We start from the raw sequence: 109,352 nt of genomic DNA, 5'->3' as shown, positions 1-109,352 counted from the left end.
CAGCGTCCACCCGTGCGAGCCGTCGTCGACCAGGAGGACCTCGCCCTCGTCGTTGGTGACGCCCACCGCGACGTGGCTGTCGACGGTTTCGCGAACGGTCTCGAACTCCGATCGGGTGACGTTGCGGGTCTCCTCGCGGACGTCGACGTTCTCGCGGTCCAGCAACCGTTCCGGATCGAACAGGGAGTCCATCACCCGCCGAAGTTATTTTCCGAGCTACAAAATCCCGGTGAACCGAACGCGGCCGAGTCGGTTCGGCCGCGGCTCGGAACGGGTCTCGCGACATCGGGTCATTCGGCAGGATTATACTTCCACACTCGAGAGTACCCGAGGCGTATGGAGGAGCGAACGAGGGCCTATCTTCGGGGGCGATTTCGGGACCACTACCGGCGGACGGAGCTGACGCCGCCGCCCGCGGCCAACGAACGCGAGTGGGGCTTCATCCCCTGGACGGACGGGCCAGGGACGACGATGGTACGGCACCGATCGTTGCTGGAGCTCGGCGAACTCTCCGAATTTCTCGTCCGCAAGCGTCCGCGACACGTCTACTTCTCCGCGGGGCGATTTCGCGATCCCGGTGCGAGTTCGATGGGCGAAAAGGACTGGCAGTCCGCGGACCTTGTCTTCGACCTCGATGCCGACCACCTCCCGAACGTCACCCTCGGCGAGGACTCCTACGCGGAGATGCTCGCCACCTGCAAGGACGCTCTGTTCCGACTGCTCGACTTCCTCGAAGATGACTTCGGCTTCGATGACCTGGAGATCGTCTTCTCGGGCGGGCGGGGCTACCACGTGCACGTTCGCGACGAGAACGTCCTGCACCTCGATCGCGAGCACCGCCGCGAGATCGTCGACTACGTCCGCGGGATCGGCCTGAACTTCGACGAACTGATCGAAACGGAGACGGTCGCGGGGCTCGGACGGCGGACGCCCACCGAACGGCGAACGCTCCGGATCGACGGGGGCTGGGGCGGGCGGATCCACGACCACTTCATGGCCTTCGTCGACGATCTCCTCGAGATGGACGAGGACGACGCCCTTGCGCGCCTCCAGGAGTTCGACGGCATCGGCGACGGGAAGGCGCAGGCGACCCTGAACGCCGCCCGGAACAACCGCGAGGGACTCGAGGCTGGCAACGTCACCGTCCACACCGCGGTCGCCCAACTCGCCGAGCGCTTCGCCGCGAAAGCCGTCGACCGCGACAACGCGCCGATCGACGAGCCTGTCACCACCGACACGAACCGGCTCATCCGGCTGCCGGGCAGCCTCCACGGCGGGAGCGGCCTCGAGACGGTGCGGCTCGATCGCGACGAGATCGACGACTTCGAGCCGCTGGTGGACGCGGTTCCGGACACCTTCAAGGGGCACGAAATCACCGTCGACGTGAGCCGAGGCGGCGAGGTCGAACTCGGGGGGAATAGTTTTACAGTCGCGGAGGGTGAACAGTCACTACCGGAGTACGTTGCCGTGTTTCTCATGGCGCGCGGCAGGGCCGAAAAGGAGAAAGAATGAACTTAGACGAGTTGCGCACGGTACAGAGCAAGGAGCGCCAGAAGGACAGCCTCCAGAACCTGCGCCCCTCGTTCTACCAGGAGGTCGGCGAGTACATCGCCGACCTGGAAGCCGAGCGCGAACGCGTCGCCGAGCGGGCCGCCGATCCGTTCTCCTCGCCCGAAGTCGGTCGACTCACCGACGAGATCGAGACGGCCCGCGACGTCGTCGAGGCCATCTACGAGCGCCGCATGGGGAAACTCGTCAAGCAGGCCAGTCTGTCCGCCGCCGGAATGCCAGCGGACGACGAGGGCCTCACCGCCGAGGAACAGGACCTCTTCGAGGACCTCGTCGATCGGATTCAGTCGAACAAGAGCCGAGTGCTCGACACGCTCGACGACATCGAGGAGACGGCCGACCCCGCCGACGCCGGTGCTGCGACGGATCCGATCGACGGCGCGGGAGCGCCCGCGGGCGGCGCCGAGTCCGACCGGGCCGAGGCGCCGTCCGACGAACCCGACCCGTCGAACTCGACCGACCCCGCTCGAACCCACGCCGATGGGTCCAGCGAGGGCGGCGTTTCGCCGGCGGACGTGATGGGCGGGGACGCGCCGACCGAGGGGGTGACGGCCCCTTCCGATTCCGCCGCCGACTCGCCCGATCGCCGCGAAGGGGTCCTGACGGACGGACCAACCGCGGAGTCGGCGGCCGACGCGGCGGAATGCGATACGGAGCGTCCGACCGACGACGGAGCCGACGGCGTCGAGCGGCTCACCGTCCGGATCACCCAGGATATCGGGTCGATCCTCGGCGTCGACGACCGCGAGTACACGCTCTCGCGGGACGACGTGGTTACCCTCCCGGAACAGAACGCGACCCCGCTGGTCGACCGGGAAGCCGCCGAACCCCTCGACTGATCGCCCGCGGGCCGGCGCCGTCCGTGGCCGTCTTCAACCGGAATCGGCCACCCGTAGTCCGCCGGCGCGTGATTTTCGATCGCAAAATATACAACGGTACTCGCTAACACCATGCCATGCTCGACGTAGGCGACGACGCGCCCGAATTCGAACTTCCGAACCAGCACGGCGAGGCCGTCCGCCTGTCCGACTTCGAAGGGCAGCGACTCGTCGTGTACTTCTACCCGCGCGCTAACACCGAGGGCTGCACGACCGAAGCCTGCGGCTTCAACGACGCGAAGCCCGCGTTCGACGACCGGGACGTTTCGATCGTCGGCATCAGCGACGATCCGGTCGCCGACGTCGCCGACTTCACGGCCGACTACGACCTCGAATTCGATCTCCTCTCGGACGAGTTCGGCGAAGTCGCGACGCTGTACGACTCCTACGGCGAGAAGCGCATGTTCGGCAACACCTTCGACGGCGTCTTCCGGAACACCTACGTCGTCGGCCCGGACGGGACGATCGAGGCGGTCTACGAGGGCGTGACGCCGGCGGGACACGCCGACGAGGTGCTCGAAGAACTGGACGGCCGATCGGCGGAAGTGGCGTCGTAATCCGTCCAGAGCGATTTTTTCACTGACGGCGTTCGGTAGCCGACGGCCGGTTAGAGGCCGGTGACGATCTGAACGGAGCCGACGACGATCCAGACGATGAGCACGTAGTTCAGCACCGTAGAGACGAACGCGTACATGGTCGCTCGCCCGAAGGGATAGGACGCGATTCCCGCGGGAATCAGGATAAAACTCCCGACGTACGGGACCAGGTTCGTAACGAAAATCCCCACCCCGCTGTAGCGACGAAACAGGCGGTTCGCTCGGGCCAGTTGGTCGTCCGAGATCGTCACGCCGGGCAGCGATCGGACGCCCTCGATCCCGTATCGAGCGGCGAGGAGATAGACGAGCACCTGTCCGCAGGTGTAGCCGAGCGAGGCGACCAAGATGCTCAGTACGATCGTCCGACGGGGCGCGGAGACCGCGAGGATGAACCCGGGGAGAAAGACGGACGTCGGGAGCGGCTTACCGACGATCGCCCCCTTGAGGACGAACAGCACGAACAGCGCCGGAAAGCCGAACGCGAGCAGGAACGAGAACCCGACATCGACGGCGGAATCAATCATGCGTGTTACTGACCTCATCTGCGTCGGATCGCATCTGCTTTTTGATTCGGCTTGGTGCGTGATTCCAATCGGTACTGACGCCGGTAGCCCAGCACCCGCCCCTTGATTCGAGCCGAATTGGTTCCCGGTCGGCGGACCGTTCGACGAAAACCGTCGCACGTCGATCGTCGATCGTCGATGGTTCGGGCGGCGAACGCGGCGGTGGCGGAGACGTATTTTCGCGCCGCGCCGACTCGACGAGGGCGTGCACGGAGATATCCGGTGAAAGGCCCATGTCCGTCGACCGCTTCCGTAACTCATGGACGGAGATCTCGACAGAACGGACATGGCTATTCTGCACGTTCTTCAGGACGACGCTCGAAACGTGACGACCGAGGAGATCAGCGACAGGGTCAACCTTGCCGCGAGCACCGTCGCGACTCGAATCGCGAGTCTTGAGGACCGCGGCGTGATCGCGGGATATACGCCGCTGATCGACCACGAAAAGGCCGGATTCGGACAGCACATGCTGCTCGTCGGAACGATCGCCGACGCCGATCGGGACGATGATCGTTTCGCGGGTGAACCGCATCGAGAACGTCATTTCCGTCAAGGAATTGCTGGTGAACGACGAAAATCTCCACATCGAACTGATCAGCCGATCGCAGGAGCGGGCCGAAGCGGTCGCCGACGGACTGAACGAGATCGGAGTCGAGATCTCGAAAACGGGCGTCATAGTGGCGGAGCGGGACCGGACGTTCAACCACTTCGGAAAGAAATACACCGCTCGCCCGTGATTTCCATCCACAGTTCTGCTGAATTTTACGCCGACGCGCAAGAACGGCCGGCGTGGTTTACGTGCTCGTCGGATATTATTCTATTCCCGACATGATTTAGGGTGCCGCGATCGAACCGCACGGTGTAATGCCTACGTGTCGTCCACCGAGCGACGAACGGAGTCGGCTTCTCACCCGAATCGTCGCCGAAGTCGCCGGAGTTCGAGATCGCCCACCGGAACCCGAATCGCGCCCGCTCTACGATATCGTCGATCCCGAAGCCCTCGAACGGGTGGTTCGGTCCGCAGCGGATGCGTCGCTCGAGATCCGATTCGAGTACGACGGCTGTACGGTGACGATCGACGCCGACGGTCGCGTCACCGCGGACCGAACGGTCCGGCGGAGGCGACTGGCGCCGCTGAGGCTTGACCCGATTGCGCGCCGTTGGAAACAGCGGATCGAACGACGCGTCCGCAGAGCTCCACCCTCATCGAAGTCTACCGAATCATCTGTCGTCCGTGCCGAGAAGTGCGAATCGCAGACGGGCTCGCGAACACGCAGGAGGCGTTCGACGAACACGCCGAAAAACGGCGCCGAGTAGTACTGCTCGTTCTCGCTCGCTAAACCGGCATTTCGGCGGCCGAGGAGCGCGACGGGCCGGGATTCACCGCGTCGCCGTGCGGTAGCGACCGGACCGCCCGGTGAGACGGAACGGGTTCGATCGCCCCGGATCCCGGATCAGCCCGGAGGGCAGCGGCCGGCGGGAGAACCGGCGTCTAGTCGACGCTTACTGGAAGGTGCGGCCGAGCTGTTCTTCTTCCTGGGCCGGTTCGGCCTGCTGGAACTCCTCTTCGATCTCCTCGTAGCGCTCCCGGGTTTCGGGGGTGACGCTGGCGTTGACCTCCTCGAGGGCGTGCTCGAAGTGGTCTCTGCTGATGCGGACGTTGCCGATGGTGTCGCCGATCTCCTCGGGATCGACCGAGTTGATGAACTCGCGGCTGGCCGCCATCGAAGCCTCGCGGCAGACCGCCTCGATGTCGGCGCCGACGTAGCCCTCCGTTTCGCTCGCGAGCCAGTCGAGGTCGACCGCGTCGGCCAGGGGCTTGTTGCGGGTGTGGACCTCGAAGATCTTCTTGCGGCCGTCCTCGTCGGGGACCGGCACGTGGACGTGGCGGTCCAGCCGCCCGGGACGGAGCAGCGCCGAGTCGATCAGGTCCGGCCGGTTCGTCGTGGCGATCACGACGACGTCCTCGAGTTCTTCGAGCCCGTCGAGCTCCGTCAGCAGCTGGGAAACGACGCGCTCGCCGACGCCGGAGTCGCCCTGGCGCTGGCCGCGTTCGCCCGCGATCGAGTCGATCTCGTCGAAGAAGATCACGGTCGGGGCGTTCGACCGGGCCTTCTCGAAGACCTCGCGGACGCCCTTCTCGGACTCGCCGACGTACTTGTTCAGCAGTTCGGGGCCCTTGATCGAGATGAAGTTCGACTGGGCCTCGTTGGCGACGGCCTTCGCGAGCAGCGTCTTGCCGGTGCCCGGCGGGCCGTACATGAGGACGCCCTTCGCGGCCTCCATGTCCATGGCCTCGAACACCTGCGGGTAGTCGAGCGGCCACTGGATCGTCTCGCGGAGGCGCTCCTTGGTGTTCTCGAGGCCGCCGACGTCGTTCCACGTGACGTCCGGGACCTCGACGAAGACCTCGCGCATCGCCGAGGGCTGGATGCCCTTGAGGGCCTCCTTGAAGTCGCTCTCGGTGACCTGCAGTTGCTCGAGCACCTCGGCATCGATCTCCTCCTGTTCGAGGTCGAGCTCGGGCCGGATGCGCCGCAGCGCGGTCATCGCGGCCTCGCGGGCCAGCGACTCGAGATCGGCGCCGACGAAGCCGTGGGTGTTGGAGGCGTAGTGATCGAGGTCGATCGACTCCTCTAAGGGCATCCCGCGGGTGTGGACCTGCAGGATCTCCTTGCGGCCCTCCTTGTCCGGGACGCCGATCTCGATCTCGCGATCGAACCGGCCGCCGCGCCGCAGCGCGGGATCGATGTCGTCGATGCGGTTCGTCGCGGCGATGACCGTGACCCGGCCGCGCTCTTCGAGCCCGTCCATCAGCGACAGCAGCTGGGCGACCACGCGGCGCTCGACGTCGCCGCCGGCCTCTTCGCGCTTGGCGGCGATCGAGTCGAGTTCGTCGATGAAGACGATCGCAGGGGCGTTCTCCTCGGCCTCTTCGAAGACGTCGCGGAGTTGCTCCTCGCTCTCGCCGTAGTACTTCGACATGATCTCCGGCCCTGAGATCGTCTGGAAGTGGGCGTCGATCTCGTTGGCGACGGCCTTCGCCATCAGCGTCTTGCCGGTGCCCGGCGGGCCGTGCAGCAGGACGCCCTTCGGCGGCTCGATGCCGAGTTGCTGGAACAGCTCGGGGTGGCGCATCGGCAGCTCGATCATCTCGCGGACCTGGTCGAGTTCGTTGTCCAGGCCGCCGATGTCCTCGTAGGTCACGTTCGGGACGCCTTCGGCCGAGGGACCAGCGCCCGACGTGACCTGTTCGGCCGGCGTCTCCGAGATCTCGATGTTCGTCGAGTCGGTGATGACGACGGTGCCCGAGGGCGAGGTGCCCGCGATCTTCAACGGCACCGACTGTCCGGAGCTCGCCATCGGCCCGAACGAGAGCGAGAACGGAACCGTCTGCCCCTCGGTGACCGCCTGTCCGGAGAGCTTATCGCGGACGAGCGGGCCGATGTCGCCGCGGATGCGCAGGTTCTGCGGGAGCGCGACGGTGACGGACTTCGCCGGGTTGACGTCCGCGTGCTCGACGGTGACGCGATCGTCGATGCCGACGTCGGCCTCCTGACGAAGCCGACCGTCGATCCGGACGATCCCTCGCCCCTCGTCCTCGGGATAGCCGGGCCAGACCCGGGCGACGGCTCGCCCGTCACCCTTGCCCTCGATCACGATGTAATCGCCGTTCTCCAGATCGAGTTCGCGCATGGAGACGCGATCGATCGCGGCCAGTCCGCGGCCGGCGTCCTTCTGTTTAAGCGGTTTGACAGTGAGCTTCATCAGTGGGCCTCCAAGTCGATAGTGAGTACGCCGTTTTTCATAAACGTGTGCGCGTCAGCTGCGTCCTCCGGGAGTTCGATTTCGTACTGTTCCCCGTTGGCGACGACGATAACGGTGTCGTCGACCAGGTCGACCGAGGCGTCCGCCCCGGCCGAACCGAAGTCGACGGCCAGCACCATCCGGTCGTCGTACTCGTACCGGCGGGCCATCCGCTCGTCGTCGTGAACGAATTGTTCGAGTGTCATCGTTAACTAACCCAAGGTAAGCACCCATACTATATATCTCTTTCTACGAGTAAATCGGTGACGGCGTGGGGATGTCAGAAACACAGTTGTTCGCAGTTCACAGTTCCTGGCACGACGAGAGATGGTAGTGGAAGCGGGCGAAAACGAGCGGGCCAGCGGAGTTGTGGTCCGCGATCGGATCGAGTCTTTATACCGGTTCCTGCCGTTCGAAGGATTATGGAGACGGTCACGCACCACGGCCGGGAGACGGCCTACGACGTCACCGACCGGGGAGGGGATGGATCGCCGATCTGCTGCGTCCACGGAAGCGGCGGCTCGCGCGATATCTGGGCGCCACAACGACGGCTCGCCGATCGCGCGCCGATCGTCCGCGTCGACCTGAGCGGCCACGGCGACTCCGAGGACGTCGACGCGGACGCCGGATACACGGCGCTCTCAGCCTATGCGAGCGACGTCATCGCCGTCGCCGAGGAGATGGACAGCGGGATCCTCCTCGGCAACTCGCTCGGCGGCGCCGTCGTACAACACGTTCTGCTCGAGCGCGACTTCGATCCGGACGCGGCCATCCTGGCCGGGACTGGGGCCCGTCTGGGCGTGCTCGAGGATCTCCTCCGCTGGCTCGAACGGGACTTCGATCGCGCCGTCGAGTTCCTCCACGGCCCCGATCGACTCTTCCACGACCCCGATCCCGAGGTGGTGGAGCGCTCGAAGGAGGGGATGTACGAGTGCGGTCAGGCGGTCACGTACCGGGACTTTCTCACCTGCCACGAGTTCGACATGCGCGATCGACTCGACGAGATCGACGTCCCCGTGCTCGCGATCTACGGCGAACACGACCGGTTGACCCCGCCGTGGTTCCACGAGTACCTGGCCGACGAGATCGACGACGCCGACCTCGCGGAGATCGAGGGCGCGGCTCACTTGGCGATGCTCGAACGGCACCGGGCGTTCAACGACGCGGTCGCTGAGTTTCTGGATTCGATCGAGTGAGGGCGGCGGTCGAACCGCGACCGGGCACCTGCGACGCTCTGAGTTCGCTACCCGCCGCGATCGAAAAACGCCGCCCCCGGCGATCGGCTCTCGATTTTCGTCCGCGATGCCCCTCAGTAGAGATCGTCGAGGTCCGCTTCCTCGTGGCTGTGCTCTTCGGCGGGGAACTCGCCGGAGTCGACGGCCGCGACGTAGTCGCCGACGGCGGTTTCCATCTCCTCGCGGACATTCCCGAACTGCTTCGAGAACGACGGTGACCACTCGCTCAACCCGACGGCGTCAGTGAGCACGAGCACCTGGCCGTCACAGTGCGGCCCGGCCCCGATGCCGATCGTCGGGATGTCGATCGCTTCGGTGATCTCGGCCGCGAGGTTCGACGGCACGTGCTCTAAGACCAGCGAGAAGGCGCCGGCGTCCTCGTGGGCCCGCGCGAGGTCGAGGATCCGTTCCGCCTCGTCCTGGTCGGTTCCCTGGCGCGGGTAGCCGCCGTACTGGTTGACGCGCTGTGGCGTCAGTCCGAGATGAGCCATCACCGGGATGCCGAGTTGTACCATCTTCTCCGTGAGGTCGACGGTGTGCGGGCCGCTCTCGAGTTTGACCGCGTGGGCGCCCTCCTCTTTGAGCATCCGGCCCGCGTTCTCCAGGCTGTCCTTCTCGTCGACGCCGAAGGAGAGAAACGGCATGTCGGCGACGACCAGCGCGTCCTCGACCGCGCGCGAGACGGCGCCGACGTGGTGAGCGATGCCGTCGACGGTCACCGGCACCGTCGTCTCGTAGCCGAGCCGCGCGTTGCCGACGCTGTCCCCGACGAGGACGACGTCCACGCCCGCCTCGTCGACGATCTCGGCCGTCGGCGCGTCGTACGCCGTGAGCATCGTGATCGGCTCCTCGCCCGCCTTCGCCCTGAGGTCCCGTACGGTAGCCATACCTACGCGTTCGCCTCCCGGAAGTAAACGTCACCGCTTGTCGATCGACGTTCCGTGCGCGACCGGCCGGGAGACGCAAGACGCTGCGGCGGCCGTCAGCGCCGGTCGAGAGCGTACCCGCGGTGCTTAATAGCCCCCGGTCGACACCAACTCATGTGCCGGAACCAATCGAGACGACCGATCCGGAGGGTGTCGATTACGGGTGGGTGATGCAGGTCACCTTCGTTCTCACCATCCTGCTTGGATCACCGATCGTCGCCGTCCTTTCGACCGGCGCCGATCTGCCGACGTGGGGCGATCGCGCCGAGTTCGCCGTCCGCGTCGGTGCGCTCGTCTGGTTCGTCGTCGCAGTCGTCACGTTCGCCTACGCGAAGCGCCATCAAGAGGGCTGAGAGGCCGGTCGGTCACTCCGCCCGACCGTCGCCGACGTACTCGAAGTCGACGCCGGCCCGATCTGCCGTCCGCTCGTCCGTCGCCGAGTCGCCGACGAAGAGCACTCGGTCGGGGGCGGCGTCGAGGGCTCGAACGGCCTCGAGAAGCGGTTCAGGATGCGGCTTTTGCGTTCCGACCGTGTCGCGGCCGACCACGGTTTCGACCCCCTCGGCGAGGTCGTGTTCGGAGAGCGCGATCCGACAGGCGTCCTCGCAGTTGAGCGAGCAGACGCCCACGGGGACCGAACGGTCGAGCAGCTCGTCGGCGCGCGGAAGTCGATGCGATCGGCGGGCGCCCGCTCGCTCGTGCGAGGCGATCGCGTCCTCCACCGGGTCGACGACTCCGTGGTCGTCGGCGGCCTCGAGCATGTCCCACAGGCCGTTTCCGGGCGGATCGATCGCGGCGTCTTCGTAGACGCGGCGGACGTCCCGTTCGACGATACTCCAGTCGACGTCGAGGTGGACGACCGTTCCGTCCAGATCGTAGACGACGGCGTCGTAGCCGGTCATTGGTCGCGGTACGCACGGAGAACGAATAGCGACTTCGATACACTGGCCTCGTGAATTTGGGCGGCTCGCCCGGCTCGCGTCCCGTCAGCCGAGCAATTCGCGCGCGATCACCGTCTTCTGGATCTCCGTCGTCCCCTCGTAGATTTCGGTGATCTTGGCGTCCCGGTAGAGCCGTTCCACGTCGGTCTCGGTGACGTAGCCGTAGCCACCGTGGATCTGGACGGCCTCGTTCGCGACGAACATCGCCGTCTCGCTGGCGAAATACTTCGCCATGCTGGCCTCCAGGGCCGCGTCGTCCGTCGTCCGCGTTTCGGCGGCGTCACGGGTCAACAGGCGGGCCGCCTGCGTCCTGGTCTGCATCTCGGCGAGTTTGTGCCGGATCGTCTGGATGTCCGCGATCGGCCGGTCGAACTGCTCGCGATCCCGACTGTAGCGAATCGCCTCGTCGAGCGCGCACTGGGCGAGACCGACCGACTGGGCGGCGATCGCGATCCGGCCACCGGTGAGGATGTGGAACGCGGCGGAGAGGCCCTTACCCTCCTCCGTCAGCCGGTTCTCGGCGGGAATCCGGACGTCGTCGAAGGTCAGGCTCGTGGTGTCGCTGGCCCGTAGGCCGAGTTTATCCTCCTTCTCGCCGACGGTCAGACCATCGACGTCGCCCGGGACCAGAAACTGCGTCACCGTCGACGGGTCGTCCCGATCGGTCTTCGCGAAGAGGATGTACACGCCGGCCCGCTTTCCGTTCGTGATCCACTGCTTCTCGCCGTTGACGACGTACTCATCGCCCTCCCTGCGGGCTTCCGTGGACATCTCCGCGGGGTTCGATCCGGCGTGGGGCTCCGAGAGGGCGAACGCGCCGACGGGCCGCCCCGTGGCCATCTCGGGCAACCAGCGCTCCTTCTGTTCCTCGCTGCCGAACTCCGCGAGACAGGACGTGGCGAGCGAGTGGACGGAGAGCGCCGTCGCCACGGCGAGCATCCCGTACGCGACCTCCTCGTTAACGATTGCCGCCGTCACCGGACCGGCGTCGTAGCCGCCGTACTCTTCCGGAACCGTCAGGCTCGTCAGATCCAGTTCGGCGAGTCCGTCCCAGACGTCCTCGGGAAACTCCTGGCTCCGATCGGCCTCCAGCGCCGTCGGTCGGATCTCCTCGCGCGCGAACTCTCGAACCACGTCCCGGACCGCCGCCTGCTCGTCGGTGAGTTCCATAGCGCCCCATTCGACCCGGGTGGCAAAAATCTCCGCGACATCGGTCGGCGACTGTTCGGGTTCGAACGGAGCCGGAGTACGACGGTCTCGACGGTCCGTGCCGGCCGATCACCACTCGAGGTCGTCGATCGACTCGAGGCGATCGCGCAGCTCGGCCGTCGCCTCCTCGTCCTTCAGTCGGAGCGGACTGCGGAGGGGGCCGGCGTCGAACTCCCGCAGCCGCAGGGCGGTCTTGACGCCGGACATGTACGCGCCGCCCGCCTTGAACGCGTCACGGACCTCGAACATCGTACTCTGCAGTTCGCGCGCCCGCTCCTCGTCGCCGTCGGCGTACGCCTCGTAGCAGTCGACGACCAGTTCCGGAAAGGCGTTGGCGACCGCGCTGACCGCGCCGCTGCACCCGATTTCCAGCCCGGTGAAAACGAGCGAGTCCGAACCCGCGAGAAACGTCAACTCCGGGTGGCCGTCGATCGCCTGTGCGAGCCACGGGACGTTCTTGCTCGAGTCCTTCACGCCCGCGACGGCGTCGATCGCGGCGAGTTCCGAGAGCGTCGACAGCGAAAGCTCGTTGCCGGTCTTGCTGGGAATGTGGTAGATGTAGAGCGGGAGCGAGACGGCGTCGGCGACCGCCCGGTAGTGGTCGAGGGCGGCCCGGCCGTCCAGCGGATAGTAGTAGGGCGTCACGACGACGATGCCGTCGGCGCCGACCGACGCGGCGTGCTCGGCGCGGGCGATCGTTCGGTGCGTGCTGGGCGCGCCGACGCCCGCGATGACCGGGACCTCGCCTCCCACCTCGTCGACGACCGCCTCGACCACCCGATCGCGCTCGTCGTCCGACAACAGCGGGAACTCGCCGTTCGTCCCCAGCGGGAAGACGCCGTGGACGCCCCGATCGACGACGAACCGCGCGTGGGCGGCCGTCGTCTCCTCGTCGAGGCTCTCGTCGTCGTGGAAGGCGGTGACGGTCGGCGGAACGACACCGTGCAGTGAGAGCGGATCCGCGGGTGCTGGATCGTGAGAGACCATGGTGGGGCCGTCCACCGAGAGGGGGATAAAACACGGTCTTGCGGGCGCCAGCGGGGCGGGTAGGACGGGAGCACCAGGCGCTCGTCGGCGGGTCGGACGATCGTCAGTCGATCGCCATCTCGTTCGCGGGATCCTCGATCTGCTCGCTCGCGAGTACGCGGTTGGCGCGGCGGAGCCGCTCGGAGAGGGCCTGGTGGGAGATGTCGAGTTCGTTGGCCAGTTCCTCCAGCGAGATCTCCCTCGGGACGTCGTAGTACCCCTGGCGGTACGCCTCGGCGATCGCCTCGCGCTGGGGTTCGGTCAACGCCGCCGTCGCCTCAAGATTCTCGTCCTGTCCGGCCTCGACCATCCGCCTGACATCGACGTGAACGCCCGCCGACTCCATCGCCTCGACGGCGTTCGAGAGTTCGTCTCGCTCCGCGAACAGGAGGCGGAGCGTCCACCGACCGTCGACGAACCGCACGCCGAGGACGGTCCCGCCGTGGGCGTACAGCGTCCCACAGACCGAACTGACGTCCTCGTCGTACTGGATCTGGTACAGGTACTCCTCGTCGTCGGTCTCGCCGTTCTCGAGGAGTTTGTGGTGTTCGGCGACGGTCGGATCGTCGTCGAGGGCCCGATCGAGTCGATCGACGTCGACGTTCGAGAACCAGACCAGCGGCATCGTCCGGGTCGGCCCCTCGGCCACGACGCTTTCGACGCGGAGTTCGAGGTTCTGGAGCGACTGGACGGTCGGTTCGAGTGCGAACTCGGCGGCCGAGAGGGTCACTTCCGCGATCGTCGTCACGGTGAACTCACCTCCGCGTGGCCGCCCGAGTCCGATTGGCGAACGACGCCGCTGCTGTCGTGGTACCGTGACTCGAATCGTCTCATAATTTTGCAGCCGATCCGCTGGTTCGAGACGGGAGCGAGCGGACGACGCGACGCGGCCCGTTCCGCAGAACGGTTCGTCGATCCGAGGACGATCGGCCGCGCCGATCCCCGCTCGACTCTCATCCGGATCGTGCTACTAGCCGTGAGACACCGAGTGCCGTTGATCGACGGGCCTTGGTGTTCCGGTGCTTTAAGACGGGTAACCGTATCGGGGAGAACGAGCGCGATATCGATAGGAAACGCCACGGAACGGGCGGAACCACCGGCGTCGATCAGTCGAGTCGAGCCAGCCGATTGAGCGCGTAGATCGTGCGCAAGACGTCGACGCTCTTGCCGCGATCGAAGACGAGTTCGTCGGTGTCGAGGACGTGTTCGAGGGTATCGCGGGAGGCGTGCTCCGGCGCCGCGGCGATCCCGGCGTCGGTCTCGTCGACCCATTCCATGACGCGGAGGTCGCTCTTCGAATCGCCCATCACTAGCGCGAACGGCTCCGCGATCCCGAGGACCTCGAGCGCCCGCTCGACGCCGACGACCTTGTTGAGTTCTAAGCTGCCGATCTCGGCCGCGTCGGCCTCGTAGTAGGCGACGTCGATCCGCTCCAGGACGTCGGCGAGGGGGTCCGGAACCGCGTCCGCGTCGAGGTCGGGGTACTCGCCCTCGCCTTCGAGGACGGCCCTGATCTCGGAATCCTGGGCGGCGTAGAACGCCCGCGTCCAGTCGCGGATCGGTTCGCCTTCGATCGCGACGAGGTCGGATTCGTCGGCTCCCGCGTCCTCGCCGCGATCTCCCGCCTCGTCCGCGTCGGGCTCCGCGACGTTGCGCTCCGCGTCGAAGCCGAGCGCCGTTCCGATCGCGTCAGCCAGCAGGTCGATCAGGTACACCAGCGCCTCGTCGATGATCTCGCGCGCCCTCGTAGCGCCGGTCTCGTAGTTGGGCTTCATCGTGACGTTGAACTCGTTGCCCTGCAGGTGACAGCCGCGTCGCAGGTTCTCCGGCGCCTCGGGGAGCACGCGGGCGCGAACGTCGTCGAAGACGTCGCGGATCTCCTCGTCCAGGTCCTCGTAGAGCAGCTGCTTCGTCTCGGCGCCGTGGCCCGGGGTGAACACGCCCGTTCCCGCCTCGTAGACGATCGAGAGGTTCCCGGAGTGGACGATCTCGCTCCCTAACCCTTGGATCGCGAAGCCTTTGACGTTCTCCAGGGTCTGACCCGTACAGATGACGATCGGCACGCCCGCGTCGTGAAACTCCGTCAGCACGTGCAGCGTCTCGCGGGGGATCTCGTTGTCCGTTCCGCCGGCCGATCGGAGCGTCTCGTCGACGTCCAGTACGAGGACGTTCACCGCCCGTTCGTACTTCGCGTCGAGATCGAGCGCGGTGAACGCCTGGTCGCGGGTCGCCCGGGCGGCGATCTCCGCGAACGTCTCCCCCGCGGCGAAGTCCGATCGGATCTCGTCCTTTCGGTCTTCGAGTTCCTCGTGCGCTTGCTGCCAGTGTTCGAGGGCCACCCGCGAGTCGACGGCCGGAAAGATATCGACGAACTCCTGATACTCCCGGAGCGCCTTCGTGTCGTACTCGTCGTAGAGGCGATAGACGAGATCGTATCGTTCCATGTCCCTTACAGGCGTCGGCAGCGGGATAATCGTTTCCAGTCGACGAACGGGGACGCCGCCCGGATCGCGCCGAACGCACCGCGCCGCCGTCGCGGAACCGCCCGTCGCACGAATCGCCTGCCTCGCAGCATTGATAAAAGCAGCCCCCGAACTCGAAGCCATATGAAAAACGTCGACGACCTCATCGAGAGTGCAGCCGAGCTCGCGTCCCGGGGGCTCTCGAAGGGCGAGATCGCGGACGAGTTGAACGTCTCCAGAGAAACGGCGAGCTGGCTCGTCGAGCGCAGCGGCGCGACGACGCAGCCGACCGATCAGGGGGGAACGGAAGCGGAAGGCGCTCGCGCGAGCGGGCCGCAGGACATCCACGTCGACTGGTCGGCGATCGGCCGCGACAGCGGCCGCATGAGCGCCATCGCCTCGGCGATGGCCGATCTGCTCGCCAAACACGGCGAAGACGTCGACCTCACGATCGGAATCGAGAAGGCCGGCACGCCGATCGCGACGCTCATCGCGCGCGAGCTCGAGACCGATCTGGGGACGTACACGCCGGCGAAACACCAGTGGGAGGAAGGCGACATCGATGACCTCGGCGGCACCTTCTCGCGGAACTTCGCCGGGATCCGCGACCGCGAGTGTTACGTCGTCGACGACACGATCACGAGCGGCACCACCATGCGGGAGACGATCGACGCCATCCGCGCGGAGGGCGGCGAGCCGCTGGCCTGCGTCGTGCTGGCGGATAAACAGGGCCTCGAAGAACTCGACGGGGTCCCCGTCTACTCGCTGTTACAGGTCATCAGCGTCGGTCAGGAAGAGTAACCGCGAGACGAGCGCGCGGAAGCCGTCGACACGCGGGTCCGGACCCGTACACTGGCAGGCAGTGATCTTTTCGCCGTAACGGTATCAGTAGGGCTAATGAGTACTCCGTCGACAGCAGACCGCGTTCGATCGCGCTCCGCGTCGTCCCGAGTCGCGTCGCGGTCGGAGCCACCGCGACAGCCGACGGATCGGTCGTTGCTTCCGGGTCGATCGATCGTCCGGCAGTCGAAGGCGGGTGAGTTCGGATGACCCGACTGAGCCGCCGACAGTACGTCGGTGCGGCCGCGGCGACGGGACTGGCCGCGCTCGCCGGCTGTAGCGATCTGCTCGACGATATCGACTCCCAGAACGAGGAACCCGTCGGCGAGGAATCGAACGCCAGCGAGAACGGGGGCGGGTCCGAAGACGAAATCGACTACGAGAACGTCGAGGGGAGCATTTCGTTCGTCCGCCCGTCCGACGGCGACGAGGTCACGAGCCCCGTCTCGATCGAACTCGAGGTCGAGAACTTCGATGTGACGCCGGCCGGCGACGAACCCCAGCAGGGCGCCGGCCATCTGCACGTCATCGTCGACGAGGGCTGCGTCGAGCCGGGCGAGCTAATCGAGTTCGACGAGGGGTACGAACACATCAGCGACGGCGAACTCGAAACGCAACTCCAGATGGATCCCGGGGAGTACGACCTCTGTGCGCAGGCCGGCGACGCCACCCACCACGCGTACGCGCTGACCGACGAAATTTCGATCGAGGTGACCGAGGACACGAGCCAGGAAGGCGCGGAGGGCAACCCGCCGGACGAACGGAATCAGAGCGAGTCGGGCGACGCCGACGACGAAAACCCGATAAACGTGAACGAGACGGAGAACGAGACGGAGAACGAGTCGGACGGCGAAAACGCGAGCGAATCGGGCGGCGAGTGACGGCCCGCGCGGCGACGGCGCGACGGGCCGCGGGAGGCGATCGGAAACCGCGCCGCCGCGAGCGCGCCGTCGCTCCGGGAGCGACTGTGCGATAAAAAGTGTCGGTTCGCGCGGAGACGGAACGGCGTTAGCCGTGGATGCCCATCGCTTCGATCTGTTCTTGATACCGGTTGCGGATCGTCACTTCGGTCACCTGGGCGACGTCTGCGACCTCGCGCTGGGTCTTCTTCTCGTTGCAGAGCAGGGACGCAGCGTAGATCGCGGCGGCGGCGTATCCGGTCGGCGACTTGCCCGAGAGGAGCCCTTCTTCGGCGGTCTTCTCGATGATTTCGTTGGCCTTGGTCTGGACCTCTTCGGAAAGTTCGAGTTCAGAACAGAAGCGCGGGACGTATTTCTTCGGGTCGACGGGTCGCATCTCGAGGCCGAGTTCCTGCGAGATGTATCGATACGTACGACCGATCTCCTTGCGTTCGACGCGGGACACCTCTGAAATCTCCTCGAGACTGCGCGGAATTCCTTCCTTGCGACAGGCGGCATACAGCGCCGACGTCGCGACGCCTTCGATCGAGCGACCGCGGATGAGGTCCTCTTTGAGTGCGCGTCGATAGATGACCGACGCAACCTCGCGGACCGAACGCGGAACGCCCAGTGCGGACGCCATTCGATCGATCTCGCTGAGCGCGAACTGGAGGTTTCGCTCGCCAGCGTCCTTGGTCCGAATTCGCTCCTGCCACTTGCGCAGCCGGTGCATCTGGCTGCGCTTTTTCGAGGAAATAGATCGGCCGTACGCGTCCTTGTCTTTCCAGTCGATCGTCGTGGTCAGCCCCTTGTCGTGCATCGTCTGGGTCGTCGGCGCGCCGACGCGGGACTTCTCCTGTCGTTCCTGGTGGTTGAACGCCCGCCACTCAGGGCCAGGGTCGATTTTTTCTTCCTCCACGACGAGCCCACAGTCTTCGCAGATGAGCTCACCCCGGTCGGAGTCCTTTACGAGATTGTCCGATTCGCACTCGGGGCAAGCACGTACCCCCTCCTGATCCTCGGTCTCGTCCGTCTCACGCGTTCGCTCCCGCTGGCGGGTGGGCCGTGTCATCGCACTTTTATAGTAGTATCACCATAGTATATAAACCCTTGGGAATCGTTTTGTGCGATTGATCCGTATCTCCGGAAAACGGGGGATAGGGCTCCTCAGAGTCGATGTTTACGATTTGGAACCGGAAAACCTTTATTCATTTCCGATCGACCTCAGGATCTGATGCCGGTCATCGAATGCGACGTCGACGCGGCCCGCGAACGCCTCGAAGAGGCGGGTGTCTCCGTTGAATCCGGAAATACGGACCACGAACGCTGGCGCGCGAGCCGCGGCGGCGCGACTGCGGTCGCCTACGACGACAAGGTCGTGATCCAGGGCAGTGGTCCGCAGGACATCGAGGCACTGTTGCGCGGAGGCGGCGGGCGCGCGCACGTCTACTTTGACGGTGCGGCCCGCGGGAACCCCGGCCCCGCCGCCGTCGGCTGGGTGATCGTCACCGGCGACGGCATCGCCGCCGAGGGCAGCGATCGGATCGGGCGCGCGACGAACAACCAGGCCGAGTACGAGGCGCTGATCGCCGCCCTCGAGGTGGCCGGCGACTACGGCTACGACGAGATCCACGTCCGCGGCGACTCCGAACTGATCGTCAAGCAGGTCCGCGGCGAGTACGACACGAACAACCCCGAGCTCCGGGAGAAGCGCGTGACCGTCCACGAACTGCTCACCGACTTCGACGAGTGGACCCTCGAACACGTCCCCCGCGAGGTGAACGATCGGGCCGACGCGCTCGCGAACGAAGCGCTCGATCAGGCCTGAGTACTCGGGCGCGGACGCCTTTTCGTCGGTAACGGGACTACGAATGTTGCGAAACCGGTCGATGATTCACCACCTGAATGCGATCGGTTCGAACCAGCAAATGAAAATCCCCTCGAGCCCCAACGATCGGGTATGAGCGATCGGACCGGAGCCGGCGCGGCCGAAGACGACGAGTCGGTGGAGACCGGCGCCGACGAACTTCCCGCCGACGTCATCGATGAAGCTGAGCGGCTCACCAGGCTCAAACGACAGGCGATCGACCCGGACGAACGCGCGGCCTACGACGAGCGGCGGGAGCGACTGCTCGCCGACCATGACTTTACCGCCCGCGTTCGCGACGAGGGTGACGCGACGCTCGTGCTTCATCCCGAGGAGTGGCACGAGAACGGCGTCGTCCGAACCGATCGGATCAACGATCTCTCGCGCGCGGTAGAGATCCGACTGGAAGGCGCGGCGGATCCGGACGACTGGGACGCCGTCGACGAGGCGAATCGACGGCTCGTTGACGAGGTCAGAGGCACCCACGGCGACGTCCATGGCGACAACGCCGCGGCGCTCGCGGACTTCCTGAGTAACCACTACGCGAAGCCGATCGAGGCGGCGACGGCCGACGAACTCGCCGAGTTTCGGTCGGAGTACTTCGTTCGAAACGCGTGGCCGTCCGAAAAGCAACGAGCCGCGATCGACGACTCGATCAGGCTCGTATACGAGACGGCCGGTGAACCGGTGCCCGAATTCCGGATTCAGTAGTTCAGTAGCTATTCTCGACGATCTCGCGGATCTCGTCGGCGCGATCGTCGTCCGTGACGACCTTCGAGAGGGTCCACGTGACGCCGTCGAGGACGGCGTCGTAGCCGTCGTCGGTCAGCGAGTACTGGTTGGTTCGCTTGTCGAGTTCGCTCTTCTCGACGAGTCCCAGGTCGACGAGTTCGTCGAGGTTGGGGTAGAGGCGGCCGTGGTTCACCTCAGTGCCGTAGTAGTCCTCGAGTTCGCGCTTGATCGCCAGCCCGTACATGGGCTCTTTCGCGAGGATGACGAGGATGTTGTTCTGGAACGCGGTGAGATCGCGTGCGATACTCTGTTCGCCGGTGATTGATCGTGCCTCTGACATACCTGTCTAAATGTCACCAGACTATTTAAGACTTGCCAACTATTCGCGTGGTACCGTCGGTCAGCTCGGTCGTGACCGAACCCGTCGATCCCGAGACCGAGTCCCGGGGCGTCTGTCGGCTGCCTGGTGGCCTCGGTTTGAAGATGACACTCGATTACGAAAGTACTTTTTGATCCACCGGCGCAGTTCCGGGTACATGGTCAACCTCTGGGAAGACCTCGGAACTGGACCGAACCCGCCGGAAGAGATCTACGCCGTCGTCGAGTGTCTCAAAGGCGAGCGAAACAAATACGAGTACGATAAGGACGTCCCCGGCGTCGTCCTCGATCGGGTGCTCCACAGCAACGTCCACTACCCCAGCGACTACGGCTTCATTCCGCAGTCGTACTACGACGACGAGGATCCCTTCGACGTGCTCGTCCTCGTCGAGGACCAGACGTTCCCCGGCTGCGTCGTCGAGGCCCGTCCCGTCGCCCTGATGAAGATGGACGACGACGGCGAGCAGGACGACAAGGTCATCGCCGTCCCGACGGAGGACCCGCGCTTCGATCACATCGAGGACATAGACGACATCCCTCAGCAACAGCGCGACGAGATCGACGAGTTCTTCGCGACCTACAAGAACCTCGAGGCGGGCAAGGAAGTCGAGACGCTGGGCTGGGAGGACAAGCAAGCCGCCTACGACGCGATCGAGCACGCACAGGACCTCTACGAGGAGCACTTCGGGTAAGTCGACGGATCGTCGCCGACAGTCGATCGACGGCGGCGGGCGGACGTTCGTCGATCGCCCGACGCCGGTGGGCCGACGCCCGTCGACCGGGAACCGGTCGGTTTTTCTACAGTAACGCGGTTCAGGGAGCCCTTTAGTCGTCTCCCCGTTCAGTGGCGGGTGATGACGACCATCGACGGCGCCCGCCTCGCCATCCTCACTGGCAAGCGCGCGCCGACGCTCACGGAAGACGGTCGCGCCCTGGCCGACGCGTTAGCGGAGCGCAGGGTTCGAACGGACCCCGTCGTCTGGACGGAAGGCCCGGCCGGAACGGAGGGTCCGAACGGCTGGTCGCGCTACGACGCCGTCCTCGTCAGGTCGTGCTGGGACTATCACGCGAACCCGGACGGGTTCCACCGCGCGCTCGACGACATCGACCGACGGGAGCGCCAGGTTGATTTTCCCGAAGCGCCGTGGAACTGAGACCGGTACAGCGGATCGCTACCGGCCGGTCGGGCGATGGATCGTGACGAGGGCGCGCGGCGTCCGAAATCGGATTCACGGGAGTTATCCCCGCCGGTGCGACTCATGCATTATGAGCATGAGTAATTTTATTGGGTTCCGTGACGTACACGATCGTGTATGGCAGCAACCAACCCGTCCGCCCGTGATTCCCCGTCCCGCGACGTCGACGACCCCGGTGTCGGACTGAACCATCCGACGGTCGTTCCGACCAACTTCGATCCGGACGAGAACGACCGCGAGTAGTGAACAGGGACAGCAAACGACGGCTGGTTCCCGAACCGTACGCGCTACTCTCGGCGATCCGTCGACGGTGATTGTGGCGCGGTTGCCGGGAGGTACGGCGTCCCCGAAAAGCTGTCAACGGTTCTCGAAAACAGTGTCTCGAAACGAACCTTCTTGTATGCGGTCGGACTACGATCTTCCATGGGTCTGTTCGACCGATTGCGGGGCGATAGCGATCCCCGGGTCGCGTTTATCGGTGTAGACGGAGTGCCGTACAGTCTCCTCTCGGAGAACGAGGAACTCTTTCCCAATTTCGCGGCGATCGCCGACGAGGGCACGGCGAGCGAGATTTCGAGCATCGTGCCGCCGGAGTCGAGCGCCTGCTGGCCCTCGCTGACGACCGGAACGAACCCTGGCGAGACGGGCGTCTACGGCTTTCAGGACCGAGAAGTCGGCACCTACGACACCTACGTCCCGATGGGACGAGAGGTCCAGGCCGATCGGGTCTGGGACCGCGTCCAGGAGGCCGGTCGCCGGGCGACCGTCATGAACGTTCCCGTCACGTTCCCGCCACAGCGCAACGTCCAGCGGATGGTCTCGGGCTTTCTCTCTCCCGGACTCGACAAGGCGGCCTACCCCGACGACGTCCGCGACTACCTCGAGACGCTCGACTACCGGATCGACGTCAACCCGAAACTCGGCCATCAGGAGGACAGGTCCGAGTTCATCGAGGACGCCCACGCCACGCTCGACGCCCGGTTCGAGGCGTTCAACCACTACATCGAAGAGGACGACTGGGACCTCTTCTTCGGCGTCTTCATGACGACCGATCGGGTCAACCACTTCCTCTTCAAGGACTACGAGCGCAACGGCGCGTACGAGGACGAGTTCATCGACTTCTACCGGAAGGTCGACGAGTACATCGGCCGACTGCGCGACGCGCTCCCGGAGGACGTCACCATGATCGTCGCCTCCGATCACGGCTTCACCAGCCTCGACTACGAGGTCCACTTCAACGAGTGGCTCCGCGAGGAGGGGTGGCTCTCCTTCCGGACCGACGACCCCGAGGAACTGGACGATATCGCCGACGAGACGAAGGCCTACTCGTTCATCCCCGGCCGCTTCTACATCAACCTCGAGGGTCGCGAACCGCGCGGCTCCGTCCCCGAGGACGAGTACGACGCCGTCCGGGACGAACTCAAGGCCGAACTCGAGGCCCTCGAAGGCCCCGATGGCACCAAGGTCGTCGATCGCGTCGTCGAGAAGGAGGACGCCTTCCGCGGCGACCACGACGAGATCGCCCCCGACCTCGTCGCCATCCCGAACAAGGGTTTCGACCTCAAGTCCGGCTTTAAGGCCGACTCGGAGGTCTTCGACACCGGCCCGCGAAACGGGATGCACAGCTTCGACGATACCGCCCTGTACATCGACGACCCCGACGCGACGATCGGCGACGCCGACCTCTTCGACGTCACGCCGACGATCCTCGACCTGATGGACGTCGAGTACGGCCGCGGCGAGTTCGACGGTGCCAGCCTGGTGTAGGATCTCGAGCCGCCGTCGGTCCGTTTCAGTCCGTTCTTGAGAGTCACGAACCGCGACCCATCCTGGTCGCGTTCCTCGACTACCGATACCGGGTTTCTTCCTGACCATCGATCGGCGTACGAAGTGTCCGAGGGATCGTCATCGAGACGCCACTCGGTGTCGCAGTCCGCGAGTTCCGTGCGGGGAACCGTACCGATCGGAATTCCCGTTCGGACGGGAACGGATGAGTTCGATCAAACCGGGCGTTACGTCCCGGCAAACTTCTGTTCGAGGAACCGGACGAGGAGGTACGCCGCCAACCGCTGGGTTCCCTCTGTCGGATCGTAGGTGGGGGCAACCTCCATCAGGTCGACCGCACCGACGATGTCGCGCGCCCCGAGGACGTCCATGACGGTGAGCGCTTCGCGGGCGGACAGTCCGCCTGGGACCGGCGTTCCCGTTCCGGGCGCGGCGGCCGGATCGACCGCGTCGATATCGAAGGTCACGTAGACGGCGTCGGCGTCGGCGCCGGCGGCGTCGATCGCGTCCGTCACGACCGATCGAATCCCGCGTTCGCGGACGTCGGCCATCGTGTAGAGGTTCAGTCCACTCTCCTCCGCGAACTTGAAGAACGCCGGGCTCTCGTAACCCCGGATGCCGACGTGGCTGACGTGGTCGTAGTCCACGTACTCCGAGTCGGCGATGTGATGAGTCGGCGTGGCGTGGAAGTGTTCCCCAAAGACGGAGCTCTCGCTGACTGTGTCGGTGTGGGCGTCAATCTGAACGAGCCCGACGCGGTCCGCGTCGCTGCCCTCCGCGAACCCCCTGAAGGAGGGGTACGTGCAGTAGTGGTCTCCGCCCAGCAACACCGGAAACGCCTGTTCGGCGACCGTCGCGACGTGTGCCGTGATGCTCTCGGCGGTCGTCTCGCGATCCATCGGGAAGACCGGTACGTCGCCGCAGTCGGTGACGGAGAACCGAGAGAAGTCGACCTGTCGGCCGGTATCCATGTTCGTCAGGCCACCTTTGTAACCCGAGAGGTACGCCCACCACGCGCTGGCCCGTCGGATCGCCTCGGGACCGTACCGTGCTCCCGGACGGTTGCTCACGGCGCCGTCGTACGGCGCCCCCAGCACGGCCACGTCGGCGTCATCGAGGTCGTCGACGCTCCCGGGCTCGCCCTTCAGGAACGTATTGTAGCCGGCGTACGCCAGTTCGGCGTCCGCGCCCCGCGTCCGCTCGCGAAACGCCGCGGCCCGCGATCGGTCGCTCATCGATCCACCTCCGTTTCGAGAGCCGATCGAACTCCCACGACGACCCGCTCGAGCTGCGACCGTTCGATCGACAGCGGCGGCTGGAGCCGGAGGACGTTCGAGTAGTATCCACCGACGCCGACGACGACGCCGTCGTCTCGGAGGCGGTCCGCGACGCGTTTCGCGAGTTTCGAGTCGGGTTCCGGTGCGACCCCGCGGGGTCCGTCCATCGCCGGATCGACGATCTCGAGACCGCGCATCAGACCGAGTCCGCGTGCGTCGCCGACGACGTCGAACTCGGATTCCAGCGCCGCGAGTTCGTCCCCGAGCCACGCGCCCTGTTCGCGCGCATTATCGATGATCCCGTCGTGGAGTTCGTCGATCGTCGCCATCGCAGCCGCACAGGCGACGGGATTGCCGCCGAACGTCGAGAGGTGGTCTCCGGACTCGAAGGCGTCAGCGACCTCTTCACGGGCCGTAAACGCTCCGAGTGGCAGTCCGTTCGCGATTCCTTTCGCCTGCGTGATGATATCGGGGACGACGTCGAAGTGGTCGACGGCCCAGAGCTCGCCGGTCCGACCGTATCCGGTCTGTACCTCGTCGGCGATCAACAGCGCGTCGTGCTCGTGGGCGATCTCCCGGACGCGCTCGAGCCAGCCCGTCGGCGGGACGACGATTCCGCCCTCGCCCATTACGGGTTCGACGACGATCGCGGCGAGGTCGCCCGCGGTGTGAGTTCCGATGACGCGCTCGACGTTCTCGGCGCAGTCGACCGAGCAGATATCGCCGTCGCAGGATGGGCACCGATAGCCGTAGGGCGGTTCGACGTGCGAAACGTCGTTGATAGTCGGCGTCATTCCGTTCTTGTAGGCCCTGTTTCCGGTCAGGGCGAGACTACCGAGAGTTCGACCGTGGAACCCCATCTCGAGGGAGATTACCTCCTTGCTGCCGGTGTACTTCCGCGCGAGTTTGATCGCCCCCTCGACGGCTTCCGTTCCGGAGTTACAGAAGAACGTCTTCTTGAGATCGCCAGGCGTTTCGCCGGCGAGTCTCTCGGCGAGGTCGGCGACGGGCGCGTTCGGGTGGACGTACGAACAGCCGTGGACGAACTCCTCGAGTTGCGTTTTCGCCGCGTCGACCACCGCCTCGTTGTTGTGTCCGACGTTGGTCACGGAAATCCCTGAAAACGCGTCGAGATACTCGTTTCCGTCGAAATCCTCCACGGTCACCCCCGACGCTCGCCGAATGGGGACGTTCAAGTTCTTCCAGATCGGGGGGAGATACTCCTCGTACTGCCGTTCGATAGTCTCGTTCGTGTGATCGGACATGGTGGTAATGTATTGCCACCCCTTTTCGACTGCAGGGGTAAAAATGTGAGGTACGTTTATTTCTCGGGAACGGACAGTAGCTATCGATGGCCGAATCCCTCGATCGCCGCTCGTACGATCTGCTGCGGCTCATCGACGAATACGAGCCGATCGGCAGTATCCGACTCGTCGACTGTATGCAACGGCGCGGCTATTCGATCAAGGGCCGTACGGTCCGGCTCGCTCTCTCCGAACTCGACGACCGCGGACTCACGGAGAAAGTGCCCGGGAAAGGACGACGATTGACCGACGCCGGTCGAGCCGAACTCGACCGCGGGGACATCCACGGCCGACGCGAACGGGTGCGCGCCCGGATCGCGACCCTGACGAGTCAGGTCACATACGATCCGTTCGAGGACATCGGCGAAGTAATCGCCTCCGCCGTGACGGTCTCCGAGGCCGACGCGGACGCGGGGCTCGAGGCGCTGTCCGCACTGGCCGACACGCCGATCGGTCCGGTCCCGGTCGCGACCGAACGCGCCGGAGACGACTGGCGTCTGCTCGTCCCCTCGAGTCTCACGCTCGACGGCGTCTTGCTCTCTCGAGGGATCAGAGCCGATCTCGAGACCGCTGCGCTCGCGGAATACCGTCTCGATCCGGATTCGGACGCCGTTTCGACGGACCCGGCCGATGACGAGGGTGCGATCGTTCGGTACACGGACGCCATTAGCGGCGAACGGTCGACGATGGACATCGTCACTCTCCTCTTGGAGGCCCGCAGGACGAGCGCGACTCGACTCATCGAGGGAACCGATCCCGCCCTGCTCGTCGTCGACAATCGCGAGGTGCCGCTGGTCCGGTACGAGGAAACGCGCGATCTGTCCGAGACGATGCGCGACCGCCTCGGCGGCATCCTCGACCTGCGTCGGCCCCGCGAGAGTGGTCCGTTCCCGCTCGAAAAACCCACGTGGGACTTCGCCTCGCTCACGTACGGCGCCGGCGAAATCGCGCTCTCGCTGCTCGTCGAAGAAGGGATCGCCGCGTCGTTCGAGACGCTGTCCGGTCTCGTTCCCCGCAGCGAGTTCGAATCCGCCGCGATCGCGGTCGTCGAGGAGTGACGCCCGGTAGCCGTTTGAACCATCTTGTCGTACGCACCGCGGATCGACGTCGCCCCGCGAGCCCGTCATCTGCGTCAATCGACGAAGAGCTTATATATCATTAGGTGGCATGATGTTTCCATGGTAAATACACTCATTGATGGTTCGATCGTCGCCCTATACTTTCTGGCGATGGTCGGCGTCGGCTACTGGGGGTATCAACGCTCGGAATCACTCGAGGATTACTTCGTCGCGGGACGAAACATCCCGCTGTGGATGTACGTGCCGGTGATGTCGGCCATCATCCTCGGCGGCGCGTCCACGATCGGCGGCGGCGGACTCGGGTACGACCATGGGATTTCCGGCGCGTGGCTCGTCGTATGGCTCGGCCTCGGGGTCGCAGCGATCGGCTTTCTCATCTCGACGGACCTCGCCAACCTCGAGGCGTACACGATCGGTGACGTCCTCGAACGGCGGTTCGACAAGTATTCCGGTACCGTCGGCGCGGCGATCGCCGGCGTCTACGCGCTCGCGATTGCGATCACGCAAATCATCGCTATCGGGACGACCCTCAACGCGCTGTTCGGCGTCGATATAACGACGATGATCGTCGCCGCGGGCACGATCGTCGTCCTCTACACGTCGATGGGCGGTATGCTCTCCGTGACGATTACCGACTTCGTTCAGTGGATCATCATGACCGTCGGCGTCTTCCTGCTCGCGCTTCCACTCGGCCTCATGGAAGTCGGCGGCGTCTCGGGACTCGGCGCGGAACTCGATCCCTCGTATTTCAGTCCGACGGGCATCGGGCTGAGCACGGTCGTGAGTTACTTCCTGTTGTACTGTCTGGGGATCATGATCGGACAGGACATCTGGCAGCGCGTGTTCACGGCCGACAGTCCGGAGACCGCCCGGATCGGCAATATCGCGACCGGCGTCTACGCGGTCGTCTACGGTATCGCGACCGCGGTCCTCGGGATGATTGCGCTCGTCCTCTTTCCCGCGCTCGAGAATCCCGATATGGCGCTGCCGATGATGGTTCTCGAGATCGTTCCCGTCGGACTCTCCGGACTGATCCTCGCCGGCTTCATTTCGGCGATGATGTCGACGGCCGACTCGGCGCTGCTGGCTTCGAGCACGCTGTTCACGAACGACGTGTACCGTCGGTTCATCAATCCCGATGCGTCCGACAACCGGTCCACGCAGATCTCGCGACTCCTGATCCTCGTTCTCGGCGCGGGAGCGACCGCGACTGCGGTCTGGATCGGCGACGTCATCGCCGCGCTCACGCTCGCGTACAACCTGCTGGTCGGTGCCATCTTCGTTCCGATCCTCGGCGCCTTCTTCTGGAAGCGCGCGACCTGGCAGGGCGCGCTCTCGTCGATCGTGGTCAGTAACGCCGTCGTCGTCGCGAGTATGATTCTCTACGGCTTCGGTTCGGATCGACCGATCGTCGTCGGCCTGGCGACGAGCCTCGTCGTGTTCGTGACCGTGAGCTTGGTCACTGCAACGCCCTCTCGCAGCGATACCGACCAGTGGCTCGAGTCCGGCGAGGAGTCGAAGCATCCCGAGTGACCGGATCGAAGACCACTCGCGCGTCAGTTGCGCCCGAATTCGGTCCCGTTTTCCGGACGCGACCGCTTCACCCGGATATCGCTATGCCACTCGAGGAAGTCATTCGCGCTCGCGGTCACGAGAACGTTCGCGCCGAGCACGCGAGCACGTTCGAGGTGACGACCGACGACTATCTCACGTCCGCGGGGGACTGCATCCTCGCGATCGAGGCCGATCGCGCGCCGGCCGATTTCGATCCCGACTTCGTCGACGCCTGTCAGGACCGGGAGGCGACGATCACCGTCACGATCGACGCCGACGGCTACAGCGACAGCGTGACCGGTCGCGGGAATCCCGACTTGGAGTTCACCAGCGAGCGCAGCGCGGTGGGCCGAACGAGCGACTACGTGGACGACCGGACGATCGTAAACGGCGCCGAGTTCGCGGCCGAAGGGTTCGATCGGGATCTCGTCGACGCGCTGGCCGACGGCGCCGAGGCGACGGTGACGATCACCGTCGACTGAGGACTCGGCGCGATCGACCGACCGGATCCGCCGTCGTTTTGGCGTCCGGGCTACGACGTCGAGCGTATGAGCGACGATCCGGAGCCTGCGGTCAACATCAGCGGGGGTGCGGACGGCGGCGGGATCGCCGCCGAGTTCGATCCGGCGACCGCGGACACCCGCGCGGAGGCGGTCGTCGATCGGCTGGGCGAACTCTACTGGCAAAAGACCTACGGCGGGCAGGACGCGTTCACCTGTCTCGTGCGGACGATCCTGAGCCAGAACACGAGCGACAAGGCGAGCCAGCCGGCCCACGACGCCCTGATCGCACGATACGACGTTTCGGAGGTGGATCTCGCCGCGTCGATCGCCGCCGCCGAGCAGTCGGAACTCGCGGAGACGATCAGTTCAGCCGGTCTGTACAACCAGAAGTCCGAGATTCTCATCGCAACCGCCGAGTGGGTGCTGGAGGAGCTCGGCTCCGCGGCCGAATTCGACGCGTTCGTCAAGGACGAAGATCCGGAGACGGTTCGCCGGACCCTGCTCGAAGTTCGCGGCGTCGGTCCGAAAACCGCCGACTGCGTCCTGCTGTTCGCGGGCGGCCGCGGCGGCGTTTTCCCCGTCGACACGCACGTCCACCGGATCTACCGCCGATTGGGGATCGCCCCGCCGGACGCCGACCACGAGGCGGTTCGCGCCGTCCTCGAGCGGGACGTACCGGCTGCGAAGTGCGGCTTCGGGCACACCGCCACGATCCAGTTCGGTCGCGAATACTGCACCGCGCGCAAACCGGCCTGCCTGGACGATCCGGAAGCCTGTCCGATGGCCGATCTGTGCGACCAAGTCGGGGTCTACCCCGACGCCGGCGAGGTCGTCGATCCCGCCGAGACGATCGAGTGAGGGCGGCGGATTACGGTGACTCGATGATTCGCTCGATCCGGGTGAGGACCTCGTCCGCGCTGAACGGTTTCGTGAGGTAGTCCGACGCCCCCTGTTCGAGTCCGCGAACGACGTCTTCCTCGCTGGATTTCGAGGTGAGCAACAGCACCGGCAACGACGAGAGCGACTCGTCATCCCGGATCCGATCGAGTACCTCGAGCCCGCTGACCCGCGGCATCATGATGTCGAGAATCACCGCCGCCGGCAGCGCCGACGCCTCCCGAAGATAGTCGAGACACGCTCGCCCGTCTTCCACCTCGACGACGTCGTAACCGTTCGCCTGAAGTTTGTACTGAAGCAGGTACCGAACGTCCGCGTTGTCCTCCGCGATGAGAACCGTTCGGGTCATTGCTCGGAAGATCTGGACGCGTCATCGCCGGTCGCTTCGTCGTCCTGTGGCGGCGAGACGAGCATCGATGTGAGGCCCGCGATGTGGAGGGGACGCTGGATGAACAGCTTCCCGCCGAGCGTGTAGCGGACGCTGCCCGTTTCCAGCCGCCGATCGACGAGGACGACCGGAAGACGTCGACCGCGTCGCCGCTCGCGAAGCGTCCGAACGGCCGCTTTCTCCCGATCGGTTCGCCCGTCGACCCGAGCGACCGCGAGATCGAACGTCTCCTCCTGTACCGTCGTCTCCACGTCGTCGAGATCGGTGACGGTCGTCGCCATCCACCCCGGCGGACCGTCGGCGAGCGCTTCGTCGGCATCGGTCGCGTCGAGGACGACGATTCGTATCTCGTCTTCGGTCCCGACGCCCAGGATCGTCTGTATCGCTTCGCTGAGCAGCTCTTCGCGCCCCGGGAGCAACGCGGACACGCCGAGTTGCGGCATGTCGGTCGTTTCGTCGCGCACGATCGACATCGCGAGAACTCCCGTCTCTTCGTTCCCCTCCTCCCGAGCGATCGTCTCCGCCGCGTCGATGCAGGTCTCGTCCGACGCGAACACCTCGGCGACGATCGTCGTCGAAGGGTCGTCTCGGACGGCTTCCCGAGCGTCCGCCGGATCGTCGACGATCGCGGCATCGTAGCCGAGATCGTCGAGCTGTTCGCCGAGCAGCGTCCTGATCTCCGGATCGAGGGACAGAACGGCGAACGGCCCGTCGCCGACCTCCGAGACGGCGGCCGCATCCGGATCGGAATCCGCGGCGCGTCCGGCGCGGATGTTCGCGAGCCGGGTGTCGAACGACGACGTCATCGTCTCGACCGCGGCATCCAGTTCGGTTGCCTTTCGGAGAACGAGCGTCGTGAACTCCTTTTGCTCGTCGGATAGCGGACCGACCACCTCGTCGGTCAGCAACTCCATGTAGCCGAGGATGGCCGTCAGCGGCGTCCGAAGTTCGTGGGAGGTCTGCTCGAACACCTCCCGTTGGAAGTTGGCGAACGTGGTGAGCTGGCGCTCCATCGACTCGACCTCGTTGTTCAACGCGAGCTGCTCGAGACGGGCCTCGATGATCCATCCCAGGAGCCTGGCGTAGTGGACGTCCTCCGCGTCGAACTCGTCGCTGTCCGTCACGAGCTGTACCATCTTCCCGTCACCGATCGGCGAGCACAGCGCCTGCCCGCCCTCGAACGGCACCTCGGCGTCGATCGCCGACGCGGCGTCCTCGATCAGGACCGTCTCGTGTCGATCGGTCACCGCGTCGATCTTGGGGGCCGTGATCGGAAGCTGACGGGCCCAATCGTCGGGATCGGAACGCGTACTCGTGACCGTCATCCACTGATCGCCTCGCGGAATGGCGATGATCGCGTACCGAACGTCGAAAAGGCCGTATGCGCCGGCGATCGCGTGATCGTACACGTCGGTTTCCGTCGGTAAGTCGACGATACGCTCCGCGACCCCATAGAGCTGTTCGAGCCGGCGTGTCGCCTCGTTGTCCACGAGGAGTCCCTGGAGGAGGTCCTCAATGCCGGCTTCCGGATCGTCGGTTCGCTCCCGCGATTCGTTGGAATTGTCAGTCACGTAACCCACCTTCCCGTTCCGGTACCCGCTCGTCGAGGGTGCAGAGATCGGTTTCGGCTGGGATCGCGTTCTCGGCGTCGACGATCTCGTAGTCCGCGAGCGCATCCGCCGGCAGACCGCAGTTTCGCCGCTGGCTAACGCAGAACGCTACCCGGAACGCTTCGAGTTCGAGGTCCTCCATCATCGGTTACTCGTGGTTATTGGTCAATCGTAACAGTCGTCGATCCGGTAGGTGCTCCCGTGAGCACGCCTTCGTAGTCGGTCAACCGGTCACCGACTTCGGGTCCGTCCTCGGCGATCGCCTTCTCGATTTCACCATTCGATCCGAGGCACCGCAAGGGGACAATCTTGTCGGCAGGATAACTGATGTGTTGAGCGCTCACGGTGAACTGTTCGGTGGTCATCACTAGTTCGACGTCTCGGCCCCCGACCGCTTGCCTGACGCGAGTCGCGAGCTCGTTGAGGATACGGGCGAGCGCTTCGGCCCATTCGGGGGGGACGACGCTGTTCGCGTCTTCGCTGAAGAACCGATCGCTCCCGGCGCTGAGATCGAGCACCGAGACGCTCGAGAGGTCGACGGCGAGTGACGCGTTTCGGAGACGGTCCGCGTCCCGTTCTTCGAAACCGATACACAGCCCGCTGCTCGCCGCCAGCAACTGCAACAGGAGGATCGTCTTCCCGGTGCCTGACCCGCCGCTGACAGTCGCGATCTGCCCCCGGATGAACCCTCCGTAGAGCGCGTCATCGAGGTCGGGCGTCCCCGAGTTGCCGTACTGGACGGAATCTTCTGGCACCATTGCCTATCGGTATCTTACAACACAGCCAGTTACTTAAGCCGACGGCCGTCCCAGTGTACCCGATCGGAGAGATACCCTACCAGCGTCCCGGTCGTCGTCGAAGCGAGGGCACGGTCGATGTGATCGAATCGCGATGGCGCACCGAACGAGAGCGGCCCGAACTACAGGAATCTGAACGTCTCGAGGTTCTTCGGCGCGAAGGTTCGCATGTTGAACTCGTGGTAGAGCGCCGAGGAGAGGTCCTGCGTGGAGCGTTCGTCGCCGTGGACGCAGAGCACCTTCTCCGGTCGGGGGTTCATCGTCCGGACGAAGTTCTCGAGGCCGGCCCGATCGGCGTGGCCGGAGAAGCCGTCGACCGTCTCGACGTCGACGTTCAGCGAGAGGGTGCCGCGACCGCCGCCGCTGCCCATGGCGCCGACTTCGCTGGTCGGGATCTCGTCCCAGCCGGTCTGGATGCGCCGACCGAGGGTGCCCTGGGCCTGGTAGCCGACGAAGACCAGCGTCGAGTCCGGGTCGGGGCCGATGTGGGAGAGCCAGGACATGATCGGACCGCCGGTGACCATACCAGACGTCGAGAGGATGATGCAGGGCTCGCCGTCGGCGACGTCCTGTCGCTCCTCCTCGCCGCCGTCGATGTGGTTGAACTCCTCGGCGAGAAACGGGTTCTCGTCCTCGTGGAAGATCCGATCGCGGAGGTCGTCCCGGAGGTACTCGGGGTAGGTCGTGTGGATCGCGGTCGCCTCCCAGATCATCCCGTCTAAGTGGACCGGCATCGAGGGGATCTCGCCCTTGCGCATCGCCTCCTCCAGGACGAGCATGATCTCCTGGGAGCGCCCGACTGCGAACGCGGGGATGAGGACCTTGCCGCCCTTATCGTAGGTGTCGCTGATGATCTGCTTTAAGTTGCGCTCGGAGTCCTCCTGATCGGTCTGGTAGTCGTTGCGACCGCCGTAGGTCGACTCGAGGACGAGCGTCTCGACGCGCGGGAAGTCGTTGACCGCGCCGTTGAACAGGCGGGTATCCTCGTAGTGGATGTCGCCGGAGAACGCGACGTTGTAGAGGCCGTCGCCGATGTGGAAGTGCGAGACCGCCGAGCCCAGGATGTGGCCCGCGTTGTGGAAGGTGAGTTTGACGTCCGGCGCGATGTCCGTGACGTCGCCGTATTCCAGCGGGATGCAGTGTTTGATCGCCTCGCGAACCTGCTCGCTCTCGTACGGCGGCGCCCGACCCTCCTTGGCGGCGACGTCGAGGTAGTCGAGCGTCAGCAGTCCCATCAGGTCCCGCGTGGGTTCGGTACAGTAGATCGGGCCGTCGTAGCCGTACTTGAACAGGAGCGGGATCAGCGCGGAGTGGTCGAGGTGGGCGTGGGTGAGGACCACCGCGTCGATCGTCTGCGGACCGGCGCCGAACGCCTCGGGTGCGTGGAGGTACGGCACCTCGCCTTCTGCGCCGGGCTTGTCGCCACAGTCGATGAGAATGCGCGTCTCCGGCGTCGAGAGGATAAAGGAGGCGCGACCGACCTCGCGACAGCAGCCGAGTGTGGTGATGCGGACGTACTCGTCGTCGGACATCTCCTCGCGGTGGATCTGGCGACCCACGCGTTCGAGGATGTCGCGGCGATCGTCGCGCTCCTGTTTGAGGAAGCTCCGGACGTTGGAGACGGTGGAGGACTCGATCGGCGGCGTGCGGACGACTTCGGGCGTCCAGCCGACGTTCTTGGTGATATCGCGGAGCGTGGAGCCGTGGCGGCCGATGACCATGCCGGGCTTTTCGGCCTCGATGACGACTTCACCGGTGTCGGCGTGGAAGTCGAGGTCGGTGACGCCCGCCTCCTCCGGGATAACGTTCATGATCTCTTCGCGCGCTTCCTCCGGCCGCGAGAGGACGCTCGGGTCGGGACGGACGGTGATCCGCTTGCGAAGCTTGCTCGCGAGCTTTCGGATGAGGTCGCCCTGGCGGGCGAATTTCTTCGGGTCCCGTGTGTAGACGACCAGTTCGGGGCCTTCGTATTTCACCGAGGAGACCGAGATATCGCTCGGTAACTCGCTCGTGATCTCTGCTTTCAGATCGTCGAGTTGCTGCTCTACAGTACTCATAATCGCCGATTGTGGCTTGCGTGAACTCGCCGACGGGGAGTCCGCGTCCGCCGGTCGGACGCGATCGATCGGGGACGAACGGAGACGACGAAACGGCATCCCCGCACGGGGATGTCATTCGAACGTCGTCTCGTGTCCCGGATCATCGTGTCGGTATTCGTGCGTGACGAACACGCTCCCAGGTCGGTTGTCCTGGTTCGTGCGGGAAGATTCCAGGGAGAACCCGCTTACCCGACGCTATTCTTTGCGTGGTATAAAAGCCTTCGCAAAAACCAGGACCCCCCGACACGTTGGGAGGGTATGGAACTCACGCCCGAACGCGTCGCCGCCGAGCGAAATTGGGTCGCAGACCGATCCGAGAGCGTCGTTCCGCTCATCAACGACGTGCGCGCCGACCTCGGCGACGTCTTCGACACCGACGTGTCGCCGGTCACCGAAGCGCAGTATATAGCGGAGGTCGACGCCGTCTTCGCCGACGGTGATCTGGCGGTCAACGTCGCGGCGCTGGTCGCCCTCCTCCGCGACCTCGACGTCGAGGGCGACTACCCCGGCTTCGTCGTCGACGAACTGCTCGGACGTGAACTCGCCGCGACGATCGCCGGCGCGCAGCCGCTGCGGACCCTCGGCGAAGCCACTTTCCACTACGCGGACCTTCGGGTCCACGGCGGAGACGACGATAACGCGGGCGTCGACGATCTGGAGGCGGCGCTCGCAGCCGGCTTCCAGGAACGGCTCCCCGGCTGGAACTGGACGGACCGCGAGAGCCCGTTCGGCGTCGAGTAAGCCGCGGCAGCTTCAGCCGTCTGCCGACTCGGAGCCATTCGCCGATTCGTTGTCGTTCGAATCGGATTGCCCCGGCCCGGAAGCGGGCTGACTGCGCGCCTGCAGAATTTTCGCGTACTCGGCGCCGGGGATCAGACCGTCCGCCTCTCCGTTCCGGAGCGTATCGAGCAGTCGTTTGTCCGAGCCGTCGAGCAGGAAAGCACCCCGTTCGGCGATCCCCGCCTCGATCGAGAGGTCGTCGTCGCCCGCCACCTTGGATTCGAACGCCACCGACCGTTCCGAGACCAGTTTTCGCTGGCGGTCGATCATCTCCTTCTGGGCTTCCTGCCGGTCGAGTTTCCCCTCCTCGACCTCGGCCATCACCTCCTGCTCGATCGTCGCGAGTTCTTCTTGGGGCGGCTGGACGATCGCCGTAATCCCGTCCTCGGGATTGATCGCCGGTTCCTCGCCCACGTCGAGCACGGTGCCGTTCCCGTCGTCCGACTCGTTCGAGGCGTCAGAATCGTCGCTCGCGGGGCGAAGCCGGCTACAGCCGGCGATCGACGCTGCGGCGCCCGTGCCGGCGAGCTGGAGGAACCGGCGACGGTGGTGGTCACTGGTCATGTAGGTGCCCGAACGCCCTGGTCTACGAGTATAGTCTTTTTGATACGGTGTCGTCCGATCCGCGCTCGGGAGTGGTCCGGGCACCTTTTATTCGGCGACGGACTACCTCGGTGCAGTGACGGCCGGTATCCACTCCTCGCGGGCGATCACCCTCGAACAGCCGAGTCTCGAGGCCGCTCGCGAGGCGATCGCCGACGGCTTCGAGCGCGAAGCGCTCGTGACGGTCTTCGGCCGCTGTACGGTCGACTACGACGGGCGCGCGTCGAGCCGGCTCGACGCGGGCGATCGACACGTCATGTTCAAACCCGACGGCGCGGCGCTGGTTCACACCCACGAGGGCCAGCAGCCGGTCAACTGGCAGCCGCCGGGGTGCGAACACGCGGTCTTCTGCGAGGACGGGACGCTCGTCCTGGAGAGCCAGCGATCGACGCCGGCCGAATCGCTTCGCGTGGAGTTCGAGGGGGTCCTACAGGTCTCGGCGTTCTCGGGAACCGACACGACCGAACTCGCGCTCCAGGGAACCGAGGAGGACCTCCGCCAGCGCATCCTCGACGAGCCCGACCTCCTGGAACCCGAGTTCACCCCGCTTGCGACCGAGCGCGACACGCCCGCGGGCGCCGTGGATATCTACGGCGAGGACGCCGCGGGTCGAGCGGTTGTCGTCGAACTCAAGCGTCGCCGGGTGGGCCCCGACGCGGTGGGCCAACTCCGGCGGTACGTCGACGCGCTCGATCGCGACCTCCACGCCGACGCCGCCGTTCGCGGCATCCTCGTCGCTCCGTCGGTGACCGACCGGGCCGATCGGCTGCTGGCCGAACACGGGCTCGAGTTCGTCTCGCTCGAGCCGACGGCGTGACCGTCGAACTGGGACTCCGCCTCGATCGTTTCAGCCGCGCAACCGTTTCGGTTGGTGAAACCGGGTAGTGACTCCGAAACGAACGACGTTCGACGGGTAGCAGTTCGAAACCGAGAGCGAACACACGGGATACGTTTTGGTATCGTACCCAATACTATTACCTCGAAACGGGATGCAGAAATCCGCATGACCGGGATTCATTCCGATCGGACGGGTGCGAACGACGCAGCGGCGTCGACGACCAACAACGAGACGACGCGACGACGGGTGCTTCGTGCCGGGGGTATCGCTTGCGCGGGCGGACTGGTCGGCTCGATCGGGCCGACCGTCGATCGCGTCTCGGCGGCGACTCAGACGGACGACGGACAGCGGGAAGTGACCCGCCTCGATTACGACGACTACGAGCGGTGGGACGACGTGTACTGGCTGTCGAACGGCGATTCGGACAACGTCTCGTTCGTTTCCGACCCGACGTACACCGGAGATACCGCCCTTCAGATCCGGATTCGAGAGGGGGACCACTGGGGCGCGAGCACGCACTACGATCTCGACGACGGATTGCTGGAACTGTCCGGACGAGTCCACTTCGCGCTCGACTCGGACTGGGCGATGGACGGCCGAGACGTCGCGAACTGCCGACTCTGGAACTGCGCGATGGGGCTCGGCGAGGGGAGCGCCGGCGGCGACGTCCCCGACGGGACGAACGGCTGGAGTAACCGGCTGTACGTCACCACCGAGGGGGCGAGTTCGGACGGCCCCTTCCACCTTCTCTCGAACACCTACCATATAGACAAGCCCCAGGACCACGACTATCTCGTCGACGGCGAGGAGTACGCGGTTCGGGCGCCCGAAATCGTCCCCGGACAGTGGTACGAATTGGAGTACTACGTGCGCGTGAATTCGGTCGACGACGGCGAGGCGATCTCCGACGGCGTCGTTCGGTACTGGCTCGACGGCGAACTCGTCTACGATCGCGGAGACTTCCGGTTCACGAAGGATCTCGAAACCAACGCCATCGACACGACCGGCCCCGCCGGACACTACGGCGGTCGGTACGTGGCACCGCAACCCCTCTCCGTCTACTACGATTCGCACTCGATCGTACAGAACGGGACGTTCGAGGGCGAACCGACGGAGCCGGCGGATCCGAAACCGCCGACAGAGATCGACCGCCCGGGCGGGATCGAACTGCCGGACGGGGTCGATCTTCCGGACTGGCTAACCGCTCTCATCGGCTGACTGACGCCGGATGAGCCACAGATCGGCCCCCGATCGGTCGGGCAGCCGGAGACCGCGGTCGATCGCCGACTGACGCCGGCCTCGCTCGGTGCGACGGGATCAGGCCGGATACGTCCCTTCGTAACGGGCCTCACCTATGACGTGGCCGTCCATCGCCGACTCGAGATCGTCGGCGTCCGCGTCCGAATCGAGATCGAGGGTCGTATCCAGCGCGTAGAGCCGGAACCGGTAGGTGTGCTCCCTGTCCGGCGGATTGGGACCGCCGTAACCCGGTTCGCCGAAGTCGTTGGTTCCCTCCGCTACGTCGTCGGGGTCCCAGTCTTCGGGGATCGTCGTCGTGTCCGGCGACATGTTCCAGACGATCCAGTGGTCCCACACCTTGCCCGCCGGATCGACGGCGTCCGGGTCGTCCACGATCAGCGCCAGCGATTCCGCGCCGTCCGGAACGTTCTCGATCGACAGCGGCGGGTTGACGTTGTCCTTTTCGTAGCCGTGTCGGTCGGGTATCCGTTCGCCGTGGTCGAACGCATTGCTCGTGAGTTCGAGTTCCATTATGGGTTGCACCTCCTGGGTCGTTCCGCACCGCATGCGGACCTTCGATGGCGGTCGGGAATAATGTTGCAGGCGTCGGGATCGCCTGCGCCGACCAGTGCCACTCGCGGTGGCTTCGGATTGCCTTTCGCAGAGCGGTCCGCGACCGAGGCGATCGGCTGCGATCGGTCTTCGACTCGACGCGTCCGTCGGGGTCCATGCTCTTGCCACGACGCAACCTAACTCGTTCGCGGCGCGACCGTCGCTCGTGAGTATTCTATCACAGTTCACGTCCGAACGACGAGATGCCGACGAAAGCGTGCGATCCGACGAGTCGGCAGGATTCGCCGTGCGCATTCCGGGAACCGCGTCCGAATCTGAATCCGAGCCCGCGCCGATCGAGAACGAGCCCGTGTTCGTCGAGACGCCGCTGTTCCGCATCGGTCGCGCCCTGTTCGGCGGCGTGCTTGCACTCAACGCGCTCGACAACCTGCGAAACCTCGACGAGCGGATCGGCTACGCCGAAGCCAAGAACGCGCCCGCTCCGGAGTTCACCGTCCCCGCGACCAGCGGTGGCCTCCTGTTCGGCGGGTTGGGACTGGCCCTGTGGCGCGCCCCATCGGCGGCGGCCGCGGCGACCGTCGGCTTCCTGGCGAGCATCACGCCGGTGATGCACGACTTCTGGAACGTCGAGGATCCCGAACAGCAACAGCAGGAGGTTATCCACTTCCTGAAGAACACCGCCCTGCTCGGCGCCGCGATCGCGTTCCTGAAGTTCGGCCGGCGGAACGACTGACCGTCCGACGAACCGGCGCCGTTACTCGTCGAGCAGCCGTTTCAGCCGATCGAGTTCCGTCAGCGCCTCGACCGGAGTGAGGTGCGCCAGGTCGAGGGCGCGGAGTTCGGTGGCGACGTCGGTCGGATTGTCTCCGCCATCGGTCGTCGGCGCTGCCGTGTCGGCGTCGGTCGCGGAGACATCCGGTTCCCGTTCGATCGGATCGCGATCGGCCTCGGCCTCGTCGCCCTCGTCGATTGCGTCCGCGGCCGCCTCGGCGACCAGTTCCCGCGACCGATCGACCACCGACTCCGGAACGCCGGCGGCGGTCGCGACCTCGACGCCGTAGGACCCCGTCGCCGCCCCGGGAGCGATCTCGTGGTGGAAGACGACCTCGCCGTCCTCCTGCTCGACCTCGAAGTGGAGTGCGAACGCGGCCGCGAGGTCGTCGGCGAGTTCGGTCAGCGGGTGGTGGTGGGTCGCGAACAGCGTCGTCGCGCCGACCTCGTCGTGGAGGTGCTCGGTGATCGCCTGCGCGATCGCGAGGCCGTCCGCGGTCGAGGTGCCCCGACCGACTTCGTCGAGCAGGACCAGCGAGCGCTCGTCGGCCTCCCGCAGGATGGTCGCGAGCTCGTCCATCTCGACCATGAACGTCGATCGGCCGCCCGCGATGTCGTCGCTCGCCCCGACGCGCGTGAAGATCCGATCGACCGGCGTCAGCCGGGCCGATCGGGCGGGGACGAAACTGCCCACCTGCGCGAGCAGGACGATCTGAGCCACCTGTCGCATGTACGTCGACTTTCCCGACATGTTCGGCCCCGTGATCACGGCGAGGCGTCGACCGGGTGTCAGGCGGGCGTCGTTGGGGACGAACGACTCCTGGGTGCGCTCGACGACCGGGTGGCGGCCGCCCTCGACGTCGATCGCCAGGCCGTCGCGGGCGTCCCGATCGAGCAGCTCGGGCCGACAGTAGTCGTACTGGGCCGCGACGGTCGCGAGCGAGACCAGCGCGTCGAGGGTCGCGAGCGCGTCGGCGAGTCCCTGGACGCGTTCGACCTCGTCGGCGACGGTCCGACGGACGTCGCAAAAGAGTTCGTACTCGCGGCGGTCGGCGCGCTCTTCCGCGCCCACGATCAGATCCTCGCGCTCCTTGAGTTCCGGCGTGACGAACCGCTCGGAGTTCTTCAGCGTCTGGCGGCGCTGGTAGTTCTCCGGCACCGAATCGAGGTTCGGGTTGGTTACCTCGATGTAGTAGCCGTGGACCGAGTTGTAGCCGACCTTCAGCGAGTCGATCCCCGTCCGCTGTCGCTCCTCGTCCTCCAGGTCGTCGATCCACTGCTTACCGTCCCGGGCCGTTCCGCGAAGCTCGTCCAGATCCTCGTCGTAGCCCTCCGCGATGATGCCGCCCTCGGTGATCTCGATCGGTGGATCGGCGACGATCGCGTCGTCGATCAGTTCCCGGACGTCCGCGAGCGGGTCGAGGTTGCCGTGGAGGTCCCGCAGCCGATCGCACTCCGCGTCTTCGAGCAGATCTCGGATCTCGGGAACCACGACGAGCGTGTCGCGCAACGATCGCAGGTCGCGCGCATTCGCCCGCTCGCGGGAGATGCGACCGATCAGCCGCTCTAAGTCGTAGACCGTTCGCAGCCGATCGTGGAGTCGTTCCCGCCTCTGAACCGCGCCTTTGAGTTCCGCGACCGCGTCGTGGCGGGCCGCGATCCGATCGGGGTCGAGCAGCGGTCGGCGGAGCCAGTCCCGGAGTTTGCGTCCGCCCAGTGCGCTGGCGGTCTCGTCGAGCACGCCGACCAGCGTGGCGTCGTCCCGACCGCGGACCGCTCGCGGCTCGAACAGTTCGAGGCTCCGGAGGGCGACGGCGTCGAGCAGGAGGTACTCGCGCGGGTCGTAACGAGCGAGCTGCGTGATGTACTCCAGCCGAGTTTCAGCGGCCTCGGAATCGAGCGCGGCGTCGACGCCGCTGCGCGGTTCGACTTCGTCGTCCGCGTCGTCGTCTCCGCGCTCTCCGTCGTGCTCGCCGCCCCGGACGTACTCGGCGTACGCGAGCAACGCCCCGCAGGCGCGAATCTCGGCGTCCGTCGCGAGCAGGGCGTCCGGGTTCCGGAAGTACGCCGAGAGCTTCTCTCCGGCCCGATCGCGATCGAACGCCCGGGCGTCGAAGGGCGTCACCATGCACCTCTCGGGGAAGGGGTCGACGGGGGCGTCCGGGCCGACGACCGCCTCCGAGGGGTCGAACCGGCTGACCTCGTCGGCGATCGACTCGCTCGCGGTCGAACTCGTCGCGAGGAAGTCGCCGGTCGAAACGTCGAGCACGGCCAGACCGAGGCGATCCCCGTCTCGGGCGATCGCAGCGACGAAGTTGTTGTCGTCGCCCGCGAGCAGCTCGTCCTCCGTGAGCGTCCCCGGCGTGATCACGCGGGTGACCGCCCGCTCGACCACGCCCGGCGACTCGCCCGGTTCCTCGACCTGATCCGCGATCGCGACCCGGTAGCCGGCTTCCAGCAGCTCCTCGACGTACGACTCCGCGTTGTCGATCGGGATGCCGGCCATCGGGTACTCGCCGGTGCTGTCCTCGCGGCTGGTGAGCGTGATCTCGAGTATCCGCGCCGCCCGTTCCGCGGCCTGGCAGAAGGTCTCGTAGAAGTCGCCGACCTGAAAGAGCACGAGCGCGTCGTCGTAGCGCGCACAGAGGTCGTGGTACTGACGCATCATCGGCGTCAGCTCGTCGCGTTTCTCGGCCATCGCGTCGGGCGGGCCAAGCGCCGGATCCATACACGAATCCCGCCGCCGAACGGGGAAATACCTTGCTGGATCGCCCCATCCTCGGCCCTGATCGACCGGTTGGCTCACCGGACAGTCACGAAACTGAAAAAGCGTATTACGATCGGCGCCGAAAACGGGCGTGATCGCCATGAAACCGGGTTCGTCGTTCGGACGACTGCTCGTCTGCCTGGCCGCGTTTCTGCTCGTACTCGGCGGGTCCGTCGGCCTCGTAGCGGCCGGTTCGCCGGCGACGGGCGACGAGCGCGCGCTCGCGCCCTCGCTCGCCGACGGATCGCCCTCGGACGAGGACGGCGACCCCGACGACGCGACCGAGCGGGTCGGGAACGCGACGGACGCCGTAGACGGCGTCGAGGATACTGCAGACGGCGTCGGAGACGCGGCGAACGACGTCGACGAGACGGGGGCCGGCGTCGACGAGCGCGGCGATTCGGTCGGATCCGGAGCGGAGACGATCGACGACGTCACGGGAACGATCGACGGGCTCGAGAACGCGAGCGACGAGACCGAGGAGACGATCGACGGCGCCGCCGAGATCGCCGACTCCACCGTCATCCGGCCGCCGCCGCTCGCGCCCGGTGTCACCGTGACCGCGGAGGGGCGACTGGCGGACACGGAGCTCGCGGCCGGCGTCTCGACGAGCGCGGGTGCGGACGACTCGGACGCCGAGAATAGTACGGGGCCGGAGAACGGCTCGACGGCCGAGGGCGCCGATCGCGACCGCTCGGACGGCGATGGCGGTGTGCCGGGACCGGCTGGAACGGACGCCTCGGCGGCCGCGGACGCAGTCCTGGTCGGCTTGCTCGGGGCGATGACTGCCTCGGCTGCGGCGGGCGGCGCGGGTGCCGGTGCCGGCGCCGGCGCGAGCACCGGCGGCGGAACCCTGTCGGCGATCGCGGGCCAGCTTCGACACCTCCGGCGCGCGGGCTCGGCCCTCCCCTGGGAGATGATCCCGGTCTTCAAGTACAGCCGGTACGACGACTCCGATCCGCTCGAGAACGGCCACCGTCGGGCCATCTACGAGACGATCGAGGCCGAACCCGGCTGCTACCTCTCCGAACTCGGCGATCGGAGCGAGGTCTCGCTCTCGACGGTGCGCCACCACGTCCGGGTGCTCGAGGACGAAGGGATGGTGACGACGGCCAAGGTCAACGGGAAGCGCCGGTACTACCTCGACGCCACCGGCGATCCCGCGGCGTCCGATCGGTCGTCGAACGAGCCCGTCGACGTCGAACTGCACGCCGCGCTCGCGGAACCCGCCAAACGGGACGTGCTCGAGGCGCTCGCCGACCTCGGACCGGCGCACAACGGCCGCCTCGCGACCGAACTCGGGCGGGACCCGAGTACGATTTCGCACCACCTCTCGTCGCTCGCCGAGGACGGCCTCGTCGTCCGCGAGCGCGACGGCCGCGCGACCGTGAACGAACTCGCACCGACGGTCGAAGCGGCCCTGGAAGAATCGATCGATCGGGAGGCCTCGTCGCCGGCGCCGGCCGACGACTGAGCGTCGATCGTTCCGAACGAACTCCGCGACCGTTCTCTGACTTCGCCGCGCGGAGAACACTGTCAGATTCGGCGATCCGTACGCGTCTCGTCGCTAGTACGGCGCCGAGAGCGGCCACCCCAATTCGATCATAACGGTTTTCCGCGGTCCGCGAGCACCGGTCCGACCGAGTGACACTCGCGTTCGGTAGCGAAAAGCTACTTCCTGTCGCTCGTGGGGATTCCCGTGGAGGAACTCGATGAAGAAGTCCAATCCGCCGGCCTTCGATACCGAACGAACGGTCCCGCGAGCGCGTCGCCGAACACATCCAATCGGATCTCGAAGCGTTTCTCGAATCCTCCCGGACGGACTGATCGGAGACGCTTCGCTTCGAAACACTGGGAGTGACGATCGCGTCCTCGAAATCGACTTCTCAAAACATTCATCAAAATAATCGAATTCTTATTGAGAGTATGAAGACAATTTGGGAGCCTCAATTAGACGGTGACGAAACTTCCAAGCTGCTACTGATCGAACTGTAACCCATGACACTCGATGTCGAAATTCCCGACCCGCCGACGCTCGAGGAACCACAGGATGCGACAGAGTACGACGCCGTCGTCGGACCGGACGAACGAGTAGACAGTACCGCCCCTCGCGAGGCACTGGCCGCGTTCCTGCAGGACGGGGCCTGGGAGGCGGGGTTCGACGAATGGCGAGATCACACGTACATGACGGAAGACGAGTTCCGCCTCGTGCGCGAGCAGGGGTTGATCGACGGATTCGATTTTTACTGGAACGTTGCCGCGGGAGACGTCGGGTACCGAACGCCCGCCGTCCCCGACGATTTTCCTGCACCGGATAGCGCGCTTGAGCGGGGCGAACGCCAGGGAATCGAAGAGGAGCTAGACGAGCTCGGGCGGACCGTCAGCGAAGTACTGGAAACGGATTACATCCACCGTAGCGGGGAGGAATTCGGGTTCTTTAGCGATTATTGATCCGAGAGTGTTCGGGACGGAGAATTCACGCGTCGTTTTCACGTCGGGCTTTTCCGTGTTCTTCGCAGAGAATAGCTCCCGTTTCCGTGTCGAAAAAGAACCCGTCGCCCGGTTTGATCCGTTTTCCGTCGGCGCCACAACCGTCGGCGTGGTTCAAGTAATACTTTCCCTCGTTCTCTCCCGTCTCTAATCGTCCGGCCTGCACCGCGAACCGGACGAGCCCTTCTCCGATCTGCGTTCGTTCGGTCGAGTCTGCCATCTCGAAGTGAATGCGTGGCATGGTAACTCACAGCTACCGACGGGTGCCGGCGAAAAAATACCTCTCCCTGCGGGTACGTTCTCGAACGCGCACGGGGTGCTGACGATCGTCGGGCCCAGATTCTTGTGGCTGCTCCGACTGGAACGTGGTATGGTAGACAGGGACGCCACCTCCATTTACGAGGAGTTCGGCGACGAGCGGCTACCGCCCGGGCAGCGCCGAACCGAACGCTTCCCGGTGCTCTCGAAGAGCGGAACGCCCTCGTGGGACGTGGACGCGTGGGAGTTCACCGTTACCGGTGCCGTCGAAAACGAGCTGTCGTATTCGTGGGACGAATTCAACGATCTCCCCCGGGAAACGCAACGCCAGGATTTCCACTGCGTGACCGGCTGGAGCCGGTTCGATACCAAGTTTACCGGTGTGACCTTCCCGACGATCGCCAAGCGAGCCGCCGTCCTCGATGACGCCGAACACGTTCTGTTTCACGCCCTGGATGGATACACGACGAATCTCCCGCTGGACGAGTGCCAGCGCGACGAAGTGCTGTTCGCGCTCGAACTCGAGGGACAACCGCTCCCGTCGGAACACGGCGGCCCGCTTCGCGTCGTGACGCCGCAGCTCTACGCTTACAAAGGCGCCAAGTGGGTCACGCGCGTCGAATTCCTCGCCGAACCGAAGCGGGGTTACTGGGAGAAACGCGGCTACTCGAACACCGCAAACCCGTGGAACGAAGAACGATACAGCACGCTGTGAACTCCGGGCGATGGTGTGGAGCGCGATCCGAAATCGGGCGCACGCCGCCGATCGGCGCCTTCGACGTCGCGGTCGGGGCGCAGTTGCGACTGTCCGCCCGGGACGACCGGGAACGATCCGCGATAGTGAGCGACTCAGCCCTCGAAGGCCGCCGTGTCGCCGCGCCGGTAGCGATCGAGTCGGCGGTAGCCGTGGACGGTTCCGTTTTCGTCGAGCTCGATCTCGTACCGGCCGAGGATGTCCTGGGTGTCGGGGACCGATCGGCGTTCGACGACTTCGACGACCGCGCGCCAGCCGTCGTCGGTCGGCGCGATCTCGCTGACCGCGTCGAACTCCCGGCCGATGAGCTGGCCCGCCGTCGACCGGACGGTCTGGCGAATCGCGAGGACACCCTCGATCTCGTCGTGATCGGTGTCGGCGTCGGCGTCGACGCTGCCGGGATCGGTCGCCTCCTCGTCAACCATCTCCGTCGACTGGGGAGCGCCCGATCCGGCTTCCTGCTCGGCTTGTTCGTCCGACTCTTCTGCTTCCTGTTCGGCGGCCTGGCTGTCGCTCACGGTTGGATCACTCTCGTCATGCTGGTAGCAAAACCCGTCGTCCTGGGCTGGCCGCGAGCAGCGCTCGCCGCTCTCGGTGAGCGCCTTGCACTGATCCGCTTGCTGTGTGTCGGCTTCGGCCATGGATTGTGTCGAATCTCGGTGTGCGTGCGGTGCTGGTCTCGGATCGAATTCAGATCGTCTCGGCGATCGTCGATCGGAGTTCCGCGACGTCTTCCGGCCCCTCGCCGGCGATCTTCGGCGCGAGGACGTCGGTGAAGACGTCCGCGAGCACGTCGTCGTCGAACTCGCCGGTTCCGGAGTCGCCGTCGAAGACGGCCGCGCCCTTGGCGGCGGTGATCGCCGCGCGGGTGCCGACGACCATGTCGAGTTCCTCGCGCAGCGCGCGCGTTTTCGCGACGATCGTCGCGATCTCCTCGTCGGAGAGGTCGACGTGCGCGGCGACGATCTCGCGCTCCGTCTCCTCGTCGTAGAAGTCGACGTGGACGCCGACGAACCGATCGAGCAGCGCGTCCTGTTGCTCGTGGACGCCCGCGTACTCGACGTCGTTCGAGGTGAGGATCACGCGGAACTCGGGGTGGACGTCGATCGTCCGATCCTCGCCGCGTTTGCCCGGTCGCTCGAGGACGCCTTCCTCGAGCACCGAGAGCAGGACGTTGTGCGCCGCCGGGTCGCTGCGCGAGAACTCGTTGTAGACGAGCGTCGCGCCCTCCCGAACCGCGACCGAGAGGGGGTTGTCGACCCATCGCTGGCGGACGATCTGGGTCTTCTTGTCGACGCCGCTGACGAACCGATCGTGCTCCTCGTACCGTTCCCCGCCGGCGTGGGCGCCGACGAGCGCTGCGGTGTCGATCGCCTCGTCACCGTTGAGCCAGACGACCGGACGGCCGCGTTCGGCGGCCGCCGAGAGCGCGAGCGCCGTCTTCCCGCAGCCAGTCGGCCCGATCAAGTGAACCGGCTGATCCGCGTCGAGCCAGTTCATGATTCGATCGCGAAGGGTGACGACGGCGTTGGTTTCGGCGAACGGCTCCGGCGCGATCGCCTCGGGATCGGACAGCGAGCTGTCGTCGGTTCGCTCGCCCACCGTCGCGGCTTTCCGCGCGAGTTCCTTCTTCGCTCGCCGACCCTCCTTCTCGGCGCGATCGCGTCTGATCTTCCGACCGCGGACCTTGCGCTCGCGGGAAGACGAGTCGTCGGCCATGCTGGTTATTCGGTCGCGGATTTCGGTGACGATTCGGGTCGCTGTTCGACCTCGAGTTCCTCGAGTTCCTCGAGGTCGCCCTCCGCGGTGGCTTGCTCGATCTTGGCGATCTCCTCCGCGTAGTGGAGGAACGTGTCGACGGACGCGACGACGACGCGCGCCTCGATCGTCAGCAACTCGATCCCGACGACCGAGATCCGCGCCCAGACGTCGATGACGACACCCTTGTCGAGAATGCGGTCCAGTACCTCCGCGAGACTCGAGGAGTCGGGTCTTCGTTGTGGTTGTGCCATAGCTACGTGCCGTCGTTGACTACCGCGGCGTAACACGACTCGCGCTGCGTTTGCAAGTGCCCGGTGCGTCCAGCGGCGTTACCGGCTGCCTACTGAAGGGTTCCGCGAGGGTACGACGACGTGACCGAGCCGCACACGACGATGCGATCGACCGAGAGAGGTCGATCGCGCTGCCATTGCAAGCAGTACGATGACCACGCGCGACTGCAAAGCACGGACGACGAGTTAGCCGACCGCTTGCGGCGATATCGCCGATCATGATCCCGACGACCACCCCCTATCGATCGTTACCGCCGACCGAGGCGGAGGTGTCCGATGAGTAACAGATACGTCTACGGCATCGTCGACGGCGACGACGTCTCGTTCGAGACGGAGGCCGTCGCAGGTGCAGAGCAGGTGTACACGATCTCGCACCGCCGACTCGGAGCCGTCGTCTCGGACATCGACACCACCGAACCCGAGCAGACCGACGAGGACGCCCGACGACACGACGACGTCCTCCGGGAGATCATGGACGACGGCCAATCGATCGTCCCCATGCAGTTCGGGATGGCCTTCGAGAGCGATCGGACGCTCAAGAACGTCCTTCGCGGCGCCCGACCCGCGTTTCGACGGGCGCTGAACGACGTCGACGGCCGGATCGAACTCGGGGTCAAGGTCGTCCGCGACGAGGATGACGACGTCGATCAGGAGGCGATCGAGGAGGCCGTCGCGGACGAACTCGAACCGATCGCAGCACAGTCCGTCGCGAACGGCCTTTTCAGTAATCGACTCGTGCTCAACCGGTCGTACCTCGTCGATCGGGACGACCGCGAGGCGTTCGACGAGGCGGTCGCGAGCCTCGAGGAGGAGCACGACGACCTCACGTTCCGATACACGGGGCCGTTCGCGCCGTATAGCTTCGTCGACGTGAAAATCGGGGCGCAGGGATAACGATGTTCGTCCTCGACGACCTCCTGTTCCGACCGATCGTCGGCATCGTGGACACGCTCCACACGATGGCGCTCGACGAGCTGTACGACATCGAGGCGCTCGAGGACGACCTCAAGGAGAACCAGTTGCTGTACGAAATCGGCGACCGCTCCGAGGAGGAGTATCGGCGGCGCAAGGAAGAACTCGAAGAGGAGATCGAGATCGCGCGAGAGATTCACGAGCAGCTCGCGAGCGGCCGCGTGGAGGTGAAAAAATAATGACCGACGACGACAGCCACGACGATCGGATCGAGGAGGACGACCATCCCGACGCGGACGAGTCGGCGAAGTCGACTGACGCCGAGTCGAGCGATCCGGCGGACGACCGCGCGGCGGACCGAGACGCGACGGCGGACGGTGAAACGGACGACGCGGCGTCCAACGGCCCCTCGATCGACGATCGGGACGGCGATCGTGACGAGGACGGAGCGGCTCCCGATCGCCCCGATCTCCCCGATCGGGACGAGAACGCGGCCGACAGTCGACGCGCGCCGCGGCGCGACCCGCATCCGCATACCCGACCCGGCACGCCCCCGTCGGACGGTGATCGGGACGACGACCATTGGCTCTCGAGCCTGCTCGCGGCGCTCGAACGGCTGGAGGGGAGTTCGTCGTCGTCCGCGTCCGGCCGCCACCGCAGCGATCGGGCGATCGTTGACTACGACATCTCGATCGGCACCCCGCTGGACTCGTCAGACGACTCCGACTCCCCGCGACCCGAGTCTAACCGGTTCGACGACTCGAGCGACGACCGATCGCGAACGCGACGACGTCGGGGCGATCCGCCGAGCGATCACCACGTGACGTCGCGACAGAACGAGGGCGAATTGCTGGTCACCGCGGACGTCACCGGCGTCGATCCGGAGGCGGTCACCGTCGGTTTCGACGACTCGACGCTCGTCGTCGCCGTCTCGGGGACCGAACTCGATCGGATCGAGGTCCCGTGGCGGGAACCGACGGCGACGGCGACGATCAAGAACGGGATCCTGACCGTCCGTCTCACCCCGGAGGCCGACCGATGAGTGACGCCGAACAGAGTACCGATTCGGAGGACGAATCGTTCGAGACGCTGCTCGAAGACGCCACCGAGCGCCTCGGTCGGCTCGAAGAGCGCCTCGGTGGAATCGAGGCGATCGACGAACTCGCGGAAGACGAAATCGAGGCGATCGTCGGGGACGTCGACGCGCTCGCGACCGTCCTTCAGGAGGTCGCGGAACTCGTCGACGCGATCGATCTCTCGGAGCTCCCCGAGGCGATCGACGCGGGCGAACTCGTCGACGCGATCGAACTCGGCGAGATCCCCGACGCCCTCGCCGACGACGAGGAGGGCGACGTCGTGAAGCTCCGACAGCTGGTCGACGCGATCGATCTGTTGGACGCCTGGGACGCGACCGATCTGACCGACGTCTGGGAGGAGACGCGCGAACTCGACGACGCGATGGACGCCCTCGGCGACGGCGAGGATGCCGGGATGATCGAAGACGCCGTGTCCGACCTCGCCGACGAAGACGGCGGACTGCTCGGCGGCGACGAGGACGACGAGGGGCTGATCGACGGCGACGAGTGGGTCGATTCCGACATGGACCCGGTCGAGGGCGCCAAAGAGGCGCTCGGGAAACCCGACGTCGCCGAGGATCCGGAGGCGTACCAGGTGTTCATCCAGGAGCAGGCGATGAAAGGCCTCGACGCCTTCCGCGAGGCGCTCCTGGAGGTCAACGCGAAGTTCGAGCGGCTGTACGAGATCAACCGCCAGAAGATGCGCGATCTGGACCGCCGCCCGAGTTCCCGGAATCCGACGGCGGTATCGACGATCCAGAGCGATCGTCGCGACCTCGGCGGCGGCACCCGGCACGCGACGGTTCCGCAGCAAGTGAAACTCTCGACGGCGCCGAGCCGCAGGCGGATCTACGGCCGTCGATTCGAGATCGAACGACGGAAACGAAAGGAGGATACCGATGATGACTGACCCACCGTCCGACCGACACGAGAACCGATCGACACGAGAACCGACCCGCCGCGAGACGGCGGTCGGCCCGATCCGCCGACGGACGACGATCGATTCGGCCGGCCGCGGGACGATCCGAGGTGAGTCCCGTGCCGCATGACTTCCAGCCGAGCCGCCAGCAGAGCGACCTCGCCGAGGTCATCGAAATGCTGCTGGACAAAGGGATCGTCATCAACGCCGACATCGCGGTCTCGATCGGCGACACGCAACTGCTCGGCGTACAGGTTCGGGCCGCCATCGCCTCGTTCGAGACCGCGGCGAAGTACGGCCTCGAGTTCCCCGAGGGGACGGACATGAAACGGCTCGCCGCCGCGGTCGACGAACCCGAACTCGCGGAGATGGAGCGGCCGAAGCCGCCGATCGATGCCACCCGCGGCGTCAACGTGACGCCGAACCCCGGAGACGAGGGTGAAGGTGACGGCGACCGCGAAAGCGACGGCGGCGAGAGCAGCGACGGGGACGCGTCGTACGAGGAGGACCGCGTGACCGATCGGGTCGGGAAGCGCCCCGACCCCGAGCGACCGACCAGCGGCGGGTTCGATCTGCTCAGTACCGACTCCGAGGGAGGAGACGGGGCGGCCGACGGAGACGGCGAGGGAGAGACGGCGGACGCCGACGATGCGAGTGGTGAGGACGCGAGCGAAGCGGAATCCGCCCCCGAATCGGAGGGGTCCTGACGTGGCGACGATCGACGTCGGCGACGGCGAGGACGCGCGACAGGGGCTGGTCACCCTTGTCGTGACCGTCGTCGAGATCCTGCTCGACGCCCTGGAGCGCGAGGCCGTCCGCCGGATGGACTCCGGGCGGCTCCACGACGAGGAGATCGAACGCCTCGGCGCGCAACTCGCGAGGATCGAGGCCGAGATCGAACAGCTCAAACAGGACGAGGGGATCGAAGAGGGGGTCGACGACCTCCGCGGGGATCTGGACGGCTTGGTCAACGACGCGATCGAGCGACTCGACGAGGATCCCGAGACCCACCGACAGCCCGGCTACTCGGTGTTCGGAGGTGACGAGCGGTGAGTTCTGACGAGCCGGAGACGCTGTCCGAGCCCGATCGGGATGACGAGCGGCGGGTCGATCGGGACCAACAGCGGGCCGGCGACGTCCCCGAGATCGACGAGGGGCGGTACCTCTACTGTCTCGTCCGGGCCGACGAGGGGGCGGATTTCGAGACGACCGGCGTCGACGACGAGACCGTCTCGGTGATCTCGGTCGACGGAATCGGCGCCGTCGTCCACGCCTGCGACGGGCTCTACGATACCTCGGACCTGCTGCAGGTCAAGCGGTGGCTCGTTCGACACCAGACGGTCGTCGACGAGGCCGGCAACGAATTCGGGACGCCGATCCCCTTCCAGTTCGATACGATCCTCCGCGGCGGCGACGAGGGGCTCCGGGAGTGGCTTCGCGAGGAGTACGAGCCGATCGATCGCACGCTCTCGGAACTCGCGGGTCACTGGGAGTACCGCGTCGAAGTCGTCGAAACCGATCCGCTCTCCGAGGCGGAACTGGTCGACCGCGATGAGCGACTGCAGGACCTCGACGAGCGCATCGACGAATCCGGAGAGGGAACGGCCTACCTCCTCGAGAAGAAGTACGACGAGCGCGTGCGCGAACTCCGGCGCGCCCGCCGCGAGTCCCTGACCGCGGACCTCGAGTCTCGACTCGACGACGTCGTTCGCGAGGTCCACGCGCTCGACCGATCGCCGCGCGCGTCGCTTTCGGAGGCGATGGGAGGGCAGACGGACGGCGAGTCCGAGGACGCGTCGCCGAGCGTCGGGGACGAGGCGGCCGACGGCGAAACGGTCTGTCGGCTGACCGTCCTCGCTCACGAGAACGACGAGGAGGCGGTCGGATCGATCCTCGACGAAGTTGCGGCCGTCCCAGGACTGGAAGTCCGCTTTACGGGCCCGTGGCCGCCCTACACCTTCGCGCCGGAACTCGGCGGGGCAGAGACGGACGAGAGCGGAGCCGGGAGCGACGGCTTCGGAAACGGCGACGACGGAACTGCACAGCGATGAGACCGCGAAAGGACGACGAAACGTTCGTCGACGTCATCGACGTGCTGCTTCGAGACGGCGTCGTCGTTCGCGCCGACGTGATCGTCTCGATCGCGGAGATCCCTCTCGTCGGGATCAAACTCACGGCGCTGATCGCCGGGATGGAGACAATGAACGAGTACGGGGTCTTCGAGGAGTGGGACGCGAGACGACGACACCGCGCGATCGCCCGCTCTCGGTCCGAGGCCGAGCCGGACGACGATCATCCCGCCGTGGAATCGCTCGATCGGCTCACCGTCGGTCACCGAAACGGCGATGCGGACTACGAAACGGACGACGACGAGACGAATCGAGAAGAGGAATGAACGAACCTGCACCGTCGATCGTTCGGATTCGATCGACGGCACGTGTAGCCGGCGAACGGGAGCCGTCGTTCGATCACAGACGGTCGTCAGTGGATCGAGCGAGGCGGTTCGGCGATCGTTTCCGTCCGTCGCCCCCGAAACGAGGGCGGGCGGTCACGCTTGCTTCGGGCGTTCCTTCGTGAGTTCGACGTCGCCGGAGACGGTGGCTTCGTCGCGGTCCTCGTCGTAGACGTACTGGCCGGTCCCCTCACACAGCGTACACTCGTAGGTCTCGGAGATCTCGTTGATCATCTCCCCGTCCTCGAAGTAGACGCGGCTCTGGGTGATCTGCAGGAACTGCGGGGTCTCGCAGTTAGCGCAGGTGATCATACTCGATGTATCGCCGTATCCGGTTGTAGTTATCCGGCTTGTAACCGGAGGTGGGCGGTGATTATCGTCGGGTTCCGGGCCGAACGATCGGCTCCTCGGCCGCCAGAGAGCGTGCTACAAACTCACACACCATGGCGGGCCGATCGAGGGGCCGTAATCGGTGCCTAATAACCGCATAACGGGTTGCAGATTGAAGATCGGTCGCCGCGTAACGGCCGCTTCACCGCCGGATAACGACGACTTGCCCGCCCGGTACCGAGGAATCGACGACCCGATCGACGGACCACCGTTCGCCGGTTTGGGATCGAATGAACTCCGATCGGGTCAGCAGCGCGCGACGGTTCCGACCACCGGAACCGTCGCGCAACCAGTTCGGGGCGCCGTCGGTCGGTTCGACGGAGTCGGTGTTCGCCGACGAGTTGCCGATCGGGGCCGGAATCTGCAAGGAGCGCATTTAGGTGTCGGTTACGGGCGCTCCGATCGATCCGACGATTTCGCAGGCCGCCGCTACCGGCGGCGTAGCGAGGTCCTGCGTACGGATCGGTGCCGCTACCGCCGTCCAAGTGGCCGGATAACAAATGGGGGGTCGCTCGTTGGCCCACGTGCGGGGTTAGAACGCCCCGCCGGGTACGCGCTTGGCCCAGACAACGACGCGCTGACCAGCCGATTGCGTGCGTTCGTGCCCGGATCGCTCGGAAGTGGACTCGCCCCCGCTTCGAGTACGCTCATGTCTCTCATGCCAGGGCGGGCTCCCGCCCCCGCCCGGTTTCCACCGTTCTCAGTGGTACGTTTGGTCAGATTCAGAGACTATCGTGAGGTGTTTTTCGACGAGTAGACCACCACGAAAGTCCCATCCGTGCCGGCCGGCCGGTCAGGCAACCGCGGGTGGGACTGAAAGGGGTTGCTGGCATCCGGGAAGACGGACGACACAAGCACGTGACCCGCGCGGGACCGAAGGTCCCGCGAACGCGGAGAGAACGCGCGCAGCGAGTCCTTCGACTGGATGCCGACGGGAGAGCAAAGCTCTCCCGAGCATCGCGGAAGCCTCGCTTCCGCTGAACGCCAGGCTTTCGTGGTGTATTCGATCGTGGCAGTGCCGGACGAAAACCGCCCGTTCGATCAGGCGAACTCCGTGACCACCGGGATGCCGATCGTCTCGTAGTCGTCCATCGAGGCCAGCGTCTCGGGCAGTTCGTCGAGCGAGAGCGTTTCGCCGATGATCTTCCCCGGATCGAGCGTTCCCTGTGCGATCAGGTCGAACAGTTCCTCGTACCGAACCAGCGGCATCCCGAACGAGCCGCGGAAGTCGAGTTCCTGCATCGTCATCGCGTCGACGGGGAGTTCGACCTGTCCTTGCTCTTCGCCGGACGTCAGGCCGACCTGCACGTGGGTGCCCCGCGTCCCGAGGCTGCCGACCGAGTTCCGGCACGTCTCTGCGATGCCGAGGGCGTCGATCGAAACGTCCGCTCCGCCGCCGGAGATCGCTTTCACCTGCTGGGACGGGTTCTCGACCTCGGTGACGTTGACCGTCTCGACGGCGCCGAGTTCGGTCGCGCGATCGAGTTTGTCCTCGCGAACGTCGACCGCGATCGGGTGGGCGCCGAGGGCGGCGGCGATGTGGACGGCCGAGAGGCCGACGCCGCCGCAGCCGTGGATCGCGACCCAGTCACCGGGGCGGAGGTCCGCCCGATCGGCCAGGGCGTGGTAGGCTGTCATGAACCGGCAACCGAGGCCGGCCATCTCAGCGAACTCGACGTCGTCGGGGAGTTTCACGCAGTTGTAGTCGGCCTCCCGAACGGGGAACGCCTCCGCGAACGCGCCCGGCGCGATGCCCGTGAACCCGAGCGGGATGACCGTCTCGCAGTTGTTGGCCCGGCCCTCGCGACAGTGCGAACAGGTCCCGTCGCCGAGGTGGAAGGGGACCGTCACCCGATCGCCCTCCCTAAGCGTTTCGACGTCCTCGCCGACGGCGGCGACGACCCCGGCGGGTTCGTGGCCGAGGATCTGCCCCGGGGGCGCCTGCGCGCCGACCCAGCCCCAGTCGCCCTGCCACGCGTGCCAGTCGCTGCGGCAGATCCCGCAGGCTTCCGTTTCGACGACGACCTGATCCGGCTCCGGCTCCGGGTAGTCGACGTTCGCGATTTCGAGTAGTTCCCCGTAGTCTTCGAGTACGGCAGCACGCATACGTACTCCATTCAGACAGCGAATACAAAAGTGTGACAGGTGACCGCAATGCACTCGCGACGTCTCGGCCGCGGATCGATCTCGCCGTGCGGCGTTCGATCGGGATCCCTGGACCCGATCAGACGAGGAGCGCGGAACTCTCCCGGGAGAGTTCGACGGTGACGTCCTGTCGCGTCTGATCGTTGATCTGGTCGATGTTCCGCGTCAGCACCTCGAGTACGTCCTCGGGTTCGGGGTAGACGAGCAGATTCCCGTTCCCGTCTTCCATGACGAGTTGCGTGTCCGCGAGGGTCACCTGGTCGTTTTCGATCCGGGCGACGATCGCTGAGAGCGCCTCAGCGCCGCCGACGTCCCCTTCTTCGACCTTCGAGATGTAGATCGAATCGAGCCCGATCAGGTCCTTGTACTCGCGGACGACCTCCGCACACTCGACCATGTCCCGCGTGACAGACGTCTTCTCCTCGTTCCCGTGGGTCCCGTCGTAACAGTGTTTGCAGACCCGGAGTTCCATTCGCATGCGATAGTGCTAGCGACGGACACGCAAGGGCGTTTTTCGAACGCTGCCGAACAGTCACACCTTCGGGATCGTGTTCGGTCGCAGAAATCTCGCCGATCGGTTGGTTTCCGACACTGTGACAATATACCGGACGTCAACTACGGCAGACAGTCCGCGTGGATTCGACGAGTTCGGGTAAATCTTAACGGTCGACGGTCGCGTACGTGCTACGAGATGGCACGGGACGAACCGCCGCGCCTCCTCCGAGTCGACTGCACGACCCGGACCGTCACCAGCGAGCGGATTCCGGAGGCGTGGCTCGAGGCGTACGTCGGGGGGAAGGGGCTCGGCGCCAGGTACCTCTACGAGGAACTGGACGCTGGGACGGATCCGCTCGCACCCGAGAACGTCCTCCTCTTCGCGCTCGGGCCGGTGTCCGGGGAGATACCCGGCGAGGCGCGGTACGCGGCGATCACGAAGTCGCCGCTGACCGGCGCCTTTCTGGACTCCTACGGCGGCGGCTCCTTTCCCGCCCGCCTCGCCGGGTCGCTCGGGACCCACCTCGGAGTGCTGGTGACCGGGCGGGCGGACGACCCGATCGCGCTCTCGATCGACGGCGGCGAGGCGACGATCGAACCCGCCGACGACCTGTGGGGACGCGACGCTGAAGCGACCGCCGAGGCGTTCCCCGACGCCGCGGTCGCCTGTATCGGCCCCGCCGGAGAACGCGGCGTCCAGTACGCGACGATCGCCTCCGACGGCGGCGACCACCACGCCGGGCGAGGCGGCGCCGGAGCCGTGATGGGATCGAAACGCCTCAAGGCGGTCGTCGTGCGCGGCGACCCGCCGGACGGCCGCGAACACGCGGCTCTCCGAAAGCGGTACGAACGACGATTCGCGGAGAGCGAGACCGGCCGCTGGCAGGGCGCGAGCGAGACCGCGGAGACGATCGACTTCGCGAACGAGGTCGGCGTCCTGCCGACCCGCGGCTGGCAGGAGGGACAGTTCGACGGCGCGGACGAGATCGGGATCGAGGCGGTTCGCGAGCACGCGCGGGAGCGCGAACGCGAGGACGACGCCGTACCCGGCGGCTTCCGCGTCGACAGCGAGGAGGGCGAGAGCGTCCCGCGCGGCGCGACGCCGATCGTTCTCGGCGCGGGATTGGGGATCGACGACTTCGACGCCGTCGCCGCACTCGGCGCCGTCTGCGATCGACTCGCGCTCGACGTCATCACCGCGGGGAATGCCGTCGCCTGGGCCGTCCGCGCGAGCGAGGAGGGCCTGATCGATCGCGACCTCGCGTTCGGCGACTACGAGGCGGCGCGCGACCTGATCCGGGAGATCGCGACCCGTGAGACGCCCCTCGGTGACGCGCTCGCCGACGGAATCGACGCGACGGCGGCCGAGTTCGGCGGTTCCGGGTTGATCCCGACGGTCAAGGGGATGGACCTCTCGTCGTACGACCCCCGCGGCGCGGAGACGATGGCGCTCGCCTACGCGACCAGCGATCGCGGCGCGTGTCACCGCCGCGCCCGGCCGGTCGAATCGGAGGCCGTCGGTCGCGGCTGGCCCACCGATCGCGCGCGAGTCGCGGCCGTCGTCGGCGAGCAGAACCGCCGCGCCGTCCGCTGGAGCCTGATCGCGGACGATTTCGTCGGCGAGGCGCTGGACGATCTCGGCGCGGAATGGCTCGCCGCCGTCGGTCGCGAGTACGATCGCGAGGCCCTCGCGACGGTTGGCGAGCGGATCTGGACCCTCGTCCGACTGTTCAACGTCCGCGAAGGGTTCGACCGATCCGACGACGGTCTCCCCGACGCGCTGCTCGAACCGCGCGACGAACCCGGCGACGGGAACGCGATCGATCCGGCCGAGTTCCGATCGCTGCTCGATCGGTACTACCGGTACCGGGGCTGGGACCGAAACGGCCGGCCGACGCGAGAGACGGTTCGCCGGCTCGGACTGACGTCGGTCGTCGACGACGAAACCCCGGTTCCGGGGGCGCCGTCGAGCGATCGCGACGCGAGCGCGGAGGTGACCGACGATGACTGAACGAATCGATCTCGACGAACTCGATGCGGCCGAGGACGAGAACGAACCGCGGGCCAACTACGGAGACTGGCTGTGGCGCGACGACGGCGACGCCGATCCGGATGCCGAACCCGATCCCCCCGGACGGAGTGCCCGAGCGGACGATCGGACCCGATCGCGATCGGACCCGGGTGACGAAGACGAGAGCGAATCGATCGACGACGAGGCGGGCGGCGGATCGAACGCGAGCGGCGATCCCGCGAGCGCGCCGGCGCCGCACGTTCCCAAAACGGGCAATCGCACGCCCGCCGGGATCCCCGTGGACGGATCGGACGGAGGAAACGCAACCACCGCGTCACCGGCGTCGGACGATCAATCGAACACCGCGCAGTCGACGCCGCGACCGATGGGAGCCGACGCGTCGGGTCCGCACGGAGACGGCGCCGACGACATGACGATGGCGTTCACGTACGGTGCGGCCCGCCGGCTCGAACACCCCGAACGCGTCTTCGCCGGGTCGGCGTGGGCCGACTGGATCGGCATCGTCGGCGACGTGCCGGTCCACGTGATCGGGAAGTTCCAGCGGGAGCGCGGGATCGACGCCGACTTCTTTAACGGGACGGGGACCGACCCTGGCGAGCGACTCGCCCAGATCGATCGCAACTCGATGTTCTACGCCGATCGAACGGTCGTCGTCGGCTGCGAAGGGGCGGACGAACCGATCGCCGAGGCGGCCGGGTGGGAGTTCGTGCCGCTGTCCAAGGCCGCCGCGAAGGCCGGCTGGAGCCTCGCGGCAGACGATGAATCGGCACCATCTCCGTCGGAATCCGATCCCGAGCCGGAGTAATCGGCGGTTATGCGCCCGCGGGGGCAGTCGGCCGATCGTGACCGGAACTCGGTCGCCGATAGCCCGCGGTTACTCTGCGTCCAGCGCCGATCGGATGCGGTACCGTTCCCGAACGGCGAACCCATCGGAGCTCGCGAATTTCGGGTACCGAAACGGGTAACGTGGGAAGTTTTTATCGTGGCTCGCGTTCGCACGGGTATGGGCATTCGAACCGCGATCGATCACAACCCGATCGTCACGTTCGGCCTGCTGTTCGCCGCCGTGTGGACGCTCCTGATCGGCCTCAACGTGGTCACGCAGATGAAAAGTCCCGCGATCGGCGACTGGGTCGGACAACACGGCTTTGGCGGCGTGATGGGGCTGCTCGTACTGACGGCGTTTCTCGTCCTGATCCTCGCTGTGTTCGGCGCGCTCGGGGAGCCCGACCCGACGCCGGAGGAGTGGCCGCCCGAATAGTCCCTCGACCGCGTTTCACCGCATTTCACTTCATTTCGATGTACTACGAATGTACCCGCTGCGGCACGGTAGATCGACTCTGTCAACCCGATTCAGGGGCGTCGTATCGCCCCTGTCTGACCTGCGAGGAACGCACCCTCTGGACGCTCGCGTTCGAGGGGGAGGTGTGGTCGGCGTGACGCTGTCGATCACCGTCAGCGATCGGTTCCGCGAGGCCGCCGCCGACTGGGGCGACAACCGACTGCTGGACGAGGAGTCGGCGCTCAAGACGAAAGCCGAGCAGGCGCTGCTCGAGATCGAACACCTGATCGCCGGCGCGACCGAGGTCGAGTTCGAGGTCGACGGCGACACGATCCGCCACGAACCGAGCGACGATCTCGAGGCGTTCCTCGAGCGACAGGCGGACGCGTACGGGCTCGACCCCGACGAGATCCTCGAGATGCACGTCGAGCTGTTCGCGCGGGCGTTTCTCGAGGACGAGGGTGGGTCGGGTCCAGAGTGGTCCGACGATCCGCGCCCGGGTCGGTGAGCCGAGGCTGATCGAACTTCTGAACAGTCCCGCCGATCGCCACAAACCTATTTCCGTGCCATCGATGCACACGGAACTATGACGCACACGGGCTGGCGGCCGGACCCCGGAATGGACACGAAACGGGACAAGGAGGTCTGGACGCACACGGCGCCCCACGACATCAACGACGGCGAAGTGGATGGGGACGTCTCGTTCAGCGACGAGGTCCTCGAACCGTTCGTCGACGACGCGGAAGACGACGTCGACGAGGCGGCGGACGACGTCGAGGACGTCGCGGGCGCGGTGGAGGAGGAAGCCCGGGACGTCCTCGATCGGTAACTCAGGCCATCTGCATCGCGATCTCTTCCTCGAAGGCGACGACCCCCTCCAGCACGTCGGCGACGCCCTCGTAGAACCGGACGTCGGCGGTCTCGCGGACGTCCGCGGCGAACTCGTCGATCCACTCGGAGAGGTGCTCCTCGTGGAAGACCCGCTGGTAGCCGAACGTCTCCTCGTAGCCGTCGCGCTGACGCTCGATCAGATAGCGGAGGAAGGCGAGTTCGACCGCGACGTAATCGTTCTCCTCGGGATACGCCTCCGGCGGGGACCAGCCGGCGGCCCCGTAGCTGGCCTCGATCCGAGCCAGCCCAGAGCCCCGGAAGTCGGTGTCCTCCCGATAGTAGGTTTCGTGGGCCATGATCCGCGGGCGCGGCCCGACGAACAGCCGTGTAAACTCCCGCTCGAGTTCGTCCTGCACGGCGGCCGGGTCGCGGTCCTCGTTCTCCTCGATGAACGCCGCGAGCCGCTCGAAGCCCCGATCGAGGCGATCGTCGACGCTCTCGTCGGGGAACCTGACCGCGCCGTCGAGCAGGGCCTCGACGAACTCCGCCGTCGGCACGTCCGCGAGCGCGTCGATCAGGAAGTTCACCAGTTCGAGCCGGGCGTCGTACAGCGCCTCCTGGTCGACGCTCATCGGTGCTCACCCCCTCGTAGCCGACACGCTGTTGCGCCGCCGTTCGTCGGCTCTCGCCGTCGATCGTCGTTCATCGACTCCCACCCCTGTCGTACAGCAGTTGCGCGCGACAGTCGTTACAGTACTCGAAGATGCTCCCGGACGCGCTCGGCGCGATACCGGCCACGACCTCGCCGACTTCCTCCTGAATCTTCTGCGCCGATTGCTCGCTCGTAAACGGCGTGCCGCAGTGTCGGCACTCGAGCATCGAGCCCTCGAACACCTCGGTCCAGACGGAATCTTTGCCGTCGCGGTTCTCCGGGAGCAGGGACAGGTCGAGGCCGTCGCGCATCGTGATGACGTCCTCGACGCAGCCCTCCTCGCAGAGGCCGCAGTTGACGCAGCGCTCGTGGTTGAACTCCAGCGTCGCGGTCTCCTCGTTTCGACGGATCGCGTCGGTCGGACAGAGGTTCGAGCACGTCGGCGTGAACGTACAGCCGTCGCCGACCTCCATCCGGCCGAAGTCCTTCAGGCCGCGGATCACCTCCCGATCGGGGTCGACGTGGTCGAGGATCGCCCGCACGCTCTCCAAGGTCCAGCCGTGACTGTCGAACGGCGGATTGTCCCGATCGGCGTCGCCGGACGCAGTCCGGCTGTTCGCGGAACGTGGTTCCGCGCTGTCGATCCCGCCCGTCGCCTCGTGTCCGCCGGCGGGAATCGGCGATTCGGGGAGATCGCCGGCGAAGGTCGTGATCTCTTCGACGAACGCCTCGTGGTCGGCCGGATCGGGCGCGAAGAAGCCGACGCGTTCGCCGAGGCCAAGGTTCGCGGTCGCGCGGTTGAGCCGATCGACGAGGTCCGCCTTCGGGTCCGGCCCGGAGTGCAGGCAGTCGCCGCCGCAGCCGACGATCGCGACGCCGTCGGCGCCGCAGGCGAGCGCGTGCATCGCGTGGGCCTCGCCGACGGTGTCGGTGCAGTTCACGCGCACCGGGAGGATCGGCGGGTACTCGACCTCGGCCTTGCCCGCGGCCGAAAGCCGGCCGTACTCGGCGAGCGCGTCGTCGGCCCGCTCGGAGCAGACGAAGGCCACGATCGCCGGATCGAGGTCGGACCCCGATCGATCGAGGAGCCAGCCGCCCTCCCCGTCGGCCGGCACCAGGAGCGCCTCGACCTCGCGGGCGAGGCGCTCGTTCGACGGTTCGCGGAGCATCGTCGCGCCCGTCGGGCAGGAACTCGTACAGGCCCCGCAGTTCTGGCAGGCCGCTTTGTCGAACTCGACCTCGTCGATCCGCGATCGTTCCACCGCGTCGTGGGGACAGGCCTCGACGCACTCGTTACAGCCCATCTGGCTGGAGTCGCCGGCCGCGCAGACGTCCATCTCGAGGTCGAGGTGGTCGGGCTTCTCGATCCCGCCGAGGTGCTTCCTGACGGCCGAGATCGTCGACGCGTCGATCGGCGCGGTGTAGAACCCGATCCGGCCGCCGCGGGTCCGGCGATCGGCGGCCGGGTAGACGATCTGGTCGAACTCGAGGCTGCGCCGGGTGCCGTTCAGCTCGATCGCGTCAGTGGGACAGACGTCGGTCCACCCACCGTCGGGCGCCTCGGGATCGATGTCGACGGGGTAGCGTGTGACCTGTCCGTCCGGACCCTCGTGGACGCACTTCATACAGGAGATGCAGTCCTCGGTGACGCGGGACGCCAGGCGGACGGTAAAGTCGCCGTAGCGCCCCTCCACGTCGACGACCCGTCCGCGTTCGATCGTCACGTCGTCGAGGTTGGCGGCCGCGTCGACGTACTCTTCCCCATCTGCGATCAGGGTGACGTCGGCGTCGTCGGCCAGCGCCGCGGCGGTCTCGGGATCGGCCACGACCGCGACCTCGTCGCCGGCCTCCCGAGAGATCGATCTCCCGATCGATTCGGCCTCCAGTCCCGCGTACCGAGCGTTGACCATTCGAGCCGTCTTGGCCGTGGCGCCGGCCTCGTCGTGGACCCAGCCGGCGCGCTCGCGCTGATCGACGAACGAGACCGCGTCCGGACGCAGCCCCTGTTGTTCGGCGACTCGTCTGAGCTTCCGCTGTGCTCCGCTCTCCGGGCAGGTGACGATCAACTGATCGAGGTCGAACTCCTCGATCACCTGTTCCATCGCGGGGAGGCCGTCCTGACAGAGCAGACTCGAACTCGCCGCGACGTCGACGTCGTCGATCCCCTCCCTGGCCCCCTCCAGGTCGATGTCGCACGTGTCGGCGCACGAACACACGAAACTCCCGACCTTCATCCCATCGTGCTATACCGTGGCACGACAATAGCGTTGCGTCAGGAAGTGGTGAATATCACTCCAGGTCAAAGGAATTAATCATACATGACTAACACAGTGTTACTTTGCTAGCTACTCCCCTAGTCGAGAGATAATTTTCCGCGAAATGTTCGAAGCAAATATTGATGAGGGTCAGCGGGGAAGTTGCCGCCATGCGAGTGGGTAACACTACCACCGTATTAGTTGATGTCACCGTGGGGACATCACGGGTGTGGACAGGTGAACGCGCGGGAGGTCCGCCGTCATGAGCGCGGACGCGGAGCCGGTGACGATCGACCTCGATCGGCGATCGTTCATGAAGGCGAGCGCGCTCGCCGGCGGGCTGTTCCTCGGCGGGGGCGTCGCCGGACACGTGCTCGGCCAGGACGAAGACGAGGAGACCGACGGCGTTCACGACGACGCCGACACGTCGAAGGTCATCTGCAACTACTGCGCCGTCGGCTGCGGCTTCAAGGCGGTCAAGGAGGGCAACTCCTTTACCGCGATGGAGCCGTGGTTCGAGAATCCGATCAACAACGGCTCGCTCTGTTCGAAGGGCGCCGGGATCCTCGAGACGGAGCACTCGCCGAAGCGGCTCAAGCACCCGATGCGCAAGGTCGACGGCGAGTGGCAGAAGGTCACCTGGAACGAGGCCTACCGGGAGATCGCCGACACCTGGGAGCAGACGATCGACGAGTACAGCCGCGAGAGCGTCATGCTGCTGGGAAGCGCCCACCACGCCAACGAGGAGGCCTATGCCATCCGAAAGCTGGCTGCGTTCATGGGCACGAACAACGTCGACCACCAGGCGCGGATCTGCCACTCGCCGACCGTGACCGGCCTCGCCAACACGTGGGGCTTCGGCGCGATGACGAACACGATCAACGACTATCGCAACTTCGACCTGCTCATCATCCTCGGGCAGAACCCGGCGGAGTCCCATCCGATCGCGATGCAGCACATCTTGGAGGGACAGGCCCGCGGCGGGACGATCGTCTCGATCGATCCCCGGTACACGAAGACGTCGGCCCACGCCGACTACTTCTACCGGCTGCGGCCGGGGACGGACGTCGCGCTGGTCATGGGGCTGCTCAACTACGTCCGGGAGCAGGACGGACTCAACGACGAGTTCCTCGGCGATCGCGTGATGGGCTGGCCCGACGCCGAAGCGGAACTCGACCAGTACGACCTGGAGACGGTCTCGGACATCACCTGGCTCGACGTCGAACAACTGGAGGAAATCGGCGACCTGATCGTCGAAAATGCGCCCCAGATCCAGGTCGAGTGGGCGATGGGCGGCACCCAGCACAACAACGGGACGCAGAACATCCGCTCGTACGCGCTGTTCAGTCTGGCGACGGGGAGCGCGGCCCGATCGGGCGGCGGCCTGCAGGTCATGCGCGGGCACGCGAACGTGCAGGGCGCGACGGACCTCGGCGTGGACGCGAGCATTCTGCCGGGCTACTACGGCGTCGACTCGCCGGGATCGTGGGAGCACTGGGCGGACGTCTGGGACCGGAGCCCGTGGACCAGCGGGAGCACGTCGTTCCAGGAGCTGTACGATACGTTCGAGATGATGCCGGAGGGCATGTGGCAGGGGATGGAGACGCCGGCCGAGGTCGAGGCGGGCGGTGCGGGCGTCGACGTCGAGGAGCAAGAAGAGGGTGAAGGAGGCGAAGGCGAGGAGAGCGCTGGCGGCCAGGGAAACGAGGAAGAGGGTGAAGGATCGGGCGAAGACGAAGACGAGGGGCTGGCGGAGGAGGCCCCGATCGACGACGTCAGCCAGCGATCGATGATGTTCCAGATCGGGATGACCGTCGCCCGGTGGTACGAGGGCGCGCTCCAGCAGGAGAATCGACTACTCGATTCGAACCTCTACCAGCCCGAGCCGCTGAAGATGGCGTTCTTCTGGGGGCACTCGGCGAACTCCATCAGCGAGATGGGCAAGATGAAGCAGGCGATGGAGTCGCTCGACCTGCTCGTCGTCGTCGACGTCTTCCCCGCCGTCGCCGGGACGCTCCCCGACGACGCGAACGTCCTCCTGCTGCCGGCGTCCAGCCAGTACGAGCACGTCCGCTCGGTGACGAACTCGCACCGATCGGTCCAGTGGAGCGAAGCCGTCGGATCGCCGGCGCACAACTCCCGCCCGGATCTCCGGATCATGCAAGAACTGGCCCACCACATGGGATTCGGCGAACATTTCGACTGGGGGTCCGGTCCCGAGATCTACAACGGGCGGAGTACCTACGAGGACGCCCTCCGCGAGATCAACCTCGGGGTGCGATCGATCGGCTACCAGCAGTCGCCCGAGAAGCTCCAGCAGCACGCGGAGTACGACTGGGCGTTCAGCACCGAGGATCTGCGGGCCGAAAACACCGGAACGCCGGTCGACGGCGACTACTGGATGCTGCCGTGGCCCTACTGGGGTGGCGACCATCCCGGCTCGCCGATCATCTGGACCAAGGAGGCCGACCCGCGCGACGGCGGTCACGACTTCCGCGAGAACTGGGGAGTCCGGGCGCCGACGCAGGAGGAGTGGAACGAACTGAACATCGACAAGGAGTATCCGCTCCAACAGACGTACGAGCAGCAAGGCGAGGAGGGTCTCTCCCTGATCGCCGGGTCGTTCGAGGCGCCGTGGTGGGACGACCAGGAGGTAAACGGCGTGCCGTCGTACCCGAACTACTCGACCATGCTCCCGGACGATCCGTCGAACGCGTCGACGCAGACGCTGCCCGTCCAGTACGCCCTCGACGAGGGGGAGTCGGTGTACACCGCCGCCCAGGCGCTCGTCGAGGAGTACGGCGACGAGGTCGATATCGATCCGGCCGCCTACGAGGAGTACGACTACGCCCAGCCCGATCCGCCGACCGGCCGGGGGCAGGCCCGCGCGGTCGTCTGGAACTTCCTCGACACGGTCCCGGTCCACCGAGAACCCGTCGAGAGTCCGCGGCCGGACCTCGCCGAGCAGTGGCCGGCCAACGGCGAACAGGTCAACTTCTGGCGACTCGACCAGAACAACGCGACCGTCCAGCAGCGGGCGACGGAGGCCGTGCACACCCAACTCGGCAGCGACGAGGGGGACGGTCGGACCGTGATCCTCACGTCCGGCCGCCAGGTCGAGCACCAGGGCGGCGGCGCCGAGACGCGGAACAACGAGTACACCGCCGATCGCCAGCCGCACATGTACGCCGAGATCAGTCCCGGCCTCGCCGAGGAACTCGATATCGTCGGGGGCGACGATCACGTGGTCGTCACCTCGGCCGACAAGGGATCGATCCTCGTGAAGGCGAAGGTGACGAACCGGGTCAACGAGGAGGAGGTCTTTCTCCCCTATCACTGGGGCGGCGTCTTCCACGGCGAAAATCGATCCGGCAACTGGCCCGACGGCACGGAACCGCTGGCGATCGGCGAGAGCGCGAACATTATCACGCCGAGCGGGTTCGACGCCGAGACCCAGATGCAGGAGACGAAATCGGGCGTCGTCCACGTGCAGAAGGCGACCCAGCAGGTGGTCGAGGATCTGAACATGGAGTTCATCGACTACCCGCAGGACGAGATCGGCCTCGGGACGCAAAAGCGATACGACGTCCGCGAGTGGGACATGATGAACGGGGGTGAGCAACTGTGACACAGGAAGGACCATCCGGAGACGTGATGAGCCAGGGCGTGATGAGCACGGGCGAGGGGATGCGGATCTTCCCCGACGTCGAGGCCTGCATCGACTGCGGGGGCTGCGTCGTCGCCTGCAAACGCACCTGGGACCGCGAGATCCAGAACCAGCGCATCGACATCACGACCATGGCCGAGGGGATCGCGGGACCGCAGGGGGAGAACGCCGCCAAGGTCGATCCGCTGATCGCCGGCGAGAATCCCGGCGAGACGAGCCTGCCGATGCAGTGTTACCACTGCGAGAACGCACCGTGCGTCTCGGTCTGTCCGACGAACGCGCTCCAGAAGGAGGAGGACGGGTTCGTGACGGTGCAAGACGACCTCTGCGTCGGCTGCCAGTACTGCCTCTCGGGCTGTCCGTTCGGCGCGCCGCAGTTCCCCGACAGCAACGACGGCTCGGCCCAGCTCTTCGGCACCGGCGGCATCATGGACAAGTGCACCGGCTGTCGCCCGCGCCAGGAAGCGGGCAAGGGACCCGCCTGCGCCGAGGAGTGCGCGACCGATGCGATCCTCGTCGGCAGCGCGGGGGAAATCTCGGACGAACTCGAGAAGCGCGGCAGCGGCTCGTTCTTCAACGACCAGGCCATGGAGATAATCTTCGGCGAGGAAGACGCCCAGCTCTTCCAGGACTACAACCCAGACCAATGAGCGACGATCGACCTCCGGACGACCCCGACGATCGCGCCGACGGGCCGACGGCCCCGGACGACGACTCGCCAGCAGACGAACCGCGCGAACGCGACGCGCCCGGCGATCGTCGCGATGACGATCCGTCCCCGGACGCCCCGCGCGACGGAGAGATCGACGGCGGATACGGCGACGATCGCCGACAGGAGCGTGCGGACGACGAACGCGCTCCGGACCCCGATCAACCGAACGAAGCCGAGACGGAGACTCAGGACGGCTCGAATCGAGTCGCGTTCTGGACCAGCGCCCTGATCGCGCTCGTCCTCGCGGTCGGCGCGATCGCGCTCGTGTCGGGCCGGGCCCCGTTCTTCGAGAACGTCTTGCGCGTTCGGCCGACCGTCGAGGGCGGCGGCGTGGGCGCCGACTGGGTCGTCGGTAATACGGGGCCGCTTCTCGACCTGGCGATCGCGCTGGTCCACCTCGCCGACGTCGTCATGGGGATCTTCATCCTCGTGATGGTGTTCATTCACTGGGCGGCGTTCCGTCGCCTCGCAGCCCGGATGCAACCGCCGGAGCGGGCGACGCGATCGGGGGAGACGACTGCCGCCACGGACGGCGGCGAACGGACCCGTGGGCCCCTCGATCGCGACCGGTCCGACCGAGAGCCAGCCGACGATCGCTCCGGTAGCGGGGGTGAGCCGTCGTGACGAACCTCGATCACGGCAAGTTCTCGCGGGTCACCACGATGTTCCACTCGCTGCTGGCGCTGACGGTGTTCGTTCTCTTTTTCACCGGCTACGCCATCGCGTTCAACACCGAACTGTGGTGGATGGTCGAACTGATGGGCGGCAACCGGGGCGTGCTCTCGATCCACCGCCTCGCTGGCTTCGCGCTGATCCTCTTGACCGGGTTCTGGGTGCCCTACATGCTCATCCGATCGGCGAGTCGATCGAACTTCCGCGAGGTACTTCCGGACCTTCGGGCGGACGCGGCGGCGTTCGTCCAGGACGTCAAGTTCGCGCTCGGGCGGGCCGACGAGCGCCACCCCAACGCGCGGCAGTTCGCGGGCTACAAGGCCGACGAGGTGCCGCTGCTCTCCTACGTCGGGAAGGGCGTCATCTGGATCTTCACGGTCGAACTACTCTTGCTGATGATCTCGGGGCTGCTCATCTGGCGCAAGACCTGGCTGATCGACTTCTATAACTCCCAGTCGGTCGCGATGGCGTTCGTCGCCTTCCACGGCCTGCTCGGTGTCATCATGCTGATGGGCGTGCTGTTTCACACCTTCGAGCACGGGTTCCACCCCGCGTTCTACCCCATCGAGATGAAGGCGTTCCTGCCGAAAGACCAGACGCCGAACTTCCACGGCAATCCGGACGAGTATGAGACGACGGGGATCGAACGCCTTCGGCTCAGACCATCGTGGCGCTGGGCGACAAACGTCGTCGCCGTGCTCGTCGTCGTCGGTATCGTCAGCGTGCTCGTGGCCAGCCTCGACTACGGCGGCTACCCCGTCCCGGAGACGCTGGCGTTCAACGAAGGCAGCGTCCTGCGGACGATCGGGATCAACATCGGGATGTTCGTGTTGCTCCTCGGTCTGTTGCTCTCGGTGTACGGGAACGTGCTCCGGGCGCGCTACCTGCGCCAGCGTCGGGAGCGAGCCGCGACCGGGACGACCGCCGCCGACGGCGGCGAACCGGCTTCCCGGGACGAACCCGGCACGAGCGGCACTGACGACGGGTGAACCCGCGATCCTCGGTTTCGCCGATCGTCGGACTTCCGGTGCCGGTCGACGCCCTCGACCGATCGCTCGCGTCGAAGCGCTAACCGGTGCGTCGGGGGTTTACGGGACTGGACGCCGTACGCTATCACATGGCGAGTATCCTGTACTCGATCTACGCGATCGCGGTGTTGATCGTCGCCGTCGGCGGCCTTCTCGGCGTCGCGTTCGGCACGCCCGACCTCGACGGCGACTCCGGGTACCGATACGAGGCGCTTTCGATCGTCGCCGCGCTGTTCGTCCTCGCGATGATCGCGTCGTTCGTGCTGTAGTCAATCGGTGACAAATCACCGGCGATCGACGACGATCGGCGGTCGGAACCGCGACGGCCGCGACGAACGCTTTCGAGAGCGGAGGACGCAAACGGCTGCAGCCCCTGAAGGAAGTATGGACGACTCGAACCGCGAGCCCGCGCTCGCCCCCTCAGCCGCCGAGGATCAGGCAGGTCCCGAACCGGACGAGACGAGGACGGCGACGTTCGGCATGGGCTGCTTCTGGGGCCCCGACGCCCGGTTCGGCGCGATCGAGGGCGTCGTCCGGACTCGCGTCGGGTACGCCGGCGGCACGACGCCGGATCCGAGCTACTACTCGCTCGGCGACCACACCGAGGTCGTCCAGGTCGAGTACGATCCCGACGCGCTGTCCTACGACGATCTGCTGGACGTCTTCTGGTCGAATCACGCCTGGTCGTCGCCGACGCACAAGCGCCAGTACCGCAGCGTCGTCCTCGCGCACGACGACGACCAGTTCGAGACGGCCCGGAGGCGGCGGACGGCGCTCGAAGAGCGGGCCGGGACGTCGGCCGAGACCGCGATCGAGGCCCTCGACGGGTTCACCCTCGCCGAACCGTACCACCAGAAGTACGAACTGCGATCGACGCCGGTCGTCGGCGACGAACTCGCGGCCCTCTACGGGGATTCGTTCGTCGATTCGGCGGTCGTCGCGCGGCTCAACGGGTTCGTCGCCGGCCACGGCGACCCGGAGCGACACCGAGAGTGGCTGGCTCGACTGGACCTGCCGCCGAACGTCGTGTCGGAACTCCGGCGGCGAATCGACGGGATCGACGGTCGCGCCGATCGATCGACTCGAGAGTGATCGGCGATCCGAGACGGCGCGGGACGGATTCGTCGCTGCGTCGGATCGATCGACACAGCTGTCTTCGGGGGAGCGCCGATCGGCGGAGAACGATCACGGCGCGGGGTGAGAAGTTATGCTACTCCTTATCGTAGTTTTGCTCGATGGGGAGATGACGACGATCTGCGCGAACTGTGGCGAAGAGCTCCCGACCAGCCGGTACCACATCTACTTGGCGACGGACGAGGTCGTGGAGGTCGCCCTCTGCGAGGGGTGTCGGTACAAGTTCGTCACCGCGGACTGGGTTCAGGCCGTGGTTTAAGGGCCGTCGGCGGCGCTACCGGTAGTGACGATAGCGGGCGCTGCGACCGTGCAGATCGATTCGAGCCGATACTGCGAGCAAAAGAAGCGATCGGGCACTCAAAACCCGGCATACCGAGCGGTTAGGCGTGCTGGAGTTCGTGGATGCTCACCCAGTGCGCGCTGAACTCCGCCTCATGGTCGCTGGCGTACTTGTTGGCGTCGGCCCAGTCGGCGACCTCGCGGTCCAGGTCGCAGCTGTCGCACCGTAGTTTGTATGTCATGATCTATAATACTACGGGAACGGCCTTAAGCGTTCGTCGCGCGGGTGCACCCGAGCGATCGACCCCGCTCCCGGATCCGTCGCTCACGGCGATACGTCGCGAATTCGAATCCCGTACTCCTCGGGCACGTCGTCGATCGCGACGCGGATCTTCAGGACCGCGACGCCCGGCTCGTCGGCTTTCGCCTCCATGACCGCGACTTGGTCGCGCTCGAACGACGCGTTGCCGGTCTTGACCTCGCAGTGGTACTCGCGGAGCGTCGCCCCCGTCGACTCGCGGACCGCCTCGGCGACGACGTCGGGGAGCCAGCTCGCCCGCCGCCCGTCGGCGAGCCGCTCGGTCACGAGCGACGGCTCGCGGAGCCGGACCCGCACCTCGTCCACCTCCAGACCGAGATCCTCCCGCACGTAGTAGGTCAGCGCCGGCGGGTTCGTCCGCGGCGTCGTCACGAGCGCCTGCCCGATCGCCCCGTACTGGTTCGCCGCCGGCTGGAATCGCCACGTTTCGGCGTCGGGATCGATCGGCGTCGCAGTGCGTCGCTCGGGCTGGGCTACCAGGTAGGCGTCCGCCGGCGTCTCGTCCTGCGGCGCGACGGCCTGGAGTCGCACCCGAACCTTGCCCCTCTCCGAACATCGCGCGGCGATCGACTCCGCATCGGCCCGCGAGTCGCACTCGAGCAGCCGTCCCCGGTCGCTTGCGATCGCCTCGACCGCGCTGTTTCGCTCCCGGGCGCTCGATTTGAGCTCGAGGACGAACGGCTCGTCGGAGGATCGATCGGCCGTGGTGTCGAAACGATCGTCGGAGCCGTCGAACTGCGTCAGATTCGTCTGATCCCTATCACGAGCCATCGCGATCACTGTCGTTCGGCGCCAGCAGCACGCCGTACACCTCTCACGGCGGGTATCTGAACGTGGCGATCGGCAATTCCATAGGCATCGATCGGTCGTGATCGTCACTTCGATCGAACGACGATCGAGGGGGTCAACCAAGTTGGCTGGAGAACGCCCGCCACTCATCGCCCTCGAAGACATCGTCATTGGCTACGACAGCGACAAGAGGAACATCTCCGACGAAGACACGCGAACGTATCTGGGGAGGCGGTAACGTGGTCTCAGAATATAGAACGCACAATCGTTAAGCGAAGCTACTGCCGACGTAGTTCATGTCCGAGCCAGCCTTTCTTATCGGTAATTCAGTGTCGCTCCGCACGGTTGAAGAAGAAGATGTGGAGTTCATCCACGAAACAGTCAACTCTTCCGAGATCTGGAAGACGATGCAGCCATCCAGACCATACTCCCTGAACGAAATTCGCTCCATCTTCTCTCCGGATTCGGAATCATCGTCCACCGTTCGCTTCCTCGTCACCACTGAGGCGGAGCCCGTTGGCTTAGTCGGATTTTCAGAGGTGAACGAGACCGCAGGCGTTGCGGAACCAAGTTGTTGGATACATCCGGACTACTCCGGCGAAGGCTACGGAACCGAGGCTGCCAAACTGCTCATCAAGTACGGGTTTGACCACTGTCGGCTTCACAAGTTCGTAGCAGAGGTCATCGAGTTTAATGAACCAGCCCGACACCTTTTGGAGAAGATCGGGTTCGTCGAGGAAGGGAGGCAACGAGAGCAAGATTTCGTCGATGGTGAATACCACGACTGTATCTCGTACGGATTACTCGTCTCTGAGTGGCAACAGCGTCGATAACGTTTGGTCCGCTGGTTCGATTCCAGCGTGCGTCATCCCGTCCATCTGGTCACTTCGGATCAATCGAACCGGATGACCCTCGTCGAGACGCTCACGGCTTCGCCGTTCGCTGTTCCGTGGCGCGGCGCGCCACACTGCGCTCGTCGATCGTTGTTCCGTTAGAAATGGATTGGGGCAGATTTGAACCACGCCGAGACGTGCTCGCTACGCTGCGCGCGTCTCGTCTAGTTTAAATCGCCCGTAACGATTTTTGACGACGGGTTCTGTTGAAACCCTCAACAGCTGACGTATTCTGAGTGCTCTACGGTCAGTACAGGATATGCATTGTTCACTATCTTCGGAAGCTGTCACAAGAAAGGTTATAATGTACGTATGAAAACACCATCCTGTGAACGATCAACCTGCTGTCTTCGCTAAAGGATTAACAAAGCAATATGGCGAGACTACCGCCATCAGTGGTCTAGATCTTTCTATCCCAAGTGGATCGGTCTACGGATTTCTTGGGCCGAACGGCGCAGGGAAAACCACGACGATGCGAATGTTAACCGGGCTTACACGGCCAACCAAGGGAGCCGGTTCCGTTGCTGGCGTCTCGATCACGGACCGAGACGGCCTCCGCACCCACATCGGATACTTACCCGAGGAACCACCACTGTACGACCACGCGACGGCCTACGAACAGCTCGAATACGCCGCCGGTCTCCGCGATCTCCCCGCGGAAGCGGCACGTGACCGAATCAATGTACTCCTCAACAAACTGGATCTCACGGCAGATGCCGACACGCGGATCGCGGACTATTCGAAGGGAATGCGGCAGAAAACCGCCTACATACAGGCCGTCCTCCACGAACCCAATGTGGTCTTCCTTGACGAACCCACGTCCGGGCTGGATCCACGCGCTGCACGGACGCTCCGGGAGATGATTACGGAACTCGCCAACGCGGGAACGACCGTCTTCCTCTCGACGCATATCCTCCCTGTTGTCGAAGAGGTCGCTGACACGGTCGGAATCCTCTACGATGGAGAGTTGGTCGCTGAAGGTTCGCCCGCTAATCTCGAACGCCGCGCAGAGACTGGTGAGACGCGCTCGCTGGAGGATGCTTTCCTCGAACTCACGACCGACGAGCGCGGCACCGCAGGAGAGACGGACAGTGAGGCCAGCGCCGCCGATACCGCTGACCAGAGGGTCGTTGAGGAGAATACCGATGGCTGAATCGGGCTGGCTCGGGCATGCCATTCGGATGGGCTGGTTCGACTATCAGCGTTCTGTCCGGGCGATTCGGGAAGACACTGGTCGGCTGATCTTGATGGCTGGCGGTGTAGGTTTCATGACGCTCCTGCTAACGGGATTCGCGGTCCTGTTCGTTCCGGAACTCCGGGGGACGGATCCAGAGTTCTCGATAAATCGGATCGTCAGAGGAACGCTCGCCATGCTCTGGGTGTTTGGGACGTTCATGCTCGCGCAGCGGACGACGACGGCGCATAGTAAACCGGTCGCCGATGCGTTCGTGCTGACGACCGTCTCACCTAGAACCGCCGTCGTCGGGGGCATCGTCGCCGAGAGCCTGCGAGTGCTGACGTATGTGTTCCCGGTCGGCCTCCTCCTCGCCATTTCCGGGGCATACGCCTTCAGTGCACCACTGACCCTTCTGGCAGTCTCGCTGGTCGGCAGTCTGTACGTCGCCAGCGCGGTTACGGCCGGTCGCCTGCTGGGGTATTGTGCTGCATGGCTTGTGGCCAACGTGCCGTTCGTTGCTCGTCACAAGGGCGTGCTGGGCGGGACGGTTGTGATGCTGTTTTTCGGCATCTACTTCCTGTTCCAAGTACCGCAACTGCCTATCTCGATCAGTCCAGCCACGCTCGGAGTGATTCCGACTGGGTGGCTCGCAGACTTACTGGCGGTTGGCACGCCCATCGGCTGGTCATCGACACACGCTCTCGGGGGAGTGGTCGCGGTTAGCGTGGTGCTCATCGGTGGAAGCTGGCTTTCCGAGCGTATTGCCACCTCGTTCTGGTTTGGCGAGTCGATCACCGTTTCTGATACTGGCAAAACTTCCGTCTCCACCCGCACGGAGGGCGATCAGCGAGCCCTTGAGCGGGCCATCAGCCCCCTCGGCGTCCCGTTCATCACCGGTCCAACCCGTCACGTTGCTGAATGGTCTCTGTTGCGAGCCCGTCGGGAACCTCAGCGGTTAAACTTCCTGCTGATCCCGGTATTCGGTGGCGGCTCAGCATTAGTGAATATGATGCTACAGGGGTCCGGCTCGCTCGCAATACTGGGACCAGCCATCGCCGTGTTGCTTGGGTGGACCGCCGGCGCTGCGTTCGGTCTCAACCCGTTCGGCGACGAGGGAGCCGTCCTGCCGACAACCCTGACCGCCGTTTCGGGTCGGGCGTTCGTCCGCGGACTCATCGCCCCGAGTCTGCTGTTCGCGCCTGTCGTCACCGTTGTCACGCTTGTGACGGCACTCGTAGGGGGATACGGACTACTGGCGGCGATAGCGCTGACACTGATCGGATGCTTCCTCACCGTTGTCGGGACGACACTCGCACCGATAGTCGGGATGTGGTTCCCGCGCTACAGTGCCATCCGCATCGGCAACAGCGACGGAGTACGACCACCCCGGTTGCTCGCGGGTGTGCTTCACGTTGTGTTGATGTGGCTTCCCGGCGCGGCGCTGGTTGGACTCGTGGCAGCACCGGAGTTGGTGAGGCTGGCGCTCTCTGGGATCGGTTACATTCCGGGATTCATTCTCGGATTAGTCGCCAGCGGAGGAGTACTCACCACCCTCGCGTCGTCGCTGAACGACGCTGGCGCGACAATTCAGGGGCTCCCGCTCACTGCCTTCCGGAGTGGATTCGGCATACTGCTGGTTTTCGGTGGACTACTGGTCGCTTGGCGCGCCTATCGTGGAGCGATACGAAGGTTCGAGACCCACGAACTGCACTGACAGCGCACGAGTGCTATACCACTGGCGCGACACAGGGGGATAAGAGATCGACAAAGGACGGGGTACTCCACTCGAGTCGATATTCGCGTTCATTGTACACGTGGGTGCGGTTGTGCTACCGTGGCGTTCGGGTCGTTGTTCACCATGAACCCTCTCAACGATGGGGGCGCGGTGTTGGTTCTCGGTGTGCTGATGCTGTGGATAGCAGCGATGGGTCTGTACTCGCTGTACGCTGATACGGCAGTCGGTCTCTTTTGGGGTGGGTTCTTTACGTTCATCAGCGGAACTCTCTTCGCTATTGCGGTTATTGTCCAGAGTTTCGTTCGCTAAAGTGGTCACCGTGGAATCCCCCATCAAATCTATGATCGATTTGGTAATTGACCGTAGAAACGATCGGGATTTGAAGACCTTCTGTAACCGAGTTCGGCTGGTCAGTGCGCATGTGTAGTGAGCGTACGTTTCGCGCTCAAATACATTTGAAGAATAGGGTTTCAACAGAGCCTGACAACGAGGACTCCTCGCTCCGCTTGTCGTCGTTGCGTCGTCAAAAATGGGTTGGGGCAGATTTGAACTTCGCCGAGACGTGCTCGCTACGCTGTGCGCGACTCGTCTAGTTCAAATCTCCCTACCGTCACGATCCTGTCGCTCGCGAATTTGCTCGCGACAGAAGTAGTGGGTTGGGGCAGATTTGAACTGCCGGCCTCCTCCATGTCAAGGAGGTGTCATAACCAGACTAGACCACCAACCCGCCTGGTTTCGCTCGCATCCGCGGCGCATCGCGCCACGTTGTCTGCACTCGTTCGTTGCCGGCCACCGTAATTGAAGGTTTCGAATCGGGCGCCGTACGCGAGTCCGAACCACGGGCCCTCCGACAACCTTAAGGTGATGTACTGATTTGGGCATTATAAGACAACAACGTACATTGGTGTCCACTATGAAGGAGTACGTCACACGCGTTACCGACGGGGAGGATCTCACACAGACGGAGGCCTGCGCGGCCTCGGCGGCCGTGTTCGAGGACGCGACCGAGGCGCAGATCGGCGCGCTCCTGGCCGCACTTCGCGCGAAAGGCGAGACGGAAGCCGAGATCGCCGGCTTCGCCGAGGGAATGCGCGCTGCCGCCCGCACGATCGAGCCCGATCGCGAGCCGCTGGTCGACACCTGCGGGACGGGCGGCGACGACTACGACACGATCAACGTCTCGACGACGAGCGCGATGGTCGCCGCGGGAGCGGGCGTGCCGGTCGCCAAGCACGGCAACTACTCCGTTTCCTCCTCGTCGGGCAGTTCCGACGTGCTCGAGGAACTCGGCGTTAGGCTCGACGCCGATCCCGACGCGGTCGAGCGATCGATCGAGGCGCGCGGCATCGGCTACATGCACGCGCCCGCGTTCCACCCCGCGATGAAGGCCGTCATCGGCCCGCGCCGGGAACTCGCGATGCGGACGATCTTCAACGTGCTCGGACCGCTGACGAACCCCGCGGGCGCCAGCGCCCAGGTCGTCGGCGTCTACGACCCGGACCTGGCGCCGGTCCTCGCGAACGCGCTCGCCCGCATGGACACCGAGCGAGCGCTGGTCGTCCACGGCGCCGGGACGGACGAGATCGCCATCCACGGCGAGACCACCGTCGCGGAGGTCGACGGTGAGAACGTCGAGACCTACGCGATCGAACCCGCCGACCTCGGCCTCGAGGAACACGACATCGGGGACATCGCGGGCGGAGCGCCCGAAGCGAACGCGGCCGACCTCCGCGGCATCGTCGAGGGCGACGTGACCGGCGCGAAACGGGACGTCATCCTCGCGAACGCCGGCGCCGCGGTCTACGTCGCGGGCGAGGCGGACTCCCTCGAAGCGGGCGCCGACGCCGCGCTCGAGGCGATCGAGTCCGGCGACGCGGCGGCGAAACTGGACCTGCTCCGGACCGGCCAAGCGCCCGAAACCGTCGAGGCGGAGGGACGATGACTCGATGACGCGAGTGAAGGTCTGCGGCCTGACGACCGACGACGACCTCGCGATCGCGGTCGACGCGGGCGCCGACGCCGTCGGGATCGTCTGCGACGTGCCGGTCGAGACGCCCCGCGAGGTGTCGACCCAGCGGGCCGAGACGCTCGCCGCGTCCGTCCCGCCGTTCGTGACGAGCGTCCTCGTCACGATGCCCGAGAGCGCCGCGGCGGCGATCGATCTCGTCGAAGCGGTCGGCCCGGACGCGGTACAGGTCCACGGCACCCTCGATCCCGACGAACTCGCCGAAGTTCGATCGAGCGTCGCCGCGTCGGTGCTGTTCGCGATCGACGCCGAGGGCGCCGCCGACGTGGCGACCGTCGAGCGCTACGACGAGGTCGCCGACGCGCTGCTCGTCGACTCGACGAGCGAGGACGGCGGCGGGGGAACGGGCGAGACTCACGACTGGAATCGAACCCGGACGATCGCGGCCGACCTCGACTCGCCGCTGATCCTCGCGGGCGGGCTGACCCCCGAGAACGTCGCCGAAGCCGTCCGCACCGTCGAGCCGTTCGCCGTCGACGTCGCAAGCGGCGTCGAGCGCGACGGGGGAACCAAGGATCCGGACGCGGTCCGATCGTTCGTCGAACGCGCGACGACCGCCGATCGCCAGCTCCGCCCGGAATCACCATGACCGACTCCGATACGTCCGACACTCCGGATGCTCCCGACGCCCCGCCGCTCGATATCGATCGCGACGCCTTCCGCGAACACGCGGGCGGCCGCGAGGATCGCCCGGCGGTCGTCCGCGCCGTCACCACCCTCGACGTCGAGACGACGCCGCTGGCCGCCTACGCCGCGCTCACCGGCCGATCGCCGTCGAGCGATCGCGACCGATCGCCGTACGCGTTCCTGCTCGAGAGCGCCGAGAAGACGGCCTCGAGCGATCCCGACGGCGCGTTCCGGCCGAGTTCCGCCGACGCCGAGCGCCACGCCCGCTTCTCCTACGTCGGGTACGACCCCGAAGCGGTCGTGACGGTCGGTCCCGAGGGGACGACCGTGAAGGCGCTCTCCGAGAACGCGCCGATCGACCTGATCGAGACGGGCGTCGACGGCGATACGGTCGATACGCTCCGGGGCGCGATGCCGGACGTTCGCCTCGCCAACCTGCCGGAGCACGACCGCCAGCACCTCGAAGGAGGACTCGTCGGCTTTCTCGCCTACGACGCCGTCTACGACCTCTGGCTCGAGGAGGTCGGCCTCGAGCGACCCGAGTCGCGCTTCCCCGACGCGCAGTTCGTCCTGACGACGAAAACGCTGGCCTTCGACGATCGCGAGGAGACGATCTCGCTGATCTTCACGCCGGTGATCGAGGCCGGCGACGACCCCGACGCCATCTACGATCGATTGCGCGCCGAAGCTGCGGCCGTCGCGGAGACGCTCCGCGGCGCCGAACCCCCCGAAACCGGGGGATTCGTCCGCGAACAGGAGATCGCCGGCCAGCGAGACGAGTACGAGGAGAGCGTCCGCCGGGCCAAAGAACACGTCCTCGACGGCGACATTTACCAGGGCGTCGTCTCCCGCACGCGGGAGCTCTACGGGCGGGTCGATCCGCTCGGCTTCTACGAGGCGATGCGCGACGTGAACCCGTCGCCGTACATGTACCTGCTCGAGCACGGCGACCTGACCGTCGTCGGCGCGAGTCCCGAGACGCTCGTCTCCGTTCGCGGGCGGGAGGTCATGTCGAACCCGATCGCCGGCACCTGCGATCGAGGCTCGAGCCCCGTCGAGGACCGGCGACTCGCCGGCGAGATGCTGGCCGACGGGAAGGAACGCGCCGAGCACACGATGCTGGTCGACCTCGCGCGAAACGACGTCCGCCGCGTCTCCGAGCCCGGAACCGTCCGGGTCGACGAGTTCATGAACGTCCTGAAGTACAGCCACGTCCAGCACATCGAGTCGACGGTGACCGGCGAACTCGCTGCGGACGCCGACGCGTTCGACGCCACGCGGGCGTCGTTCCCCGCCGGGACGCTCTCCGGCGCCCCGAAGATCCGGGCGATGGAGATCATCGACGCCCTCGAAACCGAGTCCCGCGGCCTTTACGGCGGCGGCGTCGGCTACTACTCGTGGTGCGGCGACGCCGATTTCGCGATCGTGATTCGGACCGCAGCAGTAGAGAACGAACGTGATCGCGATCGGATCACGGTCCAGGCCGGCGCCGGCCTGGTGGCGGACAGCGACCCCGCCGCGGAGTACGAGGAGACCGAGAAAAAGATGGGCGGCGTCCTCGCCGCGCTCGAAGCGATCGAGCGCGAGGACGACGCGGAGGGCGAGCGGGCCGACGACGAACCGATCGCGTCGAACCCGGAGGTGGGCCGATGAGGAGCCGATTGGCCGACGAGGAATGCGAGCGAGACGAGACGGGCGACGACCACGCCGCGGCCGGGACGGCAGCGGTGGACGCCCTCCGGGTCCTGTTCGTCGACAACTACGACTCGTTCACCTACAACCTCGTCGAGTACGTCAGCCAGCTCCCCGGAACCGAAACCGAGATCCTGAAGAACACGGCGTCGCTCGACGACGTCCGGGCGGTCGATCCCGACGCGATCGTCGTCAGTCCCGGCCCCGGCCACCCGAAGAACGATCGGGACGTCGGCGTGACGAGAGACGTGCTCCGCGACGTCAGCCCCGAGGTGCCGACCCTGGGCGTCTGTCTCGGCCTCGAAGCCGCGGTCTACGAGTACGGTGGCACCGTCGGCCGGGCGCCGGAGCCGATCCACGGCAAGGCCTCGGCGGTCGAGCACGACGGCGCCGGCGTCTTCGACGGCCTCGAACAGGGCTTTCGCGCGGGTCGGTATCACTCGCTCGTCGCGACCGAGGTGCCGGACTGCTTCGAAGTAACGGCGACGGCCGAACACGACGGTGAAACCCTCGTGATGGGCGTTCGCCACCGGGAGTATCCGATCGAGTGCGTGCAGTTCCACCCGGAGAGCGTCCTCACGGCCGCGGGTCACGACGTGATCGAAAACTTCCTCGACTCGATCGCGGGCGTTCCGTGAACCGTAACGGGGCCACGCCCCGAGGTATCGCCGGTGTTTCGGAAGGACCTCAGAAGTAGAAGCGTTTCAGGCGCGATCGAGCCCACGGCGCCGGAACGGACGAGACTGCCAGCGATCTGCACCGCAATCGAACTTCGGTGACCGGTCGCCGATCGCTCAGAGTCCCGGAAGCAACTCAAGCGTCCCGGTTGCGTACAGCGCGACGAGGACGATCGCGGCGACGATGCCGACGCGGATCGCCAGTTTGATCGCGATCTTGATGGCGACGATCGCGACGGCGACCGCGGCGAGCACGGCCAGCACGAGGAGTATCCCTGTTCCGGAGGTAAACGGTTCCATATCCGAGGTACTGAACCGAAAGAACGTAATCTTTCTGGGTAGCCTGACTGATCCGATCCGATGACTCTCACGATTGGTGATCAGTACGGTTCGCCGGCCGTTCGGCGCCGTGAAAGAGAAAACCACTCGCAGACGTGGCGGATATTCTTTATCGAAATCACTTTCAGGAGGCTCTGAAAATCGTTAAGGCCGTCGGCCACGTAGTGTCTAACAACACAGGAGACGCCCGTTTCGACGGTCGTCCTCCGAACGAACCACGACAGGACACAGAGATATCTGTACAACCACATTTGCACTATTACAAGCAAAGTAGCGTAACATCACCACGTTTTATGATGGATGCATGAATACCAGACCTTCGTCACGAATGATGCAACTCAGGACCCGGACCCCGATCGGAATCGACGCACAACGTCGGGATAGCGACGAGGTGGGCCGCGCATGAGCGAATCCGAACTCTCCGCGGAGGACCTCACCCTCCCGATCAAGCGCACCGACGGCGACACGCTGGAGGAGCGCATGACTGCCAACGCGTATCATAACATCCTTCCTGCCCGTTATCTGCGGAAGGACGCCGACGGCGAACTCGTCGAGGAGCAGGAGGACCTCTTCGATCGCGTCGGCAAGAACATCGCGCTGGCCGAAGCGGTGTACGAGGCTGAGAAGCACGACCTCGAGCTCACCGTCACACCCGACCAGCTCAAGCCCGAGCATCCGCGGCGCGACGAACTCGCGGAGGACGTGTTCGGCGAAGGGGTCTCGATCGAGGACGACGCTGAGACGACGCTCACCGAGCAGAACGTCACCAAGTTCGCCTACGACACGGTCGTTCCGGAGCTCCCCGACGAGGTCCGCGGACACGTCGAGGACGTCGCCGAGACGTTCATCGAGGGGATGGAGACGCTCTCCTTTATGCCGAACTCGCCCACTCTGATGAACGCGGGCGACGAACTCCAGCAGCTCTCGGCCTGTTTCGTCATGAGCCCGGACGACGACCTCTCGGACATCCACGAGACGGCCAAGAAGGCCGCCGAGGTCTTCCAGTCCGGCGGCGGCGTCGGCTACGGGTTCTGGCAGCTGCGCCCCTACGGGGACGCCGTCGGCTCCACCGGCGGCATCGCCTCCGGTCCGATCACCTTCATGCGGACCTACGACCAGCTCTGCGAGACGATCGCGCAGGGCGGCACGCGCCGCGGCGCCCAGATGGGCATCATGCGCGTCTCACACCCCGACGTCATCGAGTTCATCCACGCCAAGAACAAGGACGTCTCCCTGGCTCACTGCCTCCGGCTGAACGATCCGGACGACTACACCTACACCTCGTTCGCCGAGGCCCTGGAGGAGGCTCGCGACCTCATCGACGACGAAGGCCGGGTCCCCAAACACCTTCGCAACGCCGTCGAGGGCCACCTCTCGAACTTCAACATCTCCGTCGGCGTCACCGACGAGTTTATGGCGGCGCTCCAGAACGGCGAGGAGTACACCTTCACCAACCCGCGCACCGAGGAGCCCCACGTCGCGACCGAGGAGACCAAGGAGATGTACGAGCGCTACGGCCTCGGCGAGTACGTCGAGGTCGGCGAGGAGCTTTCGGTCCCCGCGGAGATCGTCTGGGAGCGCATCGTCGAGGGCGCCCACGAAAACGGCGAACCGGGGGTCATCTACCTCGAGCGCGTGAACAAGGAACACTCGTTCGACGTCGAAAAGCACGACGACCACCGGATCCTCGCGACGAACCCCTGCGGCGAGCAGCCGCTGGAAGAGTACGAAGCCTGTAATCTCGGCCACATCAACCTCTCGACGCTCGCCGACCTAGACGCCCCGGACTGGCGCGTCTGGAGCGAGAAGCACGCCGACGAGTACGACTCGTTCGAGGCGGCCGTCGACGCCTTCCTCGAAGGGGCGATCGACTACGAGGAGTTCGACGAACGCATCGAGTACGGGACGCGGTTCCTGGAGAACGTCGTCACGATGTCGGACTTCCCCGTCCCCGAGATCGAGCAGAAGGTCCGGGACATGCGCAAGATCGGCCTCGGCGTGATGGGGCTCGCGCAGCTGTATATCCAACTCGGCATCCGCTACGGCAGCGAGGAGGGCAACGAGGTCGCCCGCCAGCTGATGACCCACATCAATCGCGAGGCGAAGGCCACGAGCCATGAACTCGCGCTCGAACGCGGCTCGTTCAACGACTGGGCGGACTCGAAGTACGCCGACCCCATCGAGTACCGCGAGTGGTTCGAACACCAGACCGGCGAGGACGCCGGCGACTGGGCGGACGGGTTCCCCATCCGCAACCACAACGTGACGACGATCGCGCCCACGGGAACGACGTCGATGGTCGGCAATACGACCGGCGGCTGCGAGCCCATCTACAACGTCGCTTACTACAAGAACGTCACCGACGACGTGCAGGGCGACGAGATGCTCGTCGAGTTCGACGACTACTTCCTGCGCGTGCTGGAGGCCAACGACATCGACGTCGACGAGGTCAAGCGAGAAGCCCAGGAGCAGATGGCCACGAACCGGTTCGAGGGCGTCGAAGGCTTGTCGACCGTGCCGGACGCGATCGGCGAACTGTTCGTCATCACCAGCGACCTCTCGGCGAAGGACCACGCCGCCGTCCAGTGTGCCTGCCAGGAGGGCGTCGACTCCGCCATCTCGAAGACGGTCAATGCGCCCAACGACTCCACGCTCGAGGACGCCAAGGAGGTCTTCGAGTGGGTCTACGACCACGGCGGCAAGGGCGTCACCTACTACCGCGACGGCACGCGGAGCAAGCAGGTGCTGACCACGCGCGCCGACAACACCGACTTCGCGGACGAAACCGAAGCCGCGGCGGCGCTGGTCGAGCAGATCGACGAGATCTTCGGCGGCCTCGAAGCGTTCCTCGAGAGCGAGGACGTCCGGGACGTACTCGAGGAGGATCTCGATACGGCGCTGGCCGACGACGACCGCGAGCCGATTCAGGTCGACTTCACCGAAAAACGCGAGCGGCCCGACGCGCTCCAGGGCGTCAGCCAGCGGATCGACACCGGCTACGGCAAGGTCTACGTGACGATCAACGAGGACCCCGAGACCGGCCAGCCGTTCGAACTGTTCGCGAACATCGGCCACTCCGGCGGCTTCACGAACTCCTTCACCGAGGCGCTGGCGAAGGTCATCTCGACCTCGCTGCGCTCCGGCGTCGACCCCGACGAGATCGTCGACGAACTCTGTGGCACTCGCAGCCCGAAGGTCGCCTGGGACAAGGGCGAACAGATCCAGTCGATCCCGGACGCGATCGGCACCGCGATGCGCCGGTACCTGGAGGACGAGATCGACAAACCGTATCCGACCCAACAGACGCTGGAGGAGTCGGCCGACGCCACGTCGATCGAACAGGACGGACCCAAAACCGACGGCGGCGCGGCGGCCGAGAGCGGATCGAACGAGGACGCGACGCAGGACCTCATTGACGCCGGCGAGTCGCCCGAGTGTCCGGACTGCGGCGCGTTGTCGCTGTACTTCTCCGAAGGCTGCAAGACGTGCGAATCCTGTGGCTGGAGCGAGTGCTGAGCGCCGATCGGCCCTGTCTAACCGGCGGTAACGCCGATTCGGGGTCGCTCATCGATCGCCGAATTTTGCTCCGCCGCTGCGGTTTTCCAAGCACTTAGCAGTTCCCGCGCCGAACACACCGTCGATGACCGACGAGGGGACGACACCCGAGGCCGATCGAGGGGGCGAATCCACCGGTGGACGCCCGTGTCCGCGGTGCGAACGGCCGCTGTACAAGCGCCACTGCAAGTACGTCTGTCCGCAACACGGCGTCGTCTACGACTGTTCCGACACGTTTTGGGTGTGACGCGTAGACTGCGCGGCGCCCGCCATGAACCGAACGCCAACCGATCGGGGCTAGTACGCGGTCGAGAACGAACGCTCGACGAGCGCGAGGTAACCGAGGAGTAGAGGGTTCGAGTCCGACCTAACGAAGTCGAGCGGGCGCTCGTCGCCAATCGACCCGCGGCTCCCCTCGCCGGGGAGGCGGCCGATCGTCAGGCGTCCGACGGGGTAGGCGACTCCGTCGACTGCGGCTCGGATCGAACCAGTCGGTACGCGGGGCCGGCGAGCAGGAGCGCGGCGGCGACGGCACAGCCGATCGCGAGCGCGACGCTCGTTCCAGCGAGACCGTCCGTCGACAGCGTCGCGGCGGAGGCGCCGACGACGACCGCGGCGATCGTCCACGGGAGTTCGCCGATCGCCGTCCCGACCACCAGTTGGCGAAGTCGAACATCCGCGATCGCGGCCGCGGCCGTCGCGACGTCGGACGGAATCGGTGCGAGTCGCGACGCGACGACGCCTCGGACCGGGCCGGCGGTCTCGTAATAGCGATCGATTGCGGTGCCGGTGCGTTCGAACAGCCGCTCGACTGGTCCGGCGATCGCCGTCGACAGTCTCCCGGAATCGGTGGTCGGGCCAGTTTTAGCTGCCGCTCCGTCGGCGTCGATCGTCACCCACGTGACGGCGAGAAAGACCGGGATCACGGTCGCGACGACGCCGACGAGAGCGATCGGAACGCCGAGTGCGACGCCGAAGCCGTAGCCGGCGACGGCGGCGAGCGGGGTCGTCGGCCACGCGAACAGAGGTCGGACGAGGTAGAGCCCCGCCACGACCAGTCCGAACAGGAGCGGGTCGGCCGCGATCGACGCGACCGCTGCCGCCGTCGCGGCCGGCGAAACGAGGACGCCGGCGACGACGGCGCCGATCACGACCAAACCCGCGATCGCCCGACGCGACGTCCGTACCATCGGTCGGAGTTTTCTCTCGACCGTTGAAGCTTTTGTGCCTCTTCTCGACCGGCGGACGGCACAACGTTTATTCGCTCCGCCGCGACAGCACGAACCGATGGCCGACGACCGCGAGGACGCCGCCGGACCCGACGCCGGCGACGGTACCGCCGACGATCGCGTCGAACTCGGACTGGCGCTGCTCGAACGCTTGGAACACGAGTCGCTCTCGCTGGCCGAGGTCGTCGATCGGATCGAAACCGTCACCAGCGACCCGACGGTGACGCGGACGATCCTCGATCGGGCGGAGCTGCGGGGCATCATCGAGCGAGAGGACGGTATCGTCCGCCCGAAGAGCCGCCAGTACGTCAGCTTCGAGCGGGACGTCGTCACGAAAGAAGGGGAGTTCTCCTGTCGGCGCTGTGGCTCCGGACTCTCCACGGGGCACTTCATCAAACTCGACGCCGGAGAACTCGGCCCGTTCGGGTCGTCCTGTATTCGAAAGGTGACCGGGCGGGAGTGACGCGCCGAGGCGCGAAATCCTGGCCGCGAGACGATCGCTATCGTCCCTGCCGGAGCTCTTCGATCAACTGTTCGATCGTCCGCTGTTGTCGTTCGATCAGTTCGGACTGCCGATCGACGGCCGCCTCGAGCGCGTCGAGTCGGTCCAAAACCTCTGGGGCCGGTTCGGATCGGCCGGAGTCCCGGACCGGCGCCGCGGAGTCCACGTCGACGGCCGCAGAACCGACCGGCTCCGCGTCGATCGGCACGTCGTCGAACAGCTCGGCCGTTTCGACGGGCGGCGACTCGCGGGTTCGCTCCCCGCCCTGGGGAGACCGGGAGTCGTCGGCGGATCGGCGCTCCCGATCGCGGTCGCGGCTGGCGTCGACCGAGTCCGGGATCGCGCTGTCGCCGGCGAGCGGATCGATCGCATCGGTCGGAGAATCCGCTGCCGCGTTCGCGGCGGTCTCGCCGGCGCCGTCCCGATCGTCGAGTTCGGGGGGATCCGCGTCGAGCGGGTCGACGCCGTCGCCGAAGTCGACCCTCGCGCCGCCGCGATCGGCGTCCTCGTCCTCGGCTTCGTCCTCGCCGACCGTCTCGTTGAGTTCCGCGAGCGACTCGACGTCGTGAAACTCGAACAGCGCGCGCTTGAGCCGTTCTCTGAGGTCGTTCGCCTGTTCGTTCGGGGCCTTGATCCGCTGCGGACGGCCGTCGACGGTGAGGACGATCTGCGTGGCGACGCTTCCGTCCTCGAAGGCGAGGCTGGTCACGTCGTCGAAGTGGTACTCCTCGTAATCGCCGTCCCAGACCGCTTCGCCGATGTGTTTGACGAGCCGGTTGCTCGTGATGATCAGGGTGAGTTCGCTAAAGCGGTACGTCTTGGTCACGGTCTCGCCCGGATCGGAGATCCCGTTGCCGTTCAACACGCCGGCGAGGACGGGGTGGAGAACCGCGTCGGTCTTGCTCGCCGGCACGGCGAACGTCTTCGCTCCCTCGAGGGCGTACTCGAGAGTGAACTTGGTCTTTCGCCGGCCCTCCGCGAGGGTGATCCGATCGGCGTCGTGGGGATACTTCTCGACCGATTCGTCGCTCAGCAGACCGTCGGCACGATAGATAATCGTGTTCGAAGGGGTGACGAAGAGTTCGTCCTCGCCGCCGAGAGAGACGCGCGCCGCGATCTCTTCGCCATCGAGAGTAGACTGGACGATTCCCGGAACGCTCATGCTCCGGGGTTCGTAAGGACCGGTGATAAAACCGTGGGTACCTGTTGGTGAGTCCCGTCCGGACCCAGCGCGCGTTCCGCCGACCCGGTTGCCGGGGTGAACCGCCCCGAATGCCTCGGCTGCGCGATGACGGTGACGACGTGCTTGCCGTGAGTCCTCGTCGCAAGACGGTCTCGAATGAGAAGGTTAAAGAACAGGACCGCACTACGGGAAAACGAGCCCGGGTGGCTTAGCTGGACATAGCGCCGCACTCATAGGGTTCAGAGATTCGGTGCGGTTTCGCCTTGGAAGCCTCCGTGTCCCGCGAGGACTGCCGAGCCTCGGACCTGGGACATGCGGAGATCGAGGGTTCGGAGCCCTCCCCGGGCACTACTCAATTTCTTTACATTCCCACGTATAGGGCGTGTTAGCTGCGATTCTTCTCTATCGTCTACTGACAAGCATATATCACATGCCACGATAGCGACCGCCAACCGTAGTCGCGTGGAAGTACGGCCAGATATGCGTACAAAAGATACAGCTATGCTCGGAAACGAGACAGCTGCCCCCGCGAGGTGGTTGGCGTGAGTGCCGACACCGGTGACGGATTCGGCCCGTTCTGCGGAGCGATCGGCTGCACCGAGGACGCCGACGTCGTCATCGATCACCCGAAACACGGCGAACGGACGGTCTGCTGGGATTACATTGGCGACTACGAGGTGATCCGGCAGTCGCAGCAGGGAGAAAACCCAGAACGGGATTGAAACATTTTCGATCGGCCGAACCTCCGCGCTTCAAGCGTCGCGACGAGCAGAAAACCCAGTACGGGATTGAAACGCCATCTTTTCGCCGACGTCCTCAACGATGCCTAGGGTCGCAGAAGTCAGAAAAGGTTCTGATGGATCAAATTCATCGAGAAATCGGAACTGGCGGGGTGATTTCGGCAAGTGACTTGATGAGCACTGCGATGAACTGGACTGGTTGAGTCACAGGAATTTGATGAGTGTTCAGACGGTTCACGTTCTCATTGGGAGTTCGTCGACGGCCTCGGCTGCCGTCACGCCATGTTCGACGAGCCGATCGGCGGCCAGCTGCCACGCGTAGTCGGCGAGTTCGGCATTAAGTCGGGGTTCATTCTCCAGAACTTGTAATTAATATCAAATTTGATAAAAAGACTTATTGTCCATAATGAAATATTTGATATCATGGATGATAGAGAATCCAAAAATAGGCGGAAAGTGCTAAAAGCAATAGCATCGGGAAGTGTAACTATGAGCGCGGTCCCTACGGTGTCGGCAAAACGGAACGGAGCCCGATATGAAGGCTTAGCATATGACCCAGTCACTCATGAGGTCTATGGTAATGCCTCAGCGCAATTCAACCAACTTCACGGCGATCTCCGAGGAAATCTCCGCCTCGGTGATGAACAGATAAACATGAGCAAGGCCCAGCAGGCATACACTGGCAAGGCGAAGGGAATGGTCCGAAGTAAACATGAATTCTTCGAGCAGGATGCTTCTGCTTCCGAGCAAACTACTCGTCATGTGCGTCTGAAGGCTATCGAGGATGGACTTACGGGGTATGTAGAAGATAATGGTGAAAAAGTTGCCTTCTCATTAATTCCGAAGTCTCGAGATTACGATCTTCGCTGGTTGCTTGATCAAACCGCTCCGGGCAAAGAGGGTAAGTAGAATGTCGTACACTATTCAGGAGAGGGCGGGCTATCACAGAAATGCGGACGACGAGAGTTCGAACATCAGTTCCTGGTCATACGAGGGATTCTTGGCATCGAGTGAGAATAATGGTGACCTCAACCCTCTTGAATTGAAAACACATGGTTCTAACCGGTGGACTACGCAAGCGCATTTCACAGAAGAGCCGACAATTCTTGACGATGACAAGGGGTGCCCGATCTACGATGGCGGTGCATGGTATACTGAAGGGACTGAGGCGACCTTCAGCATCTCTTACCCCGATCTGGATGCTGATCAGGATATTATTCACAGCGAAGCTCACTATCCAGATAGCAATGATGGAAATAGTGACTTCTCGTTCAACATTAGCCATAGCGTTGGACCGTTCTCTGCCGGACTGGCAGTGTCGGTCTTCCCAAGTGTGAACCTCACGAACGACTCGTATGTCGAAACTACGTGGAAGTTTGACCCCGGAGTTTCTGGCGAGGATCTTCCAGCAAGTCAGGAAGACGCGCGAGGCGTCCGCTGGGACTTTGAGGCCGAATCAACGACAGGTTGGTACACACCTCTAGTGAAGCATTCCTACTCTTGGGATGTCATCCATTACTGTTCTGGTCCGGGGGTAGTTACTACGGAGACGCCTGAATTAGCCTACATGCAGTCGGTCGAAATTGTCGAGTAGCCTATCTTAACATCTTTATCGAATTCTTAGAGCAGTCACAGACAGATGGCTAATCTATAGACAAGAACCAGAAAATACACCTAACCATGGCACTTCAATATAGCCACTAATGCCTACACGACGGGAATTATTATTTTCAGTTGCAGGAGGAACCATAGGTGGTGTTGGGGTGTATACAGGTATGTCCGTGCTTTCGACTGGCTACGGCTCGATAGAGTGGGCGAACGAGCGAGAAGAGGAAGTCTGGGCGGAAACAACGGTCCTTTCCACCGGTGGTCTCTTCTCATCTCCTGAAGTTAAATACGAAAATCGACATCGGATTTTCCCGACAAGACATTACCGTAGTGGCAATTCAAATATTGTTAAAACACGCACATATGATGTTGAGGTAGAAATCGAATCTAAAGATGGTGCGAGGAGTACTGGCCCGTTTACAATGACGTGGTCTCCAGCTGATTGTTATCACCAAAACTTAATAATTAGAGTTCTAAAGGACATGTCTGTCGAATTCATCCAAAAAGAGTGTTGAATCCCTCATAATAGTGATCTGGGTTCGCTATTCAAAGTCACAGCCCTACTCCCGGAACTGATCGGCGACCTCGTCAATCTAGTCGGCAGCCTTCTCGAGTCGCTGACGCACAGTTGAGTGCGACCTCTGGAACTCGTCGAATCGATCGAAGTAACGCTCGATCGCGATCTCCTTGAGGCGTTCGAGGTCGCTGTTGTCACTCATCGAGATCACGCTCCGTTTCGAGGTCGTCGCCGTCGTCTTCTTCGTCATCTTCGGCTTCGGCTTTCGGTCGGGCCGCCCGACCGGCCTCGGTGTCCGGCCAGTCCTCGCGCTGGTACTCGCCGGCGTGCTCGGAGTTGATGTGCTCGGTCAACTCCGAAATCTCGTCGGTCTCAAACTCGTAGTCATCCGGCGACGGGCAGGAGTGGCGGTTAGTCATCGGTCTCTCATACGGAGAGTAGATCCGAGATGTCTTGAATCTCCGGACGTGAGCGTTCAAAATGAAGGCCCCATACGCTCTACTCAACCGTCAAGCATCGCCTCCTTGGCTTTCTGGATCCGTACGTACTCCTCCTCGTCCGGGTTATCCCCATCGGGATGTACGTTCGCCATTTTCCGGCGAGCGACCGCCTTGACGACGTCGTCCGGTGCGTCCGGCACGATGTCCAGGATCTCGTGCGGATCCTCGTCGAGGCCGTCGTTGCTCGAGGCCGGCGGTGCCGCGATCGCCTCGCCCTCTGCAGGCGGCAGCTAGGCAACTTCGTCGATATCGCGAGCCGTGTCGATCTAGACGTCAGCCTTCCCCCAGCGCTCGAGTTCCTCGACGATGCTCTCGAACGCCTGTTTGTGCGAGACCGAAAGGTTCCCCGGATACGGTTCGTGATCGTTCGGGTCGCTCCAATCGTAGTATGTCATATAGAGAATGCAATGGCAATAAGAATTAATAAGGTTTCATTCATCTTTAGACTCGTAGTATGTCAGTCGACAATCCAGATTTTGACGAAGAAGACGAAAGAGGGACACCAGGTCCTGATGAGGCATATTGTATGAGTTGTGGTGAAATCATCAAAGCCGAAGCTGAAGTTTGTCCTGAGTGTGGGGTCCGACAGCAGGAAGCAGAAAACGGAACAATCTCTAACCTGCCCGATGCAAAGCAGTATGAACTAGAGAAAATTGCAAATAAGGATACAATCACGGTGATGCTGGTGAGTTTCCTTCTTACTCCCATTGGATATTACATGGTTGGCAAGACGGGGCTTGCTATCATAAACTTCCTCACATTGAACTATCTGCTTCTTGGCCCAATCCTTGTCCCGTTCCACACGAGGAAAATCATCAAAGATGCGCGCGAAGAACTCCTCCAGGCAGGTGTTGAGGGGTACTGATGCCACGGACAAAAGCCGTTGACGAGATTTTTTGCCGATCGTGTGGAGAACCAATCAAAGAGGAAGCGGAAATCTGCCCTGAATGCGGCGTTCGAAATAAGCAAGAAAAGAGTTCGCAGACGTCTTCGCCGCCTTCGGCAAGCGTCAAACATGATCCGTCACAGTACGAAACAACGGTATCCGACACGTGGTACTACGGAATCGCCGCTGGCGCTGGATTGTGGATCCTTCTTTTGGCAATTGCAAGTGCAACTGGTAGTGAGAGTGCGTTCCTGGGATTGATTGTGTTAGTTGCGTGGGTATTGATACCCGTTGCGACGTATTTTGATGCGAAATACGTTCGAGCGAATAGCCAATGGAATCCCAACACCGTAGTTTGGTGTATTGCAGGTGCTATCTGGCTGATAAACATCGTCTCGGCAGCAGCCTATCTATACCGGCGACATGAAGCACTAGGAGAGCCGTAACCCGTCTCTCCTCCCTATTTTATCGTTATTTGTCAAGTAGTTCATCCCGAGCCCACTTGAGCTGCTGAAACCGCCCACTCGAGCCGCCGGTATCCGGATGGCCCTCGAGATCTCTCACCTGTGCCTTGAATGCCGCGATGACGACCTCGTCCGGTGCGTCTGGTGCGACATCCAGGACCTCGTGTGGTTCCTCATCGCCGAGGATATCTCCTTCTGAGGGTGCCGGCGGCGCCGCGATCGCCTCGCCCTCTGCGGGCGGCAGTTGGGCGACTTCGTCGATATCTCGGGCGGTCTCGACACCACAGCGCTCGGCGAGCCGGACCCGGCGGACCCACAGCGCGATCGTGCGGGCGTTCTCCCGCTGGGTCTCCCAGCAGTCGCACGCGATCGCCGACTGCTCGTTAGCCCGCGCTTCCAGGTCACGGTAGTATGCCACAACGCTAACGTCGTCCGGGTCGTCGGACTTGTGCGGGATGTTCGGATCGTTGGCGTAGTGCTGGCTGGCCGTCTCGATCTGGACGTCGGTCTTCCCCCAGCGCTCGAACTCCTCGACAATCGACTCGAACGCCTGCTTGTGCGAGACCGAGATGTTTCCTGGGTACGGTGTCGGCGGTCCGATCGTAGCCCGCGGGCCAGTCAAGTCGTTCCTCGGTAGCAGCGCTACTCATTGCGATCGGCCTCCTCGCAGACCGCCTCGATCGCGAGCTTGTGCGCCTCCTCGAAGTGCTCCTCGAGGAACTCGATATCTTCTCCGAGATGTTTTCGAATCCTGTTCCGGACGATCGACTCTACCTTGTACCGGTAGTTGTCCGATACATCGGCCTCTCCGCTGATGATCTCCTTTTCGCGATCAGTCAGCAGGGCCCGGCCCTCCTCGCTCATTACCTCAACTGTTTCTTGTGTGGCCATAAATTACCCCATGCCGTAATCTTACTCCATTACGTAAGTAACTTACGCCTAAGGGTATGTACTCTACTAAGTGTATACGCTATAGAGTAAGAATTAAGTGCCTGGCGAATAGAGTAGTAACTGAGCACGGGAGTCGGCCGCAGAAACTGGCCGCGGGCGTTGGAGCGCCCTCGACCGTGCCTTCGGTGAAAGGCAGATGGCAACTACGCAACGCACCAACCAAGATGTTTCGGATGCACCGGCACAGATCGACGACGTCGTCCTCGAGCGTCGATCGTGGAACTACGCGTACATCGGCGAAGACGAGGAAGGTCGACACCACCACATCGATCGGAAACTCGAGCGCGTCGTCGTCACGAACTCACGCGCCGATCGCGACGACTCGGGGGCGGTCCCGGTCTTCACGCTTGAAGGTCCAATCCTGCACGCGCGGCGAGTCAGCGAGCATCCAGACGCGGACGGCACGGACGACGGCGTCGCGATCTGGATCGACTTCATCGACGAGCACGTCGGCTGGGCCGAACGCCCGGTTTCGGCGGCCGATCGCCTCCAAGACGCGCTTGCGGAGGGCCTGCGATGACGATCAGTAGCGCGGCCGTCCACAAGCGCCCCAACTACGTCGACGTCGACTGGGACGAGGCCTTCGACGAGGCCCGCGGGCCCGAGCCGTCGATCGACGAAGCCGGGGCGGTCGCCGGGCCCGAGGTTCGTGCCGACGGCGCTGGTGATAGCTGGGGGCCCGACCCGGCCGGACTGCGAGAGGGGGAACCGACTGACGACCGAACGCACGCGGCGCGGAACGCGGAGAACTTAGCCATGGCAGACCACGAATTCGACTCGAACAGCAGCACCGACGCGCTTCCGGCACTCCATATCGGCGACCACGTGACCGATCGCGACGATGACGACGGTGCGCCGATGATCGTCGTCGGGCTCGATACGCTTCGTGCAGACGCGTACGAACTCGGAAACGGCGGGCCAACCGTCGCGGCGGCGAACCCGGACTACCCGGAGCAGGACGACGTCGTCGAGATCGTTTTTCCAACCGGACGGGTATGGAGATCGACAAGAAGCGCTACGCGTACCCGCGATCGAGGCTGGAACTCGTGGCGCCGATCCACGATCGTGACGGCGAGGGAGGTGAGGCGTGATGCCGTTCAACGGCCCGGGCTACGAACCCACTCTCGATCTCCCGGACGGCCTGTCGTACTGCGTCGCCTGTGGGACGATCATGGTGTACCACTCGTCCCGTGACTGCCCTTCGTACACGCTCGCGGAGCGCCTCGAGGAGATCGAGGAACAACTCGACGCGTTGGGAGAGGACGGTGAGACGATCGCGGAGCACATCGTTGAGAGCCACGAGAAGATCGACGAACGGTTCGAAGACATCGAGCAACGCCTCGATCGCGCCGAGCGCGACATCGGCCTCGTTGATGGCGGGTACTGATGGCTGAACTCCGGTCGATCGACTCTTGCCAGTAGATAGTTGAACGATTTCTTTATTTAGAGCTAGCTGTGAAAGCTGTGTTCAGTATAGGACAAGCAGTTACCAAGGCAGCTATTGATTTGTCCGAAGTATGCCAAAAGTCGCCTGCTGAATATAGAAGATGCGTTCCGCATAGAGGCTTCGTTTTGTTTCGCGTCAACGACGAGGAACCAACTACTCAGTAGACCTACTTACTGCGCACATTCAATATCGACATCTCGGAAGTTTTCTATTTTGATAGAATCTGACGGATACGGTCTACTATTGCTTCCTCCTCAGTCTTTTCGACTATTTCTTTCCCGCCGTCTCTCATCTTTTCTCTCGTGTCCTCACCATCGTCTTCTCCTTCTTCACCACCTTTTTCGAGCATTTCACCGGTCTCCTCATCGCCTTCTCGGAACGTCCCGCCTACTTCGTCGCCACCTTCTTCAAGCCTTTCACCGGTCTCCTCATCACCTTCTCGGAACGTCCCGCCTACTTCGTCGCCACCTTCTTCAAGCCTTTCACCGGTCTCCTCATCACCTTCTCGGAGCGTCCCGCCTACTTCGTCGCCACCTTCTTCGACCGTCTCAGCTGTCTTCTTACCACTCTCTTCAACCATCTCACCTGTCTTCTTACCACTCTCTTCAACCATCTCACCTGCCTCTTCACCACTTTCTTCGACCATCTCGCCGGTCTCCTCACCACCCTCTTTGAGCATCTCGCCCGCCTCTTCGAGCATCTCACCCGCCTCTTCACCACTTTCTTCGACCATATCACCGATCTGTTTACTTCCCTCTTCGATCTGATCGCTGATCCCCTCGCTGGACTCTCTAATTCGGTTGGCGACGTTCTCCGTGGTCCTCTCCGTCTTTTTTGCTACTTTTTTACCGCCCTTCTGGACTTGATCAGCCGCACCGTGGGTCGTCCTCCACGTACGACTTTTGACTGTATCAATGGCTCCATGACCCTGCTTTGAGGAGCCGTCTCCCTCAGAACCGACCTTTTCGCTTACTGAACCAAACCAATCTCGGAGTACGTAACCAAGGCCGATGAGAGTGACTACATCAATTAGACGGGGACGAGATCTCCCCTTCTCAGTAGTCATTCTCTCCTCATCTCTGGTCGCCATTTCCTCCTCGGTTCTCCTTCTCTCTTCGTGTCTGGTCGTCCCCTCGTGTGGAGAGGTTATATCTGGCTTACGTGACATCAATTAATATCACCAGCCCCTACTGACAGGAGACTTCGGCCAGCACCAGCAAGTCGAAAAATGTAGTTTGATAATCATTTTCCAAATAGCATGTGCGGATAATAGAAGATATGGAGCGCATACGAGAGATAAACGCGTGTGTTCACTCGGTAGAAGACGGTCTGAACAGGTAAAGAACGGAAGAGTAGGTGATGAAGTACCAGTCACCAATCATCCCGACAGGTGCAGGCACGTACGTTTTCCTTAATCGGTGGAGACCCTCCTTAAACGGTGGAGACCCCTAAGATGAGGAATCATGAGTGATACAACAGACTCTAAAATGAACCATGGTAGACGGGACGATTACAATTCCCTGAACACAGATGCAATGCAGTGGGTGAGCGCCCTTGTCGCACTGATCGGCCTCTACGTTGTCGCGTCGCCGTTCATCTTCGAGTCGACGGACGCGGCGGCTTGGAATGATACGCTCGTCGGGACTGGGATCTTCCTGCTCGCCGGATACAACTTCGTCCGGCTGTCGAGAGACCGGCTGGCGAGCGTCGGCGTCGCATCGCTAGCCGTTCTCCTAGGCCTCTGGCTGGTCGCTGCACCCTCCGTTATCGACATGGGGAGCGACACGCTGGCCACCGGGACCGCGATCTCAGGGGCGGTCACCGCTATTCTCTCGGCGTATAATGCCTACGCGAACAGCAAGGCTGACGCGCCTGAGCATACCCGTGCTCGTGCCTAAATTCCTGTAGAAGACCACGCGTCCTCTGTTACGCGTTTTATCGTACACGTAGTTGTGGATAGTTAGCGGTTTGTTCAATCCGCTCACGTTGTTATCGCCCCGTCTGATTCGGTTTCAGGAACGGTTCTAAATACGGAAAGTATGTTATTATCTACTGATATGGTGATCATCTCAGTCTGCTAGATCCTCACTGTCTAATTAGAAAATATGTGTATTTATCACGGTTTTGATCATCGTATATAATAGGTTATACCAAAGATCCTTGGAAACAATCTAATCTAATCTTGGGCTATGCCGATAAACATAATATGGCATGCTCCAAGCCTGAGAAGACCGTTGCGAAGTGTAGTAGCTGTGGGCAAATCCACGTCGTTGAAATTAGGAGCGATGGATCAGTACTTCTGATCGGAGTGGGACTAGTAAACGAGTGTTCGTGTGGGGAAGAGTGATTAGATATTCTACAGGTACAGGTCGAACCACAACAACCTCTTGACTAACTCACTCACGATCAGTTCGCATCTGTACGCAACGAACTAGTCGGTCCTGATTCAGCGTGAACTTCGGTTTCGAAATGACGCCCAGTATACCTTTTATATCTGTCATCGAATCCATCGGTAATGATTAAGAATCGGTGGGTGTTCGACGACGCGTATCCGACGCAGATTCTCCATCGAAACGCCGAAATGGACTCACTCTCCCGGCTGCTTGAGCCCGCACAATACGGGCACCCCGCGGATAACGCCCTCATCCACGGTCCCAGCGGTGTCGGGAAAACGGCCTCTGCTCGCTGGATGCTACGCGATCTCCGCCAGCGCGCCGACGTCAACTCCGCGCTGATCGAGTGCTCCGGTAAAACACGGAACGGAATCCTACACGAAGCGATCGAAAAGTACCCGAAGGGGACGGTCGTCCACCGCAACCAGCCCCACGACGAACTCCTAGAGATGTTCCAGAGGATCGTCGACGAGCCGTTCATCATCGCTCTCGACGAGGCTGACGTCATCCCCGATCTGGACGTCCTCGGCGATCTCCTCTCGGTCGAGGAGGTCTCGGTGATCGCGATCACGCACGCGGACACCGAGTGGCTCAATCGTGTCGATCGGAACCTCCGACCGCAGTTCCACGGCGATCGCCAGATCGAGTATCGAAAATATCGCGTTCCGGAGCTCGTCGGCATCCTCGAGCCCCGAGTCGAGCACGGGCTGATCGGAAACCCGATTTCGATCGGCCAGCTGGAGTGAATCGCTGACGAAACCGGTGGGGTTGCACGGTACGCGATCAAGTCTGTGCTCGCCGCCGCCGAGATCGCGATGGACCGCGACCACGGGACGATCCGCGAAAGCGATGTCCGGGACTCGTTCGATCGTGCAAAGCGCATGATCCGAAAGGCCAACCTGCGGTCGCTACCGGTGACGCATCTCCGACTGTACGAGCTCCTGCGCGCGGTCGGCCCGATCGGAACCGAACTGAAAGACGTCTACCATGAGCACAAAGAGGCGATCTTCGAGGGGGAGCAACGCGAGCCAGTCGCATGGCGACAAGCATGGAACTATCTGAGCAAGATTGCCGACTACGATTTGGTGAGGATGCCCGGCAAGACCAATTCAAAAGTATACGAAGTCGTCGATCCAGAGTTAGAAGCACCTGTCGAATTCGAGATCGGAGATACTGTGTACAGTAATTGATATTATATCTCTGTGCCTAATACCAGGATAATTCTGAGTTGACCAATTCGTTACATAACCATGCGAACTGATCGCGGTGAGATCGTCAGGGCCTCACTTGCGAGTAATCGTCAACTCCTCACCGTCGATCCGCACCCGATAATCGTCGATCGGGAACGACAGGATAACATGTCCTTCGCCAGCGACAAGCGCGTCTAGCGCTTCTGGATCGATGTGATCGTACAACGTGGCGCCGAAAACGTCGGAGAGTTCCACCGGATCGACCTCTTCAAGGGTTGCAAGGGCAGTGATTGTAGCCGTACTCGCTACTGTGGCTGACCAATCGTACGTTCGCCGGAATAGTGCCCCTCGCGAGTTAGCGATCGCCCGGCCCCTTCTCGCTCTCGTTCTCCACCCATACTCTTCGCACAGCATCTGCGAAGAAAAGTTTGGTGTGATTTTCTGGGTAAATAACTGGGTGGCCTTACGATGGCTGGTTCCTGTTGAGTCGCCAGGTGAAAATCGCCCGCATGACGACGACGAGGCTGTTTCGCTCGCCGGCACCCCAGATCGCCGTCTCCTCGATCTCGTCGGTAGTGGAGGAATCCCCCGCGAGGGCGCTCACGAGAGCCGTCTCTTCGTCCGTGATCAGCAGGCTTCCAGCGGGCGTCTCCTCCCATTTCCAGAGGGTGTCGAACAGTTCGATCGACGGCACCTTTTCCCGAATGCGGTCTTTCACCTTCTCCGAGATACCCGCCAGATAAATATCGACCCCGCGGTCGGCGGCGACCTCCAGCGCGTCAAGGTGGTCGTCGGTGAGCAACTCATCGACGGTCATGTAAACGATCTGTTTGTCAGCGTCAGCGATGAACCCGTTAACGCGGGATGACACCGCTTCCCGTCCGGTGACTGTCCAGACGCCGAACTGTTCGCGTTGTGGTTGAACGGGGCCGATCTCCTCCAGACACTCCGCGAGTTTGGTAATCGTGTTCTCGCGTTTGACGTTCAGCAGTCGGATGATCGTTTCCTCAGAGATCACGGTGAACTTTCGCGGCGTCGTGTGCTGGATGTCGATGAATCCCAACTCGTAGAGTCGCTCTGCCGATTCGTACACGCGAGTTCGGGGAACACCATTGATTCGCGTGATGTCCCGTGCGGTTCCCGTTCCGAGTCGTAAGAGATTGATCAACGTTTGAGCTTCGTATGTGGACAGCCCAAGGTCTTGCAATCGGTCGAGCGCTTCGGCTTCGGCCTGCTCCTCCTCGAAATCCACCATGGTAACAATTGACTTGGAGAGGGCAAAAAGCCCCGCCGTTTCGAGTTTCTATTCCAAGTCTTCGGTGACGAACCGGAGCACTCTCTCGACGCGCTCGTTCGGGGTATACCGGATCATTTTCGTACGCGGGTCGTACTCGATCAAATTGGCATCCTCCAGTTTCGGGAGATGGATGTGGTGTACGTCGATAAGAAGGGGGTCAGCGTGAGTTCCAGTGGTCTTCGGAGGGGGATTCTCGGGAGAGATGCGATCGACAAGGGTATCTATCGTAACCACGGTCTCCTCGCTGTCGATCAACTGGGAGAGGATTGATCGCCGACACGGATCTGCCACTACCCGTAATGCTGTTTCGGTCGAGACAGTTTGGATTTCCTGAATCATTGATGGACCTCATAGCAAAAACAAGGGGTTCGCGGATTAACCCCCTTGTTTACTCGAAAGATCACACTCGGACAAACGGAATCGAAGTGATGATGTCGGAACAAGCGGGTGATATACGCTTCTCCTATACTGAACGTTCGATTCCGGTGAATGCCTTCTTTTTACAAGAGGGAATCCGAATCAACTGTTCAGTGGATATGCTTATTGACCGTGGTATCCAGTTCGGAACCACCTGTAAATAAAGGTAGACGATAGATTAATAAAGTTGTAGTGACACCAAGAGTCGTCAATACGAGACGGCGAGGTCGTGGGGCGAATGTGCGTGTTCTCCCGTTCAATCGCCAGCGGCGGTTTGTATGTAACCGTCGATACGTGCCATATCGGCGAGGAACCGGTCAAACCTGTCCATGTCTCTCAGTTCAATGAAGCCCATGTTCGCGCCAAACGAAATGATACCCTCATCGACAAGTTTTGGGAGGTGCGTGTGACGAAGGGCGGTCTCGACGGCTTTTCTGTCCGCACTCCGGCCCGCCTCCGTCTGATCTCCAGTCCATTCGGCGATCGCGATCGCAAGGGTATCGACGCCGATCACCTTGGATTCGTTCGTCAGAGAATATAATGTGTAGCGTCGGTATGGGTGAGTTAAGAGATCGAGTGTTTCAGTCAGCCGTGACGTATTCGGTCCTTCCATCACGCATCAATTGGTCTCAACCCGCTTAACGTCTTTTTTGCGATAACTCGACGTATTTTACAATCCTGTATGAAGGCCGACGATTGGTTGACTTTTCCAAGCGAAATGAGGCGGTCAGTCGGGGCACCTCCGATAAACATTCAATAATCCAATGAACAGTGTGCGTCGATCAAGGCGTCGACGGTAAGACTCCAATCGTCGTTGCGTTTTCAGCGGGCAACTATTCCTCGTCAGAGCCGGTTTCCGAGGGAGTCTCGGCGTCTTCGCTGGCCATATCCTGATGGAAGTGATTCCACGGTTGAATGTGTTCCTCCGCCAGAATGTTGCTACTGATGATTTGTAGGCCCAGTTCGTCTAACTGTTCGGTGCTTTGTTTAACGTCGGACGTTGCTTCGGCCACGACTTCGACGTGGAGGTTCTCCTCGCCGGCCAGCATCTCCCGGACGTTGACGACGCCTCGTACGTCGAGGGCTTTCTCGGCCATTTCGGATCGTTGGGAAAGGTCGATCGAACAAATGAACAGGACGCGCATCGGATAGCCCGCCTGCTCGTAGTCGATTTCCGGGTTGTATCCGAGAATAATTCCTTCTTCCTCAAGTTTCTCGATCCGATTGTGGATAGTCGTCCCGGTAACGTCGGTTTCCTCGGCAATGGCCGTGTCGCTGGCATCACGGGCGTCTATCTGGAGCAAGTGCAGAATCCGGCGGTCGAGGTTGTTGAGTGGATCATCGGCCATGGTGTCCAATTTACCGTCGGGCCAGTTGAATCGCTTGCCTGAATCAGAACACGGAGAATTCGGGGATAGAAACTGTCAGTGGTACATCTACACTCTATACGTAACAGCCGTTTCACGTATAGAACTAAGATTATCCTACGGCGAGCGTGGGACTATCTAAGCAAGATGGCCGACTACTCGTCGGCCCGTGCCTCCAGATCGCGGTAGTACGCCACGATGCCGGCATCTCTCGGATCATCGGACTTATGCGGGGTGTTCAGATCGTCCGCGCGGCAGACATCCAGGAGCGCGACCCGCGGGTGAACCGTCCCGCGATCGAGGTGACCATCGGGCCCGACGTCAAGGGCGTGCCACCCGCGGTGGTGCGCATGCTCGGCGACGCTGATCTCGGGATTCCGAACGTGACGCGACGGCCGCGCGACCACTACGTCGTGCTGGCGGTGTGAGAAAGGGGTCCCGTTTTCAGGACACTATCACGCCGAGTCCTTGATCAGGATCTCGTGATCAGCAGCCTCTAGGGCCCGATTCCGCACATCCGCAGAGAAGTCTTCAACTTCGATCGCGAACGTCCAGGTCTCGCCATCCCGGAGATCGGTGACGTTAGTCCATGCATCGCGGAGGACGTTGCCGTCGCCGTCGTAGATCTTCGCGACGACTTCAACGTAGTCCTGGTCCTCTCCGGTGTCGTTTCTCACTCGGCCTTCGACATCGAGATAGACGTACTTCCGCTCCATAGTGCGATATGCCTGGATACTGCTATCCACCAGAGTAAGGCCTTCGGCCGGTTCGAACGCATCCTCCGAGAACTCGCCTTCGAGTTCGTAGTCGGCGACGTTACCCGTGTCAGTACCGAGATAGTACACCCGGGCAGCCCACGTTTCACCATCTCCAAGCGTAGTCAGTCGGCCAATGTCGCTGTCGAGATAGTTTCCGTCTTCATCGTACCAATCCACTTGGAGTACTACATTGCTGCTCGGAAGGTCTCCGCCGTTCTCGACGGTCGTAGCGACGTAGACGTCGGTCGACGACTGGCCCGGCTCGACTATGAGCTCGCTATCGAGAATCTCGAGATCGGCTGATCCTGTTGGCTCGTCGTTCTCGGATTCCACATCTTCACCCTCATCCCCGTTATTTTTATCGTTCCCGTTACTCCCGTCGTCCCCGTCGCTACTGTTGTTATCGTCGCTATCGACCGTAGTGTCAATGGTGTCGTCAGCGTCGCGTGTCCCATCATCGATATCCTCTGTGTCAGAGCTACAGCCAGCGAAGAGACCAGACAGCGCCACACCAGCTCCCACTAACACTCTGCGTCGTTTCATACATTCCAGATATATTAGTAATATATAATTAGTGTTCCGAGTGATTGTTTAACAGTTAGATTAATTCCGAAATGACGCTCACTACACCTTTTATGTCAGACGTCCAAACTATCGGTGATGGTGAAAATCGAGGGGTGTTCGATGACGAATACCGCACACCAATCCATCATCGAAATGCCGAGTTGGATTCGCTCTCCCGGCTTCTCGAGCCCGCACAGGGAGATCGTCCCGCGAAGAGCGCCCTTATTCACGGGCCCAACGGCGTCGAGAAGACGGCATCGACGCGGTGGATGCTTCGCGATCTCTGCCAGCACGCCGACGTCAACTCCGCACTTGCCGGTGCCTTGTCGACGCGCGACTTGGTGCCTGTGAGTGTCTGGGTTATCGGTTTCGTGGCCGGAGTGCAAGCAGCTGAAGCGGGGCTCGTACGCTACCGGCCAGCGGGAGATTTCGGCGATCATCGATCGCGACGACGTCGACGAGCAGCTGGGCGAAGACCGACTACTGGCGCGATCGGTTTCTGGCTCAGAAGTAACAGTAGTTGCGAATACAATCCAATTATTCCAGAATTGAATCAGTCGGTTCGGTAACGACGTGTGTGGACCTACTGCGGCCACTTCCACCGATTCTCGATAAAGTTAGGTAGAGTTGTGTTGAATAGAAAGCGCGTATCTTGCGGAATTCAGCAAACGAAATCGGCGGTATGGCAGGATGCGTTTGTAACGAAGCGAATAGGGTGTTTTGCCGCGTGGTGTCCCAGCATACGCTCGCTACTTGAATCGCGCGTATGTCTCGGAACCGGATACCGTCGATTGCGGGATCCTCCGCATGCTCTAGCGTGGAACGAGGGGTATACCATCTCGATTCCCGGAATCGTTAGGAGTAAACCAATTCTGGTGATATAGAGTCATCAATGAGTCTTGGTGGACAACATTCTATAAACGAGGTGATAGGAGAAGTCACCCGAGCGTTGGTCCCGGCCATCACCGAAAACGAGATTCAACAACGCGTTTGCGAGCAGTTTGTAGCATCGGAGTCGTACTCCTTTGCGTGGATTGGGCGCTATAATCCAGAGAAAGCAGAGGTGATTCCGGCAGCCTCCGCCGGGATTGCAGAAAATACGCTCGATGGGATCACCAACACAGAGGAGTTACCTCCACAAGAACTGGCGAACGAGGCAGCGCGCACACGGGAAGTCACGGTCAGACAGAATCTCGTTGACGACCCACCTCGCGAGGAGTGGCGCGACCACGCCCTCAAACACGACTACCAAACATGCGCGCTCGTCCCCCTCGTTTACGAAGAGACGCAATACGGTGTCTTGTATCTGGCTACCAACCGGGCAAAAGGATTTGGCGCGGTCGAGCGAGAATCGCTAACGGAGCTAGGGATAACGATCGCATACGCCATCGAGACTGCGGAATCGCCCGCGGATACTGGTAGCGCCGAGCGCAAGGAAACGGAGACAGAGATGATGAGAGTGCCCGCTGAGTTGGAGCAGGAGCGGCGGCTCTACGAGACAATCATCTCCAGTACTCCCGACCTTGTCTACGCGTTCGACCTCGACTACCGCTTCATATTCGCCAACGATGCGCTGCTGGAGATGTGGGGCCAAACCTTTGAGGAATCCGTAGGAAAGACCCTGCTGGAAAACGGCTACGAGCAGTGGCACGCGGAGATGCACGAACGCGAGATCGACCAGGTCGTGGAGACGAAAGAACCCATCCGCGGCGAGGTGGCGTTCCAACACGCCGAACTCGGTCGTCGAATCTACGACTACATCTTTGCACCGGTACTCAACGACGATGGGGAAGTCGAAGCCATCGCCGGGACAACACGCGATATCACTGAGCGCAAGGAGGCCGAGGAGGCGCTTCAAGAGAGCAAGGAGCGATTCCGAGCGTTGGTCAACGCCAGCTCGGATGTAGTGTATCGCATGAATCAAGATTGGAGCGAAATGCAACATCTCGAAGGCCAGGGCTTCATCGCCGATACATACGAATCGACCAGCGATTGGCTTGACAAATACATTCACCCGGGCGACCAGGAACGCGTTATGGAGGCCATCAACGAAGCGATCCGGACCAAGAGCACCTTCGAGCAAGAACACCGGGTAGAGCAGGTCGATGGCAGCCTGGGCTGGACGTTCTCGCGTGCGGTACCGATGCTGGATGAGGACGGAGACATCGTTGAGTGGATCGGTATGGCGAGCGACATCACCGAGCAGAAGGATCGCGAACGAGAACTCGAACGAGCACTGGACTTGCTTGAGAAGACCGAGCACATTGCAGACGTTGGCGGCTGGGAGATCGACGTGGAGACACAGGACGTGTTCTGGACCGACCAGATCTTCGAGCTTCTGGAGGTGGATGCCGACGAGGAGCCGCCGCTGGAGGAGGCCCTCGCCATGTACCACGAGGACGATCAGCCGATCGTCCAAGAAGCCATTGAGAACGCACTCGACTCTGGTGATCCCTTTGACGTGGAGGTGCGGATCCGGACGGACAGTGACGATGTGCGCTGGCTTCGACTGCAAGGAATTCCGGAGACCGTCGACGATGAGGTTATTTCATTCCGCGGGGCCGCCCAAGACGTCACCGAACGCAGGGAACGCGAGCGACGGTTAGAGGAGGTGGTCGACCAACTCGAAGAGTCCAACGAACGCCTCGAACAGTTCGCCTATGCTGCCTCCCACGATCTTCAGGAACCGCTGCGGATGGTCTCGTCCTACCTCCAGCTCATTGAAGACCGGTACGCTGATGCCCTCGACGAGGATGGAGCGGAGTTCATCGAGTTCGCCGCGAACGGAGCCGACCGCATGCGCGCAATGATCGACGGTCTCCTCCAGTACTCCCGTGTCGACACGAGCGGAGATTCCCTCAAGGCGACCGACCTCGACGCCGTGTTCGCGGACGTCCACCAGGATCTCCAGGTGAAAATCGAGGAGCACGATGCCGAGATCACTGCCGAAGGGCTTCCCCGCATCATGGGGGACGCCGGGCAACTCCGCCAGCTCTTCCAGAATCTGCTGGACAACGCGATCGAGTATAGCGGCGACGACCCTCCGCGAGTGCACGTTTCCGCCGAGCAGACCAACGGCGGCGACGAGTGGTCGATCTCGGTCAGCGACGAGGGGATCGGTATCGACCCGGAGCAGGCCGACCGGGTGTTCAAAGTGTTTCAGAGCCTTCACAGCCAAGACGATTACAACGGAACTGGCATCGGCCTCGCACTGTGCGAGCGGATCGTCGAGCGCCACGGCGGTGACATCTGGGTCGAGTCCGAACCCGGCGAGGGCGCGACCTTCTCGTTTACGCTTCCAGCAGTAAGCGGCTCGTGAACTCGCTCTTGGTATCACGCTCACAATTCATAACGATCTGCTGAATTTATCCGCTGTATTCAGCACGCTACGTTTGACAGCATCCGGAAAGGTCGGTTGCCAGTCCGATAACGTTGCCACCTACGCTGAATACGTGTTTCACGCCCCTCGCGATAAAGAGTCCGTGCTACACGCTACTGATACTGCCGATATTTCCCTTGCCTCATAATTCGGAAGTACACGAAGTCTTTCTACGAGACAGGATTGTGATTGGTAATATGATCGGAGATCCACGGATCTTTGATGCCAAATTCGTTCCACCAGGTCTGCTTCATCGAGGGAACGAAACCGAACAGCTTCTCCGTCGGTTCACGACTCCATATCCCGCTGCGCCGGATGTACCCACCTCCGGCCCGAGCGGGATGGGAAGACCGTTCTCGCGCGCAAAGCGGTCGATTGACTAACAACAAGTCAACTACGTCGCGCTGGGCCATCCGGCGAACGTATCAGGGAGTGGGACGTTCATCGGCGGTATCTCGGATGGTTTTGTGCTCTCGCGGCGTAGGGGGACGTGTCTCGAGCGGACGGTTCGGATCACTATCTGGGCGCCGCGGTGATCGTCGCGATCGGCGTAGCGCTTCTGATCCCGCTGCTCAGAGGCTGTATCGCGATCGCCGCTCCGATCTTCGACCTTCGGGTGACACGCTCGTGCTCCCGTTCTGTTACGCCGGGACGTTGATCGGCTACGTCTGGCGGCGTCTCACGTGGGCCGACGACGGGGCCGTCATGCCGCGAATCGCAGCGTGGTGCCTTCTGGGAGCGATACTGACGCCGGTCCTGGTCTGGTTTTCGCTCGTGGGTCGCGTGGGCGGGTTCACGGACATGCTGGACATTCTGAATAGGGCTGCGCTTCGCAGCGCTGTCGTCGAACTGTTGATCGGTCACTACAGCGGCAACAATTTTCTCATCCGGGACCAACTCGAGCAGCACGCCGATCAGGACTGGGGCGAACAGTCGACTGAGAACGGGGGTTCGACGCCGATCCTCTCCGAGAGATCGCGAACCGTGCCGATCACATCGCCGAACTCGCCGCCATCGCGAGTCGCCTCAGCAGCAACGAGGAGCACCGCGAGCGGTTCGGGTGGACGAACTGCTCGAAGAGACGGTCGATCGGGTCGGAGCCGAGTATCCGGACGCGGAGTTGACGCTCGAATCGGACGCGGATCGACCGGTCGTCGTCGCGGACGAAGCGCTCCGTTCCGTGTTCGAGAACCTCCTTCGAAACGCCGTCCAGCACAACGACCAGCGGACGCCGCGAGTGGCGGTGGCGATCGAGACGAATCCCGAGACGGTGGTGGTGCGAGTGTCCGACAACGGGCCGGGTCTGCCCGATCCGAAGCGATCCGGGATCGGAGAGCCCGGTGTGAAAGGTACCGAATCGTCGGGGTCCGGCCTCGGGCTCTATCTGGTCGAAACGCTCGTGGATCGCTACGGCGGCGACGTTCGGGCCGAAGCGAACGACCCCCGTGGGACGGTGTTCGTCGTCGAACTCGATCGGCGCATCGACGTTGACGGCACCGAGGACCTGATCGTCGGCGAAAACGCCCCATGACTCTCCTCACGCGTTCGCTCGCGCCGCCGTCGAGGTTTGTAACGTACCGTAGACGCCCGCGATCGACAGCGCCGTGACGAGCACGCCGGTCGCCACGTTGAGCCAGATGATGAGGTCTCTCGAGACGCCGAACACGAACGGCGAGGCGATCATCCACAGTCCGAGCACGGCGAGGACCGCCGCGATGACGACGCTCGGCGACCGCTGCTCGTCGGACCGGAAGGCGTGGTACGACGCGATCGTCGCGATCGCGGCGCCGACGAGGACGTTGTGGATTCCGATCAGGCCGGACATGGTGAACACGACCGACGAAAAGAGGATGAAAACGCCGATCACCGCCGTCACCCCTGCCGTTCGCACGACCAGCGTCGGTGCCTCGGTGGCGGAGTGTCGCTCCGTCATAGTATGCAGTACTGATACGAGCTATTTGAGCGTGGCGTCTGTTTCGCGGGTGAATCATCCGCATACTAATACCGCGGGACAGGCGCCCGTACCGGCGTCTCGCACCGGCCCGTAACGCGATCGTTTTCGCGGCGTCGACCCGATCGAACCGCGGTTCCACGGTGGTCGGTGACGCCCGATCGGGCGCGAACGACCGCCGGCCGAGATGGGGCGTGGGGATCGATCGCTGAGCCAAGGGACGCACCTAGGTACCGCGCCGGAAATCGGCGACCGCGTCCGTAGTTGAAGTCGGATCGCGGAACGAACGGAAGAGGCACCCGTCCCGGCAGCTCCTCGGAGAAGGGGACTCGAAACCGGGCATCGCCGATTCCCGCCTCGTCGCCGACGGCGAGAGGGCGTGTCGGTTACGTCGCGTCCGTCGCGTGGCCGCGGTGCCACACGTTGGTGACGGAATCGCCGTTCGGCGGCGTGTGGCTCACGTCTTTCATCGTCTGGGTGGGTTGCTCTGCCATTACGGGGTGGGACACGAAAGGTCCACTTAGGCATTGCGTACGGTGTGTAATTACAATATAATGTGTTTATACATCACGGGTGCGACCGACGATCCGACACTATCCGGCGGAAAAAACGAGAAGAAGCGGGTCGTTACGCGGAAGAGACGCGAATTTCGCCGGTCGATTCGACCGTCACTATGCAATCGTGGTACTCGAAGGTTACCGTCCCCCCCGATCGGAGCCCGTCCGCGCGCGGCTCGAAGAGCCGCTCGAGCGCGTCGGCGTTGATCGCATAGTGTAGTGGCTCGAGTTCGATGACGTCGTCGCCGCAGAAGGTCGCGACGGCGTCTGCAATGGCGACGCTAAGCGGTTCGTCGCCAAGTCGGTCGTACTGTACAGCGTAGTGATCATCCGTCGAAGCGGATGGCGATTGTGGCGTTATCTCAGTCATCAGTTACGCACCCCCAATACGCAGTGGGAAGACATCGCCCTGTTTGGGGTCGGGTGTAAAGAGAATGGCCGTTAACTGTGTAACGTAGTTTCTGAGACGCGGTTATCTGTTTAACCCCCCCTCAACCACCGCGTTGTCGAACAACGCCCTGAAGAGTTTCTGCTCGACGGAGCGGACGTGTTTGTGAAACGCCGGCGGCGAAATCCCGAGGGAGTCCGCGATCGCCTCGCCCGTCGTATTCCGCGGCCAGGCGAAGAACCCGCCGTGATAGGCCGTCTGAACGACTTCCCGCTGTCTGTCGGTCAGGGTCTCGAGTAACGCGTTTCGTCCGTGCGCGTCGAGGGGCGCCCGCGCGGTCGCGGACTGTTCGCGTCGCGCGACCATCGACGCTGCGAAGCCCTGTTGCCCGATCTCGGACAGGAGTTCGCGGATTTCGATCGCGTCGGGCACGTCGACGATCGCCCGCGCCCTTGAGCCGTCGGTCGAGAATCCCCGCAGCGTCGCGCCGTGGGCGTCGACGATCGAGTCGAGAAACGGGCCGGTAAGCCGGCACTGAAACAGGATTTCCTCGTCGCCGCTGGCGATGACCGAGACGTCGGCCAGGCCATCGACGGCGGCTGCATCCTCTACGTCGTCCGCGTCGAGCCCCGAGTCGGCAGCGACGAACACGATGGTCGATCCGTCGGCGCGCGACGTCGCCCCCTCGAACTCGAGTCGGGCGTCGAGACGCGAGGCCAGTCGGCAGAGCGTCGATTCGGCTTCGAGTTCGAGTTCGACTT

General features: G+C 63.9%; 124 protein-coding genes, 2 tRNA genes and 1 pseudogene (2 of these 127 running past the window's edge). 73 read left to right on the top strand and 54 right to left on the bottom strand.

Annotated elements, in window-relative coordinates; translation table 11 throughout:
* Nucleotides 1-192, bottom strand: the 5' end (the start) of a protein-coding gene (locus MUH00_RS18815; protein WP_247001251.1) for an NUDIX hydrolase. 324 nt of this gene lie to the left of the window's left edge; the window shows 192 of its 516 coding nt (coding positions 1-192); it begins with the start codon at nt 190-192; its stop codon lies beyond the left edge, outside the window.
* 144 nt (nt 193-336) lie between these two features.
* Here MUH00_RS18815 and priS point away from each other — a divergent pair, with 144 nt between their 5' ends.
* The 3 genes from priS to bcp all read left to right on the top strand — a co-directional run bounded on the left by priS (nt 337) and on the right by bcp (nt 3,004).
* Complete coding sequence (priS, locus tag MUH00_RS18810) at nt 337-1,512, top strand: DNA primase small subunit PriS (protein ID WP_247001249.1); 1,176 nt, start codon at nt 337-339, stop codon at nt 1,510-1,512.
* Entirely contained in the window at nt 1,509-2,408 is a 900-nt protein-coding gene (locus MUH00_RS18805; protein WP_247001247.1) for a DNA replication complex subunit Gins51, read from the top strand. The genes priS and MUH00_RS18805 overlap by 4 nt, the downstream gene beginning before the upstream one ends.
* A 116-nt stretch (nt 2,409-2,524) precedes the next feature.
* On the top strand, nt 2,525-3,004 hold the full coding sequence (bcp, locus tag MUH00_RS18800; protein ID WP_247001244.1) for a thioredoxin-dependent thiol peroxidase: 480 nt from the start codon (nt 2,525-2,527) through the stop codon (nt 3,002-3,004).
* 50 nt (nt 3,005-3,054) lie between these two features.
* Here bcp and MUH00_RS18795 read toward each other — a convergent pair whose 3' ends face one another.
* A complete protein-coding gene (locus MUH00_RS18795) occupies nt 3,055-3,567 on the bottom strand; it encodes a DedA family protein (protein ID WP_247001242.1) in 513 nt (170 codons plus the stop codon).
* Between the two features lie 298 nt (nt 3,568-3,865).
* On the opposite strand from MUH00_RS18795, the pseudogene MUH00_RS18790 reads away from it, so the two are divergent.
* The 3 genes and pseudogenes from MUH00_RS18790 to MUH00_RS23240 all read left to right on the top strand — a co-directional run.
* Nucleotides 3,866-3,961: pseudogene (locus tag MUH00_RS18790) on the top strand (winged helix-turn-helix transcriptional regulator); the annotation flags it as partial.
* Between the two features lie 208 nt (nt 3,962-4,169).
* Nucleotides 4,170-4,343 (top strand): hypothetical protein, encoded by a 174-nt coding sequence (locus MUH00_RS18785; protein ID WP_247004092.1) that lies wholly within the window; start codon nt 4,170-4,172, stop codon nt 4,341-4,343.
* Between the two features lie 127 nt (nt 4,344-4,470).
* Complete coding sequence (locus MUH00_RS23240) at nt 4,471-4,923, top strand: HalOD1 output domain-containing protein (protein ID WP_425603027.1); 453 nt, start codon at nt 4,471-4,473, stop codon at nt 4,921-4,923.
* Between the two features lie 186 nt (nt 4,924-5,109).
* On the opposite strand, the gene MUH00_RS18780 is transcribed toward MUH00_RS23240, so the two are convergent.
* Both MUH00_RS18780 and MUH00_RS18775 read right to left on the bottom strand, forming a co-directional pair.
* The gene (locus tag MUH00_RS18780) at nt 5,110-7,374 is read right to left on the bottom strand and encodes a CDC48 family AAA ATPase (RefSeq protein WP_247001240.1); all 2,265 of its coding nucleotides are present in this window, start codon (nt 7,372-7,374) and stop codon (nt 5,110-5,112) included.
* Nucleotides 7,374-7,619, bottom strand: a complete 246-nt coding sequence (locus MUH00_RS18775) for an Hsp20/alpha crystallin family protein (RefSeq protein ID WP_247001238.1) — start codon at nt 7,617-7,619, stop codon at nt 7,374-7,376. Before MUH00_RS18775 ends, MUH00_RS18780 begins: the two co-directional genes overlap by 1 nt.
* A gap of 216 nt (nt 7,620-7,835) precedes the next feature.
* On the opposite strand from MUH00_RS18775, the gene MUH00_RS18770 reads away from it, so the two are divergent.
* On the top strand, nt 7,836-8,609 hold the full coding sequence (locus tag MUH00_RS18770) for an alpha/beta fold hydrolase (RefSeq protein ID WP_247001236.1): 774 nt from the start codon (nt 7,836-7,838) through the stop codon (nt 8,607-8,609).
* Between the two features lie 113 nt (nt 8,610-8,722).
* Here MUH00_RS18770 and panB read toward each other — a convergent pair whose 3' ends face one another.
* The gene (gene panB / locus MUH00_RS18765) at nt 8,723-9,535 is read right to left on the bottom strand and encodes a 3-methyl-2-oxobutanoate hydroxymethyltransferase (protein ID WP_247001234.1); all 813 of its coding nucleotides are present in this window, start codon (nt 9,533-9,535) and stop codon (nt 8,723-8,725) included.
* Nucleotides 9,536-9,690: 155 nt separating this feature from the next.
* Between panB and MUH00_RS18760 the strand changes: the two genes are divergently transcribed.
* On the top strand, nt 9,691-9,927 hold the full coding sequence (locus MUH00_RS18760; RefSeq protein ID WP_247001232.1) for a DUF5822 domain-containing protein: 237 nt from the start codon (nt 9,691-9,693) through the stop codon (nt 9,925-9,927).
* 12 nt (nt 9,928-9,939) lie between these two features.
* Here MUH00_RS18760 and MUH00_RS18755 read toward each other — a convergent pair whose 3' ends face one another.
* The 5 genes from MUH00_RS18755 to MUH00_RS18735 form a co-directional block, all read right to left on the bottom strand.
* Entirely contained in the window at nt 9,940-10,476 is a 537-nt protein-coding gene (locus MUH00_RS18755) for an HAD family hydrolase (protein ID WP_247001231.1), read from the bottom strand.
* Nucleotides 10,477-10,560: 84 nt separating this feature from the next.
* Nucleotides 10,561-11,685: an acyl-CoA dehydrogenase family protein gene (locus MUH00_RS18750; protein WP_247001229.1), complete on the bottom strand. Its 1,125-nt coding sequence runs from the start codon at nt 11,683-11,685 to the stop codon at nt 10,561-10,563.
* Nucleotides 11,686-11,793: 108 nt separating this feature from the next.
* A complete protein-coding gene (locus MUH00_RS18745; RefSeq protein WP_247001227.1) occupies nt 11,794-12,711 on the bottom strand; it encodes a dihydrodipicolinate synthase family protein in 918 nt (305 codons plus the stop codon).
* 103 nt (nt 12,712-12,814) lie between these two features.
* Complete coding sequence (locus MUH00_RS18740) at nt 12,815-13,498, bottom strand: helix-turn-helix domain-containing protein (protein WP_247001225.1); 684 nt, start codon at nt 13,496-13,498, stop codon at nt 12,815-12,817.
* Between the two features lie 358 nt (nt 13,499-13,856).
* A complete protein-coding gene (locus MUH00_RS18735) occupies nt 13,857-15,194 on the bottom strand; it encodes an HAD hydrolase family protein (protein WP_247001223.1) in 1,338 nt (445 codons plus the stop codon).
* A 162-nt stretch (nt 15,195-15,356) separates the two neighbouring features.
* On the opposite strand from MUH00_RS18735, the gene gfcR reads away from it, so the two are divergent.
* On the top strand, nt 15,357-16,013 hold the full coding sequence (gfcR, locus tag MUH00_RS18730; protein WP_247001221.1) for a transcriptional regulator GfcR: 657 nt from the start codon (nt 15,357-15,359) through the stop codon (nt 16,011-16,013).
* Nucleotides 16,014-16,258: 245 nt separating this feature from the next.
* Nucleotides 16,259-16,933, top strand: a complete 675-nt coding sequence (locus MUH00_RS18725) for a DUF4399 domain-containing protein (RefSeq protein WP_247001219.1) — start codon at nt 16,259-16,261, stop codon at nt 16,931-16,933.
* 127 nt (nt 16,934-17,060) lie between these two features.
* Here the strand turns inward: MUH00_RS18725 and MUH00_RS18720 are convergent, their stop codons facing one another.
* Complete coding sequence (locus tag MUH00_RS18720; RefSeq protein WP_247001217.1) at nt 17,061-18,023, bottom strand: transcription initiation factor IIB; 963 nt, start codon at nt 18,021-18,023, stop codon at nt 17,061-17,063.
* 162 nt (nt 18,024-18,185) lie between these two features.
* Between MUH00_RS18720 and rnhA the strand changes: the two genes are divergently transcribed.
* Both rnhA and MUH00_RS18710 read left to right on the top strand, forming a co-directional pair.
* Nucleotides 18,186-18,779, top strand: coding sequence for a ribonuclease HI (rnhA, locus tag MUH00_RS18715; RefSeq protein ID WP_247001215.1), 594 nt, complete (start codon nt 18,186-18,188; stop codon nt 18,777-18,779).
* Nucleotides 18,780-18,911: 132 nt separating this feature from the next.
* The gene (locus MUH00_RS18710; protein WP_247001213.1) at nt 18,912-19,529 is read left to right on the top strand and encodes a DUF7108 family protein; all 618 of its coding nucleotides are present in this window, start codon (nt 18,912-18,914) and stop codon (nt 19,527-19,529) included.
* A gap of 1 nt (nt 19,530) precedes the next feature.
* Here the strand turns inward: MUH00_RS18710 and MUH00_RS18705 are convergent, their stop codons facing one another.
* Nucleotides 19,531-19,890: a PadR family transcriptional regulator gene (locus MUH00_RS18705; RefSeq protein ID WP_247001211.1), complete on the bottom strand. Its 360-nt coding sequence runs from the start codon at nt 19,888-19,890 to the stop codon at nt 19,531-19,533.
* 196 nt (nt 19,891-20,086) lie between these two features.
* On the opposite strand from MUH00_RS18705, the gene MUH00_RS18700 reads away from it, so the two are divergent.
* From MUH00_RS18700 to MUH00_RS18690, 4 genes are all read left to right on the top strand, one after another.
* On the top strand, nt 20,087-20,620 hold the full coding sequence (locus tag MUH00_RS18700) for an inorganic diphosphatase (protein WP_247001209.1): 534 nt from the start codon (nt 20,087-20,089) through the stop codon (nt 20,618-20,620).
* A 162-nt stretch (nt 20,621-20,782) separates the two neighbouring features.
* Nucleotides 20,783-21,082: an ATP-grasp domain-containing protein gene (locus tag MUH00_RS18695; protein ID WP_247001208.1), complete on the top strand. Its 300-nt coding sequence runs from the start codon at nt 20,783-20,785 to the stop codon at nt 21,080-21,082.
* A gap of 159 nt (nt 21,083-21,241) precedes the next feature.
* Nucleotides 21,242-21,367 carry a hypothetical protein gene (locus MUH00_RS22910; RefSeq protein WP_256464799.1) on the top strand — a complete coding sequence of 42 codons (126 nt, stop codon included), beginning with the start codon at nt 21,242-21,244 and terminating at the stop codon, nt 21,365-21,367.
* 180 nt (nt 21,368-21,547) lie between these two features.
* Complete coding sequence (locus tag MUH00_RS18690) at nt 21,548-22,891, top strand: alkaline phosphatase family protein (protein WP_247001206.1); 1,344 nt, start codon at nt 21,548-21,550, stop codon at nt 22,889-22,891.
* 245 nt (nt 22,892-23,136) lie between these two features.
* On the opposite strand, the gene speB is transcribed toward MUH00_RS18690, so the two are convergent.
* A complete protein-coding gene (gene speB / locus MUH00_RS18685; protein WP_247001204.1) occupies nt 23,137-24,144 on the bottom strand; it encodes an agmatinase in 1,008 nt (335 codons plus the stop codon).
* A complete protein-coding gene (locus tag MUH00_RS18680; protein ID WP_247001202.1) occupies nt 24,141-25,451 on the bottom strand; it encodes an aspartate aminotransferase family protein in 1,311 nt (436 codons plus the stop codon). The genes speB and MUH00_RS18680 overlap by 4 nt, the downstream gene beginning before the upstream one ends.
* A gap of 86 nt (nt 25,452-25,537) precedes the next feature.
* Here MUH00_RS18680 and MUH00_RS18675 point away from each other — a divergent pair, with 86 nt between their 5' ends.
* The 4 genes from MUH00_RS18675 (at nt 25,538) to MUH00_RS18660 (ending at nt 29,484) form a co-directional block, all read left to right on the top strand.
* A complete protein-coding gene (locus MUH00_RS18675) occupies nt 25,538-26,548 on the top strand; it encodes an NrpR regulatory domain-containing protein (protein WP_247001201.1) in 1,011 nt (336 codons plus the stop codon).
* A gap of 120 nt (nt 26,549-26,668) precedes the next feature.
* Entirely contained in the window at nt 26,669-28,102 is a 1,434-nt protein-coding gene (locus MUH00_RS18670) for a sodium:solute symporter family protein (protein ID WP_247001199.1), read from the top strand.
* Between the two features lie 83 nt (nt 28,103-28,185).
* Nucleotides 28,186-28,605 carry a DUF371 domain-containing protein gene (locus MUH00_RS18665; protein WP_247001197.1) on the top strand — a complete coding sequence of 140 codons (420 nt, stop codon included), beginning with the start codon at nt 28,186-28,188 and terminating at the stop codon, nt 28,603-28,605.
* Nucleotides 28,606-28,671: 66 nt separating this feature from the next.
* Nucleotides 28,672-29,484 carry an endonuclease III domain-containing protein gene (locus MUH00_RS18660; protein ID WP_247001195.1) on the top strand — a complete coding sequence of 271 codons (813 nt, stop codon included), beginning with the start codon at nt 28,672-28,674 and terminating at the stop codon, nt 29,482-29,484.
* Nucleotides 29,485-29,494: 10 nt separating this feature from the next.
* On the opposite strand, the gene MUH00_RS18655 is transcribed toward MUH00_RS18660, so the two are convergent.
* From MUH00_RS18655 to MUH00_RS18635, 5 genes are all read right to left on the bottom strand, one after another.
* Nucleotides 29,495-29,872, bottom strand: coding sequence for a response regulator transcription factor (locus tag MUH00_RS18655; protein WP_247001193.1), 378 nt, complete (start codon nt 29,870-29,872; stop codon nt 29,495-29,497).
* Nucleotides 29,869-31,482: a histidine kinase dimerization/phospho-acceptor domain-containing protein gene (locus tag MUH00_RS18650; RefSeq protein ID WP_247001191.1), complete on the bottom strand. Its 1,614-nt coding sequence runs from the start codon at nt 31,480-31,482 to the stop codon at nt 29,869-29,871. Before MUH00_RS18650 ends, MUH00_RS18655 begins: the two co-directional genes overlap by 4 nt.
* Complete coding sequence (locus MUH00_RS18645; RefSeq protein ID WP_247001189.1) at nt 31,475-31,666, bottom strand: hypothetical protein; 192 nt, start codon at nt 31,664-31,666, stop codon at nt 31,475-31,477. Before MUH00_RS18645 ends, MUH00_RS18650 begins: the two co-directional genes overlap by 8 nt.
* 13 nt (nt 31,667-31,679) lie before the next feature.
* The gene (locus tag MUH00_RS18640; protein ID WP_247001187.1) at nt 31,680-32,279 is read right to left on the bottom strand and encodes an ATPase domain-containing protein; all 600 of its coding nucleotides are present in this window, start codon (nt 32,277-32,279) and stop codon (nt 31,680-31,682) included.
* Nucleotides 32,280-32,440: 161 nt separating this feature from the next.
* Nucleotides 32,441-34,375 (bottom strand): beta-CASP ribonuclease aCPSF1, encoded by a 1,935-nt coding sequence (locus MUH00_RS18635; protein WP_247001185.1) that lies wholly within the window; start codon nt 34,373-34,375, stop codon nt 32,441-32,443.
* Nucleotides 34,376-34,675: 300 nt separating this feature from the next.
* Here MUH00_RS18635 and MUH00_RS18630 point away from each other — a divergent pair, with 300 nt between their 5' ends.
* Entirely contained in the window at nt 34,676-35,158 is a 483-nt protein-coding gene (locus tag MUH00_RS18630; RefSeq protein WP_247001183.1) for a DUF7984 family protein, read from the top strand.
* Between the two features lie 12 nt (nt 35,159-35,170).
* On the opposite strand, the gene MUH00_RS18625 is transcribed toward MUH00_RS18630, so the two are convergent.
* Nucleotides 35,171-35,761: a hypothetical protein gene (locus MUH00_RS18625; protein ID WP_247001181.1), complete on the bottom strand. Its 591-nt coding sequence runs from the start codon at nt 35,759-35,761 to the stop codon at nt 35,171-35,173.
* 115 nt (nt 35,762-35,876) lie between these two features.
* On the opposite strand from MUH00_RS18625, the gene nucS reads away from it, so the two are divergent.
* Both nucS and MUH00_RS18615 read left to right on the top strand, forming a co-directional pair.
* A complete protein-coding gene (gene nucS / locus MUH00_RS18620; RefSeq protein ID WP_247001180.1) occupies nt 35,877-36,617 on the top strand; it encodes an endonuclease NucS in 741 nt (246 codons plus the stop codon).
* 186 nt (nt 36,618-36,803) lie between these two features.
* The gene (locus MUH00_RS18615) at nt 36,804-37,856 is read left to right on the top strand and encodes a polysaccharide lyase family protein (protein ID WP_247001179.1); all 1,053 of its coding nucleotides are present in this window, start codon (nt 36,804-36,806) and stop codon (nt 37,854-37,856) included.
* Nucleotides 37,857-37,955: 99 nt separating this feature from the next.
* On the opposite strand, the gene MUH00_RS18610 is transcribed toward MUH00_RS18615, so the two are convergent.
* Nucleotides 37,956-38,408: a YbhB/YbcL family Raf kinase inhibitor-like protein gene (locus MUH00_RS18610; RefSeq protein WP_425603026.1), complete on the bottom strand. Its 453-nt coding sequence runs from the start codon at nt 38,406-38,408 to the stop codon at nt 37,956-37,958.
* A gap of 376 nt (nt 38,409-38,784) precedes the next feature.
* Here MUH00_RS18610 and MUH00_RS18605 point away from each other — a divergent pair, with 376 nt between their 5' ends.
* Nucleotides 38,785-39,183 (top strand): DoxX family membrane protein, encoded by a 399-nt coding sequence (locus MUH00_RS18605; RefSeq protein WP_247004018.1) that lies wholly within the window; start codon nt 38,785-38,787, stop codon nt 39,181-39,183.
* Nucleotides 39,184-39,204: 21 nt separating this feature from the next.
* On the opposite strand, the gene mutS is transcribed toward MUH00_RS18605, so the two are convergent.
* The gene (mutS, locus tag MUH00_RS18600; RefSeq protein WP_247001178.1) at nt 39,205-41,949 is read right to left on the bottom strand and encodes a DNA mismatch repair protein MutS; all 2,745 of its coding nucleotides are present in this window, start codon (nt 41,947-41,949) and stop codon (nt 39,205-39,207) included.
* 139 nt (nt 41,950-42,088) lie between these two features.
* Here mutS and MUH00_RS18595 point away from each other — a divergent pair, with 139 nt between their 5' ends.
* Together MUH00_RS18595 and MUH00_RS18590 are read left to right on the top strand one after the other, a co-directional pair.
* Nucleotides 42,089-43,462: a winged helix-turn-helix transcriptional regulator gene (locus MUH00_RS18595; protein WP_247001177.1), complete on the top strand. Its 1,374-nt coding sequence runs from the start codon at nt 42,089-42,091 to the stop codon at nt 43,460-43,462.
* A gap of 524 nt (nt 43,463-43,986) precedes the next feature.
* Complete coding sequence (locus MUH00_RS18590) at nt 43,987-44,439, top strand: DUF7992 family protein (protein WP_247001176.1); 453 nt, start codon at nt 43,987-43,989, stop codon at nt 44,437-44,439.
* Between the two features lie 25 nt (nt 44,440-44,464).
* On the opposite strand, the gene MUH00_RS18585 is transcribed toward MUH00_RS18590, so the two are convergent.
* Nucleotides 44,465-44,719 (bottom strand): DUF8075 family protein, encoded by a 255-nt coding sequence (locus tag MUH00_RS18585; protein ID WP_247001175.1) that lies wholly within the window; start codon nt 44,717-44,719, stop codon nt 44,465-44,467.
* A 129-nt stretch (nt 44,720-44,848) separates the two neighbouring features.
* Between MUH00_RS18585 and MUH00_RS18580 the strand changes: the two genes are divergently transcribed.
* Complete coding sequence (locus tag MUH00_RS18580; protein ID WP_247001173.1) at nt 44,849-45,451, top strand: sulfite oxidase-like oxidoreductase; 603 nt, start codon at nt 44,849-44,851, stop codon at nt 45,449-45,451.
* Nucleotides 45,452-45,585: 134 nt separating this feature from the next.
* Here MUH00_RS18580 and gvpO read toward each other — a convergent pair whose 3' ends face one another.
* From gvpO to gvpA, 3 genes are read right to left on the bottom strand one after another with little or no spacing between them, the layout of a single operon-like run.
* Nucleotides 45,586-46,131 carry a gas vesicle protein GvpO, halophile-type gene (gene gvpO, locus MUH00_RS23020; RefSeq protein WP_321576082.1) on the bottom strand — a complete coding sequence of 182 codons (546 nt, stop codon included), beginning with the start codon at nt 46,129-46,131 and terminating at the stop codon, nt 45,586-45,588.
* Nucleotides 46,132-46,180: 49 nt separating this feature from the next.
* On the bottom strand, nt 46,181-47,209 hold the full coding sequence (gene gvpN, locus MUH00_RS18565; protein WP_247001171.1) for a gas vesicle protein GvpN: 1,029 nt from the start codon (nt 47,207-47,209) through the stop codon (nt 46,181-46,183).
* Nucleotides 47,210-47,214: 5 nt separating this feature from the next.
* The gene (gene gvpA / locus MUH00_RS18560; protein WP_247001169.1) at nt 47,215-47,502 is read right to left on the bottom strand and encodes a gas vesicle protein GvpA; all 288 of its coding nucleotides are present in this window, start codon (nt 47,500-47,502) and stop codon (nt 47,215-47,217) included.
* 315 nt (nt 47,503-47,817) lie between these two features.
* Between gvpA and MUH00_RS18555 the strand changes: the two genes are divergently transcribed.
* From MUH00_RS18555 to gvpM, 8 genes are all read left to right on the top strand, one after another.
* Nucleotides 47,818-48,435 (top strand): GvpL/GvpF family gas vesicle protein, encoded by a 618-nt coding sequence (locus MUH00_RS18555; protein WP_247001167.1) that lies wholly within the window; start codon nt 47,818-47,820, stop codon nt 48,433-48,435.
* A 2-nt stretch (nt 48,436-48,437) separates the two neighbouring features.
* Nucleotides 48,438-48,692 (top strand): gas vesicle protein GvpF, encoded by a 255-nt coding sequence (gene gvpF / locus MUH00_RS18550; RefSeq protein WP_247001166.1) that lies wholly within the window; start codon nt 48,438-48,440, stop codon nt 48,690-48,692.
* A complete protein-coding gene (locus MUH00_RS23015; RefSeq protein ID WP_321576081.1) occupies nt 48,692-49,495 on the top strand; it encodes an Hsp20/alpha crystallin family protein in 804 nt (267 codons plus the stop codon). The genes gvpF and MUH00_RS23015 overlap by 1 nt, the downstream gene beginning before the upstream one ends.
* Nucleotides 49,492-50,439, top strand: a complete 948-nt coding sequence (locus tag MUH00_RS18540; protein ID WP_247001165.1) for a hypothetical protein — start codon at nt 49,492-49,494, stop codon at nt 50,437-50,439. The genes MUH00_RS23015 and MUH00_RS18540 overlap by 4 nt, the downstream gene beginning before the upstream one ends.
* Nucleotides 50,440-50,558: 119 nt before the next feature.
* Nucleotides 50,559-51,155, top strand: coding sequence for a gas vesicle protein GvpJ (gene gvpJ, locus MUH00_RS18535; RefSeq protein WP_425603025.1), 597 nt, complete (start codon nt 50,559-50,561; stop codon nt 51,153-51,155).
* A gap of 1 nt (nt 51,156) precedes the next feature.
* Entirely contained in the window at nt 51,157-51,501 is a 345-nt protein-coding gene (locus MUH00_RS18530) for a gas vesicle protein K (RefSeq protein ID WP_321576080.1), read from the top strand.
* Nucleotides 51,498-52,499: a gas vesicle protein GvpL gene (gene gvpL, locus MUH00_RS18525; RefSeq protein WP_425603024.1), complete on the top strand. Its 1,002-nt coding sequence runs from the start codon at nt 51,498-51,500 to the stop codon at nt 52,497-52,499. The genes MUH00_RS18530 and gvpL overlap by 4 nt, the downstream gene beginning before the upstream one ends.
* Nucleotides 52,496-52,843, top strand: a complete 348-nt coding sequence (gvpM, locus tag MUH00_RS18520) for a gas vesicle protein GvpM (protein ID WP_247001162.1) — start codon at nt 52,496-52,498, stop codon at nt 52,841-52,843. The genes gvpL and gvpM overlap by 4 nt, the downstream gene beginning before the upstream one ends.
* A gap of 153 nt (nt 52,844-52,996) precedes the next feature.
* Here gvpM and MUH00_RS18515 read toward each other — a convergent pair whose 3' ends face one another.
* The 3 genes from MUH00_RS18515 to MUH00_RS18505 form a co-directional block, all read right to left on the bottom strand.
* Entirely contained in the window at nt 52,997-53,212 is a 216-nt protein-coding gene (locus tag MUH00_RS18515) for a hypothetical protein (RefSeq protein WP_247001161.1), read from the bottom strand.
* Nucleotides 53,213-54,331: 1,119 nt separating this feature from the next.
* A complete protein-coding gene (locus tag MUH00_RS18510) occupies nt 54,332-55,396 on the bottom strand; it encodes a zinc-dependent alcohol dehydrogenase family protein (RefSeq protein ID WP_247001160.1) in 1,065 nt (354 codons plus the stop codon).
* Nucleotides 55,397-55,514: 118 nt separating this feature from the next.
* Nucleotides 55,515-55,913, bottom strand: a complete 399-nt coding sequence (locus MUH00_RS18505; protein WP_247001158.1) for a hypothetical protein — start codon at nt 55,911-55,913, stop codon at nt 55,515-55,517.
* 213 nt (nt 55,914-56,126) lie between these two features.
* Between MUH00_RS18505 and MUH00_RS18500 the strand changes: the two genes are divergently transcribed.
* The 5 genes from MUH00_RS18500 (at nt 56,127) to MUH00_RS18480 (ending at nt 60,073) form a co-directional block, all read left to right on the top strand.
* Complete coding sequence (locus MUH00_RS18500) at nt 56,127-57,941, top strand: aldehyde ferredoxin oxidoreductase family protein (protein ID WP_247001156.1); 1,815 nt, start codon at nt 56,127-56,129, stop codon at nt 57,939-57,941.
* The gene (locus MUH00_RS18495) at nt 57,934-58,767 is read left to right on the top strand and encodes a DUF7124 domain-containing protein (RefSeq protein WP_247001154.1); all 834 of its coding nucleotides are present in this window, start codon (nt 57,934-57,936) and stop codon (nt 58,765-58,767) included. The genes MUH00_RS18500 and MUH00_RS18495 overlap by 8 nt, the downstream gene beginning before the upstream one ends.
* A 198-nt stretch (nt 58,768-58,965) precedes the next feature.
* Nucleotides 58,966-59,223, top strand: coding sequence for a hypothetical protein (locus tag MUH00_RS18490; RefSeq protein WP_247001152.1), 258 nt, complete (start codon nt 58,966-58,968; stop codon nt 59,221-59,223).
* Between the two features lie 175 nt (nt 59,224-59,398).
* Nucleotides 59,399-59,752: a hypothetical protein gene (locus tag MUH00_RS18485; protein ID WP_247001150.1), complete on the top strand. Its 354-nt coding sequence runs from the start codon at nt 59,399-59,401 to the stop codon at nt 59,750-59,752.
* A gap of 78 nt (nt 59,753-59,830) precedes the next feature.
* The gene (locus tag MUH00_RS18480) at nt 59,831-60,073 is read left to right on the top strand and encodes a hypothetical protein (protein WP_247001148.1); all 243 of its coding nucleotides are present in this window, start codon (nt 59,831-59,833) and stop codon (nt 60,071-60,073) included.
* A 1-nt stretch (nt 60,074) separates the two neighbouring features.
* Here MUH00_RS18480 and MUH00_RS18475 read toward each other — a convergent pair whose 3' ends face one another.
* Both MUH00_RS18475 and MUH00_RS18470 read right to left on the bottom strand, forming a co-directional pair.
* Nucleotides 60,075-60,707, bottom strand: coding sequence for a TorD/DmsD family molecular chaperone (locus MUH00_RS18475; protein WP_247001146.1), 633 nt, complete (start codon nt 60,705-60,707; stop codon nt 60,075-60,077).
* Between the two features lie 70 nt (nt 60,708-60,777).
* On the bottom strand, nt 60,778-62,961 hold the full coding sequence (locus tag MUH00_RS18470) for a hydrogenase iron-sulfur subunit (protein ID WP_247001144.1): 2,184 nt from the start codon (nt 62,959-62,961) through the stop codon (nt 60,778-60,780).
* Between the two features lie 283 nt (nt 62,962-63,244).
* Between MUH00_RS18470 and MUH00_RS18465 the strand changes: the two genes are divergently transcribed.
* The 7 genes from MUH00_RS18465 to MUH00_RS18435 all read left to right on the top strand — a co-directional run bounded on the left by MUH00_RS18465 (nt 63,245) and on the right by MUH00_RS18435 (nt 70,454).
* On the top strand, nt 63,245-66,610 hold the full coding sequence (locus MUH00_RS18465) for a molybdopterin-dependent oxidoreductase (RefSeq protein ID WP_247001142.1): 3,366 nt from the start codon (nt 63,245-63,247) through the stop codon (nt 66,608-66,610).
* Between the two features lie 26 nt (nt 66,611-66,636).
* Nucleotides 66,637-67,299 carry a 4Fe-4S dicluster domain-containing protein gene (locus MUH00_RS18460; protein WP_247004012.1) on the top strand — a complete coding sequence of 221 codons (663 nt, stop codon included), beginning with the start codon at nt 66,637-66,639 and terminating at the stop codon, nt 67,297-67,299.
* Entirely contained in the window at nt 67,296-67,985 is a 690-nt protein-coding gene (locus MUH00_RS18455) for a hypothetical protein (protein ID WP_247001140.1), read from the top strand. Before MUH00_RS18460 ends, MUH00_RS18455 begins: the two co-directional genes overlap by 4 nt.
* Complete coding sequence (locus MUH00_RS18450; protein ID WP_247001137.1) at nt 67,982-69,022, top strand: cytochrome b/b6 domain-containing protein; 1,041 nt, start codon at nt 67,982-67,984, stop codon at nt 69,020-69,022. The genes MUH00_RS18455 and MUH00_RS18450 overlap by 4 nt, the downstream gene beginning before the upstream one ends.
* A gap of 128 nt (nt 69,023-69,150) precedes the next feature.
* A complete protein-coding gene (locus MUH00_RS18445; RefSeq protein ID WP_247001135.1) occupies nt 69,151-69,330 on the top strand; it encodes a hypothetical protein in 180 nt (59 codons plus the stop codon).
* A gap of 115 nt (nt 69,331-69,445) precedes the next feature.
* A complete protein-coding gene (gene msrA / locus MUH00_RS18440; RefSeq protein ID WP_247001133.1) occupies nt 69,446-70,153 on the top strand; it encodes a peptide-methionine (S)-S-oxide reductase MsrA in 708 nt (235 codons plus the stop codon).
* 115 nt (nt 70,154-70,268) lie between these two features.
* Nucleotides 70,269-70,454, top strand: coding sequence for a hypothetical protein (locus MUH00_RS18435; RefSeq protein WP_247004090.1), 186 nt, complete (start codon nt 70,269-70,271; stop codon nt 70,452-70,454).
* A gap of 121 nt (nt 70,455-70,575) precedes the next feature.
* On the opposite strand, the gene MUH00_RS18430 is transcribed toward MUH00_RS18435, so the two are convergent.
* Together MUH00_RS18430 and MUH00_RS18425 are read right to left on the bottom strand one after the other, a co-directional pair.
* Nucleotides 70,576-70,716 (bottom strand): hypothetical protein, encoded by a 141-nt coding sequence (locus MUH00_RS18430; RefSeq protein ID WP_247001131.1) that lies wholly within the window; start codon nt 70,714-70,716, stop codon nt 70,576-70,578.
* 83 nt (nt 70,717-70,799) lie between these two features.
* Nucleotides 70,800-71,564 (bottom strand): DUF8081 domain-containing protein, encoded by a 765-nt coding sequence (locus MUH00_RS18425; protein ID WP_247001129.1) that lies wholly within the window; start codon nt 71,562-71,564, stop codon nt 70,800-70,802.
* Nucleotides 71,565-71,878: 314 nt separating this feature from the next.
* Here MUH00_RS18425 and MUH00_RS18420 point away from each other — a divergent pair, with 314 nt between their 5' ends.
* From MUH00_RS18420 to MUH00_RS18410, 3 genes are all read left to right on the top strand, one after another.
* Nucleotides 71,879-72,415 (top strand): GNAT family N-acetyltransferase, encoded by a 537-nt coding sequence (locus MUH00_RS18420; RefSeq protein ID WP_247001126.1) that lies wholly within the window; start codon nt 71,879-71,881, stop codon nt 72,413-72,415.
* A gap of 388 nt (nt 72,416-72,803) precedes the next feature.
* Nucleotides 72,804-73,628, top strand: coding sequence for an ABC transporter ATP-binding protein (locus MUH00_RS18415; protein WP_247001124.1), 825 nt, complete (start codon nt 72,804-72,806; stop codon nt 73,626-73,628).
* 115 nt (nt 73,629-73,743) lie between these two features.
* Complete coding sequence (locus tag MUH00_RS18410; protein ID WP_247001122.1) at nt 73,744-75,366, top strand: hypothetical protein; 1,623 nt, start codon at nt 73,744-73,746, stop codon at nt 75,364-75,366.
* A 673-nt stretch (nt 75,367-76,039) separates the two neighbouring features.
* Here MUH00_RS18410 and MUH00_RS18405 read toward each other — a convergent pair.
* Nucleotides 76,040-76,114 (bottom strand) — tRNA-Val (locus MUH00_RS18405).
* Between the two features lie 186 nt (nt 76,115-76,300).
* On the opposite strand from MUH00_RS18405, the gene trpD reads away from it, so the two are divergent.
* The 4 genes from trpD to trpG are packed head-to-tail and all read left to right on the top strand — an operon-like array spanning nt 76,301 to nt 80,370.
* A complete protein-coding gene (gene trpD / locus MUH00_RS18400) occupies nt 76,301-77,329 on the top strand; it encodes an anthranilate phosphoribosyltransferase (protein ID WP_247001121.1) in 1,029 nt (342 codons plus the stop codon).
* Between the two features lie 4 nt (nt 77,330-77,333).
* On the top strand, nt 77,334-78,002 hold the full coding sequence (locus MUH00_RS18395) for a phosphoribosylanthranilate isomerase (RefSeq protein WP_247001119.1): 669 nt from the start codon (nt 77,334-77,336) through the stop codon (nt 78,000-78,002).
* The gene (gene trpE / locus MUH00_RS18390; protein WP_247001117.1) at nt 77,999-79,693 is read left to right on the top strand and encodes an anthranilate synthase component I; all 1,695 of its coding nucleotides are present in this window, start codon (nt 77,999-78,001) and stop codon (nt 79,691-79,693) included. Before MUH00_RS18395 ends, trpE begins: the two co-directional genes overlap by 4 nt.
* A complete protein-coding gene (gene trpG, locus MUH00_RS18385; protein WP_247001115.1) occupies nt 79,690-80,370 on the top strand; it encodes an anthranilate synthase component II in 681 nt (226 codons plus the stop codon). Before trpE ends, trpG begins: the two co-directional genes overlap by 4 nt.
* A gap of 156 nt (nt 80,371-80,526) precedes the next feature.
* On the opposite strand, the gene MUH00_RS18380 is transcribed toward trpG, so the two are convergent.
* Nucleotides 80,527-80,709: a hypothetical protein gene (locus MUH00_RS18380; RefSeq protein ID WP_247001114.1), complete on the bottom strand. Its 183-nt coding sequence runs from the start codon at nt 80,707-80,709 to the stop codon at nt 80,527-80,529.
* Nucleotides 80,710-81,150: 441 nt separating this feature from the next.
* On the opposite strand from MUH00_RS18380, the gene MUH00_RS18375 reads away from it, so the two are divergent.
* Nucleotides 81,151-84,264, top strand: coding sequence for an adenosylcobalamin-dependent ribonucleoside-diphosphate reductase (locus tag MUH00_RS18375; RefSeq protein ID WP_247001112.1), 3,114 nt, complete (start codon nt 81,151-81,153; stop codon nt 84,262-84,264).
* A 124-nt stretch (nt 84,265-84,388) separates the two neighbouring features.
* Nucleotides 84,389-84,550 carry an HVO_2523 family zinc finger protein gene (locus MUH00_RS18370; protein WP_247001110.1) on the top strand — a complete coding sequence of 54 codons (162 nt, stop codon included), beginning with the start codon at nt 84,389-84,391 and terminating at the stop codon, nt 84,548-84,550.
* Nucleotides 84,551-84,740: 190 nt separating this feature from the next.
* On the opposite strand, the gene MUH00_RS18365 is transcribed toward MUH00_RS18370, so the two are convergent.
* On the bottom strand, nt 84,741-85,493 hold the full coding sequence (locus MUH00_RS18365) for a VTT domain-containing protein (RefSeq protein WP_247001108.1): 753 nt from the start codon (nt 85,491-85,493) through the stop codon (nt 84,741-84,743).
* Nucleotides 85,494-85,590: 97 nt separating this feature from the next.
* Between MUH00_RS18365 and MUH00_RS18360 the strand changes: the two genes are divergently transcribed.
* Complete coding sequence (locus MUH00_RS18360) at nt 85,591-85,995, top strand: DUF5830 family protein (RefSeq protein WP_247001106.1); 405 nt, start codon at nt 85,591-85,593, stop codon at nt 85,993-85,995.
* A gap of 37 nt (nt 85,996-86,032) precedes the next feature.
* Here the strand turns inward: MUH00_RS18360 and MUH00_RS18355 are convergent, their stop codons facing one another.
* The gene (locus tag MUH00_RS18355; RefSeq protein WP_247001105.1) at nt 86,033-87,196 is read right to left on the bottom strand and encodes a DUF7115 domain-containing protein; all 1,164 of its coding nucleotides are present in this window, start codon (nt 87,194-87,196) and stop codon (nt 86,033-86,035) included.
* A gap of 218 nt (nt 87,197-87,414) precedes the next feature.
* Between MUH00_RS18355 and MUH00_RS18350 the strand changes: the two genes are divergently transcribed.
* From MUH00_RS18350 to MUH00_RS18330, 5 genes are all read left to right on the top strand, one after another.
* Nucleotides 87,415-87,565, top strand: a tRNA-Met gene (locus MUH00_RS18350).
* Nucleotides 87,566-87,759: 194 nt separating this feature from the next.
* The gene (locus MUH00_RS18345; protein WP_247001103.1) at nt 87,760-87,939 is read left to right on the top strand and encodes a hypothetical protein; all 180 of its coding nucleotides are present in this window, start codon (nt 87,760-87,762) and stop codon (nt 87,937-87,939) included.
* A gap of 441 nt (nt 87,940-88,380) precedes the next feature.
* Nucleotides 88,381-88,866, top strand: coding sequence for a hypothetical protein (locus tag MUH00_RS18340; protein WP_247001101.1), 486 nt, complete (start codon nt 88,381-88,383; stop codon nt 88,864-88,866).
* 1 nt (nt 88,867) lies between these two features.
* Nucleotides 88,868-89,551 (top strand): hypothetical protein, encoded by a 684-nt coding sequence (locus MUH00_RS18335; protein WP_247001098.1) that lies wholly within the window; start codon nt 88,868-88,870, stop codon nt 89,549-89,551.
* 109 nt (nt 89,552-89,660) lie between these two features.
* Nucleotides 89,661-90,080, top strand: coding sequence for a hypothetical protein (locus MUH00_RS18330; protein ID WP_247001096.1), 420 nt, complete (start codon nt 89,661-89,663; stop codon nt 90,078-90,080).
* A gap of 78 nt (nt 90,081-90,158) precedes the next feature.
* Here the strand turns inward: MUH00_RS18330 and MUH00_RS22905 are convergent, their stop codons facing one another.
* The 4 genes from MUH00_RS22905 to MUH00_RS22900 form a co-directional block, all read right to left on the bottom strand.
* Nucleotides 90,159-90,284 carry a hypothetical protein gene (locus MUH00_RS22905; RefSeq protein WP_256464798.1) on the bottom strand — a complete coding sequence of 42 codons (126 nt, stop codon included), beginning with the start codon at nt 90,282-90,284 and terminating at the stop codon, nt 90,159-90,161.
* Nucleotides 90,277-90,501 carry a hypothetical protein gene (locus MUH00_RS18325; RefSeq protein WP_247001095.1) on the bottom strand — a complete coding sequence of 75 codons (225 nt, stop codon included), beginning with the start codon at nt 90,499-90,501 and terminating at the stop codon, nt 90,277-90,279. The genes MUH00_RS22905 and MUH00_RS18325 overlap by 8 nt, the downstream gene beginning before the upstream one ends.
* A gap of 83 nt (nt 90,502-90,584) precedes the next feature.
* The gene (locus MUH00_RS18320; RefSeq protein WP_247001092.1) at nt 90,585-90,722 is read right to left on the bottom strand and encodes a hypothetical protein; all 138 of its coding nucleotides are present in this window, start codon (nt 90,720-90,722) and stop codon (nt 90,585-90,587) included.
* Nucleotides 90,723-90,848: 126 nt separating this feature from the next.
* Nucleotides 90,849-90,977, bottom strand: a complete 129-nt coding sequence (locus tag MUH00_RS22900) for a hypothetical protein (protein WP_256464797.1) — start codon at nt 90,975-90,977, stop codon at nt 90,849-90,851.
* Nucleotides 90,978-91,036: 59 nt separating this feature from the next.
* Between MUH00_RS22900 and MUH00_RS18315 the strand changes: the two genes are divergently transcribed.
* Together MUH00_RS18315 and MUH00_RS18310 are read left to right on the top strand one after the other, a co-directional pair.
* Nucleotides 91,037-91,447 carry a zinc ribbon domain-containing protein gene (locus MUH00_RS18315; RefSeq protein WP_247001091.1) on the top strand — a complete coding sequence of 137 codons (411 nt, stop codon included), beginning with the start codon at nt 91,037-91,039 and terminating at the stop codon, nt 91,445-91,447.
* The gene (locus MUH00_RS18310; protein WP_247001089.1) at nt 91,447-91,914 is read left to right on the top strand and encodes a zinc ribbon domain-containing protein; all 468 of its coding nucleotides are present in this window, start codon (nt 91,447-91,449) and stop codon (nt 91,912-91,914) included. The genes MUH00_RS18315 and MUH00_RS18310 overlap by 1 nt, the downstream gene beginning before the upstream one ends.
* A 25-nt stretch (nt 91,915-91,939) precedes the next feature.
* Here MUH00_RS18310 and MUH00_RS18305 read toward each other — a convergent pair whose 3' ends face one another.
* Both MUH00_RS18305 and MUH00_RS18300 read right to left on the bottom strand, forming a co-directional pair.
* Nucleotides 91,940-92,554, bottom strand: a complete 615-nt coding sequence (locus MUH00_RS18305) for a hypothetical protein (protein ID WP_247001087.1) — start codon at nt 92,552-92,554, stop codon at nt 91,940-91,942.
* Nucleotides 92,555-92,574: 20 nt separating this feature from the next.
* Nucleotides 92,575-92,796 (bottom strand): hypothetical protein, encoded by a 222-nt coding sequence (locus MUH00_RS18300; RefSeq protein WP_247001085.1) that lies wholly within the window; start codon nt 92,794-92,796, stop codon nt 92,575-92,577.
* A gap of 223 nt (nt 92,797-93,019) precedes the next feature.
* On the opposite strand from MUH00_RS18300, the gene MUH00_RS18295 reads away from it, so the two are divergent.
* Both MUH00_RS18295 and MUH00_RS18290 read left to right on the top strand, forming a co-directional pair.
* Nucleotides 93,020-93,403 (top strand): hypothetical protein, encoded by a 384-nt coding sequence (locus tag MUH00_RS18295; RefSeq protein WP_247001083.1) that lies wholly within the window; start codon nt 93,020-93,022, stop codon nt 93,401-93,403.
* A gap of 570 nt (nt 93,404-93,973) precedes the next feature.
* Nucleotides 93,974-94,270 carry a hypothetical protein gene (locus tag MUH00_RS18290; protein WP_247001081.1) on the top strand — a complete coding sequence of 99 codons (297 nt, stop codon included), beginning with the start codon at nt 93,974-93,976 and terminating at the stop codon, nt 94,268-94,270.
* 268 nt (nt 94,271-94,538) lie between these two features.
* Here the strand turns inward: MUH00_RS18290 and MUH00_RS18285 are convergent, their stop codons facing one another.
* A complete protein-coding gene (locus tag MUH00_RS18285; protein WP_247001079.1) occupies nt 94,539-95,498 on the bottom strand; it encodes a hypothetical protein in 960 nt (319 codons plus the stop codon).
* A gap of 295 nt (nt 95,499-95,793) precedes the next feature.
* Between MUH00_RS18285 and MUH00_RS18280 the strand changes: the two genes are divergently transcribed.
* The 3 genes from MUH00_RS18280 (at nt 95,794) to MUH00_RS18270 (ending at nt 97,913) form a co-directional block, all read left to right on the top strand.
* The gene (locus tag MUH00_RS18280) at nt 95,794-96,228 is read left to right on the top strand and encodes an SPW repeat domain-containing protein (protein WP_247001077.1); all 435 of its coding nucleotides are present in this window, start codon (nt 95,794-95,796) and stop codon (nt 96,226-96,228) included.
* A gap of 617 nt (nt 96,229-96,845) precedes the next feature.
* A complete protein-coding gene (locus MUH00_RS18275; RefSeq protein WP_247001075.1) occupies nt 96,846-97,469 on the top strand; it encodes a Cdc6/Cdc18 family protein in 624 nt (207 codons plus the stop codon).
* 45 nt (nt 97,470-97,514) lie between these two features.
* Nucleotides 97,515-97,913, top strand: coding sequence for a Cdc6/Cdc18 family protein (locus tag MUH00_RS18270; protein WP_247001073.1), 399 nt, complete (start codon nt 97,515-97,517; stop codon nt 97,911-97,913).
* 93 nt (nt 97,914-98,006) lie between these two features.
* Here the strand turns inward: MUH00_RS18270 and MUH00_RS18265 are convergent, their stop codons facing one another.
* The 5 genes from MUH00_RS18265 to MUH00_RS18245 form a co-directional block, all read right to left on the bottom strand.
* Nucleotides 98,007-98,168 carry a HalOD1 output domain-containing protein gene (locus tag MUH00_RS18265; protein WP_247001071.1) on the bottom strand — a complete coding sequence of 54 codons (162 nt, stop codon included), beginning with the start codon at nt 98,166-98,168 and terminating at the stop codon, nt 98,007-98,009.
* Nucleotides 98,169-98,376: 208 nt separating this feature from the next.
* Entirely contained in the window at nt 98,377-99,168 is a 792-nt protein-coding gene (locus MUH00_RS18260) for a TrmB family transcriptional regulator (protein WP_247001069.1), read from the bottom strand.
* A 48-nt stretch (nt 99,169-99,216) separates the two neighbouring features.
* A complete protein-coding gene (locus MUH00_RS18255) occupies nt 99,217-99,549 on the bottom strand; it encodes a DUF7344 domain-containing protein (RefSeq protein WP_247001066.1) in 333 nt (110 codons plus the stop codon).
* A gap of 334 nt (nt 99,550-99,883) precedes the next feature.
* Nucleotides 99,884-100,240, bottom strand: coding sequence for a DUF7344 domain-containing protein (locus MUH00_RS18250; RefSeq protein ID WP_247001065.1), 357 nt, complete (start codon nt 100,238-100,240; stop codon nt 99,884-99,886).
* Between the two features lie 220 nt (nt 100,241-100,460).
* The gene (locus MUH00_RS18245) at nt 100,461-100,976 is read right to left on the bottom strand and encodes an Lrp/AsnC family transcriptional regulator (RefSeq protein WP_247001063.1); all 516 of its coding nucleotides are present in this window, start codon (nt 100,974-100,976) and stop codon (nt 100,461-100,463) included.
* A gap of 245 nt (nt 100,977-101,221) precedes the next feature.
* Between MUH00_RS18245 and MUH00_RS18240 the strand changes: the two genes are divergently transcribed.
* Nucleotides 101,222-101,422, top strand: a complete 201-nt coding sequence (locus tag MUH00_RS18240; RefSeq protein ID WP_247001061.1) for a hypothetical protein — start codon at nt 101,222-101,224, stop codon at nt 101,420-101,422.
* A 27-nt stretch (nt 101,423-101,449) separates the two neighbouring features.
* Here the strand turns inward: MUH00_RS18240 and MUH00_RS18235 are convergent, their stop codons facing one another.
* A complete protein-coding gene (locus MUH00_RS18235; RefSeq protein ID WP_247001059.1) occupies nt 101,450-102,295 on the bottom strand; it encodes an FxLYD domain-containing protein in 846 nt (281 codons plus the stop codon).
* 92 nt (nt 102,296-102,387) lie between these two features.
* Between MUH00_RS18235 and MUH00_RS18230 the strand changes: the two genes are divergently transcribed.
* The 3 genes from MUH00_RS18230 (at nt 102,388) to MUH00_RS18220 (ending at nt 107,226) form a co-directional block, all read left to right on the top strand.
* Nucleotides 102,388-102,885, top strand: coding sequence for a hypothetical protein (locus tag MUH00_RS18230; RefSeq protein ID WP_247001057.1), 498 nt, complete (start codon nt 102,388-102,390; stop codon nt 102,883-102,885).
* A 356-nt stretch (nt 102,886-103,241) separates the two neighbouring features.
* Complete coding sequence (locus tag MUH00_RS18225; RefSeq protein WP_247001055.1) at nt 103,242-105,635, top strand: ATP-binding protein; 2,394 nt, start codon at nt 103,242-103,244, stop codon at nt 105,633-105,635.
* A gap of 1,120 nt (nt 105,636-106,755) precedes the next feature.
* A complete protein-coding gene (locus MUH00_RS18220; protein ID WP_247001052.1) occupies nt 106,756-107,226 on the top strand; it encodes a sensor histidine kinase in 471 nt (156 codons plus the stop codon).
* A gap of 6 nt (nt 107,227-107,232) precedes the next feature.
* On the opposite strand, the gene MUH00_RS18215 is transcribed toward MUH00_RS18220, so the two are convergent.
* The 4 genes from MUH00_RS18215 to MUH00_RS18205 all read right to left on the bottom strand — a co-directional run.
* Entirely contained in the window at nt 107,233-107,628 is a 396-nt protein-coding gene (locus tag MUH00_RS18215; RefSeq protein ID WP_247001050.1) for an SPW repeat domain-containing protein, read from the bottom strand.
* 404 nt (nt 107,629-108,032) lie between these two features.
* Complete coding sequence (locus tag MUH00_RS23345) at nt 108,033-108,140, bottom strand: DUF7989 family protein (protein ID WP_486606278.1); 108 nt, start codon at nt 108,138-108,140, stop codon at nt 108,033-108,035.
* 133 nt (nt 108,141-108,273) lie between these two features.
* The gene (locus MUH00_RS18210) at nt 108,274-108,573 is read right to left on the bottom strand and encodes a HalOD1 output domain-containing protein (protein WP_247001048.1); all 300 of its coding nucleotides are present in this window, start codon (nt 108,571-108,573) and stop codon (nt 108,274-108,276) included.
* Between the two features lie 102 nt (nt 108,574-108,675).
* Nucleotides 108,676-109,352, bottom strand: the end of a protein-coding gene (locus MUH00_RS18205; protein WP_247001046.1) for a PAS domain S-box protein. It continues 2,464 nt past the right edge of the window; 677 of the gene's 3,141 nt are visible here — the last part of the coding sequence; its start codon lies off the right edge, out of view — the gene reads right to left on this strand; the stop codon is at nt 108,676-108,678.

Source organism: Halosolutus gelatinilyticus (assembly GCF_023028105.1).
GTDB lineage: Archaea > Halobacteriota > Halobacteria > Halobacteriales > Natrialbaceae > Halosolutus > Halosolutus gelatinilyticus.
The sequence above is the reverse complement of the archived record's forward strand: the minus strand, read 5'-3'. Positions and strand labels throughout refer to the sequence as shown.

Excerpts from the sequence above, each read along its gene's own strand:
- priS (WP_247001249.1), top strand. The coding sequence starts at position 337 with ATGGAGGAGCGAACGAGGGCCTATCTTCGGGGGCGATTTCGGGACCAC.
- MUH00_RS18805 (WP_247001247.1), top strand. The coding sequence starts at position 1,509 with ATGAACTTAGACGAGTTGCGCACGGTACAGAGCAAGGAGCGCCAGAAG.
- bcp (WP_247001244.1), top strand. The coding sequence starts at position 2,525 with ATGCTCGACGTAGGCGACGACGCGCCCGAATTCGAACTTCCGAACCAG.
- MUH00_RS18795 (WP_247001242.1), bottom strand. The coding sequence starts at position 3,567 with ATGATTGATTCCGCCGTCGATGTCGGGTTCTCGTTCCTGCTCGCGTTC.
- MUH00_RS23240 (WP_425603027.1), top strand. The coding sequence starts at position 4,471 with ATGCCTACGTGTCGTCCACCGAGCGACGAACGGAGTCGGCTTCTCACC.
- MUH00_RS18780 (WP_247001240.1), bottom strand. The coding sequence starts at position 7,374 with ATGAAGCTCACTGTCAAACCGCTTAAACAGAAGGACGCCGGCCGCGGA.
- MUH00_RS18775 (WP_247001238.1), bottom strand. The coding sequence starts at position 7,619 with ATGACACTCGAACAATTCGTTCACGACGACGAGCGGATGGCCCGCCGG.
- MUH00_RS18770 (WP_247001236.1), top strand. The coding sequence starts at position 7,836 with ATGGAGACGGTCACGCACCACGGCCGGGAGACGGCCTACGACGTCACC.
- panB (WP_247001234.1), bottom strand. The coding sequence starts at position 9,535 with ATGGCTACCGTACGGGACCTCAGGGCGAAGGCGGGCGAGGAGCCGATC.
- MUH00_RS18755 (WP_247001231.1), bottom strand. The coding sequence starts at position 10,476 with ATGACCGGCTACGACGCCGTCGTCTACGATCTGGACGGAACGGTCGTC.
- MUH00_RS18750 (WP_247001229.1), bottom strand. The coding sequence starts at position 11,685 with ATGGAACTCACCGACGAGCAGGCGGCGGTCCGGGACGTGGTTCGAGAG.
- MUH00_RS18745 (WP_247001227.1), bottom strand. The coding sequence starts at position 12,711 with ATGGTCTCTCACGATCCAGCACCCGCGGATCCGCTCTCACTGCACGGT.
- MUH00_RS18735 (WP_247001223.1), bottom strand. The coding sequence starts at position 15,194 with ATGGAACGATACGATCTCGTCTATCGCCTCTACGACGAGTACGACACG.
- gfcR (WP_247001221.1), top strand. The coding sequence starts at position 15,357 with ATGAAAAACGTCGACGACCTCATCGAGAGTGCAGCCGAGCTCGCGTCC.
- MUH00_RS18725 (WP_247001219.1), top strand. The coding sequence starts at position 16,259 with ATGACCCGACTGAGCCGCCGACAGTACGTCGGTGCGGCCGCGGCGACG.
- MUH00_RS18720 (WP_247001217.1), bottom strand. The coding sequence starts at position 18,023 with ATGACACGGCCCACCCGCCAGCGGGAGCGAACGCGTGAGACGGACGAG.
- rnhA (WP_247001215.1), top strand. The coding sequence starts at position 18,186 with ATGCCGGTCATCGAATGCGACGTCGACGCGGCCCGCGAACGCCTCGAA.
- MUH00_RS18710 (WP_247001213.1), top strand. The coding sequence starts at position 18,912 with ATGAGCGATCGGACCGGAGCCGGCGCGGCCGAAGACGACGAGTCGGTG.
- MUH00_RS18705 (WP_247001211.1), bottom strand. The coding sequence starts at position 19,890 with ATGTCAGAGGCACGATCAATCACCGGCGAACAGAGTATCGCACGCGAT.
- MUH00_RS18700 (WP_247001209.1), top strand. The coding sequence starts at position 20,087 with ATGGTCAACCTCTGGGAAGACCTCGGAACTGGACCGAACCCGCCGGAA.
- MUH00_RS18695 (WP_247001208.1), top strand. The coding sequence starts at position 20,783 with ATGACGACCATCGACGGCGCCCGCCTCGCCATCCTCACTGGCAAGCGC.
- MUH00_RS22910 (WP_256464799.1), top strand. The coding sequence starts at position 21,242 with ATGGCAGCAACCAACCCGTCCGCCCGTGATTCCCCGTCCCGCGACGTC.
- MUH00_RS18690 (WP_247001206.1), top strand. The coding sequence starts at position 21,548 with ATGGGTCTGTTCGACCGATTGCGGGGCGATAGCGATCCCCGGGTCGCG.
- speB (WP_247001204.1), bottom strand. The coding sequence starts at position 24,144 with ATGAGCGACCGATCGCGGGCCGCGGCGTTTCGCGAGCGGACGCGGGGC.
- MUH00_RS18680 (WP_247001202.1), bottom strand. The coding sequence starts at position 25,451 with ATGTCCGATCACACGAACGAGACTATCGAACGGCAGTACGAGGAGTAT.
- MUH00_RS18675 (WP_247001201.1), top strand. The coding sequence starts at position 25,538 with ATGGCCGAATCCCTCGATCGCCGCTCGTACGATCTGCTGCGGCTCATC.
- MUH00_RS18670 (WP_247001199.1), top strand. The coding sequence starts at position 26,669 with ATGGTAAATACACTCATTGATGGTTCGATCGTCGCCCTATACTTTCTG.
- MUH00_RS18665 (WP_247001197.1), top strand. The coding sequence starts at position 28,186 with ATGCCACTCGAGGAAGTCATTCGCGCTCGCGGTCACGAGAACGTTCGC.
- MUH00_RS18660 (WP_247001195.1), top strand. The coding sequence starts at position 28,672 with ATGAGCGACGATCCGGAGCCTGCGGTCAACATCAGCGGGGGTGCGGAC.
- MUH00_RS18655 (WP_247001193.1), bottom strand. The coding sequence starts at position 29,872 with ATGACCCGAACGGTTCTCATCGCGGAGGACAACGCGGACGTTCGGTAC.
- MUH00_RS18645 (WP_247001189.1), bottom strand. The coding sequence starts at position 31,666 with ATGATGGAGGACCTCGAACTCGAAGCGTTCCGGGTAGCGTTCTGCGTT.
- MUH00_RS18640 (WP_247001187.1), bottom strand. The coding sequence starts at position 32,279 with ATGGTGCCAGAAGATTCCGTCCAGTACGGCAACTCGGGGACGCCCGAC.
- MUH00_RS18635 (WP_247001185.1), bottom strand. The coding sequence starts at position 34,375 with ATGAGTACTGTAGAGCAGCAACTCGACGATCTGAAAGCAGAGATCACG.
- MUH00_RS18630 (WP_247001183.1), top strand. The coding sequence starts at position 34,676 with ATGGAACTCACGCCCGAACGCGTCGCCGCCGAGCGAAATTGGGTCGCA.
- MUH00_RS18625 (WP_247001181.1), bottom strand. The coding sequence starts at position 35,761 with ATGACCAGTGACCACCACCGTCGCCGGTTCCTCCAGCTCGCCGGCACG.
- MUH00_RS18615 (WP_247001179.1), top strand. The coding sequence starts at position 36,804 with ATGACCGGGATTCATTCCGATCGGACGGGTGCGAACGACGCAGCGGCG.
- MUH00_RS18610 (WP_425603026.1), bottom strand. The coding sequence starts at position 38,408 with ATGGAACTCGAACTCACGAGCAATGCGTTCGACCACGGCGAACGGATA.
- mutS (WP_247001178.1), bottom strand. The coding sequence starts at position 41,949 with ATGGATCCGGCGCTTGGCCCGCCCGACGCGATGGCCGAGAAACGCGAC.
- MUH00_RS18595 (WP_247001177.1), top strand. The coding sequence starts at position 42,089 with ATGAAACCGGGTTCGTCGTTCGGACGACTGCTCGTCTGCCTGGCCGCG.
- MUH00_RS18590 (WP_247001176.1), top strand. The coding sequence starts at position 43,987 with ATGACACTCGATGTCGAAATTCCCGACCCGCCGACGCTCGAGGAACCA.
- MUH00_RS18585 (WP_247001175.1), bottom strand. The coding sequence starts at position 44,719 with ATGCCACGCATTCACTTCGAGATGGCAGACTCGACCGAACGAACGCAG.
- MUH00_RS18580 (WP_247001173.1), top strand. The coding sequence starts at position 44,849 with ATGGTAGACAGGGACGCCACCTCCATTTACGAGGAGTTCGGCGACGAG.
- gvpO (WP_321576082.1), bottom strand. The coding sequence starts at position 46,131 with ATGGCCGAAGCCGACACACAGCAAGCGGATCAGTGCAAGGCGCTCACC.
- gvpN (WP_247001171.1), bottom strand. The coding sequence starts at position 47,209 with ATGGCCGACGACTCGTCTTCCCGCGAGCGCAAGGTCCGCGGTCGGAAG.
- gvpA (WP_247001169.1), bottom strand. The coding sequence starts at position 47,502 with ATGGCACAACCACAACGAAGACCCGACTCCTCGAGTCTCGCGGAGGTA.
- MUH00_RS18555 (WP_247001167.1), top strand. The coding sequence starts at position 47,818 with ATGAGTAACAGATACGTCTACGGCATCGTCGACGGCGACGACGTCTCG.
- gvpF (WP_247001166.1), top strand. The coding sequence starts at position 48,438 with ATGTTCGTCCTCGACGACCTCCTGTTCCGACCGATCGTCGGCATCGTG.
- MUH00_RS23015 (WP_321576081.1), top strand. The coding sequence starts at position 48,692 with ATGACCGACGACGACAGCCACGACGATCGGATCGAGGAGGACGACCAT.
- MUH00_RS18540 (WP_247001165.1), top strand. The coding sequence starts at position 49,492 with ATGAGTGACGCCGAACAGAGTACCGATTCGGAGGACGAATCGTTCGAG.
- gvpM (WP_247001162.1), top strand. The coding sequence starts at position 52,496 with ATGAGACCGCGAAAGGACGACGAAACGTTCGTCGACGTCATCGACGTG.
- MUH00_RS18515 (WP_247001161.1), bottom strand. The coding sequence starts at position 53,212 with ATGATCACCTGCGCTAACTGCGAGACCCCGCAGTTCCTGCAGATCACC.
- MUH00_RS18510 (WP_247001160.1), bottom strand. The coding sequence starts at position 55,396 with ATGCGTGCTGCCGTACTCGAAGACTACGGGGAACTACTCGAAATCGCG.
- MUH00_RS18505 (WP_247001158.1), bottom strand. The coding sequence starts at position 55,913 with ATGCGAATGGAACTCCGGGTCTGCAAACACTGTTACGACGGGACCCAC.
- MUH00_RS18500 (WP_247001156.1), top strand. The coding sequence starts at position 56,127 with ATGGCACGGGACGAACCGCCGCGCCTCCTCCGAGTCGACTGCACGACC.
- MUH00_RS18495 (WP_247001154.1), top strand. The coding sequence starts at position 57,934 with ATGACTGAACGAATCGATCTCGACGAACTCGATGCGGCCGAGGACGAG.
- MUH00_RS18490 (WP_247001152.1), top strand. The coding sequence starts at position 58,966 with ATGGGCATTCGAACCGCGATCGATCACAACCCGATCGTCACGTTCGGC.
- MUH00_RS18480 (WP_247001148.1), top strand. The coding sequence starts at position 59,831 with ATGACGCACACGGGCTGGCGGCCGGACCCCGGAATGGACACGAAACGG.
- MUH00_RS18475 (WP_247001146.1), bottom strand. The coding sequence starts at position 60,707 with ATGAGCGTCGACCAGGAGGCGCTGTACGACGCCCGGCTCGAACTGGTG.
- MUH00_RS18470 (WP_247001144.1), bottom strand. The coding sequence starts at position 62,961 with ATGAAGGTCGGGAGTTTCGTGTGTTCGTGCGCCGACACGTGCGACATC.
- MUH00_RS18465 (WP_247001142.1), top strand. The coding sequence starts at position 63,245 with ATGAGCGCGGACGCGGAGCCGGTGACGATCGACCTCGATCGGCGATCG.
- MUH00_RS18460 (WP_247004012.1), top strand. The coding sequence starts at position 66,637 with ATGAGCCAGGGCGTGATGAGCACGGGCGAGGGGATGCGGATCTTCCCC.
- MUH00_RS18455 (WP_247001140.1), top strand. The coding sequence starts at position 67,296 with ATGAGCGACGATCGACCTCCGGACGACCCCGACGATCGCGCCGACGGG.
- MUH00_RS18445 (WP_247001135.1), top strand. The coding sequence starts at position 69,151 with ATGGCGAGTATCCTGTACTCGATCTACGCGATCGCGGTGTTGATCGTC.
- msrA (WP_247001133.1), top strand. The coding sequence starts at position 69,446 with ATGGACGACTCGAACCGCGAGCCCGCGCTCGCCCCCTCAGCCGCCGAG.
- MUH00_RS18435 (WP_247004090.1), top strand. The coding sequence starts at position 70,269 with ATGCTACTCCTTATCGTAGTTTTGCTCGATGGGGAGATGACGACGATC.
- MUH00_RS18430 (WP_247001131.1), bottom strand. The coding sequence starts at position 70,716 with ATGACATACAAACTACGGTGCGACAGCTGCGACCTGGACCGCGAGGTC.
- MUH00_RS18425 (WP_247001129.1), bottom strand. The coding sequence starts at position 71,564 with ATGGCTCGTGATAGGGATCAGACGAATCTGACGCAGTTCGACGGCTCC.
- MUH00_RS18420 (WP_247001126.1), top strand. The coding sequence starts at position 71,879 with ATGTCCGAGCCAGCCTTTCTTATCGGTAATTCAGTGTCGCTCCGCACG.
- MUH00_RS18410 (WP_247001122.1), top strand. The coding sequence starts at position 73,744 with ATGACGCTCCTGCTAACGGGATTCGCGGTCCTGTTCGTTCCGGAACTC.
- trpD (WP_247001121.1), top strand. The coding sequence starts at position 76,301 with ATGAAGGAGTACGTCACACGCGTTACCGACGGGGAGGATCTCACACAG.
- MUH00_RS18395 (WP_247001119.1), top strand. The coding sequence starts at position 77,334 with ATGACGCGAGTGAAGGTCTGCGGCCTGACGACCGACGACGACCTCGCG.
- trpE (WP_247001117.1), top strand. The coding sequence starts at position 77,999 with ATGACCGACTCCGATACGTCCGACACTCCGGATGCTCCCGACGCCCCG.
- trpG (WP_247001115.1), top strand. The coding sequence starts at position 79,690 with ATGAGGAGCCGATTGGCCGACGAGGAATGCGAGCGAGACGAGACGGGC.
- MUH00_RS18380 (WP_247001114.1), bottom strand. The coding sequence starts at position 80,709 with ATGGAACCGTTTACCTCCGGAACAGGGATACTCCTCGTGCTGGCCGTG.
- MUH00_RS18375 (WP_247001112.1), top strand. The coding sequence starts at position 81,151 with ATGAGCGAATCCGAACTCTCCGCGGAGGACCTCACCCTCCCGATCAAG.
- MUH00_RS18370 (WP_247001110.1), top strand. The coding sequence starts at position 84,389 with ATGACCGACGAGGGGACGACACCCGAGGCCGATCGAGGGGGCGAATCC.
- MUH00_RS18365 (WP_247001108.1), bottom strand. The coding sequence starts at position 85,493 with ATGGTACGGACGTCGCGTCGGGCGATCGCGGGTTTGGTCGTGATCGGC.
- MUH00_RS18360 (WP_247001106.1), top strand. The coding sequence starts at position 85,591 with ATGGCCGACGACCGCGAGGACGCCGCCGGACCCGACGCCGGCGACGGT.
- MUH00_RS18355 (WP_247001105.1), bottom strand. The coding sequence starts at position 87,196 with ATGAGCGTTCCGGGAATCGTCCAGTCTACTCTCGATGGCGAAGAGATC.
- MUH00_RS18340 (WP_247001101.1), top strand. The coding sequence starts at position 88,381 with ATGGATGATAGAGAATCCAAAAATAGGCGGAAAGTGCTAAAAGCAATA.
- MUH00_RS18335 (WP_247001098.1), top strand. The coding sequence starts at position 88,868 with ATGTCGTACACTATTCAGGAGAGGGCGGGCTATCACAGAAATGCGGAC.
- MUH00_RS18330 (WP_247001096.1), top strand. The coding sequence starts at position 89,661 with ATGCCTACACGACGGGAATTATTATTTTCAGTTGCAGGAGGAACCATA.
- MUH00_RS22905 (WP_256464798.1), bottom strand. The coding sequence starts at position 90,284 with ATGAGTGACAACAGCGACCTCGAACGCCTCAAGGAGATCGCGATCGAG.
- MUH00_RS18325 (WP_247001095.1), bottom strand. The coding sequence starts at position 90,501 with ATGACTAACCGCCACTCCTGCCCGTCGCCGGATGACTACGAGTTTGAG.
- MUH00_RS22900 (WP_256464797.1), bottom strand. The coding sequence starts at position 90,977 with ATGACATACTACGATTGGAGCGACCCGAACGATCACGAACCGTATCCG.
- MUH00_RS18315 (WP_247001091.1), top strand. The coding sequence starts at position 91,037 with ATGTCAGTCGACAATCCAGATTTTGACGAAGAAGACGAAAGAGGGACA.
- MUH00_RS18310 (WP_247001089.1), top strand. The coding sequence starts at position 91,447 with ATGCCACGGACAAAAGCCGTTGACGAGATTTTTTGCCGATCGTGTGGA.
- MUH00_RS18300 (WP_247001085.1), bottom strand. The coding sequence starts at position 92,796 with ATGAGCGAGGAGGGCCGGGCCCTGCTGACTGATCGCGAAAAGGAGATC.
- MUH00_RS18295 (WP_247001083.1), top strand. The coding sequence starts at position 93,020 with ATGGCAACTACGCAACGCACCAACCAAGATGTTTCGGATGCACCGGCA.
- MUH00_RS18290 (WP_247001081.1), top strand. The coding sequence starts at position 93,974 with ATGCCGTTCAACGGCCCGGGCTACGAACCCACTCTCGATCTCCCGGAC.
- MUH00_RS18285 (WP_247001079.1), bottom strand. The coding sequence starts at position 95,498 with ATGTCACGTAAGCCAGATATAACCTCTCCACACGAGGGGACGACCAGA.
- MUH00_RS18280 (WP_247001077.1), top strand. The coding sequence starts at position 95,794 with ATGAGTGATACAACAGACTCTAAAATGAACCATGGTAGACGGGACGAT.
- MUH00_RS18275 (WP_247001075.1), top strand. The coding sequence starts at position 96,846 with ATGATTAAGAATCGGTGGGTGTTCGACGACGCGTATCCGACGCAGATT.
- MUH00_RS18260 (WP_247001069.1), bottom strand. The coding sequence starts at position 99,168 with ATGGTGGATTTCGAGGAGGAGCAGGCCGAAGCCGAAGCGCTCGACCGA.
- MUH00_RS18255 (WP_247001066.1), bottom strand. The coding sequence starts at position 99,549 with ATGATTCAGGAAATCCAAACTGTCTCGACCGAAACAGCATTACGGGTA.
- MUH00_RS18250 (WP_247001065.1), bottom strand. The coding sequence starts at position 100,240 with ATGGAAGGACCGAATACGTCACGGCTGACTGAAACACTCGATCTCTTA.
- MUH00_RS18245 (WP_247001063.1), bottom strand. The coding sequence starts at position 100,976 with ATGGCCGATGATCCACTCAACAACCTCGACCGCCGGATTCTGCACTTG.
- MUH00_RS18240 (WP_247001061.1), top strand. The coding sequence starts at position 101,222 with ATGCGGGGTGTTCAGATCGTCCGCGCGGCAGACATCCAGGAGCGCGAC.
- MUH00_RS18235 (WP_247001059.1), bottom strand. The coding sequence starts at position 102,295 with ATGAAACGACGCAGAGTGTTAGTGGGAGCTGGTGTGGCGCTGTCTGGT.
- MUH00_RS18230 (WP_247001057.1), top strand. The coding sequence starts at position 102,388 with ATGTCAGACGTCCAAACTATCGGTGATGGTGAAAATCGAGGGGTGTTC.
- MUH00_RS18215 (WP_247001050.1), bottom strand. The coding sequence starts at position 107,628 with ATGACGGAGCGACACTCCGCCACCGAGGCACCGACGCTGGTCGTGCGA.
- MUH00_RS23345 (WP_486606278.1), bottom strand. The coding sequence starts at position 108,140 with ATGGCAGAGCAACCCACCCAGACGATGAAAGACGTGAGCCACACGCCG.
- MUH00_RS18210 (WP_247001048.1), bottom strand. The coding sequence starts at position 108,573 with ATGACTGAGATAACGCCACAATCGCCATCCGCTTCGACGGATGATCAC.